Origin of the sequence: Geminocystis sp. NIES-3708 (assembly GCF_001548095.1) — a bacterium.
In the GTDB taxonomy this organism is placed as follows: Bacteria; Cyanobacteriota; Cyanobacteriia; order Cyanobacteriales; family Cyanobacteriaceae; genus Geminocystis.
In genome coordinates this window covers 1,787,816-1,903,158 of record NZ_AP014815.1, presented here as the reverse complement: position 1 = coordinate 1,903,158, position 115,343 = coordinate 1,787,816, and the positions used below count along the sequence as shown (strand labels likewise).

At 32.3% G+C, this 115,343-nt stretch carries 102 protein-coding genes and 1 tRNA gene (2 of these 103 running past the window's edge); 62 read left to right on the top strand and 41 right to left on the bottom strand.

From position 1 onward, the window contains the following. Positions 1 to 228, top strand: the 3' portion of a protein-coding gene (locus GM3708_RS08390; protein ID WP_066345556.1) for a dTDP-4-dehydrorhamnose 3,5-epimerase. 216 nt of this gene lie to the left of the window's left edge; the window shows 228 of its 444 coding nt (coding positions 217-444); its start codon lies beyond the left edge, outside the window; its stop codon occupies positions 226 to 228. A 93-nt stretch (positions 229 to 321) separates the two neighbouring features. Here GM3708_RS08390 and GM3708_RS08385 read toward each other — a convergent pair whose 3' ends face one another. The 7 genes from GM3708_RS08385 to GM3708_RS08355 all read right to left on the bottom strand — a co-directional run bounded on the left by GM3708_RS08385 (position 322) and on the right by GM3708_RS08355 (position 8,334). Continuing rightward, complete coding sequence (locus tag GM3708_RS08385; RefSeq protein WP_066345552.1) at positions 322 to 1,485, bottom strand: glycosyltransferase; 1,164 nt, start codon at positions 1,483 to 1,485, stop codon at positions 322 to 324. 424 nt (positions 1,486 to 1,909) lie between these two features. Beyond that, the gene (locus GM3708_RS08380) at positions 1,910 to 4,036 is read right to left on the bottom strand and encodes a hypothetical protein (RefSeq protein WP_066345551.1); all 2,127 of its coding nucleotides are present in this window, start codon (positions 4,034 to 4,036) and stop codon (positions 1,910 to 1,912) included. Between the two features lie 114 nt (positions 4,037 to 4,150). Further along, the gene (locus tag GM3708_RS08375) at positions 4,151 to 5,017 is read right to left on the bottom strand and encodes a hypothetical protein (protein WP_066345550.1); all 867 of its coding nucleotides are present in this window, start codon (positions 5,015 to 5,017) and stop codon (positions 4,151 to 4,153) included. Positions 5,018 to 5,168: 151 nt separating this feature from the next. Next, positions 5,169 to 5,984, bottom strand: a complete 816-nt coding sequence (locus GM3708_RS08370) for an ATP-binding protein (RefSeq protein WP_066345549.1) — start codon at positions 5,982 to 5,984, stop codon at positions 5,169 to 5,171. A gap of 14 nt (positions 5,985 to 5,998) precedes the next feature. Further along, positions 5,999 to 6,748, bottom strand: a complete 750-nt coding sequence (locus tag GM3708_RS08365) for a hypothetical protein (RefSeq protein WP_066345548.1) — start codon at positions 6,746 to 6,748, stop codon at positions 5,999 to 6,001. 47 nt (positions 6,749 to 6,795) lie between these two features. Further along, positions 6,796 to 7,929, bottom strand: coding sequence for a CO2 hydration protein (locus GM3708_RS08360; RefSeq protein ID WP_066345543.1), 1,134 nt, complete (start codon positions 7,927 to 7,929; stop codon positions 6,796 to 6,798). A gap of 66 nt (positions 7,930 to 7,995) precedes the next feature. Then, positions 7,996 to 8,334, bottom strand: coding sequence for a hypothetical protein (locus GM3708_RS08355; RefSeq protein WP_066345542.1), 339 nt, complete (start codon positions 8,332 to 8,334; stop codon positions 7,996 to 7,998). 160 nt (positions 8,335 to 8,494) lie between these two features. Here GM3708_RS08355 and GM3708_RS08350 point away from each other — a divergent pair, with 160 nt between their 5' ends. From GM3708_RS08350 to GM3708_RS08325, 6 genes are all read left to right on the top strand, one after another. Beyond that, positions 8,495 to 9,694 carry a response regulator gene (locus GM3708_RS08350; RefSeq protein WP_066345541.1) on the top strand — a complete coding sequence of 400 codons (1,200 nt, stop codon included), beginning with the start codon at positions 8,495 to 8,497 and terminating at the stop codon, positions 9,692 to 9,694. A 160-nt stretch (positions 9,695 to 9,854) separates the two neighbouring features. Then, on the top strand, positions 9,855 to 10,217 hold the full coding sequence (locus tag GM3708_RS08345) for a response regulator transcription factor (RefSeq protein ID WP_066345539.1): 363 nt from the start codon (positions 9,855 to 9,857) through the stop codon (positions 10,215 to 10,217). Between the two features lie 239 nt (positions 10,218 to 10,456). Further along, on the top strand, positions 10,457 to 10,993 hold the full coding sequence (locus GM3708_RS08340) for a chemotaxis protein CheW (protein ID WP_066345537.1): 537 nt from the start codon (positions 10,457 to 10,459) through the stop codon (positions 10,991 to 10,993). 333 nt (positions 10,994 to 11,326) lie between these two features. After that, positions 11,327 to 13,480, top strand: a complete 2,154-nt coding sequence (locus GM3708_RS08335; RefSeq protein WP_066345536.1) for a caspase family protein — start codon at positions 11,327 to 11,329, stop codon at positions 13,478 to 13,480. Positions 13,481 to 13,647: 167 nt separating this feature from the next. Next, complete coding sequence (locus GM3708_RS08330) at positions 13,648 to 15,390, top strand: EAL domain-containing protein (RefSeq protein WP_066345534.1); 1,743 nt, start codon at positions 13,648 to 13,650, stop codon at positions 15,388 to 15,390. A gap of 280 nt (positions 15,391 to 15,670) precedes the next feature. Next, positions 15,671 to 17,116: an FAD-binding domain-containing protein gene (locus GM3708_RS08325; protein WP_066345533.1), complete on the top strand. Its 1,446-nt coding sequence runs from the start codon at positions 15,671 to 15,673 to the stop codon at positions 17,114 to 17,116. Here the strand turns inward: GM3708_RS08325 and GM3708_RS08320 are convergent. Together GM3708_RS08320 and GM3708_RS08315 are read right to left on the bottom strand one after the other, a co-directional pair. After that, positions 17,094 to 17,840, bottom strand: coding sequence for a DUF2993 domain-containing protein (locus tag GM3708_RS08320; protein ID WP_066345531.1), 747 nt, complete (start codon positions 17,838 to 17,840; stop codon positions 17,094 to 17,096). The genes GM3708_RS08325 and GM3708_RS08320 overlap by 23 nt on opposite strands. 180 nt (positions 17,841 to 18,020) lie before the next feature. Next, positions 18,021 to 18,419 (bottom strand): hypothetical protein, encoded by a 399-nt coding sequence (locus GM3708_RS08315; RefSeq protein ID WP_396229667.1) that lies wholly within the window; start codon positions 18,417 to 18,419, stop codon positions 18,021 to 18,023. Between the two features lie 146 nt (positions 18,420 to 18,565). On the opposite strand from GM3708_RS08315, the gene GM3708_RS08310 reads away from it, so the two are divergent. Continuing rightward, positions 18,566 to 18,787 carry a photosystem II protein, Psb35-related gene (locus GM3708_RS08310; protein ID WP_066345529.1) on the top strand — a complete coding sequence of 74 codons (222 nt, stop codon included), beginning with the start codon at positions 18,566 to 18,568 and terminating at the stop codon, positions 18,785 to 18,787. A gap of 181 nt (positions 18,788 to 18,968) precedes the next feature. Then, positions 18,969 to 19,820 (top strand): hypothetical protein, encoded by an 852-nt coding sequence (locus GM3708_RS18675; protein WP_158505855.1) that lies wholly within the window; start codon positions 18,969 to 18,971, stop codon positions 19,818 to 19,820. Positions 19,821 to 19,866: 46 nt separating this feature from the next. Here GM3708_RS18675 and GM3708_RS08300 read toward each other — a convergent pair whose 3' ends face one another. The 4 genes from GM3708_RS08300 to GM3708_RS08285 form a co-directional block, all read right to left on the bottom strand. Continuing rightward, a complete protein-coding gene (locus GM3708_RS08300) occupies positions 19,867 to 20,457 on the bottom strand; it encodes a DUF1997 domain-containing protein (protein WP_066345526.1) in 591 nt (196 codons plus the stop codon). A 143-nt stretch (positions 20,458 to 20,600) separates the two neighbouring features. Then, positions 20,601 to 21,767 (bottom strand): sulfate adenylyltransferase, encoded by a 1,167-nt coding sequence (gene sat / locus GM3708_RS08295; protein WP_066345523.1) that lies wholly within the window; start codon positions 21,765 to 21,767, stop codon positions 20,601 to 20,603. 343 nt (positions 21,768 to 22,110) lie between these two features. Further along, a complete protein-coding gene (gene fumC, locus GM3708_RS08290; RefSeq protein WP_066345522.1) occupies positions 22,111 to 23,514 on the bottom strand; it encodes a class II fumarate hydratase in 1,404 nt (467 codons plus the stop codon). 104 nt (positions 23,515 to 23,618) lie between these two features. Further along, complete coding sequence (locus GM3708_RS08285; RefSeq protein ID WP_066345521.1) at positions 23,619 to 24,461, bottom strand: YwqG family protein; 843 nt, start codon at positions 24,459 to 24,461, stop codon at positions 23,619 to 23,621. A 364-nt stretch (positions 24,462 to 24,825) separates the two neighbouring features. Between GM3708_RS08285 and GM3708_RS08280 the strand changes: the two genes are divergently transcribed. Both GM3708_RS08280 and GM3708_RS08275 read left to right on the top strand, forming a co-directional pair. After that, positions 24,826 to 26,187, top strand: a complete 1,362-nt coding sequence (locus GM3708_RS08280; protein WP_231933135.1) for a diguanylate cyclase domain-containing protein — start codon at positions 24,826 to 24,828, stop codon at positions 26,185 to 26,187. A gap of 177 nt (positions 26,188 to 26,364) precedes the next feature. Beyond that, the gene (locus GM3708_RS08275; RefSeq protein WP_066345519.1) at positions 26,365 to 28,071 is read left to right on the top strand and encodes a SulP family inorganic anion transporter; all 1,707 of its coding nucleotides are present in this window, start codon (positions 26,365 to 26,367) and stop codon (positions 28,069 to 28,071) included. Between the two features lie 65 nt (positions 28,072 to 28,136). Here the strand turns inward: GM3708_RS08275 and trmD are convergent, their stop codons facing one another. Beyond that, on the bottom strand, positions 28,137 to 28,847 hold the full coding sequence (gene trmD / locus GM3708_RS08270) for a tRNA (guanosine(37)-N1)-methyltransferase TrmD (RefSeq protein WP_066345517.1): 711 nt from the start codon (positions 28,845 to 28,847) through the stop codon (positions 28,137 to 28,139). A gap of 215 nt (positions 28,848 to 29,062) precedes the next feature. On the opposite strand from trmD, the gene GM3708_RS08265 reads away from it, so the two are divergent. Both GM3708_RS08265 and cphA read left to right on the top strand, forming a co-directional pair. Continuing rightward, complete coding sequence (locus tag GM3708_RS08265; RefSeq protein WP_066345515.1) at positions 29,063 to 29,881, top strand: cyanophycinase; 819 nt, start codon at positions 29,063 to 29,065, stop codon at positions 29,879 to 29,881. Positions 29,882 to 30,048: 167 nt separating this feature from the next. Then, positions 30,049 to 32,670: a cyanophycin synthetase gene (gene cphA / locus GM3708_RS08260; RefSeq protein WP_066345513.1), complete on the top strand. Its 2,622-nt coding sequence runs from the start codon at positions 30,049 to 30,051 to the stop codon at positions 32,668 to 32,670. A 228-nt stretch (positions 32,671 to 32,898) separates the two neighbouring features. On the opposite strand, the gene tsaB is transcribed toward cphA, so the two are convergent. From tsaB to GM3708_RS08230, 6 genes are all read right to left on the bottom strand, one after another. Beyond that, the gene (gene tsaB / locus GM3708_RS08255; RefSeq protein WP_066345512.1) at positions 32,899 to 33,525 is read right to left on the bottom strand and encodes a tRNA (adenosine(37)-N6)-threonylcarbamoyltransferase complex dimerization subunit type 1 TsaB; all 627 of its coding nucleotides are present in this window, start codon (positions 33,523 to 33,525) and stop codon (positions 32,899 to 32,901) included. An 8-nt stretch (positions 33,526 to 33,533) separates the two neighbouring features. Next, a complete protein-coding gene (locus GM3708_RS08250; RefSeq protein ID WP_066345511.1) occupies positions 33,534 to 34,364 on the bottom strand; it encodes a hypothetical protein in 831 nt (276 codons plus the stop codon). 58 nt (positions 34,365 to 34,422) lie between these two features. Beyond that, positions 34,423 to 35,565, bottom strand: a complete 1,143-nt coding sequence (locus GM3708_RS08245) for an FtsW/RodA/SpoVE family cell cycle protein (protein ID WP_066349381.1) — start codon at positions 35,563 to 35,565, stop codon at positions 34,423 to 34,425. 298 nt (positions 35,566 to 35,863) lie between these two features. Continuing rightward, positions 35,864 to 36,556, bottom strand: a complete 693-nt coding sequence (gene mtnC, locus GM3708_RS08240; protein ID WP_066345509.1) for an acireductone synthase — start codon at positions 36,554 to 36,556, stop codon at positions 35,864 to 35,866. A 138-nt stretch (positions 36,557 to 36,694) separates the two neighbouring features. Further along, positions 36,695 to 37,258, bottom strand: a complete 564-nt coding sequence (locus GM3708_RS08235; RefSeq protein ID WP_066345505.1) for an acireductone dioxygenase — start codon at positions 37,256 to 37,258, stop codon at positions 36,695 to 36,697. Next, the gene (locus tag GM3708_RS08230; RefSeq protein ID WP_066345503.1) at positions 37,255 to 37,884 is read right to left on the bottom strand and encodes a methylthioribulose 1-phosphate dehydratase; all 630 of its coding nucleotides are present in this window, start codon (positions 37,882 to 37,884) and stop codon (positions 37,255 to 37,257) included. Before GM3708_RS08230 ends, GM3708_RS08235 begins: the two co-directional genes overlap by 4 nt. Before the next feature lie 374 nt (positions 37,885 to 38,258). Here GM3708_RS08230 and purL point away from each other — a divergent pair, with 374 nt between their 5' ends. Beyond that, complete coding sequence (purL, locus tag GM3708_RS08225; protein ID WP_066345499.1) at positions 38,259 to 40,526, top strand: phosphoribosylformylglycinamidine synthase subunit PurL; 2,268 nt, start codon at positions 38,259 to 38,261, stop codon at positions 40,524 to 40,526. A 179-nt stretch (positions 40,527 to 40,705) separates the two neighbouring features. On the opposite strand, the gene GM3708_RS08220 is transcribed toward purL, so the two are convergent. Together GM3708_RS08220 and GM3708_RS08215 are read right to left on the bottom strand one after the other, a co-directional pair. Next, positions 40,706 to 41,308 (bottom strand): class II aldolase/adducin family protein, encoded by a 603-nt coding sequence (locus GM3708_RS08220; protein WP_066345498.1) that lies wholly within the window; start codon positions 41,306 to 41,308, stop codon positions 40,706 to 40,708. Between the two features lie 331 nt (positions 41,309 to 41,639). Next, the gene (locus GM3708_RS08215; protein WP_066345497.1) at positions 41,640 to 42,224 is read right to left on the bottom strand and encodes a hypothetical protein; all 585 of its coding nucleotides are present in this window, start codon (positions 42,222 to 42,224) and stop codon (positions 41,640 to 41,642) included. A 155-nt stretch (positions 42,225 to 42,379) separates the two neighbouring features. Between GM3708_RS08215 and GM3708_RS08210 the strand changes: the two genes are divergently transcribed. Beyond that, positions 42,380 to 43,228 (top strand): prephenate/arogenate dehydrogenase, encoded by an 849-nt coding sequence (locus tag GM3708_RS08210; protein ID WP_066345496.1) that lies wholly within the window; start codon positions 42,380 to 42,382, stop codon positions 43,226 to 43,228. Positions 43,229 to 43,259: 31 nt separating this feature from the next. Here the strand turns inward: GM3708_RS08210 and GM3708_RS08205 are convergent. Continuing rightward, a tRNA-Thr gene (locus GM3708_RS08205) sits at positions 43,260 to 43,332 on the bottom strand. A 375-nt stretch (positions 43,333 to 43,707) separates the two neighbouring features. Here GM3708_RS08205 and GM3708_RS08200 point away from each other — a divergent pair. Genes GM3708_RS08200 through GM3708_RS08185 form a run of 4 tightly spaced genes read left to right on the top strand, consistent with a single transcriptional unit; the run spans position 43,708 to position 46,598 of the window. Then, positions 43,708 to 44,808 carry a TRAP transporter substrate-binding protein gene (locus GM3708_RS08200; protein ID WP_066345495.1) on the top strand — a complete coding sequence of 367 codons (1,101 nt, stop codon included), beginning with the start codon at positions 43,708 to 43,710 and terminating at the stop codon, positions 44,806 to 44,808. A 20-nt stretch (positions 44,809 to 44,828) separates the two neighbouring features. Further along, positions 44,829 to 45,251 carry a YeeE/YedE family protein gene (locus GM3708_RS08195; protein WP_066345493.1) on the top strand — a complete coding sequence of 141 codons (423 nt, stop codon included), beginning with the start codon at positions 44,829 to 44,831 and terminating at the stop codon, positions 45,249 to 45,251. 3 nt (positions 45,252 to 45,254) lie between these two features. Beyond that, positions 45,255 to 45,686 (top strand): DUF6691 family protein, encoded by a 432-nt coding sequence (locus GM3708_RS08190; RefSeq protein ID WP_066345491.1) that lies wholly within the window; start codon positions 45,255 to 45,257, stop codon positions 45,684 to 45,686. A gap of 9 nt (positions 45,687 to 45,695) precedes the next feature. Next, the gene (locus GM3708_RS08185) at positions 45,696 to 46,598 is read left to right on the top strand and encodes a lysylphosphatidylglycerol synthase domain-containing protein (protein ID WP_066345489.1); all 903 of its coding nucleotides are present in this window, start codon (positions 45,696 to 45,698) and stop codon (positions 46,596 to 46,598) included. 25 nt (positions 46,599 to 46,623) lie between these two features. Here the strand turns inward: GM3708_RS08185 and larE are convergent, their stop codons facing one another. Together larE and bioD are read right to left on the bottom strand one after the other, a co-directional pair. After that, a complete protein-coding gene (gene larE / locus GM3708_RS08180) occupies positions 46,624 to 47,448 on the bottom strand; it encodes an ATP-dependent sacrificial sulfur transferase LarE (protein ID WP_066349380.1) in 825 nt (274 codons plus the stop codon). Between the two features lie 158 nt (positions 47,449 to 47,606). Continuing rightward, complete coding sequence (bioD, locus tag GM3708_RS08175; protein ID WP_066345487.1) at positions 47,607 to 48,272, bottom strand: dethiobiotin synthase; 666 nt, start codon at positions 48,270 to 48,272, stop codon at positions 47,607 to 47,609. Positions 48,273 to 48,667: 395 nt separating this feature from the next. Between bioD and GM3708_RS08170 the strand changes: the two genes are divergently transcribed. From GM3708_RS08170 to GM3708_RS08160, 3 genes are all read left to right on the top strand, one after another. Next, positions 48,668 to 49,663, top strand: a complete 996-nt coding sequence (locus tag GM3708_RS08170; RefSeq protein WP_066345484.1) for a ribose-phosphate pyrophosphokinase — start codon at positions 48,668 to 48,670, stop codon at positions 49,661 to 49,663. 161 nt (positions 49,664 to 49,824) lie between these two features. Then, on the top strand, positions 49,825 to 50,376 hold the full coding sequence (locus GM3708_RS08165; protein ID WP_066345482.1) for an RNA 2'-phosphotransferase: 552 nt from the start codon (positions 49,825 to 49,827) through the stop codon (positions 50,374 to 50,376). A 160-nt stretch (positions 50,377 to 50,536) separates the two neighbouring features. Continuing rightward, complete coding sequence (locus GM3708_RS08160; RefSeq protein WP_066345480.1) at positions 50,537 to 51,094, top strand: hypothetical protein; 558 nt, start codon at positions 50,537 to 50,539, stop codon at positions 51,092 to 51,094. Between the two features lie 88 nt (positions 51,095 to 51,182). On the opposite strand, the gene GM3708_RS08155 is transcribed toward GM3708_RS08160, so the two are convergent. Both GM3708_RS08155 and rlmD read right to left on the bottom strand, forming a co-directional pair. Then, entirely contained in the window at positions 51,183 to 51,773 is a 591-nt protein-coding gene (locus GM3708_RS08155; RefSeq protein WP_066345478.1) for a hypothetical protein, read from the bottom strand. A 273-nt stretch (positions 51,774 to 52,046) separates the two neighbouring features. Beyond that, positions 52,047 to 53,393, bottom strand: a complete 1,347-nt coding sequence (gene rlmD, locus GM3708_RS08150; RefSeq protein WP_066349379.1) for a 23S rRNA (uracil(1939)-C(5))-methyltransferase RlmD — start codon at positions 53,391 to 53,393, stop codon at positions 52,047 to 52,049. Between the two features lie 495 nt (positions 53,394 to 53,888). Between rlmD and GM3708_RS08145 the strand changes: the two genes are divergently transcribed. The 6 genes from GM3708_RS08145 to GM3708_RS08125 all read left to right on the top strand — a co-directional run bounded on the left by GM3708_RS08145 (position 53,889) and on the right by GM3708_RS08125 (position 58,479). After that, positions 53,889 to 54,071 (top strand): CsbD family protein, encoded by a 183-nt coding sequence (locus GM3708_RS08145; RefSeq protein WP_066345477.1) that lies wholly within the window; start codon positions 53,889 to 53,891, stop codon positions 54,069 to 54,071. 61 nt (positions 54,072 to 54,132) lie between these two features. After that, positions 54,133 to 54,606 carry a CsbD family protein gene (locus GM3708_RS08140; protein WP_066345476.1) on the top strand — a complete coding sequence of 158 codons (474 nt, stop codon included), beginning with the start codon at positions 54,133 to 54,135 and terminating at the stop codon, positions 54,604 to 54,606. 66 nt (positions 54,607 to 54,672) lie between these two features. Beyond that, complete coding sequence (locus GM3708_RS18510; protein ID WP_144439298.1) at positions 54,673 to 54,825, top strand: lmo0937 family membrane protein; 153 nt, start codon at positions 54,673 to 54,675, stop codon at positions 54,823 to 54,825. Positions 54,826 to 54,851: 26 nt separating this feature from the next. Then, on the top strand, positions 54,852 to 55,283 hold the full coding sequence (locus GM3708_RS08135) for a YggT family protein (protein ID WP_066345475.1): 432 nt from the start codon (positions 54,852 to 54,854) through the stop codon (positions 55,281 to 55,283). Positions 55,284 to 55,598: 315 nt separating this feature from the next. Continuing rightward, entirely contained in the window at positions 55,599 to 56,747 is a 1,149-nt protein-coding gene (locus GM3708_RS08130; RefSeq protein ID WP_066345473.1) for a DUF4214 domain-containing protein, read from the top strand. Positions 56,748 to 56,826: 79 nt separating this feature from the next. Beyond that, positions 56,827 to 58,479: an alpha-amylase family glycosyl hydrolase gene (locus GM3708_RS08125; protein WP_066345472.1), complete on the top strand. Its 1,653-nt coding sequence runs from the start codon at positions 56,827 to 56,829 to the stop codon at positions 58,477 to 58,479. Positions 58,480 to 58,665: 186 nt separating this feature from the next. On the opposite strand, the gene GM3708_RS08120 is transcribed toward GM3708_RS08125, so the two are convergent. Next, positions 58,666 to 59,790: a class I SAM-dependent RNA methyltransferase gene (locus GM3708_RS08120; protein ID WP_066345471.1), complete on the bottom strand. Its 1,125-nt coding sequence runs from the start codon at positions 59,788 to 59,790 to the stop codon at positions 58,666 to 58,668. Positions 59,791 to 60,016: 226 nt separating this feature from the next. Here GM3708_RS08120 and GM3708_RS08115 point away from each other — a divergent pair, with 226 nt between their 5' ends. Further along, positions 60,017 to 60,943, top strand: coding sequence for a metal ABC transporter solute-binding protein, Zn/Mn family (locus GM3708_RS08115; protein ID WP_066349377.1), 927 nt, complete (start codon positions 60,017 to 60,019; stop codon positions 60,941 to 60,943). 10 nt (positions 60,944 to 60,953) lie between these two features. Here the strand turns inward: GM3708_RS08115 and GM3708_RS08110 are convergent, their stop codons facing one another. Next, positions 60,954 to 61,262 (bottom strand): hypothetical protein, encoded by a 309-nt coding sequence (locus GM3708_RS08110; protein WP_066345470.1) that lies wholly within the window; start codon positions 61,260 to 61,262, stop codon positions 60,954 to 60,956. A 913-nt stretch (positions 61,263 to 62,175) separates the two neighbouring features. Then, positions 62,176 to 62,265, bottom strand: a complete 90-nt coding sequence (locus GM3708_RS19780; protein ID WP_071827659.1) for a DUF4351 domain-containing protein — start codon at positions 62,263 to 62,265, stop codon at positions 62,176 to 62,178. A gap of 190 nt (positions 62,266 to 62,455) precedes the next feature. Here GM3708_RS19780 and GM3708_RS08105 point away from each other — a divergent pair, with 190 nt between their 5' ends. The 5 genes from GM3708_RS08105 (at position 62,456) to GM3708_RS18850 (ending at position 68,047) form a co-directional block, all read left to right on the top strand. Further along, positions 62,456 to 63,799, top strand: a complete 1,344-nt coding sequence (locus tag GM3708_RS08105; RefSeq protein ID WP_066345468.1) for an OB-fold nucleic acid binding domain-containing protein — start codon at positions 62,456 to 62,458, stop codon at positions 63,797 to 63,799. Between the two features lie 284 nt (positions 63,800 to 64,083). Then, positions 64,084 to 65,139 (top strand): photosystem II D2 protein (photosystem q(a) protein), encoded by a 1,056-nt coding sequence (gene psbD, locus GM3708_RS08100; protein ID WP_066345088.1) that lies wholly within the window; start codon positions 64,084 to 64,086, stop codon positions 65,137 to 65,139. Next, positions 65,123 to 66,499 (top strand): photosystem II reaction center protein CP43, encoded by a 1,377-nt coding sequence (psbC, locus tag GM3708_RS08095; RefSeq protein WP_066345467.1) that lies wholly within the window; start codon positions 65,123 to 65,125, stop codon positions 66,497 to 66,499. Before psbD ends, psbC begins: the two co-directional genes overlap by 17 nt. 141 nt (positions 66,500 to 66,640) lie before the next feature. Continuing rightward, positions 66,641 to 67,852: a CCA tRNA nucleotidyltransferase gene (locus GM3708_RS08090; RefSeq protein ID WP_066345466.1), complete on the top strand. Its 1,212-nt coding sequence runs from the start codon at positions 66,641 to 66,643 to the stop codon at positions 67,850 to 67,852. A 24-nt stretch (positions 67,853 to 67,876) separates the two neighbouring features. Next, complete coding sequence (locus GM3708_RS18850; protein ID WP_173645004.1) at positions 67,877 to 68,047, top strand: hypothetical protein; 171 nt, start codon at positions 67,877 to 67,879, stop codon at positions 68,045 to 68,047. An 89-nt stretch (positions 68,048 to 68,136) separates the two neighbouring features. Here GM3708_RS18850 and GM3708_RS08085 read toward each other — a convergent pair whose 3' ends face one another. The 5 genes from GM3708_RS08085 to GM3708_RS08065 form a co-directional block, all read right to left on the bottom strand. Then, entirely contained in the window at positions 68,137 to 68,772 is a 636-nt protein-coding gene (locus GM3708_RS08085) for a peroxiredoxin (protein WP_066345465.1), read from the bottom strand. A 145-nt stretch (positions 68,773 to 68,917) separates the two neighbouring features. Further along, on the bottom strand, positions 68,918 to 70,855 hold the full coding sequence (speA, locus tag GM3708_RS08080; RefSeq protein ID WP_066345463.1) for a biosynthetic arginine decarboxylase: 1,938 nt from the start codon (positions 70,853 to 70,855) through the stop codon (positions 68,918 to 68,920). A 167-nt stretch (positions 70,856 to 71,022) separates the two neighbouring features. Further along, positions 71,023 to 72,144 carry an iron-containing alcohol dehydrogenase family protein gene (locus GM3708_RS08075; RefSeq protein ID WP_066345462.1) on the bottom strand — a complete coding sequence of 374 codons (1,122 nt, stop codon included), beginning with the start codon at positions 72,142 to 72,144 and terminating at the stop codon, positions 71,023 to 71,025. Between the two features lie 71 nt (positions 72,145 to 72,215). Then, positions 72,216 to 72,602 carry a hypothetical protein gene (locus GM3708_RS08070; RefSeq protein WP_066345460.1) on the bottom strand — a complete coding sequence of 129 codons (387 nt, stop codon included), beginning with the start codon at positions 72,600 to 72,602 and terminating at the stop codon, positions 72,216 to 72,218. A 287-nt stretch (positions 72,603 to 72,889) separates the two neighbouring features. After that, a complete protein-coding gene (locus GM3708_RS08065; RefSeq protein WP_066345459.1) occupies positions 72,890 to 75,700 on the bottom strand; it encodes a DNA methyltransferase in 2,811 nt (936 codons plus the stop codon). A gap of 57 nt (positions 75,701 to 75,757) precedes the next feature. On the opposite strand from GM3708_RS08065, the gene glcD reads away from it, so the two are divergent. The 6 genes from glcD (at position 75,758) to GM3708_RS08035 (ending at position 83,939) form a co-directional block, all read left to right on the top strand. After that, on the top strand, positions 75,758 to 77,224 hold the full coding sequence (glcD, locus tag GM3708_RS08060; RefSeq protein WP_144439297.1) for a glycolate oxidase subunit GlcD: 1,467 nt from the start codon (positions 75,758 to 75,760) through the stop codon (positions 77,222 to 77,224). Positions 77,225 to 77,521: 297 nt separating this feature from the next. Further along, positions 77,522 to 79,720 carry an Hsp70 family protein gene (locus tag GM3708_RS08055; RefSeq protein WP_066345457.1) on the top strand — a complete coding sequence of 733 codons (2,199 nt, stop codon included), beginning with the start codon at positions 77,522 to 77,524 and terminating at the stop codon, positions 79,718 to 79,720. A gap of 204 nt (positions 79,721 to 79,924) precedes the next feature. Beyond that, the gene (locus GM3708_RS08050; protein WP_066345455.1) at positions 79,925 to 80,440 is read left to right on the top strand and encodes a LysM peptidoglycan-binding domain-containing protein; all 516 of its coding nucleotides are present in this window, start codon (positions 79,925 to 79,927) and stop codon (positions 80,438 to 80,440) included. 25 nt (positions 80,441 to 80,465) lie between these two features. Continuing rightward, on the top strand, positions 80,466 to 82,913 hold the full coding sequence (locus tag GM3708_RS08045; protein ID WP_066345454.1) for a lipopolysaccharide assembly protein LapB: 2,448 nt from the start codon (positions 80,466 to 80,468) through the stop codon (positions 82,911 to 82,913). 15 nt (positions 82,914 to 82,928) lie between these two features. Then, entirely contained in the window at positions 82,929 to 83,291 is a 363-nt protein-coding gene (locus tag GM3708_RS08040) for a molecular chaperone DnaJ (RefSeq protein ID WP_066345453.1), read from the top strand. 108 nt (positions 83,292 to 83,399) lie between these two features. Continuing rightward, positions 83,400 to 83,939 carry a nucleotide exchange factor GrpE gene (locus GM3708_RS08035; RefSeq protein WP_066345452.1) on the top strand — a complete coding sequence of 180 codons (540 nt, stop codon included), beginning with the start codon at positions 83,400 to 83,402 and terminating at the stop codon, positions 83,937 to 83,939. Positions 83,940 to 84,119: 180 nt separating this feature from the next. On the opposite strand, the gene GM3708_RS08030 is transcribed toward GM3708_RS08035, so the two are convergent. Continuing rightward, entirely contained in the window at positions 84,120 to 84,347 is a 228-nt protein-coding gene (locus tag GM3708_RS08030; protein WP_066345451.1) for a HypC/HybG/HupF family hydrogenase formation chaperone, read from the bottom strand. 230 nt (positions 84,348 to 84,577) lie between these two features. Between GM3708_RS08030 and hoxE the strand changes: the two genes are divergently transcribed. The 16 genes from hoxE to GM3708_RS07950 all read left to right on the top strand — a co-directional run bounded on the left by hoxE (position 84,578) and on the right by GM3708_RS07950 (position 100,082). After that, complete coding sequence (gene hoxE / locus GM3708_RS08025; RefSeq protein ID WP_066345449.1) at positions 84,578 to 85,090, top strand: bidirectional hydrogenase complex protein HoxE; 513 nt, start codon at positions 84,578 to 84,580, stop codon at positions 85,088 to 85,090. Between the two features lie 63 nt (positions 85,091 to 85,153). After that, entirely contained in the window at positions 85,154 to 86,746 is a 1,593-nt protein-coding gene (locus tag GM3708_RS08020; RefSeq protein WP_066345448.1) for a NuoF family protein, read from the top strand. Between the two features lie 17 nt (positions 86,747 to 86,763). Continuing rightward, the gene (locus tag GM3708_RS08015; RefSeq protein WP_066345446.1) at positions 86,764 to 87,405 is read left to right on the top strand and encodes a Uma2 family endonuclease; all 642 of its coding nucleotides are present in this window, start codon (positions 86,764 to 86,766) and stop codon (positions 87,403 to 87,405) included. 90 nt (positions 87,406 to 87,495) lie between these two features. Continuing rightward, positions 87,496 to 88,212: a bidirectional hydrogenase complex protein HoxU gene (gene hoxU / locus GM3708_RS08010; RefSeq protein ID WP_066345445.1), complete on the top strand. Its 717-nt coding sequence runs from the start codon at positions 87,496 to 87,498 to the stop codon at positions 88,210 to 88,212. Then, positions 88,200 to 88,748 (top strand): oxidoreductase, encoded by a 549-nt coding sequence (locus GM3708_RS08005; RefSeq protein WP_066345443.1) that lies wholly within the window; start codon positions 88,200 to 88,202, stop codon positions 88,746 to 88,748. Before hoxU ends, GM3708_RS08005 begins: the two co-directional genes overlap by 13 nt. Before the next feature lie 191 nt (positions 88,749 to 88,939). Further along, positions 88,940 to 89,254: a hypothetical protein gene (locus GM3708_RS19285; RefSeq protein WP_231933127.1), complete on the top strand. Its 315-nt coding sequence runs from the start codon at positions 88,940 to 88,942 to the stop codon at positions 89,252 to 89,254. Positions 89,255 to 89,952: 698 nt separating this feature from the next. Further along, the gene (locus tag GM3708_RS07995) at positions 89,953 to 91,383 is read left to right on the top strand and encodes a Ni/Fe hydrogenase subunit alpha (RefSeq protein WP_066345442.1); all 1,431 of its coding nucleotides are present in this window, start codon (positions 89,953 to 89,955) and stop codon (positions 91,381 to 91,383) included. A 137-nt stretch (positions 91,384 to 91,520) separates the two neighbouring features. Then, positions 91,521 to 91,775, top strand: a complete 255-nt coding sequence (locus GM3708_RS07990) for a (2Fe-2S) ferredoxin domain-containing protein (protein WP_066345440.1) — start codon at positions 91,521 to 91,523, stop codon at positions 91,773 to 91,775. A 55-nt stretch (positions 91,776 to 91,830) separates the two neighbouring features. Next, entirely contained in the window at positions 91,831 to 92,331 is a 501-nt protein-coding gene (locus GM3708_RS07985) for a PAS domain S-box protein (protein WP_066345438.1), read from the top strand. Between the two features lie 53 nt (positions 92,332 to 92,384). Next, complete coding sequence (locus GM3708_RS07980; RefSeq protein ID WP_066345435.1) at positions 92,385 to 93,551, top strand: SpoIIE family protein phosphatase; 1,167 nt, start codon at positions 92,385 to 92,387, stop codon at positions 93,549 to 93,551. 5 nt (positions 93,552 to 93,556) lie between these two features. Continuing rightward, on the top strand, positions 93,557 to 94,015 hold the full coding sequence (locus tag GM3708_RS07975; protein ID WP_066345433.1) for a hydrogenase maturation protease: 459 nt from the start codon (positions 93,557 to 93,559) through the stop codon (positions 94,013 to 94,015). A 14-nt stretch (positions 94,016 to 94,029) separates the two neighbouring features. Further along, positions 94,030 to 94,371: a hydrogenase maturation nickel metallochaperone HypA gene (hypA, locus tag GM3708_RS07970; protein ID WP_066345431.1), complete on the top strand. Its 342-nt coding sequence runs from the start codon at positions 94,030 to 94,032 to the stop codon at positions 94,369 to 94,371. A 77-nt stretch (positions 94,372 to 94,448) separates the two neighbouring features. Next, on the top strand, positions 94,449 to 95,213 hold the full coding sequence (hypB, locus tag GM3708_RS07965) for a hydrogenase nickel incorporation protein HypB (protein ID WP_066345426.1): 765 nt from the start codon (positions 94,449 to 94,451) through the stop codon (positions 95,211 to 95,213). A 362-nt stretch (positions 95,214 to 95,575) separates the two neighbouring features. Then, entirely contained in the window at positions 95,576 to 97,936 is a 2,361-nt protein-coding gene (gene hypF / locus GM3708_RS07960) for a carbamoyltransferase HypF (protein WP_144439358.1), read from the top strand. Positions 97,937 to 98,062: 126 nt separating this feature from the next. Continuing rightward, positions 98,063 to 98,662, top strand: coding sequence for a chorismate lyase (locus GM3708_RS07955; protein WP_066345423.1), 600 nt, complete (start codon positions 98,063 to 98,065; stop codon positions 98,660 to 98,662). A 76-nt stretch (positions 98,663 to 98,738) separates the two neighbouring features. Further along, on the top strand, positions 98,739 to 100,082 hold the full coding sequence (locus GM3708_RS07950) for a cell wall metabolism sensor histidine kinase WalK (protein WP_066345422.1): 1,344 nt from the start codon (positions 98,739 to 98,741) through the stop codon (positions 100,080 to 100,082). A gap of 18 nt (positions 100,083 to 100,100) precedes the next feature. On the opposite strand, the gene GM3708_RS07945 is transcribed toward GM3708_RS07950, so the two are convergent. After that, a complete protein-coding gene (locus GM3708_RS07945; protein ID WP_066345421.1) occupies positions 100,101 to 100,388 on the bottom strand; it encodes a DUF2103 domain-containing protein in 288 nt (95 codons plus the stop codon). Further along, positions 100,385 to 100,690 carry an ATP-dependent Clp protease adapter ClpS gene (gene clpS / locus GM3708_RS07940; protein WP_066345420.1) on the bottom strand — a complete coding sequence of 102 codons (306 nt, stop codon included), beginning with the start codon at positions 100,688 to 100,690 and terminating at the stop codon, positions 100,385 to 100,387. Before clpS ends, GM3708_RS07945 begins: the two co-directional genes overlap by 4 nt. 271 nt (positions 100,691 to 100,961) lie before the next feature. Here clpS and GM3708_RS07935 point away from each other — a divergent pair, with 271 nt between their 5' ends. The 3 genes from GM3708_RS07935 to GM3708_RS07925 all read left to right on the top strand — a co-directional run bounded on the left by GM3708_RS07935 (position 100,962) and on the right by GM3708_RS07925 (position 104,691). Continuing rightward, positions 100,962 to 101,384 (top strand): bacteriohemerythrin, encoded by a 423-nt coding sequence (locus GM3708_RS07935; RefSeq protein WP_066345419.1) that lies wholly within the window; start codon positions 100,962 to 100,964, stop codon positions 101,382 to 101,384. A gap of 115 nt (positions 101,385 to 101,499) precedes the next feature. After that, a complete protein-coding gene (gene asnS / locus GM3708_RS07930; RefSeq protein WP_173645003.1) occupies positions 101,500 to 102,894 on the top strand; it encodes an asparagine--tRNA ligase in 1,395 nt (464 codons plus the stop codon). A gap of 315 nt (positions 102,895 to 103,209) precedes the next feature. Continuing rightward, positions 103,210 to 104,691, top strand: a complete 1,482-nt coding sequence (locus GM3708_RS07925; RefSeq protein ID WP_066345418.1) for a glutamate synthase subunit beta — start codon at positions 103,210 to 103,212, stop codon at positions 104,689 to 104,691. Positions 104,692 to 105,091: 400 nt separating this feature from the next. Here GM3708_RS07925 and GM3708_RS18275 read toward each other — a convergent pair whose 3' ends face one another. The 3 genes from GM3708_RS18275 to GM3708_RS07910 form a co-directional block, all read right to left on the bottom strand. Beyond that, entirely contained in the window at positions 105,092 to 108,838 is a 3,747-nt protein-coding gene (locus GM3708_RS18275) for a cadherin-like domain-containing protein (protein ID WP_082714036.1), read from the bottom strand. 119 nt (positions 108,839 to 108,957) lie between these two features. Then, positions 108,958 to 110,301, bottom strand: a complete 1,344-nt coding sequence (locus GM3708_RS07915) for a sensor histidine kinase (protein WP_066345417.1) — start codon at positions 110,299 to 110,301, stop codon at positions 108,958 to 108,960. Further along, positions 110,298 to 110,963, bottom strand: a complete 666-nt coding sequence (locus GM3708_RS07910) for a response regulator transcription factor (RefSeq protein WP_066345415.1) — start codon at positions 110,961 to 110,963, stop codon at positions 110,298 to 110,300. Before GM3708_RS07910 ends, GM3708_RS07915 begins: the two co-directional genes overlap by 4 nt. 456 nt (positions 110,964 to 111,419) lie before the next feature. Here GM3708_RS07910 and rpsT point away from each other — a divergent pair, with 456 nt between their 5' ends. The 3 genes from rpsT to rpoB form a co-directional block, all read left to right on the top strand. Next, on the top strand, positions 111,420 to 111,716 hold the full coding sequence (gene rpsT / locus GM3708_RS07905; RefSeq protein ID WP_066345413.1) for a 30S ribosomal protein S20: 297 nt from the start codon (positions 111,420 to 111,422) through the stop codon (positions 111,714 to 111,716). Positions 111,717 to 111,802: 86 nt separating this feature from the next. Continuing rightward, positions 111,803 to 112,579 carry a TatD family hydrolase gene (locus tag GM3708_RS07900; RefSeq protein ID WP_066345409.1) on the top strand — a complete coding sequence of 259 codons (777 nt, stop codon included), beginning with the start codon at positions 111,803 to 111,805 and terminating at the stop codon, positions 112,577 to 112,579. Between the two features lie 140 nt (positions 112,580 to 112,719). Then, on the top strand, positions 112,720 to 115,343 hold the 5' portion of the coding sequence (gene rpoB, locus GM3708_RS07895; RefSeq protein WP_066345407.1) for a DNA-directed RNA polymerase subunit beta. It continues 643 nt past the right edge of the window; 2,624 of the gene's 3,267 nt are visible here — the first part of the coding sequence; it begins with the start codon at positions 112,720 to 112,722; the stop codon falls past the right edge of the window.

Genomic DNA, 115,343 nt, shown 5'->3' with positions numbered 1-115,343 from the left:
TATATACATTTAAGAGAAGATAATCCTCAAGTGGTAACTATACCCACAGGTATTCCTCATGCCGCTATTAATTTTAATAATCAACCTTGTTTATTAGTGAATGCAGTATTGCGTCACGGCAAAAGTCACCCGAAGGATTATCAACCTATAAGAAAACCTTTTCCTTATGATTTAGATAGTGTTAGACATTTATTCGATGAAATTAACTTACATTCTTTAATTAGTTAAGATAGGTTTTAGGAAAACATTTTATAAGTTATTTTCACAGAGTTATAAAGCAATTTTTATCTGTTATATCATCAAAGATTGAGGATACTAAACTTAAGCAAACACTAAATTTATAACTTGTTTTAAGGTTTTGGTAAGATTATCCATACTATAGTTATTAATGCAACGTTGTCTTGCTAAATTACCTTTAATCTCAGCTTGAGGATAATCAGTGAAAATCTCTCGAATTGTATCTGCGATCGCATTTGGTCTTTGAGGTTCGATCAAATATCCTGTATCCTGTAAAATGTTGGGGATTTCTCCGACTTTAGTAGCAATAATTGGTTTTGCCATCGTCATGGCTTCAATCAATTCTAAAGGAAATTTAGCCACAGTAGTTAAACTTTCCCTTGGTGTCACCATCATAATATGACTCATCGCAATAAATTCTGGCATATCATCAAAGGCTTGAGGAGGTATTTGTATAATCCAATTTCCCCATTTTTCAATTAAAGTATTTACATAAGAAGATTGATTTTGATTACCTCCTATCAATACCAATTTCAGCTCATCTTGATTTAAACTATCTAAGGCGGTGAATATATCTTCTAATCCTTGATCTGGTTTTGCTGTACCTGTAAACATCAATAACTTATAATTTAATAAGCCATGTTTTGCTCGAATATCAGTAGCATCAAATTTATGAGGATCAAATAATTCGGTATCTTTTACATTAGGAAGATAAGTACCACCATAACGATATTCTAAAAATTTACTGCTAAGGGTAATACCATTTACTTTTTCAATGGCTTTTTCTAACCACTTAATATATAAAGGATATTGAGGTTTTTTCAATTCACTATTACTAACCAAAACATCATTAATTAAACTTCCCTGATATTGCCAATTATCGCCACCAAAATATGCCATTTCCCAATCATCTATATCTAAAATTATCGGTTTTTTACTACGCCACGCCTTAACTAATCCGACACCAAAACTACTTAATTGAGGTTTAATTATATACAAAATATCTCCATCAATTTCTTTCATCAAATTTAATGCTGTTTTCACAAAACTAGGCAAATTTACACCATGAAAATAGGTAATGGGCAAAGAATAAGGCGGTTGAGGATATATCTGTTTACCATATAAAAAACCGAAAATTCTAACTTCATAACCTAATTTTTGCAAACCTTGGGCGATGATATAGCCTCTAGTTGTACCTTGAGATGATAAATCGGGAATTAAAACAGATATTTTGGTTTTATTAGTCATGGCATAAAATGCGATCGTATTAAATTGATCGATAATATAATATGGAAATAATAGATAAAAGTGTCAATAAAAAGATTGTATCATTTCAGAGAAATAAATATCTTTTTTAAATAAATTTTGATGATGTCTGAATATTGGTTAAGTTAATTTTTTTCTTAATTTTCTTTAAGAAATAAGACAATATATAATATTTTTTTTCAAAACTAATTAATTTTTAAAAGTATTGCATTTATTTACTTTAGGATTAGCAAAAGTATTTTCAAAGATTAAAATATGTTAAATTCTAAAATTTACTTTCATGTTAAACTTTGTATTGTGGTGTTTATTTCTTGTTTGATATTATTATTAATTTATATAAGCCTCTTTATCCATCGATAGAAAATGTACAAAAAAAATATTAACTTTGTCATTATCACTATTTTGTTTATTCTATTTCCTCTTGTATTTTTTTGATTGTTTGACCTTTTTCACTAATAATTCCATCTTGAGATAAACCATTATCAAATTGATATTTATAAATAGCTTTTACCCATTTTTCTTGATCTTTTTCATTCTTATTTTTTATAGTTTCTGTATAGTTTAAAGTATCTTCTTTTAATATTTTTCGTAATTTTTCTTGCATATTATTATCATCTTTCTTAGTTATATTTTGAATCGTTAAAATACTTCCTCTAGTTGCTTCAAATTTACTTAAAGCTGTTTTAATTTGCTCACTAGATTTATTTTTTACTTCACATTTTTCAACACTAGGATAACACTCTAAAACCTGACTAATTAGATTATTTTTATCTTCACTAAAAGCTTTTTCTATATTATCTCTGAGTTTAGTTTTTTCAACTTTTAACTCTTTTTTATCTGTGATAGATGCTGTTTGTTTCTCAATAAACTTATTAGCAGTTTTTTCTAGTTTTGATTGAAATAAAAAAACTCTAGCAGTGAAACCAGTTAATCCAGAGATAATAATTAAAATAATAACAGTCCAAAGTTTCATATCTATCTCTCTATTTACAAATTTAATTGAATTTAATAAAAATTGTTCAAAACCACCAACTTCTCTATAGACTTTAACATCGTAAATTTGATGATAAAAATTAGTACCAAAACTGATAGATTTTACTTTACTAAATATAGACTTTGGTACTTTATCATAAGCAAAATGAGCAAATAATAAAGCAAATTTAGCTTCATTTAATCCATCAAATAATGTCACCAATACTTGATATTTATTAATGGGTTTAAATCTACCATAACGCCAAGCAATCGTTAATTCATCTGCAACTTTTAACCATGATTCTTCTTCCACTAATTGAAAATTATGTTTAATTTCTTTTTGTTTTACATAACTTTTCATTAATTGTAAATCATGATCAATATATTTACTAATACGATTAATATAAAAATATCCCCATAGACTTTTATCTGATTTTAATAGCCAAATAACTTCATTGACTAAAGTATTATCATCTAACAATTTAAGAATAATTGATTCTACTGCTGTTTCTATTTTATTGACAAAAGATTCTGACTTAAATTCTGTGGTAAAAACTTTTAATATCTCCCATTGAAAATTATTAGAAGTTACTAAAAATTCTTCTTTTTTGATGTTTTTCACCCATGTTAAAAATTCTGGTAAGGTGTCAGGTAAAATTAAGGCTTGTAAAGTAAAAAGTCTAGTCATTTCATCATTATAAATTCCTTGAATTTTAGCTTGTTTTAATCCTTGTCCATCAAAAATACTATGCCAAAATTTATCGTTAATATTAGGATTAATTAAAGCTTCTTCTATGGTTTTAATATATTCTAATTTAATTTTATTACGTTTACATAAAGCAGTTATTGCTATTTTAATTTTTTGCTCTTCAAAAATAGGGTGATTTAAAGTTATTTGATTACTTAAATTTTTCCTGATAATTTCTTCCGCTTTATCATCACTACATTTAATAACATAAAAACTACGGAGAGTTTCCACTGCTTGTACATTATATGCCCATGCTATCAAACCATCTCCAGCTATTTCTTCCGCTATACGATTGATAATAATTGGTGAACTTGTGCGATCGCTTGGTACAATAACGGGTAGAGAATCGGTGAATAAGTCTTGAAAATTGTCCAAGGGTACTTTAGTTTCAGGGTTATCTGTGAGTAAATGAGGGTTATCAATGGTTTTAACGTCGAGGGGATTAAATTTGAGGGGATTTTTGTTTAAAAAGTGCAGAATTTTGTTGATATTGCCCTTTCCTTCAATACAAAAATAACGATAGGCGGAAAAACTCCGAGATTCGTCCCTCGCTTTGTTTACAACTGTCACTACTGACCAAATTTCATCGTTACTGCCAACTTCCCTACCGATAAGAGATGAAGTTTCACTAGATGCACCTTCAGCAATGGCAAACAATCGGTTACTAATGGCTTCTTGGATGGGGTTAGGAATAGGATCTATTGTCTGATTCATGTAACGCCCCGTAAACCCCCTTGAAAACCAACTACCATCGGGTTTTATTTCAACTACGATACCTGTACTAAATTCGTGAATTTCTATTTGTTTATCCATAGTTTTGTGATTTTTGATCTTTATTTTTCTAACTTTTGTTCTATATCTCCCGAAAAAGCAACAAAATTTTGAGTTAATAATTTAAGTTTTTTTAATAATCATAAATATCATAATTTATTCCTCTAATTTTGCATTACGTTTACCAGTGCAAAGCCAATAAATTGGTGATACTAAACCATAAGGGCGCCAACGGCGAGGATTTTTGATAATCGATTTTGTGCCTTCTCTTCCTCTACTTATTTTTTGAGAATTTGGCTCAGGAAATTGACTTCCTAAGACTCCAAAAGATGAGGTAGTGAAATAAGAGACTTCTCCTATTTTCATTTTTTGCCATGCTTGTAGTCGCCGATAAAGTTGAGGGAAACGATTATTAGCAATTTTTTCTCCAGATTGACGATTTATCCATAATTCAGATTGTTCACATTTACTAAAAGTCACGGCAATTCTTCTTTTTCCTTTGTCTAAATCTGCTTGATTTAAAGCTAATAAAAATTTGTCTAAGCCGTTGGCATATTCGCTATCTTTTCGGTGAGATGTGCCATCAATTAATAACATAATTCCAGTGGCTTGAAGACAATCATCTAAGTAATCATCTAGCAAACTATCACCTATTTTATACATTAAATCAGAGAAAAATTCCCCAGCATAATCTTTACAATTAATCGTTAATTTTACTTGATTTACTAAAGTTATATTCAGAGTATAATCTTTAACCTCATCAATATTTGCATTTAACATTGTTGGTTCTAATTCTAGTCCTTGTTCGAGGATATTTTGAGCTTGAGTAACTAAATTTTCTGCGTCTTCACCAATAGGAATAATACTTTGTACAAAACTATCGCTACTGGCATTAGGATAGTAAGCAAGAGATGCCATATAGCTGGTTTTTCCTGACTGGCGATCGCCAATTACTCGAATAGAAGCATTTTCTTCAACATATTCTGACTTATTACTAAGTTTATTAAGGATATTTTTAAACATAAAATAAATTATAAAAAGTTCCTAAGATTATTTTATAAATCTTTCAAATCTTGCTTAAATAAAATAATTATTAAAAGTTAAATTTTGATTAATTTTATTTCATCTTAGATATTATCTTGAATATTGATATTAAATATATTTTGTAATTAATTTAGACTTTACTTAACCAGTATAAAGGTTCAATTAAATTATAAGGTTGCCAACTATTTGGCTCTCTTAAAACTGATTCTGAGCCATTACTTCCAGCTTGATCTATTCTATTCGGACGAGGATCATTTTTGTGTAAAACTCCGAAGGTTGAAAGGGCATAAAACCGCAAATTTTTAGGATTAATACTATCTTGTAAAATTGTTTTTGTTCGAGGTAAATGAATACCAAATAAATCCGTTTCAGGATCTATTCTTCCGGGCCATAATTCGCCTCTTTCACACTTACTCATTACCACCGCTAATTTTAAATTTTGAGTCCTTTGTTTTTCATCCATTAATTTTATAAATTGACTCATAACCTTATAATAAAATTTATCAGTACCATGTTCCCAATGAGTAAATAAAATTAAACAACCTCTCACATCTGCCATTAAACATTCGTCTATAAATTCTTGATGAATTTCATCAGATAAATTTCGATCAGCAATTTTTTCAAAGACTTCCCCAGGATAATCTCTGACATTCAATTGAATATTTTCAATTTTTTTAAATAGTCCTTTTTTGACCTGTAATTGAAATGAGTAATAAGGTAAACTATCAACACCACCTTCTGCTATTTTTGTAGATTCAAAAGTTGCCCCTTCTACAAGGATATTTTCAGCACTTTCTGCTAAATCCCTAGATTCATCGTTAAGAGGTTGAATTTTAAAATTATTGTCTTTTCCTTTCTGACTTCTTAAAGCAGGTAAATAAGATAACGCCGCTAAATACGTTGTTTTTCCCGAAAGACGAGGACCAATTACAACAATATTGCCCATAAAAAATTAATTCCTTATTTCGATAAAAAACTGCCCAGATAAAGCCAAGGTAATTCTAGCAAACTTCTATTATAAATGCTAGTAATAAAAAATTTAACAGATAAACCAGAAATACTCTTATTTAATTCTCTAATTTGAGGATGAATAGGGCTAAAATAGCGATCATAAACATATTGATTTCGCTGTTGCCAATTAAAATGAGATCTATTGGGAATATAACCTAAAATATTAGCTTCTTGCTGTAAATTACAAAATAAATCTGCCTTATTTAAACATAATAATAAATGGCGAATTTTAGGACAATCATAACGAAAAAAATCAACCCATCTTTGAAAACGATTACACCATTGTTGTTGAGTAATAAAATCTTCTCTATTGAATTGATCATGAACTAATTGACGATAAGGAGGAAGTACTAACAAAATTCCCTCACTTTCTCTAATTTTAGTTAAAAATTCTTGCCATTGAGAGTTATTTTCTGTTTGCCAATTTTTTCGCCAAATTTCTCCTGCTGTATCTAACCAATAAGAGTTAATTTCTTTATTTCCTGTGGGTAATTGTACTCTTACATTTAAGTATTGATCATAGACAGATTTAAAAGCCTCTGTTGGTTTTGTTTTTTGCAAATTTTCATCATATAAAAGACTTTTTATATATTGATAATCTGGTGCTATTACTTTGACATAATGACTCTGTGGATTTGCTAACTCTAAAGCCAAATGAGTTTTTCCAGCTGCCCTATCACCTATATAAATTACCCCCAAAATATACCTCCTTTAAGGTAACAATTATTGATCAATTAATCTCTTGGTTAATTTTTATTTACATCTAAAATACGAGAAGAAATAAAGCGATTCATCCATCCTTCTAAATATTTCCGATTAGCTTGTTTTTCTTCTATGTTTTTAGTGTTTAAATCATAGGGTGCTAATCCTCTAATAGCGGCTGTAGTTACACAGTACATAGACTTTTGGAAAGTAACGCAAATTTTGACTAATAAATCGTCATCACCTCGTGAAGTATTTCTATAGACCTCATGTAAATACTCAGGTAAATAATGACGCATATCTTGCATTAATAATGTAGGGGGAATTCCAGCACTACCGACGGGTAAAGGATCAGCATATAATGCACCATAGGTAAATAATGATTGATCATAGGGTATTTGATTTTCTTGAGCATTGTAAGAGACTGTGCCCAAAAATGGAGTTCCACGAAAGAAAACAGCTTCCACATAAGGTACTGCTGTATCCATCAGAAACGTTAATCCTGCTTTTTTGGGAATTAATTCGTAGATTTTGCCTTTAATTTCCACCGCATAAGTTATGGGCTTATTAGCATCCGCTACTAAAGCATCTAAAATATGTTTAACAACTTCTTCGATTGAGTTAATTTCGCCGTTGTCGTATCTGTCCGATAAACTGAGAAACATATCACTCATTACCCGCCAAAATTGTCCTAATGCTGAATAATAAGTTAGCATTTTGATTTGTTCTGACAAAAATTCTGGAAATAGCTTATTTAAGCCTAAAATAACGGGATTTCCTTTTAATTTAGCTGAAATAGCTTGTTTGGTTGCTTCGGCAAATTCTGCACTATCTACATATTCGTCTAACTTACCGCCTCCATGCCATAACATTGCACGCATACAATATTCAGCATATTCAAAATTTATGCGATCGTGCCACCAATGACGCAATAATTTATTATTTGAAAAATCACCATTAAAATATTTAAAAAAAGGAAATAAAACTAAAAATTGATGTTCAGCAATGTAATTAAGATTATTAGAATAAGCATCTAAAACTATGCCATAAGACTTTAAAATTCCCACAACCTCAAGAACATTTTCAGAACTATCTTTTAGTAAACTTTTACCTGATTCTAAACTATGAATAAACTCAGCTAAAGGATGTTTTGAAGGGTTAAGAGTAGTTGCTACCATATAATTTAAGTAATAAGTAAATTTATTTATAAGATTTTATATTATGAAATCATCAATTATGGATTGTTAACTATTCAAGTATTGTTCTAAATCTTCAATTAAACGAGTTAACTCTGCTTCAGAAGTCAATCTTAAACGATCATCTCTAACGGTAACTAAAACCTTGGCAGAAAAAGCATTAGGATAAATATTAGGATTACAAAATACTTCCAAAAAAACATCTCCTGTATGTTGATATTCCATCGGCTTCTCAGGGATAGGTTTACCACCTAATTTAGCTTGTAAAACAAGATTTTTAAGACTTTGCATTAAAAGAGTGATTTCTTGTTTTAGTTTTTCTGCGGCATCAAGACTAAAATTAAAAGAAACAGCACCTTGAAGCAAATTAATAGTAAATTGACTCATAAAATAGATTTATTTGAATGATTGAGAAACTTTGTTCATATTATCATCAGAAAACAATCTTCCAATTAAATATTGGTTACTTATTCCTTTATTTTAAAAATTATGATAACCTTTAATATATTAGATCGATTTGTCAGTACATATAATTGAGTAGGAATCAATGACTTCTAACGAAAACACGTCTAATCCTATCCCCTTTAAAGAGTTTACCGCCCTAAAACAAACGGGATTTTTTGAAAATCTTAAGCAACCTCGTTTTAGTGGTCAACTTTTGCTGACAGGTCCAAGACAAGCTAAGTGGGTATTTTATCTCTATTTGGGTAGATTAGTTTATGCCACTGGAGGAAATCACCCTGTCAGAAGATGGCGACGTAATCTCGTAGCACATTTGCCTCATGTTCCGAATAATATGTCGGCGATTCAGGGAGATGTCGATCGCCTAGAATTAGATGAGTATAATAATTGTTGGGAATATGAATTATTATGTTTTTGGGTGGAGCAACAAAAAGTAACCCTCGAACAAGCCGCTAAAATGATTCGTCAAAATATAGTTGAGGTGTTGTTTGATGTTACTCAAGCAGTGCAAGTTACTTGTGAACTCAAACCAGATAAAAATTTACCTTTTTCCACTCGTTTAGTCTTAATAGATGCTGAACAGGTTATTATTGAAGCACAAAAAGGATGGCACGCATGGCAGTCTGCAAAAATTGCCGATCGTTCCCCTGATATGGCTCCCATTATCACTCAACCTCAAGAATTAGAACAACAAACGAATCCTCAAATATATCAAACCCTCAGTCAATTATTAGATGGACAACAAACTCTAAGAGATTTATCCGTAAGAATGAAAAGAGATGTTGTCACGGTGACTAGATCTTTACTACCTTATGTACAAAGAGGTTTAGTACGTTTAATCGAAATATCAGACCTTGAACAGCCAAAACTACCTATTCACCGTCTTGATGACGAGACTTTAAATAATCAGAAAATCACTATTGCCTGTGTTGATGATAGTCCTCTCATTTGTCAAACCATGGAAAAAATTATCACCAGTGCTGGTTATAACTTTATTGGAGTTAATGATGCTTTGAGAGCGATCGCTGTTTTATTAGCGAAAAAACCTGATTTAATATTTCTTGACTTAATCATGCCTAATGCTAATGGCTACGAAATTTGTAGTCAACTCAGAAAATTAACTTTTTTCAAGCATACACCCATTGTGATTTTAACAGGGAATGATGGTTTAGTTGATCGAGTTCGGGCTAAAATGGTAGGATCATCAGATTTTATCAGTAAACCAGTAGATACGGCTTTAGTGTTAGAAACTATTCGTAAACATCTACGATTGTCAGTATCTTAACAATTAACTATAAACTACTATTTTCGAGCTATCAGTGATTAACAAAAAATGATAGTTTAGTCATAGAAATAAAGCAGAAAGTAACAAAATAAAGGAATATATTGTCAAATAATAACTATTACTGAGAAAATAAAAAAATAAACAAATAGAGGTAAAAATTATGGGAAATGCTTTAATTGTGGATGATTCTTCGACAGAGAGAAAGATATTAGTTAGTTATTTGGTAGAATGGGGTATTACAGTTACTACTGCTGAAAGTGGAGAAGAAGCCTTAGAAAAATTAAGTAGTAGTATTCCTGATTTAATCATTTTGGATGTAGTCTTACCGGGTAAAAGTGGTTTTGAAATTTGTAGAGAAATAAAAGCGGGAGAAAATACAGGGAAAATACCAGTAATTATTTGTTCAACGAAAGGCAGTGAAATGGATAAATTTTGGGGAATGAAACAAGGTGCAGATGCTTATATACCTAAACCAGTGGATAAAGAAGAATTATTTTCTACCGTAAAAAAATTAATTAAGTAATAAACTAAACAATTAGTTAATTTTTATTAGATTTCTTTAACCATTAAAAACAAAATCAATTGTCATAAATCAATTATTAATTTGCATAGTTATTTCAATGATCTCCCAAAGAAAATTATCATTTCTGGAATGTTCTATATAGGCTAATTATTCCTCATTACTTGGGTGAATACCATTCACCCCTAAAGATTACTAATTATTTTACTTAATCATTAAAATCGATACATATTGACATCATTATGAGTGAACAAATATTGTCTTTGTCAAATCAGAAAAAAACTGAAGAATCTCAAAAACAACAATTTTTAAGATTTGTTCTTTTACCCGATACTAACTTAATGATTTCATTATCAGACATTGCGGCAGTATTAAAAATTCCTTTTGGACAAATTATTCCGATTCCTGAGATGCCTTCATGGGTAATTGGAGTTTATAATTGGCGTGGAGAAATAGTCTGGATGATAGATTTAGGACAATTATTAGGGTTTACTCCTTGGTATCAGCAATCAGTGGTTGCTTCCAATCATAAAGCGGTAGTAATTCATCCTAGCAGTCAAGATCGTAAAAGTAGGACTTCTGGAGATTTAGTAGGATTAATTGTTAGTGATGTTAATGATATTGAATTATGTAATACCAATGAGCTTCATTCTCCCCCTGCTTCGGCTGTTACTCCAGATTTAGCACCATTTTTAAGAGGATACTGGATAAAAGAGAATGGTGACATTATTGTTACTATTGATGGAGATGCTATTTTTGCTGCTATGCCGAAAGAATAAACTTGATTTGAGTTCGACAGAATAAAAATGGTGAAGACGAGACAGGTGGACAAGTAGAATGGAAGAAAACTTCTCAATATTCGATGCACTTTTGAGAGAATTTTATTGATTCACAAGAAATATAATCTGCCTGTCTCTTTGTCAGCCTGTCTTTCAACTCAGTCATCAGTCATCACCTATTTTGAGATCGAAATCAGGTTATTTTCTATCTACTACCCTCATTCCTCAGACTTTTTTGTCTACCCATTGCCTGACTTCTGAAAGAAGTCTATTATTAATTCTTTATTTTGGTAGGATTGATTTAATTACATCCATTAGCGGTAAAACTCAATCATGAAATTTTCCAGACGTAATTTTTTGCAAAATGCAAGTTTAAGTATCGCTTCTTTAGGAGGATTTTGGGGTAATATCTCTCTTTCTAAATATCAATTAAATGCCTATGGTGAAACTCTAAAATCATCAGCTTCACGAAAATTAGCTTTATTAGTCGGTATTAATCAATATTCTCAAGGCAAGAATTTACGAGGATGCACTACAGATGTTGAATTACAGAAAAAACTACTGATTTACCATTTTGGTTTTTCCCCTGACAATATTATTACTTTAGTTGATCGTGAAGCTACTAGAGAAAATATTTTAACAGCATTTGAAGAACATTTAATTAAACGAGCAGAAAATAACGATGTAGTAATCTTTCATTTCAGTGGTTACGGAAGACAAATAAAATTAAATAACGATGATAACAATTCAACCACAGTTAATAGTTTAATTACCTATGATAGTATCAAATCCCATGATAATATTGTTGAGGATATTTTATTAGATACTTTTCTACAATTAGGAACATCATTAAAAACTAATAAATATACTTTTATTTTTGATACCAGTTTCATTTCTTCTTCTGTATTTATCACCCATGAATTAACATCTCGTTCTTACCCATTTAATACTAACTTGTTTATCAGCCAAGAAGAAGTAACTTTCAATAAAAATTTACAAAAAAATAGTCAAAATAAGAGATTAAAAAATAAAAAAAATAACTTATTATCAGGATTAATTATTACTCCTTTTAGAAACAATTTGGCAATAGAAATAAATAGTACTAACTTTAATGTTGGCTTATTTACTTATTGCTTAACTCAATCTTTATGGGAAAATTTACCTTTGACTGATAATTTATCTTTGATGAAAAAAGTAGCTTCTCAGATAACTTTATATACAGGAAAAAGTGAAACATTTAATTTTTATGGAGATCTAAAAAATAGTATTTTACCTTATCATTTATCTTTAGACTCTTTCTCTCAAGGAAATGCGATTATTACCAATATTATTGAGCCTAATATTATAGAATTAGAATTATTAAGTTTACCATTATTAGTATTATTAAACTATGGTTTAAATTCATGTTTTATAGCTAATCTTGGAGAAGAAAAAAAAGTTACTATTCAAATTAACTCCTTAGTGGGAAATAAGGCTAAAGGAATTCTAATTAACAGTAATAAAAATTTAGTTTATAAAGGATTAATTCTTCGAGAATCCTTACGCATTATAAAGAGAAATACCACTTTAAATATTGCTTTAAATGATAGTCTTGAAAAAATAGAAAAAGTCGATGCTACCAGTGCATTAAGTGCAATTAGTGAGATAGAATCAGTTGTTAATTTAGGAGATAATTTTGCAGATTTAGTTTTTGGTAAAGTAAATGATAAAAAAACAATGATAGATGGCTATGGTTTATTTACTTCCTCAGAAGTTTTATTAGTTAATACTTATCCAAAAGTTGATAATGAAGCTGTCTCTTCAGCTATAAAACACCTAATCCCTTCTTTAAAAATTGCTTTAGCAGAAAAATTATTACAATTAACTTCTAATCAATATTCTTCTTTATTATCAGTTAATATTAATGTGGAAATCAGTCATAATGATAAAATTATTAATATCCAAGAACAAACTAGCTATAGTAATTATCAGCCTATAAAAAATCCTTTTCAAAAATATTCTAACAATGATCAAAATTTATTAATAGAAATTCCTTTTGATAGTCAGTTAACTATTACTATTAATAATGAGAATAATCATAATTTATATTATTTATTAGTTGGAATTAATTCTTCCAGACAAGCTATTAGTTATTTTTCTCCTGATGAGATAATTATTAATTCGTTAGATAACATAACAATTCCCAAACATAAAAGTTCATTGAAATGGAGCATGAATACGGATAAAGCAATTAGTAAACTGATGTTAATTTGTTCTAAATCTCCTTTTAATCAAACCTTAAACCAATTATATAAAAATCCTAATTTAAAACCAGATATAGAGCAAATAATTTTATTAGATAATCCTGTCATAATTGCTAAAGCTATATTAGAAGATTTACATTTAGGAAGTAATATTAGTAATAATATAATCAATAATCTCAATGATGTTTACGCTTTAGATTTAAGTCATTGGGTTACGTTTAATCTTACTTATAAAGTTGTCTAAATCTAATTTATAATCAGACTTTAACTTAAAACTTCATATTTTTTTAATTAACTTCATCTACAATATAAGAAATAGTTAATAAAAACTGCTTTACTTTAAACACTATTAGGATTGTGTGTCACAATATTATTATAATAAATATTAAGAATTAAAAATCTACAAAAAAAATGATTAAAATTTTCATTGTTGAAGACGAAATAATTGCGGCAGAAAGTTTGATGATTGATTTGACTCAATTAGGCTATGAAGTTATCGGAAAATCAAATAATGGAGAAAAAGCCTTATTAGAAATTCAAAAAACTAATCCTGATTTAGTTTTAATGGATATTAATCTAAAAGGGAATATGGATGGAATTAAATTAACAGAAGAATTAGCAAAAATTACCTCTATTCCTGTGATTTATTTAACAGCTTATTCCAATGAAGAAATATTATCTAGAGCCGCAAATACTTTCCCTTATGGGTATATTGTAAAACCCTATAAAAAAGAAGATTTATCCACCACAATTATTGTTGCTTTACAAAAATATAAAGAAATTGAAAAAATTAAATATCAACTGATTGAGCAACGGGAAAAATTAAACTATATTTCTAAATTTGATGAAATAACTGAATTGCCAAATCAACTTTCATTGGTAGAAAATTTTAATGGTATTTTAGAAGTTTTTTATCAACAATTAAGTGATGAATTTACTGGTAATGAGAATGAAATTCCTCAATTAATTCCTATTTTTTATCTTAATTTTAGTCGATTTAAGCTCATTAGAGATGAATTTGGACAAGATTTAGGAAATATGTTATTAAAAGCATTAGTCAAAAGATTAAAAGCTAATTTAAGTGAACAAACTATTATCACTCGTCTTGAAGGAGATGATTTTGCCTTAATTATTCCTCCTATTGAAACTAAACAAACTGCTATTGATTTAGCAAAAATGTTATTAGAAAAAATCACCCCACCTTTTATTTATAAAAATCAAGAAATTTTTATCGATTTTCGCATTGGTATAACATTTTATCCTCTTCAAGGGCAAAATATCGATGAACTTTTATACAAAGCAAAAGAAAGTATTAAAGACTTAGAAAAACTAGGAGAAAATCAGTATCAAATTTATTCTCCTGCTTTGCATAAATATACTCCAAAACAAATATCCTTAGAAGCACAATTACACCATGCTATAGAAAGAAATGAGTTAGAACTTTATTACCAACCAAAAGTAGAATTTAAAACCAATAAAGTTACTGGTGCAGAAGCATTATTAAGATGGAATCATCCTGAAGAAAAATTTATTTCCCCTTCAATATTTATTCCTTTAGCAGAAGAAATTGGCTTAATTGACACGATTGGAGAATGGGTTTTAAATAAAGCCTGTGAACAATTTTCTTTCTTACAAAAAAAATATAAAAACGATTTACAAATAGCTGTTAATATTTCTGCAAGACAATTTAATCAAGACTTATTAGAGCATAAATTATTGAAAATTATGAGCTATCATTATTTTAATCCCAACTTATTAGAATTAGAATTAACAGAAAGTTTATTAGTTAATAATGCTAATACAGTAGCAAAAAAATTAAATAAATTGAAGTCTTTAGGATTTAAAATTGCTATAGACGATTTTGGCACAGGATATTCTTCTTTGGGTTATATGCAAAATTTTAATTTTGATACTCTCAAAATTGATCGTTGTTTTATTAAAGATATTCAAATTAATCCAAAAAATGCGACGATTACTAAATCATTGATTGATATGGCACATCAATTAAATCTTAATGTGGTAGCAGAAGGAGTGGAAATTGAACCAGAATTAGCTTTTTTACATAAAAATAATTGTGATTTTTATCAAGGTTATTTATTTAGTCGCCCCCTTCCTTTTCGTCAATTTGAGGAATTATTAATTAATAATATTTAATGTTCAATTTTTTAATACAATTTATTAATGATAGTAGATAATCTCAAACCCATTTAACTAGCATATCTTAAAATTAGTAAAAAATTTTTAAAACTCTTGCCTGTTAACTATTAGACATCTTCAGAAAAAAATTTTAAAATAAATTCTTGTTTAGAAGCTATCAATTCTTACTACTATTGCCAGAGTGCCTATTGCTACCCTCATCTGTAAACTTAGATGCGTCTGAGCTTACTAAATAATAGATAATAGAAAAAACTAAAAATAAAAGTAGTTATATTTTATGAGTAGATTAATCATTTTTTGGCATCGTCGAGATTTAAGAATTAAGGATAATATCGGTTTAGCTTCTGCAAGAGAAAAAAGTCAAAAAATAATTGGTTTATTCTGTTTAGATCCTGCTATTTTAAAAGGAGATGATATTGCACCGGCAAGGATAAAATATTTATTGGGATGTTTAGCAGAATTACAAGAAAATTATCGAAAATTAGGTAGTGATTTATTAATTTTTCACGATTCACCCTTAACAGTTATTCCCCAATTAGCTGAAGAATTAAAAACAGAAGCTGTTTACTGGAATTTGGATGTTGAATCTTTTTCCCGTGATCGAGATAAGATCATAGAAAAAGCATTAAAAGCTAAAAATATCAAAGTCGAAACATTTTGGGATCAATTATTACACCCTCCAGAAACAATTTTATCAAAAACCAATACTCCTTATACAATCTATACTCCTTTTTGGCGCAATTGGTCACAACAACCTAAACTTAAACCCGTCAATTCTCCTTCAAATTTATCTTCCTTAAATCATGAAGAATATAAAATAGCTACTAATATAGGTTTAATTCCTTTACCAACTCTTGAAAATTTAGGTTTTACGTGGGATAACGAGTTGTTAATCACAGCTGGAGAAACTGCCGCTTTAGAAAGATTAGAATATTTTTGTCGTTATTTATTATCAGATTATAATGAAAATCGTAATTATCCCTCCCTTGATGGCACATCACAATTAAGTGCGGCTATCAAATTTGGAGTTATTTCTCCTCGAACTTTATGGCAATATACACAAATAGAGTTAGAAAACTGTCAAAGTGATGAAGCTAGAGATAACATTATTGCATGGCAAAAAGAATTAGCATGGCGAGAATTTTATCAACATTGCCTGTATTTTTTTCCCGAATTAGAAACAGGTGCATATCGACAACAATTTCATCATTTCCCTTGGCAAAATAATGAAATATTTTTTCAGGCATGGTGTGAAGGAAAAACAGGTTATCCTATCGTAGATGCGGCAATGCGTCAGTTAAATGAAACTGGCTGGATGCACAACCGCTGTAGAATGATTGTAGCCAGTTTTTTGACAAAAGACTTAATTATTGATTGGCGTTGGGGAGAAAAATATTTTATGCAGAAACTTTATGATGGAGATTTGGCGGCAAATAACGGCGGTTGGCAATGGAGTGCCTCTAGTGGCATGGATGCTAAACCGTTACGGATATTTAATCCTGCATCTCAATCGCAAAAATTTGATGAAGAAGCTGAGTATATTCGTCGATGGTTGCCAGAAATTAGCCATTTAGATACGGCGGATTTAGTGACAGGGAAAATTTCTCCTCTGGATGCACAAAGTTGTGACTATCCTTTACCCATTGTCGATCATAATCAACAACAACGGAAATTTAAACAAATATATCAGGAAACAAAAATTAACGTATCGGTAAATGAGTAATTCCAGCGATGGCTAGAAGATTAAGTTTTCCTTCTTCCATCGTTAAATGATTTACATCCAAAGAAATACCATCCATCAGAAAGTTATCGAGATTAAATATTTTTGCTGATTCTTCCAAAATGGCATTGATAAGGATAGATGAAAATTGTTTTCCTTGAGTACATTTAACTTCATCTAAGAAGATGCCTTGCCCACTATTACAAACACAAGGTTTAATCACTAAACAAACACTCTCAATTGTTTGAGTATTAATAATTTTTAATTTAGCTTTAACTGTTACTCTACCATCTCCGATAATGCGACAATCTACTTTAGAAAATTTGACTTTCACATTTTGATTATGATGACGAATTTCATATTTTTGTAGCTGTTGATTAAGTTTATCGATATTTAACGCCGCCTCGATGTCTTTTTCACTCAAAACAATATAAGCCTTTCCCTGACTAGGTTGAGTTAATTGTACATTACCCATTAAGGCTTTTAGAGGACTTACGGCAATATTATTTAAAGTAATCTGCATTTTTTCTAACCGCAAATCCTTTTGCATTTCTAAACCATAGCCTTCAATATTTAAAGATTCTAAAATTCCCTGTGATAATTTATTAGGATCAGTTTTAACTTGTACACTTAAGGATTCAGCATTTTTTATTTGACTTTTAAAAGCCATCTCCGCAATTTTATTGATAGTTTTTTCACCGATATTGTCTAATTTACTGAGTAACATAATAATTTTTGATAAGATACTGCGGTTTTTACTGAGATTAATAAATATCTTAACACTTGTGAGAAATTGAGCAATTTTCTTCTTTTGATTGCATTTTTTCTTGATCCTCTTTTACTTTAGTTCAATATAAATAACTATCGTCATCAAAAAACTTTTTCCGTTAACCTCAAATAATCTTCATTAAACTTTTTTTAACCATTGAAATGAAATTAAGTTTAAAACTAAACCAATAAGTAATAAAAGAGTCATTAACACCAGTTGATACCAAGGTGCACCTACAACAATATCAGCAATAAGATGACCTAAATTAAGGATAGAATAAACGGTCGTTAAACCAAAATGAAAGTAACGATAGGATTTTGCTTCCGTAAAAGTTGAAATGATAATTACTAACATCGGAATTATAAAAAAGATCAACATAAAGCCAAAAACCGCATCTAAATTTTCACCAGTGTGGGAATGCTCTACTTCCATGTCATGAAAAAGTGGCATTAATGCTAAATCTGTATGAAAAAGTGTTCCTAAAAGAAATGATGTCCATAAGGCATTAATTTTGGTGGAGTAATTATGAGACATAATTTTGTGTTGATATTCAAAGGACATAGACACTCTGATCTTTATTGTCGATGGTGGATAACCAGAAAAGATCTTCATGTCAAGCAATTGCAATAAAACTTTACATAAGTTAAGATAAAAGGGTAGTCAAAAAAAAAGGCTGAAAAAATATGGTAATCTTAATTTCATTATTCATTATCGGTTGGTTAGCCGCTTCTATTATTGGTACTCAAGCCTACTTTTTAGGTGAACAAACAAAGCCGATTCACGAACGTAACTGGGATAGTTCATCTTTTGATCTATTAGCAAAATCTTTTACAGGTAAAGACACCGATTATTTAGAAAGAGTCCCCGCATATACTGTTGATGCTTATAACGCAATGAATAAATAATTAATCAGTATCAAATATTAATTATGACTCAAAATCTTTTCCCTATAAAGGTTTGAGATTTATTTACTGAATTCTAATGATTTCTCAGAGGTTTGAAATAATATCAAGCCTCTTTTTTTTTGGAACAAATTTCAACTCATTGCGTCATCGTAATTAATTCATTATTTAAAACAAACAAATCATGTCTAAACTAACCTGTATGAAAAGTAAAACTAATCAAAAAATCGTTGCTTTAAGTCTTTCTTTTACTACAATATTTAGTCTTTTACCTATTAGTTCATCATGGGCAAAACCTAATCAAAAACTTAATTATAATTCTCCTCAATCCGCTTTAACATTGATTTCCAATAACTCTAAACAAAATAAACAGAATAATGGAAGACTAAAACCAAATAATTATAATAATCCTAATTCTGGTTGGAATAATAACTCTAACAATTCTAATTCTGGCTGGAATAATAACTCTAATAATTCTAATTCTGGTTGGGGAAATTCAAACCAATCATCCAATACTGGTAACTTAAATCGTGGCACAATGATTACGACTACTTTACCCTCAGCCAATAAAATTTTAGTTACACCTCAAGAAACAATGGCTGTTACCTTAGTTGTTAGGGATAATGTTAGAGATAGTTCTAATCGAATTATTATTCCCTCTGGTAGTGAAATTGTCGGGGAAATTCGTCCATCAGGGCAAGGTTCGAGATTCGTTGCTAATACTTTAATTTTACCTAATGGTAATCAGTATCCTATTAGTGCTACTTCTGCCGTTGTGACCACTACTGAAGTTGTTTCAGCAGGAAAAAATAATAACACTATCTGGCAAGGTGCTTTAGCAGGAGCGGCAGCTGGTACTTTAATTTCAGCCATTACAGGGGACAAAGCTATCGCTACAGAAGAAGTGTTAGGCGGTGCTGGTTTAGGTGCTTTAGCAGGTTTATTATTACGAGGCGATCGCAATCAAGAACTAATTTCCATTAATCCAGAACGAGATCTAAATTTAACTTTAACTTCTAATTTAGTTATCAACTAGATTGACGAAAAAATTATTATAGTGAGGGTAGGCAATGGGCAATATTTTAAATACCAAACTCTGAAGCTTTTACGCCAAATTCTTCCCTCTGATTTTCGGTGTCAGCAAAATTGTAATAGTCTTTGATTAACTGGGATACTAATTGATGTTTAATGCGCATTAACACACCTTTTAATAAACTATTTCCAGTGCTTTGTAATAAAGGTTTCGGGGTTAACCATAACGGTGGTGGTAAATCAACTTTTACCGTTAAATTCGCCTTTCCCTGTAAATAAATTTTGCTATCTATTTCTACAGGGGTTAATTTACCTTTCAAATCAAGGGAAAATCGGCGGTTAATATATTCAATACCTTTAATTTCACAAGATTCTGATTTCAAATAGACATTACCCGAAGCACCTGCCCAAACTTTTAAGATTACGGTGGGTTGAAGATAATATATATTTAAAAAATTAAGAGGATTCATTTGCAGTTGATATAAATCATTGCTTAATACCTTTAGTAATTTTTCATCGGTAATCGCTTTAACTAATCGAAAAGGTTGCCTCAAATAATGTTGAATAGAAACACTTTTTTGTTGTACTTCTAAGTTAACGACTTCTTCCGCCTGAAAATAAATTTCGGTATTATTAAACAATGATTTACACTCCCCTTAAACAACTAATATAATATTTCGCAATTAGGATCTATAAATTAATGATTGATTCGGATGAATACCATTCAAATCCCTACAATAAATGAAAATTCGTTTGTAATTATTAATTGTTAATTGTTAATTATTTACTGGTGCATCGCTTTAGCTAATTCTGCGGCTACTTTTGGGCGAGAAAATTCTGGAGGTGGCAACTCTCCACGACGTAACATCTCTCTTACTTTTGTACCAGACAAGTGAATTCGTTGTTCTTTGGTAGCTGGGCTAGTTTTAGATGTAGCCATTTGATCTGTAATAGTACAATAAAAAGCGTGCTCGAACATCATAGGGGTAATACCTAATTCTTGAGGCTCAAATTCACCGAAAATTAATTGAGCATCATAAGTGCCATAATAATCCCCCACTCCAGCATGATCTCTACCGACAATAAAATGAGTGCAACCATAATTTTTACGGATTAAAGCATGGAAAATTGCTTCTCTAGGTCCAGCATAACGCATAGCGGAAGGATTAATGGCTAAAATTACTCGATTTTGAGGAAAATAATTTTCTACCATAATCTCGTAACAATTCATCCGTACATCCGCAGGAATATCATCACTTTTTGTGGCACCAACGAGGGGATGTAAAAATAAACCATCAACGGTTTCTAACGCACATTTAATGATATATTCATGGGCTCGGTGAATGGGGTTACGGGTTTGAAAGCCGACAACAGTTTTCCAGCCCCTATCTACGAACATTTTACGGGATTGAGCAGGATCAAGTTGATAATTGGGGAATAAAGGATGATTATCTCTTTGTAGTAACCATATAGGACCAGCTAAATTAATTTCTCCTTGCTCATATACTACTTTTACACCGGGGTGGGCTTCTTCGTCAGTAAGATAAACGTTAACTGCCTCATGAGCTTTATTGTAGCGATATTTCTGAGTAAGTTCTAAAACCCCGACAAATCTACCATGAGGATCATCTAAACGAACCCAACCACCTTCTTTTAAAGGCTCTGCCACTTCTTCGGTTACAGATAATGTGACAGGTACAGACCAAGGAAGTCCACTCATCAAACGCATTTCTTCTACTACTCTCTCGTAGTCATCTTGTCCCATAAAGCCATTAAGAGGACTAAAACCACCAATGGCAATCATGACGAGATCTGAAGTTGCTCTTTCATCTAATTGTATTCTTGGTAATTTATTTGCTTGTGCTAAAAATTCATCTCTTTCTGCTAAAGTTGCAATTCTATTAACTAAATGTCCTCCATGAGGTGCAATAGTTTCAATAATTTTAGTCATATATATTTATTAATAATCTCTAAGTTTTATGTTATCAAGCAATGACACAATGGACAATTAACAATGAAAAATTGGGTGAGGAAGAGACTAGGAAATTAGGAGGCTAGAAGACAAAACCTATAGCAGTCGCCATGATGCTTAGGACATTAACAAGGGTTTTAAACTTCTTGCTTTCTAAGTAGGTGAGTATAATTAATTATGAATTTTTTCCCCCAATCCCTCGATAACAATGGGTTTAAACCCATTGCCTATATACAATTAATTTTGCCTAAGTACTTATTGCTAAAAGAATTGATCTGTCTTAACTAATCTGTCCGTTGCTATATTACTCATTATTTATTACTTATTTCGGGTAAGCCATTTTATGTAAATCGATAGCTTGATCGAATTCCTCGGAAGTAAGATAACCTAATTGTAAAGTTGCTTCTTTGAGAGTAAGGTTATTTTCGTGGGCAATATGGGCTATTTTTGAAGCTTTATCATAGCCAATTTTTGGACTTAAGGCGGTAACTAACATCAAAGATTGATTAACTAATTCTTCAATGCGTTTAAGATTCGGTGTCATATCCTTAACGGTAAAATCAGTGAAGTTATTACAGCTATCTGATAAAATTTTGATGGATTGCAAAACATTATAAACCATCATAGGCTTGTAAACATTCATATCTAAAATACCACTTGCCCCCGCAAAACTCACGGCGGAATCATAACCCATCACTTGCACCGCTACCATGGCTAAGGCTTCACATTGAGTAGGATTAACTTTTCCTGGCATTATCGATGATCCAGGCTCATTTTCAGGTAATTGTAATTCATTTAGTCCTGCTCTTGGTCCACAGGCTAGTAAACGTATATCGTTAGCGATTTTATATAATGAACAAGCAAGGGTTTTTAAGGTTGAGCTTAACATTACCATAGCATCATGAGAACCCATGACAGTAAATTTGTTGGGGGCGCTAACGAAAGGTAATCCCGTTAATTGGGCGATGTGATGGGCAGATTTTTCCGCAAAGCCAAGGGGTGCATTTATACCTGTACCTAATGCTGTGCCTCCTAAAGCTAATTGATAAATATGGGGTAAGGCGTTATCTATTCTGGTTAAGTTATCCTCTAACATCCCGACATATCCTGAAAATTCTTGCCCTAAACTTAAAGGTACTGCGTCTTGTAAGTGAGTGCGTCCGATTTTAATAATTTCTTTCCATGCTTCAGCTTTTTCTTGTAAACCGTCTCTTAATTTTTTCACTTTAGGTATCAATCTTTCATTTATGGCGATCGCTACAGCAATATTCATGGCAGTAGGAAAAGCATCATTAGAAGATTGTGATTTATTGACATCATCGTTAGGGTGAATAGGGTTTTTACTGCCTAAATCACCACCAACAATCTCAATGGCACGATTAGCGATAACTTCGTTAACATTCATATTCGACTGTGTACCGCTTCCTGTCATCCAAACGTAAAGAGGAAAATGATCATCTAACTTTCCTGCTAAAATTTCATCGGTGGCTTGGGTAATTAAATCAGCTTTTTCTTTTGATAAAACGCCCAATTCATAATTAGTGATAGCAGAGGCTTTTTTTACGAAAGCTAATCCATAAATTACTTCTAAGGGCATTTTATCTTGACCGATGGAAAAATAATGAATTGAGCGTTGAGTTTGCGCACCCCAATAACGATCAGAATTTACCTCAATTTCTCCCATACTATCTTTTTCGATGCGGATATTTTGATTAGTATTAGTCATAAAATTTTTTATAAAAGCAATCCAGATTAATTAAATATTATCTTAGGTAATAATAGAATAAAAATGTTTAATAATTGATTTTTGGTATTTTATCTAATTAAAACTTAAGTACAATCCCAATTATATAAAACTTGAGAAAAATCTAATTTTTTCAAAGCTGAAGGTTGAATAAAAAAGTTGGCAATTCCCACATCACCCCAACAAATATCGAAACCGTCATCAAAATATTCCGAATCGATCTGTAATAATAATTGATAAGGTTCATTCTCTTTTGAAATACCAAAACGAGGATCACTTTGAGTAAAATAAGGATAACCTCCTAATTGATGTTTTATCCCACTAAATTTATTCTCATAATATTCTGCATAAATATCAAATAATAAACCATTATTTTCTCGATTTAATTCAGGTAAATAATAATTAAAATATTGGTCATCAGGACATATAGGAGCTTGATCGAGAGTGAATTCTAAAGCAAACTCACCTCGAATTGGAAAATAATGATCTTCAGCTAAATTACCTAAAAAACTGAAATCAGTTATTAAATTATTGCTATTTTTATCAATTTCTGGATAGTATAAAATTCTAAAACCTTTTTGAGAAATTTGGTTATCAAAATCTAATCCATAAATATCATCGTTTCTATCAATAAAAAACTGTAAAATACCTGATTTAGGAAAATTATTGAGGTTTGGAATCTCACTAAAATTTAGTTGAGCAACTAAACGTAAATATTCTCCTTTATCATTAATGGGATATTGTTGATTTTTTGGTAAATAGGGTAATCCTCCAAATTTATTTTTCCATAACAAGGTTGATGTATTTATTTTATTGTTTACAGTTATGGGAGTAATTTTTATTTGTAAATAATCCAATAATGTATTTTCAATAACTTGATGAAATGGTTGTAATTCTTGTGGTAAATCAAATAATAATGAATTGGACATTTTTGATAATGATATAGCAGAACAAGATTTGATTAGAACATTATGAAAGCTTTGGTAAACCTATTTTATCTTCTGTATTAACTTTTGAAGAAAATAAACATAAACAGATGAATAATAAATATAAAAATTTGTTTTTATAACTTAACATTTTTTCTTTTTATTATGATAAGATTACTACTTATTCATTTAAGCTAATATACATTTAACTTTTATATTAAAATGTCAGTAAAAATTGATAAAACTTTTATCTATTGTTCATTCCTTATTCCTGACTTTTACCATTCTATTTTACTCAGATGCGTCCTCGCTTATTAACCATTAATTCACGATTCACTAATTAATCTTTGCACTAACTTTTGACTATATGATGAATCATTCCTCCGAAAATAAAGGTAATATCCTATTAATTGAAGATTTATCAGATAATTTACAGTTATTAAGTGGGTTACTGCTATTAGGTTATCACGTTCGTAGTGTCACCAATGTAAAAATGGCACGAAAAATATTAAAAGCGAAACATCCTGATGTCATTGTTCTAAATATTAATACTTCTGAAGTCAATTGCTATCAAATTTGTCAATTTATTCAACGTCATCAAAAATTAATTAATATACCTATAATTTTTATTGTTGCTTTAGATAATGGTTTTGATAAAATAAAAGCCTTTCAATATGGAGTAACGGATTATATTATTAGACCATTTTACCTAAATGAAGTGGTAACAAAATTAGAAATGGTATTGACTATTCAAAGACAAAAATATTTTTTAGAAAAAGAAATTAAAAAGCGAAAAAAAATAGAAGATATATTACAAAATTCAAGGGCTTTAATTTTAAGTGTACTTAATAGTTCTAAAGATGCGATCGCAGCATTTCAATCCATCAGACATTCAAAGACAAGAAAAATCAAAGATTTTCGTTGTTTGGTGGTGAATCCCATTTTTGCGAAACTTTTTAATCGTAGTCAAAATGATATTATTGGTAAAGTTGGGTTCAAAAATTTAATCGCCCAAATTAATCAGGAATTTTTTGAAGATTTTGTGACAGTGGTGGAAACGGGAGAATCTTTAGAGAAAGATTTTTATTATCCTCAAGAAGAAAATTGCTGGTATCAATTAGTCGCTGTGAAATTAGAAGATGGTTTTGCCATCACAGTAAGAGATATTACTGTTAGTAAAAAATTTGAAATTCGACTTCAAGAAGGTAATCGTCAATTACAATTAATTGCTAACTTGGATGGTTTAACTCAAGTCGCTAATCGTCGATGTTTTAATGATTATTTAAAGAAACAATGGGAAAAACATCTTCAAAAACAACAACCTCTGACTTTGATTATGATTGATATTGATTATTTTAAACTTTACAATGATCACTATGGACATCAACAAGGGGATGAATGTATTTATCGGGTGGCTCAAGGTATTGCCATGATTATTAAACGTCCTACAGATTTAGTTGCCCGTTATGGTGGAGAAGAGTTTGCGATTATTTTGTCTAACACGAAAATTGAAGGTGGATTAATCATCGCCGATTTGATTCAAAGTACGATTGCCTCTTTTGAAATGCCCCACGAAAAATCTAAGGTCAATTCTTCTGTTACTCTCAGTATAGGTATTTCTTGTTTAACTCCAGATCATCATACAAGTTTAGAAGATTTAATCGGCAACGCTGATAAAGCATTATATGAAGCCAAAAATCAAGGGCGTGATAGAATTGTCTCTTTTTAGTTAGAATTGCTGAAAAAAATCGTGAGCTAAGCAATTTTAAATGATTAAAAATTCTAATCAAGAGATTTCTTTTTAGGATGTGAAGCATTTGGAGTGGCAAACTAAAATCACTGAATTTGAGATATATAATTAAGCTATAAAAATTGTAGAATATGCCCTTTAATATGATTTTTGAAAATGAAAATAAACGATTATGATACATCTAAACATAGAAAAAGTCTTATTGAATGGATACCCGGAATCGCAACATTTCAATCCTACAACTATCGTTGGCTACTACAGGATATTAAAGCTAGTTTAGCTGTTGTCGCCGTAATTATTCCTATTGCGATCGCCTATGCAGATTTAGCGGGATTACCTCCCGTAAACGGTTTATACGCCAGTATTTTACCTTTAATAGCTTACGCTTTATTTGGTTCATCTCGACAGTTAATTGTCGGTGCTGATGCGGCTACCTGCTCTTTAGTCGCAACCGTTTTAGCACCCATGGCTGGGGCAAATGGTGAAAGATATATTTATTTATCAATGGTTTTAGCGATATTTGCTGGAATCGCTTGTATTATAGGCGGTATTGCAAAGTTAGGATTTTTAACTAACTTTCTATCCCGCCCGATTTTAATGGGTTATTTGAATGGTATTGCCCTTGGTATTATAGTTGGACAATTAGGAAAACTATTTGGTTTTTCTCTAGAATCAAAAGGATTTTTTCGACTACTTTGGGAATTTTTCTCGAAATTGGGTCAAACTCACAGTTTAACTTTCCTCATCGGTGTTGGCATTCTCATTTTACTACAATTACTCAAACCTTTTGGCACTAAACTACCATCTACTTTAATTGCTGTGGTTTTAGCGATCGCCATCAGTAGCTTTTTCGGTTTAGAAGATAAAGGAGTTGATGTAGTAGGAATTGTTCCTGCTGGTATTCCTTCTTTCAAGACTCCTCAAATACAACAAACAGATATTATTCCTCTAATTTTAGGAGGAGTGGGTATTGCCTTTATTGGCTTTAATAGTACGATGGTAGCAGCCGAAGCCTTTGCCATGAAAAATCGTTATCAAATCGACTCCAATCAAGAGTTAATCGCCCTAGGGGTAGCGAATATTTCTGCCGGTGTCTCTCAAGGATTCGCTATCAGTGGTACTGCTTCTCGCACTGCAGCCAATGACGCAGCTGAAGGTAAAACCCAGTTGGTGAGCATTATCACTGCTATTTTAACAATTCTAGTACTATTATTTTTAACTGAACCTTTAGCTTATCTTCCTATCAGTGTTTTAGCCGCTTTATTAATTAATGCCGTTTTAGGATTATTAGATATTAAATCATTGAAAAAACTCTATGGTATTAGCAAACCTGAATGGCGTTTATCTATTTTAACTTCCCTAGGAGTAATGAGTATTGGCGTTTTACAAGGTGTTTTAGTCGCCATAATTCTTGCTATAGTTCAATTATTAAAAAGAGCCTCCTATCCTAACGATGCTATCTTAGGGCAAATAGAAGATAAAGAAGGCTTCCACAATATTCAAACCAGTAATCAAGCCCAAACCATTGCAGGATTAGTTATATATCGTTTTGAAGCGAGTTTATTATTTTTTAATGCTAACTTTTTTAAAGCAAGAATATTAAGTATCGTTAATGATAATTCTCAGGAAATTAACTGGTTTTTGCTAGATGCTGAGTCTATTTCCATGATTGACACTACCGCCGTTAGTAAATTAGAAGAAGTATGGGAAGAATTAAACAAAAAAAATATCACTTTTGTCGTTGCTAGATGTCATACATCCTTATATACAATGTTGCGAAAAACTGACATAACAAAAATGATTGGTGAAGATAATTTTTTCCCAACTATCACTTCTGCGGTTAAAGCATTTCAGACAAAATAAATTAAAGTGCAATCTATTTTGAAACTGATAGTTACTCTAATCAAAATTTTTTCCCCAAAATCCAATTATCTTTTAACTTCATGTTCAACATCAGGATTATTATATTTAATCATCAAATCTGGACGCTTTTTCTTTGTTGCCTCTAATTGTTGCTGATAACGCCATTGAGCAATTTCTTGATGATTTCCTGAGCGTAATACAGGTGGTACTTCCCATTCTCGAAAAATAGGAGGACGTGTATAGTGAGGATAATCTAATAAGCCATCTTCAAAACTGTCAGCACAAAGAGACTCAGGTTTTCCAATCGTACCGGGTAATAATCTCACCACACCATTAATTAGAGTTAAAGCGGGAATTTCACCGCAGGTTAAAACAAAATCTCCTAAAGATACTTCTCTGGTGACTAAATTTTGTACTCTTTCATCAATCCCTTCGTAATGTCCACAAATTAAGACTAATTGTTGATAATTGGAAGCAAAATTTTTTAATAAATTCTGATTTAATGTTTCTCCTTGAGGAGTAAGTAAAATAACTTCTCTTGGTGGTAAAATCGGTAAAGATTCTACTGCTGCGAAAATAGGTTCAGGTTTTAATACCATACCCACACCTCCACCATAGGGTATATCATCTACTTGATGATGTTTATCCGTAGTAAAATCTCTGGGGTTGATTAAGTTAACGGTGGCAATACCTTTAGCTAATGCTTTTCCTAATAAACTGCATTGAAGGGGAGAGTTGAAAAAATCAGGAAAGAGTGTAATAACATCAATCTGCACGGTGATTATTGACTGTAATGGTTAACAAGGCGCTTAAGGTAGCTTTATATATTGGTTAATTATAATAGAACGATGCTTTATTAACAATCTCTATCTCAATTGTTCACTATTCATTATTCACTATTAACTGTTCACAGTTCGTTGTTTATTGTTAATTGCTGTAAACTTGAATATATTAAAATTTAGTCTAAGCAGAGAATTATAAAAAAAATAAGATGAAGGAATATCAAAGAAGTTCAGTCCTCGTCATCGGAGGTGCGGAAGATAAAGTACATGGTAAAGAAATTTTACATAGTTTCTGGCATTGTGCTGGTAGTACAGATGCAATTATAGGAATCATTCCTTCTGCCTCGAGAGAACCAACCATTATAGGCGATCGCTATGTAAGTATTTTTCAAGATATGGGGGCAAAAGATTTGAAAGTACTAGATGTGAGAGATCGTATTCAAGGAGAAGATAAAGAATATCAAGAATACGTGGAAAAATGTACAGGTATTTTCATGACAGGAGGAGATCAACTTAGACTATGCGGTTTATTAGCTGATACCCCTTTAATGGAAAGAATCCGCCAACGAGTAAAATTAGGAGAAATTAGCCTTGGTGGTACAAGTGCAGGAGCGGCGGTGATGGGACATCATATGATTGCAGGAGGTAGTAGTGGAGAATCTCCTAATCGTGCTTTAGTAGATATGGCGATGGGATTAGGTATTATTCCTGAAGTAATTGTTGATCAACATTTTCATAATCGTAATCGGATGGCAAGATTATTAAGTGCTTTATCAAATCATCCTGAAAGATTAGGTATTGGTATTGATGAAGATACCTGCGCTGTGTTTCAAAAAGACGAATATATTGAAGTTATTGGCAAGGGAACTGTTACCATTGTTGATGGTCAAGCCATGAGTTACACTAATCAAGGGCAAATAGCCGCAGAACAACCTCTTTCTTTACATAATCTAAGAGTGCATATTCTCGGTCATGGGGATCGTTATAATCGTAAAACTCATCAACCCATTGCTGGAATTATTGAATAAATAAAAAAAGCCTCAAAACGAGGATTATTCCTGTGATGAGTCCAGACTTTTAATCAGTAAAGCAAAAAGATCCAAAAATGTTCAAAGTGAACAGTTAAATCAAGAATAAAAACGAGACACTAAAAAATGCCTCTCAACCTCAGTACCTTCTAAAAGCGAGAAAAACCATGAAAATCCTTAAAACACAAACCTTACGTGGTCCAAACTATTGGAGTATAAGAAGACAAAAACTCATTCAAATGCGTCTTGATTTAGAAGATATAGCCGAAAAACCATCAAACCTCATACCTGGATTCTATGAAGGATTAGTGAAAGTATTACCATCCCTGATAGAACACTTTTGTTCTAGAGATCATCGTGGTGGATTTTTGGAACGAGTACAAGAAGGAACATATATGGGGCATATTATCGAACATATTGCCCTTGAGTTACAAGAATTAGCGGGAATGCCTGTCGGTTTTGGTCGTACCCGAGAAACTGCGACCTCTGGAGTCTATAACGTGGTTTTTGAGTACGTTTATGAAGAAGCGGGAAGATATGCTGGTAGAGCGGCAGTAAGACTGTGTAACTCGATAATCACCACAGGAAACTATGCAGCGGAAGAATTAGCTCAAGATTTAGCAGATTTAAAAGATTTACGGGCAAATTCGGCGTTAGGTCCTTCCACAGAGACGATTATCAAAGAAGCCGAAGCTCGACAAATTCCTTGGATGTTGCTTAGTGCTAGAGCGATGGTACAACTAGGCTATGGAGCGAATCAACAGCGTATTCAAGCAACTTTAAGTAATAAAACCAGTATTTTAGGAGTAGAATTAGCTTGTGATAAAGAAGGAACTAAAACTACGTTAGCAGAAGCAGGTGTTCCCGTACCAAAAGGAACAGTTATTTATTATTTAGATGAACTAGCTGATGCCATTGCCGATGTAGGAGGTTATCCCATTGTCCTCAAACCTTTAGACGGAAATCATGGTAGAGGCATTACCATTGACATTAATAGTTATCAAGAGGCAGAAGATGCATACGAAATGGCAAATGCGGCATCTAAAACTAGAGCTGTGATTGTAGAAAGGTATTATAAAGGTAATGATCATCGCATTTTAGTTATCAATGGTAAACTGATTGCCGTATCCGAAAGAATACCTGCTCATGTCATTGGCAATGGATATTCTACCGTTGAGGAGTTAATCGAACAAACTAACGAACATCCTGATCGAGGAGATGGACATGATAATGTCTTAACCAGAATTAGCATTGATCGTACTTCTTTAGGGGTGCTGAAAAAACAAGGTTTCGAGATGGATACCGTCTTAAAAGAAGGGGAAATCGCTTATTTAAGAGCAACAGCTAACTTGAGTACTGGTGGCATTGCTATTGATCGTACAGATGAAATACATCCAGAAAATGTTTGGATAGCTGAAAGAGTTGCCAAAATTATTGGTTTAGATATAGCGGGAATTGATGTGGTTACTGCTGATATTACCAAGCCGTTAAAAGAAGTAGATGGAGTTATCGTGGAGGTAAACGCAGCCCCCGGATTTCGGATGCACGTTGCCCCTAGTCGAGGTTTGCCCCGTAACGTAGCCGCTCCTGTGTTAGATATGCTCTTTCCTAATCAAAAATCCAGCCGTATTCCTATTCTTGCAGTAACAGGTACGAATGGTAAAACCACTACCACTCGATTATTAGCTCATATTTATCGTCAAACGGGAAAGGTTGTAGGCTATACCAGTACTGATGGTATTTATTTAGGGGATTATATGGTAGAAAAAGGAGATAACACAGGTCCTTTAAGTGCTGGGGTTATTTTAAGAGATCCTACCGTAGAAGTAGCAGTGTTAGAGTGTGCCAGAGGTGGAATATTAAGATCGGGTTTAGCCTTTGATAGTTGTGATGTCGGCGTAGTACTAAATGTAGCCGAAGATCATCTAGGTTTAGGAGATATTAACACTATCGAACAAATGGCGAAAGTAAAAGGAGTCATTGCTGAATCTGTTAATGCTGATGGTTATGCCGTTTTAAATGCCGATGATCCTTTAGTTTCACAAATGGCTCAAAATGTCAAGGGTAAAATTGCTTATTTTTCTATGAGTGCCAATAATCCGATTTTGATTGATCATTTACGCCGTAATGGTATGGCGGCTATTTATGAAAATGGCTATCTTTCTATTTTTGAAGGAGAATGGACTTTAAGGATTGAAAAAGCAGAAAATATACCCATCACCATGAAAGGTATGGCTCCATTTATGATTGCCAATGCTTTAGCCGCCTGTTTAGCCGCTTTTGTTCATGGTACAGATATTGAGTTGATTCGTCAGGGAGTACGTACATTTAACCCCGGTGCAAATCAAACCCCCGGCAGAATGAATCTTTTTGATCTTCAAGATTTTTCTGTACTGATTGATTACGCTCATAATCCTGCTGGTTATCTTGCTGTTGGAGAATTTGTCAAAAACTGGAAAGGCGATCGTTTAGGGGTAATTGGAGGACCTGGGGATAGACGAGACGAAGATTTGATCTTATTAGGTAAAATAGCCTGTGAAATTTTTGATCACATTATTGTCAAAGAAGATGATGATAATCGAGGTAGAGATAGAGGTACTGTAGCGGATTTAATTGTTAAAGGTATTATATCTCAAAATCCTGAAGCTAGTTATGATGTCATCCTCAACGAAACTGAAGCCATTGATAAGGGATTGAAAAAGATTAATAAAGACGGCTTAGTTGTGATTTTTCCTGAAAGCGTTAGTCGTTCTATCGCTATGATTGAAAAATATCAGTCTAATTTTTAGATTTTCCATTAGCAATAAAATATACTCATCAATTAGGAAATTTTTATTTTTATTTCATGGCGATAGGAAAAGCACAGCAAAACTGTATATGAACTGGTGCTGAGCGATCGCCATCATCAAATTTTAGAGTGTTTTAGTCTGTTTTTTTGATTAATAAATCAATTATTATAAAAAAAGCTCTCATCGTCTTAGGGAAAAGCTTGGGTGAGGGTTAATATTTCGGGATAATTAATAAAAAGGAATTAAAATTTGCCAATTATTAAGGTTTAAATCTTCACCATTTTTAATGCGAAATAAAACAATTTCTAGTAAAGTTTCAGTGGTAAAAGCTAATTTTTCTGGTGTGTTTATTAATTTAAAATTATTGTCAAACTTACTCTTATATTCTATAACTAAATTTTCCCATTCTTCAAGTTTTAATAATTGATCTGGGATAATATTTGATAACTCATTCATCGATACGGAAAATTGATAAATAGCCCCAAAAACTTCCTCATTATTAGCCTTCATTTCTACCGCTAAAATAGGATTATTTATCTCTTTTTTGCCGTAATACCAAGCTAAAGACTCTAAAGTAGAAATACCAAAAATGGGAATATTTAACTGTTGGGCTAAAGTTTTTGCTGTAACGACTCCTATCCTTGTACTGGTAAAACTACCAGGTCCTTTTGCTATGGCAATAAACTCTAAATCTTGCCACAGTAAAGGCGGTAAAAATTCGATAAGTTTTTCATGTAAATTATTAGCTAAATCTCGCCCTAAATCCCAAGAATTAAAACGATATTCTCCTTGATTATTAATAATAGCAACTCCTAATTCTCCGCTAGTAGTATGTAGAGCTAGTCCTTGTTTCATTATGATTATTATAGTGATTTAGTTTCAGTTTTATTGTTGATTTTTGGTGATTTAACGTCAGGAATGGATTTATGTTGGTTATTAAGTTTATTATTTAATTCCTGATTTTGTTGATTTAATTTTTGCACTTCATTTTTTAAAATTTCTATTTGTAACTGAGAATCTTTATCTATCTCTTCTTGAATTTTCACTTTTTCTGACAATTGATCATATAGTATTTTTTGTTCATCTTTTAATTGTTTAATTTCTTTAAATAACTCTTCTTTAACACTCTGTATTTTTTTATCATTTTGAGAAAATAAATTGAGAGAAATATTATTGAGCAAAAAGAAGCCTATTCCTGAACCAATTGCTATTAAACTAAAAGCAGTAATACCCCATAATTGATATTTATAATTATTAATTAATTGATCTAATTTTGCTAATAATTTTAATGATTCTTGATCATCAGGTTGAATTTCTAAACACTGTTTGACCCTAAATTTTATTAATTCTTCATCTTGTTTATTATGCTTTGCTTTCCATCTTCCTAAATAAGCATTAATTAATAAATGCAACATAGATAAATTAAAGGGATTAAAAGCCAAAGCCTCTTCTAATTCTAAGATAGCATCGTCCCAATGACGAAGAGTAACATAACCTTGTGCCCGAATAAAATGAGCTTGGGATTGTTTTTGTGCGGAAGCAATTTCTTTATCACTAATACCCAATTCTGAAGCGATAGTTAATAACTCTTCATTGGTAGGAATTTTTTGTCCTAATTGACTTAATTCTGTCACTCTTTCAATATAAGTTTCAATAGCTTGATTAGCATTAGAAACATTTTTCTTTTCTATCATATAAAGTCAGAATGTTATTGTTATAAACAAGGTTAAAAAATAAACATTTTATAGGCAATTAATTATTTAAAATTATTTCTTGTTGATAAGTTTCGATAGCAACTCTAATTAATAATCCTGCTAAAATACAACTACTCATAACAGAACTACCACCATAGCTTAAAAAGGGAAAAGGTAAACCTGTAGTAGGCAAAGATCCTGTATTTACTCCTATATTCAGTAAAGATTGTCCTACTAAAATAACCATTACTCCCACTGCTACCAAACGTTTAATGGGATGAGTACATCTTAGAGTTACAAGAAAAGCTACCGTTGCATAAGTTACCACCATTAAAATTAAAATGATACTACCTACAAAGCCAAATTCTTCAGCAAAAACGGCAAAAATAAAGTCCGTGTATTGGAAAGGTAAATAAAATAATTTTTGTTGAGACATTCCAAAACCAACACCCAATTCGCCACCAGATCCAATTGCGAGTAAACTTTGTACTAATTGATAACCATCTCCCCTTGCGTCTTGCCATGGATCTATAAATGATACAATCCGTCTTAATTGATAAGGATTGATAGCTACACTAAGGGCGGCTGTAACCATACCCATCATTGCCGTAGCCAATAATTGTATATAAGGTAAACCTCCAGCCAAAGCCATTAGCCATAAAGTCATCCCACACAATGCTGTTGTACTTAAGTTTGGCTGTTTTAAAATACAGGCTAAAGTAAAAGCAAAAATACCTAGCCATGCACCTTTAATTCGCCAAGGTTGCCTTTGCCAACTGCCAAAAATAGTCGCACCTTGTAAAACTAAAAAAGGTTTGAGTAATTCTGAAGGCTGAATTTGAATTGGTCCTAAGGCTATCCATCTTTCTGCACCATTTACATTTTGCCCTAAACCTACCACTGTGCCAATAATTAAAATTAATGCTACAAGATAACACCAAGGAGAAAACTTGAGAATTATTTTTAAGGGTAATTCCGTCACAATTTTGAAGCAAATTAAACCTATAATCATCCAAAATCCTTGACGTTTAAAATAAAACCAACCATCGTTAGATTCATCCAACCCAACGGCATAGGAAGCTGAAAATAAAGCGATTAAACCAATTAATAACCATACAAAAGTCAGCCACCGCAATAATCTTGCTTCTAATGACCATTGATCAATATCAGGTTGATAAAATGGGATTAAATAACGAAAAATATCCATAGAAAAAATAAATGTTATTTTAGCCAATTTTTTAGGATAACATAATTAGTAATTGAGAGTTAAGAATTAAAAATTAGTAATTATTTTTCCTCTGAAATAAAATAATATATACACTGGGTTTTTATTATTAAAAAAAGTTAATTATTGATTAAATCAGAAAAATAAGATTATTATAATCCTTTGCCCCTTAACCTCAGAAACGGTTTAAAAAGTCTCAATTTTATCTAAAATCTTCCTTCATTTCACTTATTGAGTAGAATTTAGAGAACTTAACAACTTTTAGAACAGTTTTTTATAGATTGATTAACTGAAAATTATTAACAATTTGATGGGGAGAGTTGCTATTTTTTTTCTCTTTAAATGCTTTTTCTTCTCTTATTATCCAGACAGTTTTCATGCCGATAGATAACGCTGAATTTACCTCATCTTCTACATCAGATAAAAAAATAATTTCATGAGGGTTTAAGTTAAGATTGTTCGCAATGTTAATATAAGATTGAGGCTCTTTTTTATTACCAATATTAGTATCAAAAAAACCACTAAATAAAGCTAATAAATTACCATATTCTGAATGTCCAAAAAATAATTTTTGAGCATAAATTGAGCCTGAAGAATATATATAAATAGGAATATTTTTACTGTGCCATAATGATAACATTTCGTAGGCATCTGGATAAACATGAGAGGAATAATCACCATTTTTATAACCTTCTTCCCAGATTATACCTTGTAGGTCTTTTAAAGGTTTAATTTTGTGATCGCATTTTATCCAATCTTGTAAAATAGTAGTTATTTGTTCATGATTATAATCTACTAAATTTTCCAATTTCGCTATTTCTAATAGAGCTTTTTTTACCTGCTCATGATCCCAATTTTCAGCTAAAAAATCATACATTCTATCATAAGCATAAGGAAATAAAATATCATGGACAAAATTAATAGAACTGGTTGTACCTTCAATATCCGTTAAAATTGTTTTAATCATAGAAATTGTTAAATAAATGAATATTTTAAATAAATTTAATTTATGTATAAAATTATTGGAATTTAACTAAAGCCATCAAATTTTTCAAACGAGGGGAAAAGTCCCTTAATTCAGGGACAAATTAGAGTTAAAATTTCATTAATTCTCTAATCTTGAAAACTGACTAGCAATGTCGCTTCCCGTAAAATTCGCTACCCAACCTTCAGGATTGTTGAAAAAACGAATAGCTGTAAAATTAGGATTCTCGCCCATATCGAACCAATGACGAGTATTTGCGGGTACACTGATTAAATCACCTCTACTACACAATATCTCAAACACTTGATTATCGATATGTAAGCTAAATAAACCCTCACCATCTACAAAAAAACGGACTTCATCTTCACTATGGGTATGTTCATTTAAGAATTTTTCTCGAAAAGCCGATTTATTAGGATTATCGCTAGTTAAACTAACCACATCAACAGTTACATATCCTTCTTCATTGATTAATTGATCAATTTCAGATTTATAGGCTTTCAAAACCTCTTCTTGAGTTGCACCTGATATTAAATTTTGGATAGTTTGCCACTGTTCAAATCTTATCCCAATTTGTTTTAATTTGTGACTAATTTTCTCAATTTTATCTGCTTCAGAAACGGTGTTACTATCAAAAATAGGTATATTGGGGTTATTATCATCAAATATTTTTAATGCAGTCATAATTTACCTCTAATGCGCATAAGTTCTAATTCACATTGTATTAAATATTCAAGTGCTTCTAAATGTCTTAGGGTTTCTGGCATATCCTTACCCCAAGTATAAACTCCATGTCCTCGAATTAGATAACCCCAGCAAGGAATTCTTTGGTGCAGATATTCTATAACTTCATCGGCTAAACTAGCTATATCTTGAGTATTAGCAAAAATAGGAATTTTGATCGCACTTTCATGGGTAGAAATTCCCGAAAAAGCTTTTAACAACTCATAATCTTCTAATTCCCAAGAAGTATTATTTGTTAAGAGAGTGAGTAACGTACTATTAAGGGAATGAGTATGTAAAACTGATCCAATGTTAGGATTCCAGGCATATAGGCTGGTATGAAGAAGAGTTTCCGCCGAAGGTTTTTTCTCGTCTTGGGGTTTTCCTTGCAAATCCACTACCATAATATCATCAGGGGTTAATTTGCCTTTATGCTTACCCGACACAGTAATAGCACAATAATTATTATCTAACCTTTGAGAAAAATTACTACTGGTGGCTGGAGTCCAACCTTGACGATTGAGAAAATTAGCTGTTTCAAGAATGCTCTCAATGGCGATGTTTAAATCTCGTTGGCAATAAGTCAATGTAACAAATCCTTTTTATCTATCTAACTAAAAAACAATATTTTAACTAATTTTATCTAATAAAATACAAAAAAAATAAAAAGTCTTAATTTTGTTTATATTTATCAAATATTAACATATAAAATACCTATGAATCTTTATCAGTTTTAATTTGAATTAAGTAATTGATATGGGATTTTTTTTAATTAATTTTTCAGTAAAGATAGATTATTATAACTTGTTAATTATTATTTTCTCTATCTTTTAAAGATTTCCATAAATTAACGAAGTGAAAAATAAATAATACTAAAAATTTCTTTATTTACTCAACTTTTAGTTGTTAATTATTAAAGGTGCTGATATATTATTATTAAGTTAAATAACGTAGAGAAAATATGCCCGTACCCTTTACCCCTCAAGAAATCGCCTCTGAAGGCATTAAACCTGCTGAATATGAAGACATCGTTAAAAGATTAGGCAGACATCCCAATAAAGCCGAATTAGGGATGTTTGGGGTAATGTGGTCAGAACATTGTTGTTATAAAAACTCCAAGCCTTTACTATCACAATTTCCTACCGATGGCGATCGCATATTAGTGGGACCTGGAGAAAATGCAGGAGTTGTGGATTTTGGTAACGGTTTGAGAGTAGCATTTAAAATAGAATCTCATAATCATCCTAGCGCCATCGAGCCATTTCAAGGAGCCGCCACAGGAGTCGGAGGCATTTTAAGAGATATATTTACCATGGGAGCACGCCCTATTGCTATTTTAAACTCATTGCGCTTCGGCAATTTAGATAATCCTCACACCAAAAGAATTTTTAAAGGAGTTGTAGAAGGTATATCACACTATGGTAACTGTGTTGGTGTGCCAACCGTTGGTGGTGAAGTCTATTTCAACCCCGCTTACAGTGGTAATCCCCTTGTTAATGCCATGGCAATAGGCTTGATGGAAACTGATGAAATAGTTAAATCAGGGGCTTCTGGCATTGGCAATCCTGTTTTGTATGTTGGTTCGACGACAGGCAGAGACGGCATGGGAGGAGCAAGTTTTGCCAGTGCAGAATTGACGGATGAATCATTAGACGATCGACCTGCAGTACAAGTAGGAGATCCTTTCTTGGAAAAATCCTTAATAGAAGCCTGTTTAGAAGCCTTTAAAACGGGTGCGGTAGTTGCAGCCCAAGATATGGGAGCGGCGGGGATTACTTGCTCAACTTCAGAAATGGCAGCAAAAGGAGGCGTTGGCATTGAGTTAGATTTGGACAAGATTCCAGCCCGTGAAAAAGCCATGATACCCTATGAGTATCTCCTATCAGAATCCCAAGAAAGAATGCTCTTTGTAGGAGAGAAAGGACGAGAACAAGAATTAATTGATATTTTTGAAAGATGGGGACTTCATGCTGTAGTAGCTGGTGAAGTAATACCCGAACAAGTTGTCAGAATTTTACATCAAGGAAAAGTTGCGGCAGAAGTGCCATCCACTGCGTTAGCTGATAATACGCCAATTTATCATCACGAAGTCTTGACAAATCCACCAGAATATGCTACGAAAGCATGGTCATGGACAGAAGCAGAATTAGCAAAAGTTGAAGAAAGTGGTGTCAATAATCAAAATTGGGAAGAAATTCTGCTAAAACTTCTTGATACTCCCTCTATAGCTTCAAAAAGATGGATTTATCGTCAATATGATCATCAAGTCCAAAATAATACCGTAATGCTTCCGGGGGGAGCAGATGCGGCTATTATCAGAGTACGCCCCGTAAACGGAAAACCAGAATTAGCAACAACTGGCATCGCTGCGACTACTGATTGTAATCCTCGTTATGTATATTTAGATCCTAATTTGGGAGCAAAATTAGCAGTAGCTGAAGCCGCTCGTAACTTAAGTTGTGTTGGGGCACAACCTATTGCTATTACTGATAATCTGAACTTTGGAAGTCCAGAAAAAGCCGTCGGTTACTGGCAATTACATCATGCTTGTCAAGGAATTTCTGAGGCTTGTCGAGAATTTAATACTCCTGTGACGGGTGGAAACGTATCTTTATATAACGAAACTATAGACAGCGAAGGCAATCCTCAACCCATTTACCCTACCCCTGTGATAGGTATGGTGGGTTTAATATCTGACATCGAGAAAATTTGTGGGCAAGGTTGGCAACAAGAAGGGGATTTAATCTATCTTTTAGGTAAATTTAATCCTAATTTAGGTGCGTCAGAATATTTAGCAACAATTCATAACACTGTAGCAGGAAAACCACCAGAATTAGACTATCACTTAGAAAAAAAAGTGCAAGAAGTTTGTCGTGAAGGAATTAGTAAAAGTTTGCTCAAATCTGCCCATGATGTTACTGAAGGCGGAATTTCCGTGGCTTTAGCGGAATCTTCTATTAGTGGGAAGTTAGGTTGTCAAGTTACTTTACCTGCAATAAATGCTCGTTTAGATAATGTTTTGTTTGGTGAATTAGCAAGTTTAATTATTGTGTCAATTAATCCTGAAAATAAAGCTCAATGGGAAACACTATTAACGGAAAAACTAGGCAATGATTGGCAAAAAATTGGGGTAGTAAAATCAACTATTTTAAGTATTAATAATTTAATTAATTTAGATATTCAAATTGTAACTGATACTTGGGAAAAAGCCATCGAAAAAAGACTATAAAAATAAGTATATTTGGGGGTTGAGTAAAAAAATCTAGTATTATTCACCTTAAATTCATTTGTGGTGCATAAATTCTAATATTGATTATGTAGCAAAAAAAGGGTAGGATTGGATATTTCTCTATCACCCATTCATTGCCTTTCACAACAATTTGTTTATTCTCACTATCCCATTTATTACTATAAATAACTAAGCAGTAAATTTCCTGCACTTTCAACAGAAGAAGCAAAGGTTATAATTCCTTCCTCATGCCCCGCCATTACAAGGATTTTTTTTTGCTTAACGTTGCTTTCTACAAATAAACGAAATATCTCTTTTGCCATATCTGGTGTGCCATAGGCAACTTCTTTTTTTGTGGTAGGGATTTTATTAAGTAAATTTTTCCACAACTGAAGATTATGAATATGAATAATAGCATTGATCGAGCTATCGCATTGATAAACGGCGATATGTGTCATGGATTCTGAGGAAGCCTTAATTAATCCTCGACAAACTACGGTATTTTTCTCAAGATCATAATCTGTAACTAGGGTAAAATGTTGTGGTTGAATGGGGTAAATATTACCTGTTTGTGTACCTGAAATCAAGATTCCTTGAGGAGTTTTGATACTGATATTACCATAGCCAATATTTATATCATGATAATGTCCGATAAGTTTAAGATTATACATTCGATCACGCCATGTTAATAGTTCATCAGGTACAGCAATTGACAAAGGTTGTTTAATCCATTGACAATTAAATTTAATTATACCCTCATCAATATTACGGGAATTACTCATTAAAATTTTATGATGATAGATTAAGTGGAAAAATAAAACCCAACGTTATCGATAAGTTTTTATTTCGATATTAAGATATAATTTTTATAGCAATTTATACAATAAGATTATGAGGTGTCTTCAAAAAATATTGCTACTAATAAAAGCACTATTTTTTGTATATCATTTAGTAAAACCTCTTTTTGTGCGTTTTTTTAACTTAGTTTTGTCTAATATAGTAATTTCCATAATTATAGTTTTTCTGCTTATTTAATCTTTTAATTTTGTCAATAACCATAGATTATTATTTTTAATTTAAGGAAATATAGTACACCCCTTATTTATAATTTTATTAAAGTTCAATTTTTGTTAGCAAAATATCTTTCAAATTATCGATAAATGCTTTAAAAGGATGTTGGAATTTTTCTAATTTTTTGTCTGCTTCCCATTCTATTTTTTGCACCAAATCACTATTCATTTCTAATAATTGAATTAATTTACGATAAACCGCTTTTTCTTGAGGACAAATTAAATTTCCCTCTTCATCAGGACTAGCTTTGACTACCATATAAGCTAATTTTACTGCCAATGAGCGATCTTCTATGGTTTTTATTGGTGCAACTAAATCTTCTAAAGGCACAGGATTGTTTTTATAACTCTCAAGTATGTCTTTAAAAGCTGATTCCGCTTCCATTCTGGCTTGTATTTGTTCATAAATTAGAGGATTAGCACTAGGAGAAAAAGAGTCATATAAGGTTATATTATTGTCTAAGTAAACTATCGGCTCTGGATCTGTTGGCAAATTTGCTTTAAACTGTTCTATCAAGACATCACTTTCTTCAGTACTTAAATCACCATCAGACCATGCGATCGCACTTACAAGATGTAAAATATTTAACTGTGATTCTGGGAAATAAAAACTTAATTTTTCTGTCATTTTAAAATATAGATTTATTTAATTAAGAATCTAAACTATTTCTATCATTAATAGAAAGAAAAAAAAGAATATTACTAAAAAAATTAATATTTGATAATTAAAACTTCAAAGAGGATAAGACTATAATCTGATCTTGTAATTATTTATCATCAATTATGAAAATAGGTATTATTGGCTTAGGTTTAATAGGGGGCTCATTAGGTTTAGATTTGACTCGTCAAGGTTACGATGTTATCGGAGTTTCTCGTCAACTCAGCACTTGCAACATCGCTTTAGCAAAACAGATAGTTACAGATGCTAGTGTTGATTTTTCAGTTTTAGAGCAAACAGATCTAATTTTTATTTGTACTCCTATAGCGGCAATTTTACCCACTATTGAGAGCATAATTAATTATTTGCGTCCAAGTACGATTATTACTGATGTAGGCTCAGTGAAAGGAGCAATCTCCCATAAAGCTACAGAATTATGGAAGAACTTTGTGGGTAGTCATCCCATGGCAGGAACGACAAATCAAGGTATTGAAGCGGCTGAATCTAATTTATTTCAAAACGCTCCTTGTGTAATAACTCCTGTGAAAAATACTTCTATGGATGCCATGAATAAAGTTTCAGAAATATGGCGATCGCTAGGTTGTAAAGTATATACTTCGACGCCAGAAATACATGATCAAGCAGTGGCATGGATTTCTCATTTACCAGTAATGATAAGTGCAAATTTGATCAATAGTTGCGTTAAGAATCATAATCAAGAAGTAGTAAAGTTAGCCCAAAACTTGGCAAGTTCAGGATTTAAAGATACCAGCAGAGTGGGAGGAGGAAATGTGGAATTAGGGTTAATGATGGCAAAATATAACCGTGAACAATTGTTAATTAGTTTAATAGAATATCAACAAAATTTACAAGATATTATTAGTAATATTGAACAAGAAAAATGGGAAGAATTAGAGATAATTTTAAAGAAAAGTCATCAAGAAAGACCTAGTTTTATTGATTTTCAAGATTAATTCTATTTGTTAGTTTGACACAAAAAATCAAAGCTACCTATCGGAATCGAACCGACAACCTATTCATTACGAATGAATTGCTCTGCCAATTGAGCTAAGGTAGCAATTTTACCTAGCTTAATATTATAACATAAACAAGTCATAATAAATAATTAGTATTTTTAAATAAATTACTTTATCTTTTTTCTCTTTCTATGATAATTATTTTTTTTACCGAATATTTACAATTATTTAGGCAAATTAATCATATCTAGCAATTTAAGGCAAAGCAAAGGGTTTAAACCCCTTATTATGGATTTAATTTAGATCTTATATTAGTATATTCATACACAATAGACAAAAAGAGAAAATCAATTTTTCTGTAGTTAAGGTCTATTTTTTCCACTATTACCTATGGGCTACCTTAACCAACAAGATCTAAGTTTAAGAAAAATAAAATTTATCATTAATTTAGCCTACTCTACCTACTTTTAAAATCAATGCAAAGAAGACAATTTTTAACCAATGCGGGAATTAGTGCCGTAACTTCTGCAACTTTAGTCTCCTGTCAAAGTCAAAATCAATCTACCGTAATCGCTAATAGTCTTCCTGAGGTAAAGTGGCGTATGGTTACGAGTTGGCCGAAGTCTTTAGATACTATCTTTGGTGGTGTGCAAACAGTCTGTGAAAGCGTAAAAGCAATGAGTGGCGGGAAATTCACCATTACACCTTATGCAGTGGGGGAAATTGTGCCAGGGTTAGAAGTATTAGACACCGTGCAAAATGGAACAGTAGAATGTGGACATACAGCTAGTTACTATTATATAGGAAAAAATCCTGCTCTTGCTTTTGCCACAGGATTACCTTTTGGGTTAACTGCTGAACAACAAAACGCATGGTTATATCATGGAGGAGGATTAGAAGCTATGCAAAAAGTTTATAGTGAATTTAATATTATCAACTTTCCCGCAGGAAATACAGGGGCACAAATGGGGGGATGGTTTAAAAAGGAAGTAAAATCTCTTGGGGATTTGAAGGGTTTAAAGATGCGTATTCCGGGGTTGGGAGGGGAAGTTATGTCAAAATTAGGAGTAAATGTTCAAGTTTTGCCCGGTGGCGAAATTTTCCTTGCTCTTGACAGAGGAGCTATTGATGCCGCAGAATGGGTAGGACCTTACGATGATGAAAAATTAGGTTTAAATAAAGCCGCACAATATTATTATTATCCCGGATGGTGGGAACCTGGACCAACTTTAGATTTATTAGTAAATAAGTCTGCTTGGGAAAAACTACCTTTAGAGTATCAAAATATGTTGATGACGGCGGCAAAATCTTCCAATCTTAATATGTTGGCACAATATAACTTCCTTAATCAAAAATCTTTAGCTACTCTTATTGAAGGAGGTACAAAATTAGTGGCTTATCCTCAAGATATTATGATAGAAGCACAAAAAGTCGCTTTAGAAATTTATGAGAGTAATGCGTCTAAAGATGCTAACTTTAAGGCAATTTATGAACCTTGGAAAGCCTTTAAAGACGGTATAACAAAATGGAATATTATTAATGAGTTAAGTTTCACTAATTTTATGGCAAATAATTAAAAATCCAGTAAATAAGAATCATGGAAATAGAATCAAATTGGATAAATGGCTTAATTGGGGGTATTTTAATTGGTATCAGTGCAACTATTTTATTAGTCTTTAATGGAAGAATTGCTGGTATTAGCGGTATGATTAATGGTGCATTAGAATTTGCCACATCTCAAATATGGCGCTGGTATTTCCTCGGTGGAATGTTAATCGGTGGTTTAATTTATGAATATTTATTACCTTTACCCAATACTCCTAGATATAATCTTGACTTAATGGCAATGATTATGGGGGGTTTTTTAGTAGGTTTTGGCACGAGAATGGGAAACGGTTGTACTAGCGGTCATGGTGTTTGTGGTTTAGGAAGATTGTCAGTGCGATCACTTACAGCCGTAATTAGTTTTTTAGCATCGGGTATGGTAACAGTTTATATTCTCAAGCATATGATAGGTTAAAAAATGAACAATAAACAAAATTTAATAGCTTTAGTTAGTGGTTTACTTTTTGGTTTAGGATTATCAGTATCTCAAATGATAGACAGAGAAAAAGTGATCGGTTTTCTCGATGTTACGGGTAAATGGGATACAACTTTGATGTTTGTCTTAGGAGGTGCGGTGGGAGTAACATTAATAACTTTTAGATTTATTTTGTCTTTAAAACATCCGATTTTTGATAAACAATTTTATCTACCTAAACGTAATGATATAGATGCTAAATTAATATTAGGTGCTATGATTTTCGGTATTGGTTGGGGAATTTCGGGATTTTGCCCAGGACCTGCTATTACTTCCTTAGTCCAACTTAATCTTAATCCTATTATCTTCATTTTAGCTTTTATTGGTGGTTCTTTTACTTTTCAATTCCTAACACAATCAAAGCTTTCAAAATAAATTGAATTAATGAAGTTAGTTAAACAGTTTTTACGATGGCTAATTTTAGGGGTAACTTTATTTTTTATCATCTCTACTTTTAAAGATAATTGGCGAGAAGTTATTGGCATTAAGTTTACTCAATTTACATGGTTGATGTTAACATTAAGCTTATTTTTAAATATTATTGCACATACTTTTTCAGCTTGGGTTTGGACATGGATTTTAGGAATTTTTCAAACTCAATTACAAGGCTTAAAAGCAGTTAAAATTTATCTAATTACTAATATTAGTAAATATCTTCCTGGCAATATTTGGCATTTTTTCGGTAGAGTCAAAGCCATTCAAAATAAGGGTGATAGTTTAGGAGTTGCAACTGTTAGTGTTTTGATCGAACCTTTATTAATGGCGGTTGCTGCTTTATTAATTACTATTATTAGTGTTGGTATTGGTGTTATAGATATTAATTTTTCTCCTTTAATTTTTCTGGTAGAATTGATAATTATTCTGATAACTTTAATAGTTATTCAACCAAAAATTCTTAACCCTATTTTAAGTAAATTAGCAACCAGTAAAGGAAGTAAAGAAAGTGCTAAATTAACCAAATATCCTCTATTACCGTTATTAGGAGAAGTTGTTTTTTTATTATTAAGAGGATTAGCTTTTTTATCAATTTTATTAGCATTTATGCCAGTAAAAATAAATTTAATTCCTCAAGTATTAAGTGGTTTTAGTTTTGCATGGCTATTAGGTTTAATTATTCCTGGTGCGCCTGGAGGGATTGGTGTTTTTGAAACTACAATTATTGCTACTTTTAATCATTCTTTTTTCCCTTCTGAAATCGTTTTAATAGTCATTGCACTATTCCGTATTAGCAGTATTTTAGCCGAATTAATTACTGCTGGAATCGCCTTTTTTAGTAATGAAAAATGAATAACATATATGTCAACTCAATTTTTTATGCTTTAACTTCCTGTGGAGAGAAAATAACTTGATTTAGTTTACCACTACGATACCCTTCTAAATCGAGAGTTACATCGGTAAAACCTAATGATTGAAAATGAGTAACAACTTCACTAAGATTAGTTTTCAACACAAAATCATTGATTTGCTCAGGTAACAACTCAATCTTTGCCGTGTCACCATGGGAGCGCACTCTCAGATTACTATAACCCATTTTTCGCAGGAAAATTTCAGCTCTGCCGACACGATATAATTTCTCGTAGGTAATTTCTTCCCCGTAAGGAAAACGAGAAGATAAACAGGGTTGAGACGGTTTATCCCACCATGGTAAGCCCAATATTTTAGTCATTTCTCTTATTTCTGCCTTTGTTATACCAATTTCTGCTAAAGGAGATCTTGCACCTCTTTCTTTTGCCGCCTGAATACCCGGGCGATAATCTTGTAAATCATCAGCATTAACCCCATCAATAACGTAAAGATAGCCTCTTTCAATAGCTAAGGGTTTCAGTTTATCGTGTAATTCACTTTTACAAAAATAACAACGATTAACGGGGTTAGAAGTATAATTAGGATTATTCATCTCCTCGGTTTCAATTAATTCATGTTTGATACCAATTATTTGTGCTTGTTGTTGTGCATCATCTAATTCTTCAGGTAAAAGAGAAGGGGATACTGCAGTGATAGCCATACTACGATCTCCTAAAGCATCAAAAGCAACTTTTGCCACTAAAGTACTATCAATTCCTCCAGAGTAAGCAATTAAAGCCGTATCCATTTCTTCAAAAATACTGCGTAGTTGATTGAGTTTTTCTTGAATTATCATCTTCTTAATTCTATTTTTTCATAATATAGCAATCCTACTATGGGGGTAGTAAGATTTTTAGAAGTGTTAGCTATTAGTTTTCAGTAATCAGGCACTCTTGCAATGGTAATAATAATTGATAATTTCTAAACAGTAATTAATAACTTCGTAAGATATTAGAATATGTGGTTTATATTAAAAAAATTAGCCATAATTTGAGCTAAATCAGATAAATTATCCATATTTTTGAGATAAGGGAAATAACCTAAGACTGGTACTTTCGTTAAAGATTCTACTAATTTTTTTGGTGTCCAATTATTTATATCTTCTTCACTACAAGGATTAACACAGTTAAAAATAATACCTTTGAGTTTGACTTGATGATGTTTTGCTAAGGCAACATTAGCCACAGTATGGGAGATCGCACCTAATTTCACAGGAACGACTAAAATAGTTTCTAAGTGCCAACTTCCTGCTAAATCTGCAATGGTTAGCTCATGGGTAATCGGACTTCCTAAACCCCCTAATGCCTCTACTAACACTAAATCCTTGAGATTTTGTAATTTAAGTAAATTTTGCCTAATAATCTCTAAATCGATTGATTTACCCTCCAAATCTGCGGCTATGGGCGGTGCGACTGGTGCATCGAATCTTAAAGGAATAATTACATCATCAAAAAACTGTTGATAAAACTCTGCATCTCCTTGTTTACCAGTTTGTAATAATTTGATTAAACCTATACTCAAATCAGAAAAATATTCTTGATAATATGCTCTCAAAGCAGTAGTAATAATAGTTTTTCCAGCATCTGTATCCGTTCCTGCAATTAGTAGAGTTTTCATAAGACTTGTGATAAAATTAAAATAAAGTAATCCATGATACAAAAAAATTCTGTTTATTTATCTTTTATTTCTAAGACTTGCACAAAAGTATAGTTTAAAGTTAATACAAATAACTAGAGAATGTATAAGAAAAAATAAGCAAAAAGTTGAACCGTATTGTAGATTATAATGGTAAAGTTAAAGTATCTTTTGAAATAAAAGGTTAAAGTTAAAAAAAGCCAAATTAAATGCTTTTGATAACTGCAATTTAAAGGCATTGCCGTTTATGCCTTGAATGCGACTTGTTAAAAGTTAATTAACCTTTCAAAACATAAATTTCGTTTTCAACGATTTTTGTGAACGGTAAAACAAATCAATAAATTAGTACTCAATATTAAGAGGTTAAAGAATCTGCTGTGAGTCATTCTGCCACTTTAACACTCAGTCCGATGTTACAACAACAAGCATCGGATAATAACCGTTTAAGATTGTTCTCTGGTTCAGCCAATATCGGTTTAGCGACGGAAGTTGCTCGTTATTTAGGCATGGATTTAGGACCAATGATTCGTAAAAGATTTGCTGACGGTGAGTTATACGTCCAAATTCAAGAATCTATTCGGGGTTGTGATGTGTATTTAATACAGCCTTGTTGTAATCCTGTCAATGATAATTTGATGGAGTTAATGATCATGATCGATGCTTGTCGTCGGGCATCAGCACGGCAAATTACAGCAGTAATTCCTTATTACTCTTATGCTAGAGCCGATCGCAAAACAGCAGGTAGAGAATCTATTTCTGCCAAATTAGTTGCCAATTTGATTACAAAAGCAGGAGCACATCGAGTTTTAGCGATGGATTTGCATTCTGCCCAAATTCAAGGCTATTTTGATATTCCTTTAGATCATGTTTATGGTTCTCCTGTCATTTTAGATTATTTGACCCATAAAAACCTAGAAGATCTCGTAGTTGTGTCTCCTGATGTTGGTGGTGTAGCTAGAGCTAGAGCCTTTGCAAAAAAACTCAATGATGCACCGTTAGCAATTATCGATAAACGTCGTCAAGCCCATAATGTAGCTGAAGTAATGAATGTTATCGGTGATGTAAAAGGTAAAAATGCTGTATTAGTCGATGACATGATTGATACTGCGGGTACTTTATTAGAAGGTGCAAGACTTTTGAAAAAAGAAGGGGCAAATAAAATTTATGCTTGTGCTACTCATGCCGTATTTTCAGGTCCTGCGGTGTCACGTCTTTCTAGTGAAGTGTTTGAAGAAGTAATTGTTACAAATACTATTCCTATACCCCTTGATAATTATTTCTCTCAATTGAAGGTTTTATCTGTAGCGAATCTTCTGGGAGAAACGATTTGGCGTATTCATGAAGATAGTTCTGTAAGTATTATGTTTCGTTAATCATTTCTAAATATTATAATCTTAAAAGCGATCGAATTATCCTTAATAGGTGTTAGGCGATCGCTTTTAAGTAATTAATTTATCGTTGAGTTTTTCAAGTATATCAACCATGAAAAAAGCCAATTTTTCGATCCCTTGTTTTTAAATCTTGATATTTTGCCATGGATAAAAATGAGAATAAATTAGTTACTATCAGTAAATTTTTAAGTAAATATTTAAGACATAAACCTTTAGAAATTGGATTAAATATAGATAGTCAAGGGTGGGTTGACGTTGAAGAATTATTATTCATTTGTAAGGTAAATAATTTTTCTATTACTAAATCAGAATTAAAAGAAGTAGTTATATCTAGTGATAAAAACAGGTTTAGTTTTGACAAAACAGGCACAAAAATTAGAGCAAACCAAGGGCATAGTATTAAGATTGATTTAGATTTAAAACCAGAAATTCCACCGTCAATTCTTTATCATGGCACTGGAAAACAATTTATTGATTCTATTTTTCAAGAAGGTTTATTAAAAATGTCTCGTCATCATGTGCATTTATCGTCAGATATAGAGACAGCCAAAAAAGTTGGACAAAGAAAAGGAAAACTGGTTATTTTGAAGATTAATGCTTTATCAATGCATAAAAACGGTTATCTTTTTTATATTTCTGATAATGGAGTTTGGTTGGTAGATTTTGTACCTGCTAATTACTTGATGGTGTTTTGATTATTTGTAGGCATTCTGGAGAACAAAATGAATTTATACAAATTTTTTATTGAATTACTGAGCCGATTCCTCATGATATTCAAGAGAGAGAATAGTTTATTATAAAAAACTTCACAAGTCTATTAATTAGCAATAATAATATAAATTAAGGTAAAAAAAGATGGCAAAAATTAGTATTGACACAGAAAAACTAGCAGTTGGGGATTATCTTAGTGAAATCCAATACTATAAAGTAATTAAAGTTAATCCTAAAACCGTTGCTTTAGTTGATGATAAAGGTAAGGAAAGTAATGTTGATAAAGAATTGATAGCTTTAGGAATGCACTCAGCTAGTCAATATAAGAATGAAAAAGTAGTTACTCGTACTGAAATTAAAGAAATTTTAGAACAAGCTGGAAATAACGTTTTTACAGTCAACTTCAACAAGCAAGTTAAGGATAAAGAAGTTAAAGATAAATTATTAAATGCCATTAAAGATGAGACTGGAAATCCTTTAAGTTATGAAGAAATTGAGAAGGCTTTAAAGAAAGTTAGCAAACATTTGATGGAAGGAGAAGAAAGAACTTTAATAGGTCATTTGTATTCTAATGAGCCACAAATGGGACGTACACAGGTTATTGATTTAGAAATACCTATGGGAGAATATCGTGTTCGTCAGGTAGATGATCGTACCATTAATTGGTTAATTCTTAAAAACGTTAAATATATTGTCAAATAATTTGGATTAAGAGGTAAAAATCCTGAACGGTTATGAATTTCAAACAAATATTAATCAAGGAGAGTTAGAATAAATAAGAAAATATACTTTATTTTAAGTATATATTGCACAAAGATAAAACTAATTCATCAAAACAAAATTGGGTTTTTTCTTCCACAGCATAAGTGAGTAAATCGCAGAAATTTTTAACCGTGTTTGGTTTAACATTACCAGAATGAATACTCATCATGCCGTGGGCTACTAAATGCCGAACTGCTTGAGCTATTACTAAAATATTATTATGTTCTTTTTGATTAAATTGTTTTATTCTTGAACGTAATTGATCAGAATCGACTTTTTTTTCGATAAAACTAAGAATTTTAGTCGATTTACGCAGTTTTTTCGCAATAGTCTCATCATTAATAGCCCATTCCCTTACAATTACTCTATTTGGACTACCTAATGCTTTATATAATTGTTCAAAAGCTGAATAAGTCAGAAAAAGACCAAAAACACTGCCATAAGCTAAAGTAGAAGCATCTGGATAGTCTTTCATTATTAAACCTTCATAGGATTTAGCTAACCGAAAACGGGCGGCAAAACGATTCAATTCTGACATATTAAGATGATTTGGCAACAATTCAACGGAAACTTCTTTACGCCAACTACAAAATTTTTTCCACCCCTGAGGATAACTCATTTTTTCCAATTTATTAATATTTAAAATCCACTACCAGCACACCCTTCTAAAACATTACAATCTTCTTCAAGTAATTGCGTAAACTCAGCACATCCTTCAGTGTATATAATACACGCTAAAATATCTAAAATGGGGATTAAACTAAATATTAATTATCATATTTGTTTTAAATAAAACAAGTGACCTTTTTTATTTTAAGCCGAAAAAGATCACTTTAATTTTATTCATTAGCCCAATTTTAAAAATCCATTGGGGTAATATCCACCTTATATTTTATTGAAGTTCGAGAATCACACCAGTTTCTACGTGAGGAGTTTGGGGAAATAAATCCGCAGGTTGTACAAAAGTTAATTTATAATCATTATTTCTACATAACTGTTGTAAATCTCTGGCAAGGGTGGCAGGGTGACAACTAATATAAACGATTTTTTGAGGTTTTATTACCAGTAAAGTTTCAATAACTTGAGGTTGACAACCTTTGCGAGGAGGATCGAGAATGACTAAATCAGGTTTTTCATCAATTTCAGGAAAAATAATTTCTGATTCTCCGAGAATAAATTTCACATTCTGAATGTCGTTGACTTCTGCGTTACGATTAGCTTGTTCGATGGAAAGGTTATAAGATTCTATACCAATTACTTGTTTTACTTTTTTGGCGATCGGTAGTGTGAATGTACCTATTCCGCAATAAAGATCTACAACGACTTCATTTCCCTGTAAATTTAATTGGCTTAAAACCTGATTAAATAATGCTTCAGCAACGTTAGTATTAACTTGAAAAAATGTTTCTGGGCGTAAATGATAAGTTAAACCGGCAAAAATTTCGTTAAGATAAAGTCTTCCTGCTAATAAATCAGTCTCTTTACCAAAAATAACATTAGTAGCACTAGGGTTATGATTCAAACAAACACCAACTAAATTAGGATAACGTTGTAACCAAATTTGGGCTTGTTTTTCGATGACGGCATTACTAACTTGCGCACTTATCAGAGTTAATAAAATTTCCCCTGTATTTTTACCGATACGAAAACAAAGATGACGTAATGCACCTTTACGGGTTTTTTCGTCATAAATCGGTATTTTTAATTTTTGTAAATCCTGTTTAATTTCCGCTAATAATGGGTTTAGGCGATCGTCTTGTATGGGACACTGATTAATATTAACAATTTGATGGGTGTTATGTTGATAATATCCTGCCTTAATATTTCCATTTTCTGCTACTCCCAAAGGATAGTTGACCTTATTACGATAACCTAAATCATCATCAGATAAAATGGTTTCCACTGCAAAATCACTAAATCCACCGATGCGAGTTAAAGTTTCTTTTACTTGATTCTGTTTAACTTTGAGTTGATATTCATAATCGATATGTTGCCACTGACAACCTCCGCATTTATCAGCGACTATACAACGAGGGCGAATACGGTAACTTGACTCTTTCTCGATGGTTTCTAATTTTCCTTCTGCGTGTTTTTTCTTAACTCTTACAATCCGACTAGAAATGCGATCGCCAGTCACGGTATTTGGTACAAAAACTACCTGTGAATCAATCTTGCCGATACCATTACCTTCACTGCTAACGTCTTCGATGTCGAGAGTTACTAATTCGCCCTGTTGTATCATTGATAAACCTTATATCTGTTTAAATCTATCCTCAATTATAAGCTCTGGGATCTACTTCAATATTAAAAATTCATTTTAGGCTTTAATATCAAAAAAAAATATTATTAAATAATAATAGTAATTAGAGCAAATATCAAAATAATTATAAGATAAATATATTTTTGAAGTTAATTATAAATTAGATTTATTAATACATGACTAAACTTTCTTTTATATTTAATAAACAACATATTTTTTTAACAATTATTATAAGCTATAGCTACTATACTCTTGACTTAAAATAAAATTAATAGGTAGAAATATTTATACTATTTTATAAAAAAATGACTATAATGAAATGGAAACGAGTTAATTTAATTATTTATATAAGGCTTAAAAAGTAGTTTTAGTGTGCAACTTAATTATTTTTATTTTAAAAATATGTTAAACATAAATAATTAAAATAACTTGACTGTTCAATTAAATTGTACAAAAATAAGTTAAGAAAAAATCATGAGTTTAGAAGATAAAGTTAAAGCAACTGCTAAAAATATTGAAGGTAAAATTCAAGAGACCTATGGAGATGTTATTGGCGATCCTAAAAATCAAGCAGAAGGAAAAGCAAAACAGACAGAAGCAAAAGTTAAGCATACTATTGAAAATGTCAAAGATGAAATAAAAAAAGCTATCGATTAGTAATTACTTAAGTATTAATAAGTAATGAGTAATAAGTCACTAATTAGTAATAGAGAATAAGATGATTTTATTTCAACAAGTCCGTAAGTTATTTGTAGCAATTAGCTTAGTTTTAATGATTTCAACAGCTACAGCTTTCGGTTTTATGGTTGATAATAGTCTTGCTTCAACCTTATTTATCTCATCAATAAATCCCCCAAGTAATCAAATAGCATGGGGTGAAAGAGCAAAAGCTATAGGTAAAGATATTGAAGGTAAAACTCAAGAAGCTATCGGGAATATTACAGGTAATTCTAAAGATCAATTGATGGGTAAAGCCAAACAAGTGGAAAGTAAAGTCCAGAATAAAGCCCTAGATATAAAAGATAGTATGAGCTTAAAAGGAAGAAGTCAAGCTGTCGCCAAAAACATTGAAGGTAAAACCCAAGAAGCCATTGGTAATATTACAGGCAATTCTCAAGATCAATTGATGGGTAAAGCAAAACAATTAGAAAGTAATGCTCGTAATGCCATCGAGGATATTAAAGATAAGTAATAAGTAATAAGTAATAAGTAATAAGTAATAAGTAATAAGTAATAAATTTATTTTGAAGAGGGAAAAATGCTTAACATGATTTGGACTGGTGTTGGTATTCTCGTTATCCTATGGTTACTGGGATTTTCTATCAACGTTGGAGGTAGTTTAATCCATCTGCTTTTAGTTTTAGCTCTTATCGGCATTATTTACAATTTGATGATCGGTCGTAGAATTTAGGTTATATAAAAATACATACAGAAACAATGAATCAAGATCCTAACGACCAAAATAATTTCGAGCGTCGTATAGAACTTCAACAAGAAGAGGAAGCCTTTAAACTCCATCAAGAAGAGAGAAGGTTAAAAACGGGTAAAAGAAATTCAACTTTTATTTGGATTCTCAACAGTATTTATATTCTGATAGGATTTTTACAAGTTCTACTTACCTTACGCTTCTTTCTTCGTTTGACTGGTGCGAATACAGAGAATCAGTTTACTCAATTCATTTATAATCTATCTGATCCTTTCATTGCACCATTTTCTACCTTATTTATCAGCCCTGTAACAGAAGGCGGTAGTAATCCCATCGGTGGTACAAACGTTTTTGATCTTAATGTCTTAGTAGCAATTGTCATTTATGCCCTTTTAGGTTTGCTTGGTGTGAGTTTGATTAAATATATCTATGCTCGACGATAAGAGAAAAGAGCAAATGACAATAGGAAACTATTAAGATTTTAGAGTTTTTCTATGTAGGACTTACGCATTGAAAAAATCATTAAATATGACTATGGCTTTTCCAACATTACAGGGTCATTTTCAGGACTATTTTTCTCTGATTACCAGACATTCTATGTTTACTGCTAATTGTCTCAAATAACGAAATATCGTTATTATACATTCTTGATAATTTTTGAAGTGCGTAAGTGCTATCTTTTAAAGTTTCTTTGCTTACAAAAATACTATCTAACTTTTATTATAAAACAACAAATAACAACTCTTGGAGTGTTAATTATGAAAACTTCTAATGTTCTTTTAACTGGTACTTTATTATCTATTTCTTTAATAAGTGCAACGCCTAGTTTCGCTCAAAATCAACAAATTACTTGTACTATCAATCAGAATATAATTAATTGCCCTGGATACGGTAGTTTTAGGTATCGCAATAATAATAACAATAATAACAATAACAATAATTACTCTCGTTTTGAAAGCGAAATTAATAATACTTATATTCAAGTTTTAGGACGTAATGCAAACTCTAACGAGTTAACAAATTATAGCCAAAGAATGAACAATCAAAATTGGTCAATAAATCAAGTACGTCGTGATCTTACTACCAATAATCAAGAATTTAATGAAACTATTAATAACATTTATCGTGAGTATTTAGGACGTAATATTGATTCTGATGGATTACGATATTTTCAAAATTTAATTGTTAACGGCGAAAACATTGATTTTGTCAGAAATGCTGTTGCTACTAGTCCTGAAGCTAAAAATAGGAATAATAATAGTAATAACAACAATTCTAGTATTGAAGGACAAATCAACAGTATTTATTTAGAAGTTTTAGGGCGTAATGCTAACTCTAATGAATTAAGAAATTATAGCCAAAAAATGAACAATCAAAACTGGTCATTGAATCAAGTACGAAATGATGTTGCCCGTAGTCAAGAAGTGAATCAAGTTATTTCTGGAATCTATCAAGAATTGTTGGGAAGAAATACCGATTCTGCTGGGTTACAGTATTTTCAAAACTTAATTATTAATGGCAGAAACATTGATTATGTCAGAAATGTCATCGCCAATAGTCCTGAAGCTAGAAACAGAAATAGTAATAATAATAATAACTCTCGTACTAATCAAGATATTAACAATATCTATCTTCAAGTTTTGGGGCGTGACGCTAATTCTAATGATTTACAAAATTATACACAAAAAATTAATAATCAAAATTGGTCATTAAGACAAGTACGCCGTGAAGTTGCCAATAAACCTGAACTTAATCAAGCCATTAATAAAATTTATCAAGAATATTTAGGACGTGATGCTGATAAAGGTGGATTAGACTATTTTCGAAATTTAGTTATCAATGGTCAAAGTATTGACTCTGTCAGAGATGCTATTTCCAATAGTTCTGAAGCCAGAAAGAGAAGATAATTAGGAATTATGTATTTACCATTGCCCATTCCCCATTGCCCTTTACCCTTTACCCTTTACTAATTACTAATTATCAATTATGACAAACTCCATTGAATTTAAACTATTTGCTCCCTATAATCAAAGTGCAACATTAATGGGAACTTTTTCTGATTGGGAAGAAATTCCCATGATAAAAGGTAAAGATGGTTATTTTCGATCTTCGGTAGCCTTAGAAGACGGCAGTTATCAATATAAATTTCGTATTCAATCTCGTAGCTGGTTTTTTGAATCTGATCAATGGGTTGATCTAATTGATCCCTATGCTACAGATATTGATAATTCCTCCCAAAATGCAGTCATTTTAATTAAAGATGGCGATCGGATTGTTGATGAGTATGTTTGGCTACATGATGAGCAAAATTTGCCCTCAGATTGTGAATTAATTATATATGAACTTCATGTCGGTGATTTTTCTGGTGGAGAAAAGGATAATAAAACTAGAGGAAAATATACAGACATTATCGAAAAACTTGACTATCTGTGCGAATTAGGGATCAATGCCATTGAATTAATGCCCGTCAATGAATATCCTGGTGATCATAGTTGGGGTTATAATCCTCGTCATTTTTTCGCCTGTGAATCAAGCTATGGATCAACTTCAGACTTAAAAAAACTCATCGACTCCTGTCATGAAAAAGGAATTCGTGTAATTTTAGACGCAATTTATAATCACTCAGAATCCGAAGCACCTCTGACAAAAATTGACTATGATTATTGGTATCATCATTCACCCCGTGATCCTGATAATAACTGGGGACCTGAATTTAATTATGATTTATATGATGAAACTTTACAAATATATCCAGCGTGGAAGTTTATGGGAGATAATCTCACTTTTTGGGTGAAAGAATATCATATTGACGGCATTCGTTTTGATGCCGCTAGACAAATTGCTAACCATGATTTTATGCACTGGATTGTTAAGGAAGGGAAAAAAACCGCTGGAATAAAGCCTTTTTTTACCATAGCTGAGTATATACCCGAAACTACTACTATTACCAATGCAGAAGGACCAATGGATAGTTGTTGGCACGATAGTTTTTACCATACAATCATTGCCCATATTTGCGGTGATACTTTTGATTTAGACAATTTAAAAGATGTTATTGACTGCAAACGTCAAGGTTTTATGGGAGCGAGTAATGTGGTGAATTATCTCACTAATCATGATCATAATCATTCTATGGCAGAATTAGGCGATCGCAAAATTTTTGGTGAAGAGGCTTTTAAGCGTTTAGAATTAGGAGTTGCAATATTGATGACATCAGTGGGTGTACCCTTAATTTGGATGGGAGAAGAATTTGCAGAATATAAAGATAAAACCTTAGAATCATCAAAAATAGATTGGCAATTGTTAGATAACGACTTAAATAAAAATTTATTGGCATACTATAAAGGCTTAATTTTCTTAAGAAGAAGTAATCGTGCTTTATGGACAGAAAATATTGATTTTTTCCACGAAAATAGTGATGATAAAATATTAGCTTATACTCGATGGAATGAAGAAGGATCTCGTATTGTAATTATCGCAAATTTTTCTGACACATTTCGGGCAGGTTATCAAATATCGAACTTTCCAGCTAATGGGAAATGGCATGAATGGACAGGTAATTATGAAATAGAATCAGGAGATAATAATCTTACTATTGATTTAGGCACTTATGAAGCTAAAGTTTTAGTATGGAAATAAATATGAAATATTATAATTTTTTTAATTGTAATAAGATTCCATTAATTTTTCTTAAACAATAAAATCATTCCCCATTAGACTTGTCTATAAAGTACAATTTTGGTATGTTAGAATACCTGACTGCTGATAGCTAATAGCTAATAGCCACCCTCATCAAAATAAAAATACTTTTTCAGTAAACTCTAATTAATACATTTCATACTTTAATAATGTGCAAGGAATGCCACCATTATTAATAGGAATACGACGAGAAGTCCGCAAACCGACTTTTTTACTTAATTCTTTATTACCTGTTAAAATATAAGCCGTCCATCCTTTGAAACGTTGCTTAAAAACATCTCCTAAAAGTTTATATAAAGGAAATAGTGCCTCTACTTCTGAAATGCGTTTACCATAAGGAGGATTACATATCAAAATACCTGATTCAGCAGGAGCGGTAATGTCAGCTAAATGTTGTTGATAAAATTTCACTTGATCTCCAATTTCACAGGCTTTAGCATTACTTTGAGCTTGTCTAATTACATCAGCATCTGCATCCGTGCCAATCATAATGGGTAAATGTTCTTTTTGGCTCATTTCCGCTTCTTTAAGCAAACTTCCCCATAATTTAGCGTCATAGTCTGGCCAATTTTGAAAACAAAACTTATTCCGATATAACCCCGGTGCGATATTTAAACCCATTAAAGCCGCTTCTAATAATATAGTACCTGAACCACATAAAGGATCTACAAGAGGTTGCTCTGGTGTCCATTCGGTGATGTATAATAACGCTGCGGCTAATGTTTCTTTCAGAGGTGCTAATCCCATGGCAGGGCGATAACCACGACGGTGGAGACTATCACCTGTACTATCAAGGCTTAAAATACAGTTATTTTCGTGAATATGAGCGTTGATGACTATATCTGGCTCAACTGTATCCACATCTGATCTTACTCCTTTTTGTTGCTGTTGTTGATCGACAATGGCATTTTTAATTTGAATGGCGGTGACATGACTATTATTAAGTTGTTGATTTTTCCCTGTGCAACGAACTGCTATAGTTTGATCAGGTTGTAGATATTCTGACCAATCCATTGCTCTAACATTACGATATAATTGTTCTGGATTCTGGCTTCTGATGGTTTCAATGGGCATTAATACTCGAAAAATTGTCCTTGCCCATAGGTTTATTTTATATAATAAGGTTTGATCTCCTTCAAAATATACCCCCGTAAATTCAGGTTTAACAGCAATTGCACCTAATCTAATCAATTCTTCAGCAGCGATGTCTTCTAAACCTCTGGCAGTGGTAGCGAAATAAGATACAGTCACAATAAAAAGAACAATGAACAAAGAATAATTAATAATATATCAGAAAATTTGTCTTTAACCTTGATTAATCAATACTTTTCCCTTCTACTGAAAGTGATTTATTATTATACATTGCCTGTATAGTTTAAGAAGTTTATTTTAATACTTATCAAAATAACTTTATCTTTTCAATAATATGTTACACTTTATGAAAGAATTATGAAAATATTTAAAATTTCTCATGATAATCAAAAAAATTATCTTTCTCAGTAGCTTACTTATTCTATTAGGTGGTTGTAATCAAGATTTTCAAAACAAATCAAATAATATAAATGATAAGCCTCAAGTGGTTTCTACTAGTACTATTATCTCTAATCTTACTGAAGAAATAGGCGGCGAAGAAATTAATAATATTAGTATTTTAGCACCAGGTGCAGATCCTCATATTTATGAACCTGTACCTCAAGATACGATCGCCTTAGAAAAAGCGGATTTAATTTTATATAATGGTTATAATCTCGAACCAAATATTATTAAATTGATCAATTCTACAGGTATTAAAGCAGAAAAATTAGCAGTAGGAGAAAAGATAAAACCTCTTGATTTTGATTATAAAGGACAAAAAAAAGCTGATCCTCATGTTTGGGGTGATGTTAAAAATGTCATTGTGATGGCAAAAGCAATCCGAGATAAATTAAGAGAAATTGATCCAAAAAATGAAAGTAAATTCAGTGAAAATGCGACACAATTAATTACTGAATTAGAAGCCTTAGATTTATGGATTAAAACCCAAATCGCCACAATTCCTCCTAATCAAAGAAAATTAATCACTTCTCATGATGCTTTTCAATATTACAGTAAGGCTTATGGTTTAGAAATTCCGGGGACACTTATCGGTATTAGTACAGAAGAACAACCCAGTGCCCAAACTATTAAAAATTTGGTAGAAATAATCCAAAGTAGTGGTGTAAAAGCCATTTTTGCTGAAACTACCATCAACCCTACTTTAATTGAAACCGTTGCCCAAGAAGCAGGGGTAAAAGTTGCAAAAGGTAAACTTTATTCTGATTCCATTGGTGTTAAAGGCAGTGAGGCTGATAGTTATGTAAAAATGTTAAAAATAAATACTGAAACGATTGTGGATGCTTTAACTAACGATTCTCCAGCCAATTAGTTAAAATTAGTTAGCCGACTTCAAACGCAACACCTTCTAAGCGGAAGTTAGAAAAATTAGCTAGAATATTATTTTTTTCAGCTTCCCCTACAAATAAGTATGTACCAGGTTGATCTAAATTTTGAAAACGATAAATATCATTTGCTTTATTAGCATCAGCACCATAAACATAAAAAGCAATACCTTCTTCTTGAAAATTAGGATTATTTTGTTTGATACTTTGTCTTTCTTGCTCTCCAGTATAAAGATAAGTACCCACCACATCAGTGTTTTGGAAACGATAAATAGGAATTAACTGATCTCCTGGAGCAACTCCCACTTTGAAAGCTTCACCTTCTAACTGAAAATTTTGGTAATTATTCAGAACATTTTGTGATTCTTGTACACCACCAAAGAAATAAGTACCGGTAGCATTTTGATTTTGAAAACGGAAAACAGACGAATTTAATAAGGGATCATTACTATTACTGGTACTTTCAAGAGAATCATAAATACCATTATTATCATTGTCATTATGATCATCATCCAGATAATTTTGCCCGTTATTACCATATTCTAAAGAATCATCAATCCATTATGATCATCATCCAGATAATTTTGCCCGTTATTATCATATTCTAAAGAATCATCAATCCATTATGATCATCATCCAGATAATTTTGCCCGTTATTATCATATTCTAAAGAATCATCAATCCATTATGATCATCATCCAGATAATTTTGCCCGTTATTACCATATTCTAAAGAATCATCAATCCATTATGATCATCATCCAGATAATTTTGCCCGTTATTATCATATTCTAAAGAATCATCAATCCATTATGATCATCAGAAGAGTCATCATTTTCATGATCATTCCCAATATATCCAATTTTAGAGTTAATAACAGTTTGACCGATGGCAGTATAATCACTCATAATCTTTTTTCCTTTTTAAAATAAACTTGGCTCTTCAATACTTAAGCTATACTCTGAACGGCTTAAAACTTTACTTTTTGTGATAATTAACAATTGTTATTAAACGTTGATATATAAACAATAGAATAATTCTCAAATGTTAAGTTCCTATCCGTTTAGAATGAGTATATAACCCAATAGTAAAGAAGTAGTAAAGAAACTATCAATCAAGTGTAAATTTATACAATATTATTTTATAGTTAAATAGCAATATAGTTTTCCCTTAGATATATCTACTACAAAGTATTGTGGATGCTTTAACTAACGATTCTTCTACCAATCAGTTAAATCCGTGAAAGAATTAAAATCTAATAAAGCCTCTCCTAAATTTTCTAAATCTACCGCTAATTTTTCTTGAAAAATCGTTCTTAAACTTATAAACTTTCCTCTACCTAAAATTCTTAACCCAGAGTTTGTTCATTTACTGGTAATTGATGGATGACAATAATTCAACTCATAAAACCTTACTTTAGCTTTGGCAAAGATCTTTGATTTTCAACTTATTGATACAATTATAACTATATCTGTCTGTAGTAAAAGTACTATAGTATTAATGGTCAAAATAATTAATAAGCGAGCCCTAGGTGTTCAGCTAGTTTATGATATTGGAGTAGAAAAAGATCACAATTTTCTCTTAGGGAATGGTTTAGTTGCTTCTAACTGCTTTAATAAATCTCATTCGACAGCTTACGCTTATGTCACCTATCAAACAGCTTATCTAAAAGCTAATTATCCTGTTGAATATATGTCAGCTTTATTGACTGCAAGTAGCGATAATCAGGATAAAGTTGAGAAATATCGGGAAAATTGCCTAAAAATGGGTATAAATGTTAAGCCCCCTGATATTAATTATTCTTACAAAGAATTTATGCCTCAAGGAAAAGATATTTTATTTGGTTTATCTGCCGTCAAAAATTTAGGAGAATCTGCCATTGAAAATATCTTAGAAGCAAGAAAAAAATCAGAAGGAAAGTTTCTTAATTTTGCTGATTTTATCGGGAAAATTAACTTAAAAACAGTGAATCGTCGAGCCTTAGAAACTTTAACTTATGCAGGTGCATTTGACTCTATTCATCAAAATCGTAAACAGTTAATTGAAAGTTTAGATTTAATGATTACTTGGTCACAAAAACGCATTAAAGAAAAAGAAACAGGACAGTTAAATGTTTTTGATTTAATGTTGTCTAATGAATCAGAATCTATTGCAGAAATTCAATATGAAAATGCACCACAATTGCCTCAAATTTCTGATTTTTCAGTACAAGAAAAACTTAAATCTGAAAAAGAACATCTAGGGTTTTATGTATCAGAACACCCATTAAAACCATTAAAAAATATAGCAAAAATATTATCTCCTATTGATATTAGTGAATTATCAGAATATAAATCAAGAAAAAAAATGTGTGCGATCGTAATGTTAACAATGATCAAAAATCATATAGACAAAAATAGTAAAAATATGGCTTTTTTGACCGTAGAAGATATTACTGGACAAGCAGATGCTATTGTTTTTGCGAGTAATTATGACCAAGTAAAAGAAAATTTAGTTGAAGATACCCCCTTAATTATTTGGGGAAAAGCTGATCATAAAGATGATAAATCACAAATTATTATTAATAATATAAAAAGAATGGAAAATGTCACCATAGTTTATATTCGCTTAACTCCAGAACAAGCATCTCAACCGCAAATACAAGGAAAATTAAAAAGTCTTTTACAAGAACAATCAGGAGATAAAAATGATGCAGTAATTCCAGTTTTTGCTATTGTTGACGATGTTCAAGAACGAATTTTTGTCCGTTTGGGAGACAATTATTGGGTACAAAATGCAGAAAATACAGTGGAATCTTTAGTGAATGGCGGATTCAATGCTTATACACAACTTCTTCAGCCTTGATTATCTCAATAGGTACGGTAAAAAGATATTTTTATTTTTAATTTATGGAAAGATTCTGAGAAAAATGTGACAATTTGTTAAAAAATTTGTTAAAAATAGTAAAGAGCAAGTTTAAAAGCATACCTAAATCGTATCTTTAAACCGAGTTAGAGTAACGACTAACTCATGCTATATTAAGAAAAGTTAATTGCACATCAGTAATATTGCTGAGTAGCAACATCGTCTCCGATAATAATAAGAGAGACAAAAAAAGTAAAACTTGACAAGTTAAAAAAAGAAAGATTATGACCATTGCAGTCGGACGTGTGCCTGAAAGAGGGTTGTTTGATACCCTTGATGACTGGCTCAAAAGAGACCGATTTGTATTCGTTGGTTGGTCTGGTATCCTACTATTCCCTTGTGCTTATTTAGCATTAGGTGGTTGGTTAACTGGTACTACCTTCGTTACTTCTTGGTACACCCATGGTTTAGCTAGTTCTTACCTTGAAGGTGCTAACTTCTTAACTGTAGCTGTATCATCCCCCGCTGATGTTTTTGGACACTCCTTACTATTTTTGTGGGGTCCTGAAGCTCAAGGCAGTTTAACTCGCTGGTTTCAAATCGGTGGTTTGTGGCCTTTCGTCGCATTACACGGAGCTTTTGCTTTAATTGGCTTCATGTTGCGTCAATTTGAGATTTCTCGTCTTGTAGGGATTCGTCCTTATAATGCCATCGCTTTCTCTGGTCCTATCGCTGTATTTGTAAGTGTTTTCTTAATGTATCCCCTCGGACAATCTAGCTGGTTTTTTGCTCCTTCTTTTGGAGTAGCAGGAATTTTCCGCTTTATCTTGTTCTTACAAGGATTTCATAACTGGACACTCAACCCCTTCCATATGATGGGTGTGGCAGGAATTTTAGGTGGTGCATTACTTTGTGCTATTCATGGTGCAACGGTAGAAAACACCTTATTCCAAGATGGTGAACAGGCAAACACTTTCCGCGCGTTTGAACCTACCCAAGCTGAAGAAACCTACTCCATGGTAACAGCTAACCGTTTCTGGTCTCAAATTTTTGGTATCGCATTCTCCAACAAACGTTGGTTACACTTCTTCATGTTGTTTGTACCTGTTACTGGTTTGTGGATGAGTTCCATTGGTATCGTTGGTTTAGCTTTTAACCTCCGTGCTTATGACTTCGTCTCTCAAGAATTAAGAGCGGCGGAAGATCCTGAATTTGAAACTTTCTACACCAAAAACATCCTATTAAACGAAGGGTTGCGCGCATGGATGGCGCCTCAAGATCAACCCCACGAAAAATTTGTATTCCCTGAGGAGGTACTTCCACGTGGTAACGCTCTCTAATCCGATTGGTGGTCGTGACCTAGAATCTACTGGTTTTGCTTGGTGGTCTGGTAATGCTAGACTTATCAACTTATCTGGTAAATTATTAGGTGCTCACGTTGCCCACGCAGGTCTAATTGTGTTTTGGGCAGGTGCAATGACCTTATTTGAAACTGCTCACTTCATCCCTGAAAAGCCCATGTACGAACAAGGCTTTATCTTATTACCCCACGTTGCCACTTTAGGCTGGGGTGTAGGTGCTGGTGGTGAAGTAACTGATGTTTTCCCTTTCTTTGTAGTTGGTGTTCTTCACCTTATCTCCTCTGCCGTTTTAGGCTTAGGTGGACTTTATCATGCTTTGCGTGGTCCTGAAACCTTAGAAGAATATTCTAGTTTCTTTGGTTATGACTGGAAAGATAAAAACCAAATGACCAATATTATTGGTTATCACTTAATCCTTCTCGGTATCGGTGCTTTATTACTCGTATTCAAAGCCATGTTTTTTGGCGGTGTTTATGATACTTGGGCCCCCGGTGGCGGTGATGTTCGTGTAATTACTAACCCAACTCTTAACCCTGCGATTATCTTTGGTTATTTAATCAAAGCTCCTTTCGGTGGAGAAGGTTGGATTGTTAGTGTTAACAACATGGAAGACATCATCGGTGGTCATATTTGGGTCGGTTTAACCTGTATCTTTGGTGGTATTTGGCACATCTTAACCAAGCCTTTTGGTTGGGCTCGTCGTGCTTTGATCTGGTCAGGTGAGGCTTATCTTTCTTATAGTTTAGGTGCTTTATCCTTAATGGGATTCATCGCTTCTACTATGGTATGGTACAACAACACCGCTTATCCTAGCGAATTCTATGGACCTACTGGTGCTGAAGCATCTCAAGCTCAAGCCTTAACCTACTTGATTCGTGACCAAAGACTAGGTGCTAACGTCGGTTCTGCTCAAGGCCCTACTGGTTTAGGTAAATACTTGATGCGCTCTCCTACTGGTGAAATCATCTTCGGTGGTGAAACCATGCGTTTCTGGGATTTCAGAGGTCCTTGGTTAGAGCCTCTTCGTGGTCCTAACGGTTTAGACTTAGATAAAGTAAGAAATGATATTCAGCCTTGGCAAGTACGTCGTGCTGCTGAATATATGACTCATGCTCCTTTAGGTTCTTTGAACTCTGTAGGTGGTGTTATCACTGACGTAAATGCTTTTAACTATGTATCTCCTCGTGCATGGTTAGCAACTTCTCACTTCACTTTAGGTTTCTTCTTCTTAGTTGGTCATTTATGGCACGCTGGAAGAGCTCGTGCTGCTGCTGGTGGTTTCGAGAAAGGAATTGATCGTGAAACCGAGCCAACTTTATCAATGCCTGATTTAGACTAAATATTTTAGTTCTTGATCTGTGCTAGGTAAATAATAAGCCTCTGCCTCTTTTGGTGGGGGCTTTTTGTTTATTTTTAATTTTTAAAGAGGAAGAATAAATTAAAATAATAAGCTCAAATTATCCTTTTTTAATTATTTTTAATGGTTTTAAATACTTTTATTGCTGATAATTTACCTTTTGATTTAGATATACTGCCTGATGATTGTTATTTAGTGGGTGGTGCAGTAAGAGATGTGTTACTTAATCGCTTCAGAAATTATTTAGATTTAGATTTTGTTTTACCTCATTCATCTATTGAAACCGCAAGAAATATCGCTAATATTTATCGTGCTGGTTTTGTGATTTTAGATCATGAAAGATTTATTGCGAGAGTAGTTTTTCCCCATGCTACTATTGATTTTGCTCAACAAGAAGGCAACTCTATTGAAAATGATTTGTTAAGACGAGATTATACGATTAATGCCATCGCTTATCATTGTCAAGAAAGAAAAATTATTGATCCTTTGAAGGGTAAACAAGACTTAGAACAAGGCATCATTAGGATGGTATCTCGTCAAAATTTGAAAGATGATCCTTTACGATTATTACGAGGTTATCGTCAGGCTTGTCAGCTTAATTTTTATATCGAATCAGAAACTCGTCAAACTATTAAAGAATTAACTCCTTTTTTAATCAAAGTTGCAGCGGAGAGAGTTAATAATGAATTGAGTTATTTATTAGCTAGTGAAAATAGTAGTTATTGGCTAAAAGAGGCTTTTAAAGATGGTTTATTATCTCTTTATTGGCAAAATATTGATGAAAAAAAAATTATTTATTTAAAAAAAATTGATTTTATAATTAAACATTTACAAGAAAAATTTAGTTATTTTAATAATATTAATAATCAAAGTTATAGTATTGTAAAATTAGCTTGTTTAACAGATGATAATCCAGAAATTGCCGAAAAAGAATTACTCAATCTTAAATATTCTCGTCAAGAAATTAAGAGTGTCATAACTATTATTAAATATACTCCTTCTTTATTAGAAAAAGATTTTATTAATAATTTATCGGCACAGTATTTTTTCTTTTCAGCCGTTGGGAAAGTATTTCCTAGTTTAGCAATTTTTGCCCTTGCAAATGATGTAAATCAAGATTTAATTAATCTATTGCTTAATCGTTATTTTGATGATAATGATTCTGTGGCACATCCTAAACCTTTACTTACGGGGAATGATTTAATGAAATTTTTGAAAATTTCTCCTAGTCCATTAATCAAACAATTATTAACAGATGTCCAAATTGCTTATATAGAAGGAAAATTTACTGATCAAAATGGAGCTTTACAATGGATAATAAACCATAGACTATAATTATTTTATTGTATCCGTAAAATCATGAATACAGCTATTATAAATCAAATTAATGCGATCGCTGATAAAAGAGAATTATTAGTAAAACTCCTAGATAAACCAGATTTAGGAAGTTTACGCTTAGATGTAAATCAAGCCATTGAAGAGTTAGACGAGTTAATCGAAGATTTAAACAAAACTTTTATTAATAATTAGGTATCAGAGAATAACAGAGTAGAAGACTAGGAGACTAAAAGATAAAACTTTTTAAGTGTTAATTGTTAATTGTTAATTTTTACTATTACTTATTTATTGGGTTGAGGAGTTAATCGTAAATAAGGTTTAATTTCTGTGACACCTTTAGGAAATTTAACTTTAGCATCTTCTGTAGAAATAGAAGGCACAACGACGCAATCTCCTCCATCTTGCCAGTTAGCTGGAGTTGCTACTTGATGATAGTCAGTTAATTGTAAAGAATCAATAACTCTTAAAATTTCATCAAAGTTACGCCCAGTACTGGCAGGGTAAGTAATGGTTAAACGTAATTTTTTGTTGGGATCGATAATGAAAACGCTTCTAACGGTAAGATTATTTAAAGAGTTAGGGTGAATCATGCCATATAAATCAGCAACTTTGCGATCGCCATCTGCAAGAATAGGATAATTAACGGTGGTATTTTGAGTTTCGTTAATGTCGTTAATCCAACCCTTATGAGATTCAACATCATCAACACTTAAAGCGATAGTTTTAACGTTACGTTTTTGAAACTCAGATTGTAAACTAGCGACAGTACCCAATTCAGTGGTACAAACGGGAGTATAATCAGCAGGATGAGAAAATAATACTACCCAACTATCTCCTGCCCAATCATAGAAAGAAATATCACCGATACTAGAAGCCTGAGTAAAATTGGGGACGGTATCTCCTAATTGTAAAGTCATAGGTTTTAAATTAAATTATACTTAAATTGATTACTGATTCTAATTGTGTCATATTTTTATGTCATTATTTTATCAATTTTCAATTTTTTTCCGATTTTAACAAATCTTTACACGTTCTTAGATAATTGAAAGTTATCACCAAAAATTAGCCCAAGTAAGTATAACTGCGTAAATTTTCTTCATAATTTTTAATTAATAATTGAGATTTTTCAAGATTAATTTGTTTTTCTTGTACGGCATTTTCTGTTAAACAACGAAGTTTTTCTATTAAATCTTCAGCGGAATATTCAACATATTTTAAAACATCGGTTACAGTGTCTCCTTTGACAACATATTTAATGGTATAGTTATCTTCTTTGCTTTCGATATGAACAACATTTATATCCCCAAAGAGATTGTGTAAATTTCCCATAATTTCTTGATAAGCACCCACTAAAAACATCCCTAAATAATAGGGTTTAAAATCTGTGTTTTCTAGGTTATCAATATTATTATCTTCTTGAGGTTTTAAAGGATGTAATTCTAAGGCATTTTTAACGTCTAATAAATCGATAAACTTATCAATCTTACCGTCACTATCGCAGGTTAAATCTGCTAAAATAGCTTTAACTGTTGGTTTTTCATGTAATCTGTGAATAGGTAAAATTGGAAATAATTGATCAATTGCCCAAGCATCAGGTGCAGACTGAAATACTGATAAATTAATGTAATAAGTAGCAATCATTAAATCATTTAAGTCATTCAAATCATCACTAACATAAGTTTCATTTTTAGTAATTTGATAAATTTTATGACAACATCCCCAATATAATTGTTCAGCTTTTGCTCTTTCTACTAAACTAAGATAACCAAAATTGAATAAGCTGATGGCTTCTTCTTTAAATTGCACGGCATCATGATACATTTCTTGATAATTTTCTTCATCAATAATTTCATAGGTTTCCCACAAATTACGAATAATTAAATGTTCTTTTTCGACACTTTTTTCAGGCACTTCTAAAGGCGGATTATTACTACTTACCACATTAAAAATTAACACAGATTGATGAGAAGCGATGGCTCTGCCACTTTCACTAACTAGGATAGGGGAAAGGATATTATGTTCATCACAAGCTTCTTTTACGGCGGCGACAATATCGTTAGCATAGTTTTGCATATTATAGTTTTTTGAAGCATAAAAATTAGTTTTTGAACCATCATAATCAACAGCTAAACCTCCGCCGACATCTAAATATTTCATTCCAGCACCCATTTTTGATAATTCAATATAAATTTGACTGGCTTCTCTGATAGCATCTTTAATAACAGCAATAGAGGAAATTTGTGAACCAATATGAAAATGTAACAACTGTAAGCAATTTAATTTATTCTGTGATTTTAACTTATTTACTACAGTAATAATTTCAGGGATAGTCAAACCAAATTTTGCTTTTTCTCCGGTAGAATTACCCCAATGCCCTGAGCCTTTAGATTGTAATTTTGCCCTGACACCTAATTGAGGATTTAACTGTAATTTTTCACTCAATTTAAGAATAATAAATAATTCACTAATTTGTTCAATTACTATAATTAAATTGTGACCTAATTGTTGAGCCAAAAGAGCAGTTTCCAGATAATCTTCATCTTTATAACCATTACAAATTAATAAAGTATCCCCTGTTTTATCAATATCTAAAGTTGCTAAAGCAATCATCAACTCTGGCTTTGAGCCTACTTCTAATCCAAAACTATAAGGTTTACCGTATTCTACTAATGCTTCCACTAACTGTTTATGTTGATTACATTTAATGGGAAATACTCCTCTATAAACATTATCATAATTATAACGAGTGATCGCTTCATTCATACACTCATGTAACCGTTTCAAGCGATCATCTAAAACATCAGAAAAACGAATTAATAAAGGTAAATGAATATCTCTTTTTTTTAGATTTTCTACTAATTCTAATAAATCTATTTTATAGTTATTTCCATGAGGAGAAACAGTTATATTTCCTTGTTCATTAATCGCAAAATAAGGTTCACCCCATCCTTGTATTTGATAAAGTTTATTACTATCATTAATAGTCCAAGAATCACTCATAGTTTAAGACAAATTAAGAATTACTAGATGTATAAATATAATAAAGTTTTATCTAAATATTATATCTATAATTACTAGAAAAAGAAAGGAAATAAATAAGATAAAGCATCAAAAATTAGAAGATATTTTAAATTATTTTTAGTTTCCTAATTATAAATTATTAATTTTTATACCGTAGTAGAAACCATCGCCGCATTTAATTCCTCAGAAGTTACAGTAAAAGGTAAACGATGAATATCCGATGAAGATTGACAGGTAAGTTCGGCACAGTGACGCAATTGAGCTAAAGTAATGTTAGTTAAACCTAAATCTTCTAAAGTGCAAGGTAAGCCAATATTACGGTAAAACTTGATTAATTGTTGTCTTGCGGTGGTTGCTAATTGATTATTGACGATCATTTCTTCTAATCGTAATTGTACTAAAATACCATAGGCTACTTTTGCACCGTGTAACTGATGATGCGCTTCAGGAAGATGAGTTAAAGCATTATGTATGGCATGAGCTGCCACAGTACGACAATTTGCCCCTCCCAAACCACCGCTAACTCCTGCTAATAATACTGTTGCGTCAACTACTTCTTTCCATTCTTCACGGAGGGGATTTTTTAACGCACTTTCTGATTTTTGTAGTAGAATGTCTCTCAAGACTCTCGCTTGTTGTACGGCGGCAATAGTTAAAGTTGCACTAGATTCACCGCTACTGATGGAGGCTTCATACCATTTTGCGATCGCATCACCAATACCTGCTATTAATGTGTTAACAGGGGCGGTAGCAATTAAATTATAGTCAAGGATTAGTAAATTAGGGCAATTTTTGAGACTGACATCGTATTGAAAAGCACCAGATTCAGAATATATATTACTCAATGCAGTCCATGCGGCACAAGTTGCCCCAGAAGTGGGAATAGTGATAACGGGTAAGTTACAGTTATAAGCTAATAATTTTGCCGTATCTAAGGCTTTACCACCGCCAACACCAATAATAACATTAGCTTGATGAGATTTTACAGCTTTTTCCAGTAGTTTTAAAGAACTTTCTGAGCAATCTGGACTATAATTTTGATAAGAGAGATTTAAATTAAATTCTTCACTGATAGGATCAAGATAATTTTCTATTAATTTTAAGGTTTTTTCCCCACCAACAATTAAAGGGTTTTTACCAAAATGAGAGATAAATTTGCCACTTTTTATTAAACAATTTTCCCCTTTAATAATATTAGCGGGAGCGACTTGTAAACTAAAAATATCATTAACTTTTACAATAGGTTGAATTTGTTGAGATTTCTTCATTTTCTATAACAATAAATAATAAAACAATCTAATCAAAAATAGAATAATGATCAGTTACCAAACTAATATTTTTATTTCTCATTTTTAACCCCTAATTGATAAGAAAGTGGTTCACAAAATTGATTAATTCCTTGTTTAATGACATAAATAATCACAGGAATAATCAATAGAGGAGGACAAATTTTTTTCTCTAATAAATAATTAACAGCAGTTTCAATGTAATTATCTTCTAAATCAGAGCGTAAATTTTCTTGACAAATAGCTACCCGACAACGTTTTGCCCAACCTTCTAACCAATCTACCCTATCAGGGGTTTGCCCAATAGCCAAAGCGATAGAAGTTGCACCGTCTTCTAAATCTCCTTCAGCATCTTCAATTATATCTAAAGCCATCATAGCAGATTCACATTCCGCTAATTGATCTCGATAATCATTAATTTCTTGACTGGTTAACTGCATAAATTTCTAATCAATCATAATCCCTTTGTTAAATAATGTTAACTTATTTTATTAGAAAGAATATAGCTATAGCAATCCTAAATGATTCGTGCCAAAGTCAATATCAAAAATTTGGAGGCAAGGCAATAGGCTTAAGCCCATTGTTATCCCCTTGTTAAAATCTCGGTTTAACATTTTCTACTATTTTTAAATATCCCATAACTAATTTAGGAATGTTATATCTCAATGGATAATGAAGAATGTATAGCTAAGAAAAATTTGAGAAGCATTAACGATGATTTAATAAATTATGAGTTATTCTTTTTATTATTTCGTTTTTTCTTCTCAATTTTTAGTAAAGGAGTGTTTAAATTTTCATATAAATTAAAAAGAAATTCGATGCGGTTTAATTCATTAGTGAAAAGTTGTGATCGATAGCATAAATCTACTGCTTTGTCAAGATTATTATGGGCTTTTAATAAGTCGGGAGGCATGGTCAAAGGATTATATAAATCAGCTAAACTACTATCAGGATATTTTGCTCGAATATCAAGAATTTTTTGAGCTAAATTAGCCACTTTTTTCCGTTGTTTTTCCGTCACATTTTCAGGAAAAGGATAGTTATTATAAACAATAGAACTTGAATAACGATAATCACTTTTTAGTCTTCCACAGACGTATTTAACCCATGTCATGTGCATTTGTGAGGTTAAGATTCCGAATAAAAATAAATCTGCATTAGGAATTAATAAAACTTGATCATTAGCAATAATATTTTTTAGCATAAAGCCAATAGGAATATATTTTCTTCTTTCAGAAGATACACGGGGTAATAAAAGATAATCGGTTTCAGGTTGTCTATTTTCTGCAAAAAGTGTAGGAAAACTAGCTAAATTTTTGGTTGCTTCTCGTTTACTTTCTAGTCTTAAATTTTTGACATTTTCTACTCTTTTATTAATATGTTTTAATTTTTTTAATTCATTAGGTTGAATGTCAACTAGCCATAAACAATAGCGAGTATATCCATTGATAAATTCTTGTGCACCTGTATAAGGTTTAATCCATTTTTCTGCTAATGGTTCATTTTTTAAAAATTCTTCTTTTTCTGTTTCAGTAAATAAAAAATTTCCTCCATCATTTGGCATATTACCAAAATTAATTTCAGGCACATTGGAAATAGGTTTTCTACGACTTGAAACAATTAAATCATTACCTTCTACTAAATAGGGATTTATATTTTTTACTTTAATTTCCGTTGCTTCACCCTTAATATTTTCATAGGAAAAAAGCCTTTTATTGTTGATATTTTCTAAGCCAAAACCAATAATAACACAATGGACTGCGGCGTTACCTTTAGCTTCATTATTCCAAGAAAAAGTACGATGAGCAAAGTGAATTTTGATGTTATATTTAGTGTATAATTCTTGCCATAAAATACCAACTTGTTCACCTTGAGAAATAGAATTAGTACTCACAAAAGCACAACGAATCTTAGTATTTTGAATAAACTGAGATGCTTTAAGATACCATGCACAAACATAATCTAAAACACCAGCATTTTTTACTCCATTAAAAACTAAACTCATATCAATTTTTTGCTGTACATTTTGATAACTTTTCCCCACAAAAGGAGGATTACCTAAAATAAAATTACAAGAAAAATTATCACTTTCAGAAAACTTAGTCAATTCCTTTGCGTCTTTGTGCCTTTGCGAGAAAAAAACCTCCCTCCAATCAACTTGCAAAGCATTACCATGAAAAATAAAAGCCGACTTTTTCAGAGGTAAACGCACAAAATATTGACCAAATTCATTACTCACTTTAATATTCATTTGATGATCAATTAACCACATGGCAACCTCGGCAATTCTTACTGCAAACTCATCATATTCAATGCCAAAAAATTGATCTACATCGACTTTAATAATAGTGCGAATATCTAACTCTAATTGTCCTTGTTTATTTAACTGTTTTAAGACTAAAATTTCTAATTCTCGTAACTCTCTATAAGTAATAATTAAAAAATTACCACAACCACAAGCTGGATCAAGAAACTTTAATGACGCGATTTTATGGTGAAATTCTTTGAGTTTATTTTGGTTATTTTTTAGCTTCTCAAACTCTATATATAAATCATCTAAAAACAAAGGTTTAATGACTTTTTGGATATTTTTTTCTGAGGTGTAATGAGCTCCCAAATTACGTCTTTGAATAGGATTCATCACTGCTTGAAACATTGAGCCAAATATCGCAGGGGAGATTTTACCCCAATCTAAACTACTGGCTTTTAATAACATTTCTCGCATTTGACTATCAAAGGAAGCAAGAGGTAAAGATTCTTCAAATAACTTGCCATTAATATAAGGAAATTGAGCTAAATTTTCGTCTAAATTTTTAAGTCTTTTATCCTCTGATTGATTTAAGATATGAAAAATAGAAGCGAGGTGCATTGCTAAATCACTGCCGTCTTCTTTAGTATGTAAATCTAAATGTTCTTGAAAAATTCCTTTATTAAAAATACCTGTATCATCAGCAAATAAACAAAATAATAACCGCACTAAATAAACTTCTAATTCATGACCACTATAACCAATTTCTTTAAGCCTGTCATGTAATTCTCCCATCAATTGAGCAGCTTTAATATTGACAGGATCACCATCTTGATATACTCTTTTTTCATATCCTGCAATAAAGTCAAATAAGTGGACATGATTAACAAATTCTTTTAGCTCAAATTCGTGAGTTTGATCATTATCTAAATTGTATAATCTGAACTTTTGAAAATCAGAAACTAAGATATATTTAGGCAATTCATGTTCTTTTAATCCATAAAAATAATCAATAGCTTGTTGATAGGCTTTATCTAAATTTTTTCCTTTAGATTTATGCTCAACTAAAATAACTCCTTTCCAAAGTAAATCAATAAAACCCTGTTTATTATCTAATTTTTTGACTGCTTTTTCAAAGGTAGCAACTCTTCTTCTTGATACTCCAAAAACATTGAAAAAACTATCCCAAAATGATTTTGCTTCTGCTGATTCTGAGGTTTCATTTTCCCATTCTATACTAAAGGCGATCGCCCTACTTTTTATTTCATTCCAACTCAAAGGTGTCTGCATAAATGGAAAATTTAGGATTACGATAGTTAATTATTAATTATTAATTATTTATTCACCATGTTTTCAACCAGTATCGCTAACAAATGGCAACCTATAATCAAAGAATTAGAGGCAATTTTAGGTAAAAATGCTGTGGTTAAACGCAAAGACGAACTTTTAACCTACGAATGTGATGGATTAACAGAATATCGTCAAACTCCAGCTTTAGTAACATTACCCAAAACCACCGAAGAAGTTGCCAAAATAGTTAATATTTGCAATAAATATGAAATTCCATGGATTGCTAGAGGTGCTGGTACAGGTTTATCAGGTGGTGCGTTACCTTTAAAAGATAGTCTTTTAATTGTTACCGCTAGAATGCGTCAAATTTTGGATGTTGATTATGAGAATCAAAGAATTGTGGTGCAACCCGGTATTATTAATAATTGGGTAACACAAGCCGTTAGTGGTGCTGGTTTTTATTATGCCCCTGATCCTTCTAGTCAGATAATATGCTCTATTGGTGGTAATGTAGCCGAAAATTCTGGAGGTGTACACTGTTTAAAATATGGTACAACTACTAATCATGTTTTAGGTTTAACCATTGTCACCGCAGAAGGAGAAATTTTGAAAATTGGCGGAAAAGTACCAGAAATGCCCGGATTTGACTTAACAGGCTTATTTGTAGGCTCAGAAGGTACTCTAGGTATTGCAACAGAGATTACCTTAAAAATTCTCAAAACTCCTGATGCTATCTGTGTTGTTTTGGCAGATTTTAACAGTATTGAAGAAGCAGGAAGTGCCGTAGCCGAAATTATTCGTGCTGGTATTATTCCTGCGGGAATGGAAATGATGGATAATTTTAGTATCAATGCAGTAGAAGATATTGTCGCAACTGACTGTTATCCTCGTGATGCCCAAGCCATTTTATTGGTAGAATTGGACGGTTTACAGGTAGAGGTTGATACTAACAAGAAAAAAGTAGATGCTATTTGTCGCTCTTGTGGTGCAAGAAATGTAACTTCCGCTAGTGATGCACCTACTCGGTTAAAACTTTGGAAAGGAAGAAAAGCGGCTTTTGCGGCAATGGGCAAAATTAGCCCTAATTATTTTGTACAAGATGGAGTTGTACCTCGATCCAAATTATCTCAAGTTTTGGGAGAAATAAATGCTTTGGGTGAGCAATATGGTTATCGTATTGCTAATGTTTTTCATGCTGGGGATGGTAACTTACATCCTTTAATTTTATATAATAATGCTATTGAAGGCTCTTTTGAAAAAGTAGAAGAATTAGGAGGAGAAATTCTTAAGTTATGTGTGAGAGTAGGAGGTAGTATTTCAGGGGAGCATGGTATTGGTAGTGATAAAAAATGTTATATGAGTGATATGTTTACGGAAACTGATTTAGAAACCATGCAATATGTCAGAAACAGTTTTAACCCTAAAGGCTTGGCTAATCCTGATAAAATTTTTCCGACTCCTCGCACTTGTGGAGAAGCGGCAAATGCCAACAAAGTAGATTATAAAGGCATCCAAGCATTTTAAAACTAAGTAGTTAACAATTAACAATTAAGCTATAGGTGAGTGAGTAAAATTAATTGTACATTTTATTTTTCTCAAAGCTATGGCAACCATGAGTTAAAACCATTGCCTCCATACAATTAATTTTTCATAAATACTTATTTATTTTTTATTCGTTTTTTGCCTATCAGTTAACTTAAAAAAGGTTAAATTGCTAACTGCTGACTGCTGAGTGAGAAGAAAAAATTTTCCGAAAAAGTGCATAAATTTAAAATTCTTGACTGATATATAAGTAGAGAATAAGATTCAAGCACAAAGATTATGGGAAATATTGTTGGAATTGACTTAGGCACAACTAATTCTGTCGCCGCTTTTAAGTTTGCAGAAACTCAAGTAGTAAGTGATGCTAAAGATGGGGCGTTAGTTAAATCAGTAGTGGGATTATCAGGTAATAATTTAATAATAGGTAAAGAAGCCTATAATCAGTTAAAACAAGATCCAGAAAACGTTATCATTTCTATCAAACGTTTAATGGGGCGTGGTTTCGGTGATGAAGTAGTGCAACAACAACTCAAACACTTTGGTTATAAAATCACCCAATCTAGTGAAGGCACAGAAAACAGTCTGTCGGTATGGCTTGGGGGTAAAGAATATCAACCTGAAGATATAAGTGCTGAAATTCTCAAACAAGTTGTCAAAAATGCCCAAAAGTATCAAGAAAATCAAGGGCAATCTGGAAAAATTACTAAAGCAGTGATTACTATTCCAGCCTATTTTAACGATAAACAACGCTATGCCACAGAAAACGCATCTATAAAAGCAGGATTAGGAAAACCAATTTTATTACCTGAACCTACGGCGGCGGCTATTTCCTACGGTTTTAAGGCTGACAGCGATGATGTTAAAACTATATTGGTATATGACTTTGGTGGTGGTACTTTTGATTCGTCTTTAATTACCGCTTCAGGTAATCAGTTTATTGAGTCGGGAAAAGCAGGAGATTTATGGTTAGGAGGAGATGATATTGATGAAAAATTGATGAATTTAGTGAAGCAAAGAGTTGCCAAAGAAGAAGGTTTAGATAGCCTTGATAGTTTAATTAACAAAATGCCCCATTTTCAAAAAGTCAGATTTAACGGGGATTTGAAAATTGCTACAGAAAGGGCAAAAATTGAGTTAAGCAGTAAAACCGAAGCCAAAGTTGCCCCTTCAACACCCTTACTTGACGATTTTGGCATGGCGATTCCCATTGATGTGACTATCACACGGGCAGAATTTGAAGCCATGATATTACCTTTGATTAAACGCTCTATCGAAATTTGTCGAGATGCTATTAAATATTCTGACTATCCTGAAGATATGATCGATGTTATCTTATTAGTGGGTGGTTCGAGTCAAATTCCTTTAGTGCAACAAGAAGTTATTAAAGCTTTTGGGAAAGATAAAGTAGTAGTGCATCCTCGCCCTATGTTTGCTGTTGCCGAAGGTGCAGGTATTGTTTCTTCGGGCATTACGGAAATTGTTGGTACTGTATCCCGTGATTATTGTATTCAATTAGATGATGATCCTCGTTTTCCGTTAATTAAACAAGGGGATGTGTTACCCGTCCAAAAAAGCCATACTTTTAAAACCTCTGGGGATGGGCAAGAATTGATACATTTCAAGTTTTTTAGCCCTGATGATGTGAGACAAGGCATCGATTTACGAAAAAATGACGAACGTATTGGGGATATGTGGTTAGCCTTAGATAAACCTTATCTTAAAGGCACAGAAGTTGATGTGATGGTGGAATTAGATGAAGAGAATTCTGCACTAACCATGACGGCGAGTCTGAAAAATAATCACGCTATTCGTGTAAGTGGCTCTTTTTCTCGTGGTAATCAGGATGAAAAAATCGCTTCTCAGGTAGAGGGATTAATTCGACAACTCAATGAAGAGGGTAATTTAACCGAATATGGGGTACAAAATGCCAATGAATTAGCAGGAGAAATTGTTAGGGCATCTAATCAAATTTATCTTCACGGAGTGTTACAGGGCGATCGCCTTCAAGTCGCCCAAGATAAACTCAAAGAGTTACAGGCTTTTGCTTGTAGTGAACGAGATCCGATACTAATGTATATACGAGATTTTGATTTTGCCCTTAAGTTTGCTTCTAATATTATGCACGACGATCAAATTAGTCGCTTAAATAATTTGTTAACACAAATGAATAATGCCATCGATACGAATAATATTTCAGCGATGCAAAAATTAGCAGAGGATGGAAGCCGAGAATTTGATAACCTGCCTAACCTAATACATATTTTACTATTAGTGCGTTTAGGAGTAATTCGTGCTAATCGTATTGCACCTGCCCACGGTAAGGTTTTAGAAAATAAATTCTTTAATGTGCTAGATGCTATTCAAAAAGGTGATGGTACAACTGCTGACAGAATTTTACCAGAATTAATCGAAGAAATACGAGAGTATTTAGATCAAGATTTGCCTACAGGTAAAATTGCCACTGGTTTAACCCGTTAGTAAGCTAAAACGCATTTACATTTACTAATAAAAGTGAGACTAGGAGACAGGGGAGATTTGTTTATTTATAACAAAATAATATGCAACTTAGATGTGTCTTAGCTCTTAGTAAACCTTTTATTTTAGGGTTTTTCCTCTTTTCAAAAATGAGGGGTTAAAGCCCTTGGTATAAAATTATTTGATGTCCAAAATTAATGTATTTTTATGAATCAAAAATTGACTTGCCCTGTGTGCGATCGCCAAGAAATTGAAACGAATATTTGTCCTAATTGTGAGACAGATTTATCAACAATTCGGATGTTAAAAGAATTACCTTTACTTGAAAATAAACTAGATTCTAAGAAGAATAGTTTAATAATTTATTTGTTCATTATTTTATTAATTTTAGGAATAATTATTGCTAGTTTTAGTAGTTATTTAATAGCTAAAAATAATTATAATGCGAGTTTAGAAGCTATGAAAAAAGAGCTTAATGAGCAAGTAAATCAGGTGAAAAATGTCGAAGAATCAAAACCAAAATTAAATTGGTGTGGTGGTTTTAAGTATCAAATAAAATCAGGGGATTCTTTATATATGTTAAGTTTACGTTTTTATGGTGATGGTAACCCATGGCATTTAATAACTGAAGCGAATCCAAGTATCAATTCACCGCAAAATTTAGAAGTTGGGCAAATAATTTTAATTCCCAATTTAGCCGAATTCTGCCAAAAAGTACAATAAATTAGTTAATAAAGAGGTTAAAGATATGGGATTATTTGATTTTGTCGATAAAACATTAGCTGTTTTTAATAATGAAGAAATTAGTGAAAGAAAATTTAGTGAAGCCAAAGATTTAGCACAGTTAAAAAAACTAAAGGAAGCCATAAAATTAGGGGAAGAAATTAAATCTTTATGGAACGAAAATCCCTCTTGGCGTGAACAATTAGTCAGAGATTTTTCTGTCAAAGATTTATTATATAATGTCAATACTCAGCTTAATACATGGAAAATGCAACTACAAAGAGCTGAAAATTCAGCTAGTGAAGGAAAAAAAATTCTTGCATTAGATAAAAATGATCCTTTTGATAGTCAAATTCTTACTCAAGCCTTAAATTTATTTACTAAATGTAACGCTATTTTATATGAAACTGAATATGCTGTTATTGAACAAGTTTTAAAAGATAAAATTAACAGTAGAAATAAATTTCAATCTCTCTATAATGATGCTAAAAATCAAGGAAAAAATGGCTTTTTTCGGGAAGGTTTATCTTATTTTTTACAGGCAGAAAAAATTTTTAAAGTTATTAGTTTAGCTACAGAAATTAAAGAATATGAATATTTAGCAAAACTTCAAACTCAATATGAAAATAATCTTAAACAAATAAAAAATCTTGCCCAACAAGGTGATTTTGTATTAGCACAAAGTCAATTGCAATTAAATTTAGATAAATTTAGCCGTCAAGATGGAGAAGTATTAAACGCTAAATTAAAGACAGTTATTAACGCAAAAATCGAGTATAGACAAGGATTATTAGCTGAAAAAATTGGTAATTTTACCATTGCCAAAAAACAATATCAATTGGCATTGTCTCATTTACCAACTTTAGAATCTGCTAGTTATCGTTTAGCTTTGATTGATATTAAACAAAATAACTATTCTTCTGCGTTATCTTACTTAGAAAAATTGACGGAAGAAAAAGCTAATTATTTACGAGGATTTTGTTATTTACAGAAAAATGATTGGGAAAAAGTCAAACAAGAATGGAAGCAAATTAATCATCCTTTGGTAAATAAACAAAAAGAATCTATCAAAATTTTAATACAAAGAAATCGCTTACAAATTATTCAACATATCGAAAATTTAGTTAGTAAAGAAAAATATAAAGAAGCGAAAAATTGTTATGAAAATTTAACAGAAAAATATGGTTATGACGAAAATATTGAGTATAACTTATCTAAGCATATTCAACCAGCTTTAGAACATCAATTATGGCAATCTAATGACTTTGTTAATATTATTAATCAACTAGAAAAACAGTTTAAAAAGACTCCCAATATAACTATTTTACATAATATGGCGATCGCTCTTTATTATCAAGTGCAAATAGATGCTAGTTATACAGAAAGGTGGATAGCAACATGGGCAACTGCTTTGTTAAATATTAAAGAAAATCCAATTTTACAAAATTTACCTTGGTTAGGTAGTCATCAAATTGATTATCAAAAAATTGAAGAAGAATTAATCAAAATAGTTGAGAATACTATTGATAAATATAAAGATAGTAATCTTGAAAAATATTATCAATTTAGAGATATTTTCCGCAGAGAAATGTTGGCTATAGAGTTAATAGGCAATCCTCCTAATTCTGGAGTAAAAATTAAAGAATTATTTATAACTCCAGCATTTTATCAACAGTATAAAAAAGAGTTAAAAAATATAAAATTAACAGTAAATCAATTAAGCACATTATTTACTGATTGGGGTTTAACTGTTGCCGCTTGTCTTAAAAATGATGTAGAAAGAGGAATAAAAATTCAGCCTAATTTATCACCTTCTACTGATGTAGAAAAATTAGCAAATAGTTTTATAAATTATTATCAGGGTTGTTACTATTTAAAACATGATTCATGGAAAAAAGCCAAATCTTGTTTACAAATTTCCCAAAATTATATTAAAAATAATCGTGAGTTGGTAACACAAATCAATAACTTATGTGAAAAACAAAGACAAAAATTAGAGAATTTTAATGAACATTTAGAATTTGCTCAATTTTGGTATGATTTATTAAAATCTCCCGCCTCTGCTAGTTATTTAGCTGAGTATAAAGCCAGAGAAATTTCCGATAAAGTAGCTAATGAAAAAATCTCTTTTTCTCAAGCAATTAGTCAACTAAAAAAAGTACAAAAAATTGATAAAAATAACCCTTTAGTTTTAGATTTATTAAGTAGATTAGAATATAGCCTAGAAGCTGAAGAAATTGATAAACTATTAAAACAAAATAGATTTGAAGATGCGGTTAAAAAAGCTAAATATTCATCTAATAAAGAGATAAAATATATAGTGGCAAATATGTGTATTGAAATTGCTTTAGAAGGAGCAAAAGCTAAAGAATTAGAATGGGAAGCATTACAACAATTGGGACGATGGGCTTATGAAATTTGTCCTCATGAGCAGAGTTTTAGAGAAATTTATCAACTATTAAGAATTATTTAATTAAGAGGTTTAATTATGTCTAATCAAAAAAATATTATCCCAAATCCTTATGATGTGTTAGAAGTTTCTCCTGCTGCATCTATCGCCGAAATAACTAAAGCCTTTGCTATGGCGATGAAGAAAAAGAAATATAATCCTAAGCAAATCGCTGAAGCTAGAAAAAGTTTGATGGATAATCAACAACGGTTAATTGATGATTATTTACGCCCTAATTTACCCTTAATTCAGAGGTTTAAAAAACAGGATTTATCGGCATTAAATGAGCCTATTCCTACCATCCAACTTTTGACAGAATTTGATGGTTTAGATCAAGCCTATACTGAAAGTGACACTATTACCGAATTCGATAAACAATTAGGTTTAAAATTATTCTCTTAAAAAATAAAAAAATTAATTGAATCATAAAAAACCTCTTGCTATTTTCTTGCTTTGTGTCTTTGCTCCTTTGCGAGAAATATTCTTATAAATTTATATAACAGGTGAATCATGAAAAACTTATTTGAACAAATTTTAAAAATATTTTCCAATAATCAAAATAAAGCAAATAATGATAATTTAATTATTACTAAACAACAAAGAGATGATTTATTAAAAGAAAATGAAAAGTTATTAAAAGAGAAAACTAAATTACAGCAAACTGTTAAAATTCAGCAACAAGAAAATGAAGCAAAAGCAGAAGCATTATATGAAGAAATGTTAGATATTTATGATAGTTTAGAATTTTTGATTAACTACTTAGATACTAATTTACAGGATGATAATTTTAATCCTAAAGCCTTTAAAAGATTGCCAAAATTTACCGCTAGTGTGCAGGAAAAATTACTGACTATTTTATCTCGTAGGGAAGTAGAAAAAATCGATTTTAATGGGAATATTCCTGATTTTAGCGTGTGTCAGGTAGTTGATCGAGAAATTAGAGATGATATACCAGATCAGACTATCACAAAAATTGTCCGTCAAGGGTTTAAAATGAAGGAAAAAATCCTGCGTTACGTAGAAGTTATTACTGCTAAATCTAATAATTAGTTATAATCTAAAATCCATTTAACTTATATCTAACATGGTTGAAAAAATATTTAATTAGTATAGTGATAATAATTAGTTTCCAATAAGTTTGAGTCCATTTTTATTACTATTTTTTATTTCGCATTTTCTACCTCCCATCAAAAAATGAATCAGGCTAAACTTAGTTATATATGCTTTAACTTAGGACATAATTTCAGCTAAATCCGTTAAGGTTTTTTGAGCTTCTATTTCATCAATTATACTTAAAGCAAAACCTACATGAACTATTACATAATTACCAATTTTTGCTTCAGGAGTATAAGCAAAACTAACTTCTTTTAAGATACCACCAAAACTAACTTTTCCCTTTTTTTCGAGGATATTTGCTCCTTCAATGGTGATAATTTTTCCGGGTATTGCTAAACACATAATCTTGAGAATAATAGACGATTAATAAATAAATAATTAGTTTTTTTATGATAATTTCGTGTTATCAAAGTTACAAAAACAAATAATGTAAATTAACGTAAATAATTATAATTATATGTTAAATTTATGATTTTCTCTCAAATAATTGTTCTAAAATTAAAAATTATTATAAACAATATTAACTATTAGGTTTATTTTCCGATCAAATAAGGGAGATAAATAAAATAAAAATGCCTAACACAGTATTAAAGTCTCCATCAGAAAAAGCGAATACTGTTGATAAACGTCTAAAAGTGTTAGATATAACGATTAAACGTAATCAACATCGTCAAGATGCTCTCATTGAAATTTTGCATAAAGCACAATCTTCTTTTGGTTATTTAGAAGAAGATGTTTTAATCTACATTGCCCATGAACTCAAATTACCTTTAAGTCAAGTTTTTGGTGTCGCCACTTTTTATCATCTTTTTTCCCTCAAGCCTTCAGGAGTACATAACTGTGTAGTTTGTCTTGGTACAGCTTGTTATGTTAAAGGTTCATCGCAATTACTAGATAAATTAGAACAAGAGACAAATTTACATCAAGGAGAAACTTCTGCTGACGGTAAAGTATCATTAATGACTGCTCGTTGTATAGGAGCTTGTGGTTTAGCACCGGCAGCAGTTTTTGATGGTAAGGTATGTGGAAAACAAACACCAGAATCAGTTTTAGCACAAATCAAAGAATGGCTAGAGAATCAATGAAGTATCAGAAATTAAAAGCCAGTTACTAAAGCCTGACGGGAAATATTACTAGAGGAGAATTTTATGGATTTAAATAGATTACAGTTTATTGCTGAAGAAACTATCGCTAGTCGTAAGTCTATCCGTATTTTATGCTGTGGAGCGGCTAGTTGTAAATCTTCTGGTTCAGAATCTATCGTTGATGAGTTGAAAATTGCTATTGAAGCTCAAGGGCTACAGGATGAAGTAGAAGTTTGCCCTGTAGGTTGTATGAAATTTTGTGGTAGAGGTCCGTTAGTGGAGATTGCCCCTCGTAATTTATTGTATGAAAATGTGCGTCCTGAAGATGCTCCTTCTATTGTTAAAGCCTTGAAAGGAGAAGAAGAAGCCACCGCACCAATGGGTGATTATAATCATCCCTTCTTTGCCCTACAAATGCCCATTGTCTTAGAAAATAGCGGAAAAATTAACCCTGAAAGCATCGATGACTATATTGCATTGGGAGGCTATCAACAGTTATATCGTGCCTTGCATGAAATGACACCCCAAGAAGTAGTTAAAGAAGTTATTGTTAGTGGTTTACGAGGAAGAGGAGGCGGTGGTTATCCCACAGGCTTAAAATGGGCGACTGTCGCTAAAATGCCTAATGAACAAAAGTACATTGTTTGTAATGCAGATGAAGGAGATCCAGGAGCTTTTATGGATCGTAGTGTTCTTGAAAGTGATCCTCATCGTATTATTGAAGGAATGGCGATCGCAGGTTATGCTGTAGGAGCAAATCATGGCTATATCTACGTGAGAGCGGAATATCCTTTAGCGATAGCACGATTACAAAAAGCCATTCAACAGGCGAAAAGGCAAGATTTGATAGGCACACAAATATTTAACAGTCTTTTCGATTTTAAGATTGAAATTAGGGTAGGTGCGGGGGCGTTTGTCTGTGGAGAAGAAACAGCCTTAATTGCTTCCATTGAAGGGGAAAGAGGTAATCCTCGCCCTCGCCCTCCTTATCCAGCCCAGTCTGGCTTATGGGGATGCCCCACTTTAATTAACAACGTGGAAACCTATGCGAATATCGTGCCAATTATTCGAGAAGGAGGGGTGTGGTATAGCAATATTGGTACAGAAAAAAGTAAAGGTACAAAAGTATTTGCTCTTACGGGTAACGTTAACAACACAGGCTTAATTGAAGTACCGATGGGGACAACTATTCGCCAAATTGTAGAAGAAATGGGAGGGGGAGTGCCTGGAAATAATGAAATCAAAGCCGTACAAACAGGTGGTCCTTCTGGGGGTTGTATTCCTACAAAATACTTTAATACCCCTGTAGATTACGAATCTCTCAAAGAATTGGGTACTATTATGGGATCAGGAGGCATGATAGTCATAGATGAAGAGACTAATATGGTAGCTCTTGCTCGATTTTATATGGAATTTTGCCGGGGGGAAACTTGCGGAAAATGTATCCCTTGTCGAACTGGTACAGTGCAATTGTATCAAATGTTAACTAAAATTCTCAACGAGGAAGCGACAGAAGCAGATTTAAGTAAATTAGAGCATCTTTCCCATATGGTAAAAGCTACCAGTTTATGCGGTTTAGGGCAAACAGCACCTAATCCAGTATTAAGTACTTTACATTATTTTAAAGATGAATATTTACAATTATTAAAATCTTAGTAAAGGAGAAAATTGAGATGACTCTATTACAAACAAAGATAATTTCTGACACATGGATAGATGCTTCTTGGGATGAATTTATCCAACTCACGAAAAATCTTGATTATGAAAAAGGAAAGTTTTATTACTATAAAGGAAAATTAAGAATCGAAGTGTCTCCATTAGGGAATGATCATGCTAGTGATCACTCAATCATCAATAGTGCTATTAATCTTTATGTAGCTTTAAAAGGCATTAATTTGAATGCTAAAGATAACTGTAGTTATCGAAAAATAGGTTATCAAGAAGCACAGCCTGATTTATCTTATTATATTGGCGAAAATGTTGACGCTATTCCCTATGGTACAAATATTATTGAATTAGATGTTTTTCTTCCACCCACTTTAGTCGTAGAAATAGCGAATACTTCCTTGGCAGATGATCAAGGAGAAAAACGTTTATTATATGAACAATTAGGCATAAAAGAGTATTGGATTGTTAATGTTAAAAAAGGAGAAATAATTGCTTTTAAAATGGAAAATGAAGGCAGTTATAGAATCAGAGAATCTCAAGTTTTATCTAATCTAAAATTATCCATATTAGAGGAAGCTCTAAAAATGACTCGTCAAACTAATCATAGTAAAGTAGTTGCTTGGTTATTAGAAAAATTTAATCAATAAAGAGCCAATATCTCAAATTTCTATTGAATAAAATTGGGAAAATATAGGCAGTTCTTTTACTATTAACTATTAAATATTTAACTATCAATCATGTCTGTACATACATTAAAAATTGATGGTGTTGACGTAGCTGTAGAATCTGGTACATCAATACTTAAAGCCGCTCAAGAAGCAGGAGTCAGGATTCCTACCCTTTGCCACCTAGAAGGGGTTTCCGATGTAGGTGCTTGTCGCTTATGCTTGGTAGAAATTAAAGGTAATCCAAACCTTGTACCTAGTTGTATAACAGAAGTGCAAGAAGGGATGGAAGTTTCTACTCAAACCGAAACCTTACAAGAATATCGCAAAATGATTGTTGAATTACTCTTTGCGGAAGGTAATCATGTTTGTGCTATATGTGTCGCTAACAATAACTGTGAATTGCAAGATGTAGCGATCGAAGTAGGTATGGATCATACTAGGTTTAACTATCGTTTCCCTGAAAGAGAAGTTGATTTGTCTCATCCCCAATTTGGCATTGATCATAATCGTTGTATTCTATGTACTAGATGCGTGAGAGTTTGTGCAGAAATCGAAACCGCTCACGTGTGGAATGTCGCCTTTCGGGGTGCTGCCGCTAAAATCGTTAGTGGCTTAAATCAGCCTTGGGGTGAGGTTGACGCTTGTACATCCTGTGGTAAATGTGTCGATGCTTGTCCTACAGGTAGCATTTTCCGTAAAGGTAGCACTACCGCCGAAATGGTCAAAGATCGCAGTAAAGTTGAATTTTTAAGTAACGCAAGGGAGAAACACCAATGGACAAAATAAAATTTGCTACAGTATGGTTAGCAGGATGCTCAGGCTGTCATATGTCATTCTTAGACTTAGACGAATTTTTATTTGATATAGCCGAGGCAGTGGACGTGGTATATAGCCCCGTTGCCAGTGACATCAAGCACTATCCTGATAATGTTGACGTTTGCTTAGTGGAGGGTGCGATCGCCAACGAAGAAAACCTAGAGTTACTTTTAGAAGTACGCAAAAAAACCAAGTTTCTCATCTCCTTCGGGGATTGTGCCGTTACCGCCAATGTACCAGCCATGCGCAATATGTTAAATGGTACTGATCCTGTTCTAAAACGTTGCTATTTAGAATTAAGTGACGATTCGGGAAAAATACCCAAAGACGCTCGCATCGTACCAGAATTGCTCGAAAAAGTCCAGCCTATTCATCATATCGTGGACGTGGATTTATTTTTACCCGGTTGCCCCCCTTCCGCCCAACGCATTAAAAATGCCATCGCACCTCTGTTAAAAGGCGAAAAACCCGTTATGGAAGGGCGAGAAATGATCAAATTTGGTTGATTTGTTTCCTCTCGCAAAGACGCAAAGTTTTTTCAGGTTTTCTTGATGATGGTTTAAGCTAAGAAGTAACTTCAGTTTGAGCTGATTTATGAAAGAAAAGAGGACTAATTCCCTTTATTAAGCAGTAGAAAGGATCTAATTTTACCAATGAGTTAGGAATGCTATAGTTAGTTAATAAGAAGGAATAAATAATGCTTTTAGCCTTAGAAAAAATTAACCTTTTAAAAAGACAAACTCTGGTTATAAATGATGTTAGTTGGCAACAATTTGAGGATATTTTAGCAGAGTCAGGAGAGCATGGTAACATTAAAATAGCTTATTATAATCATATGTTAGAAATTATGAGTCCTTTACCAGAACATAAAATAGATAAAATTTATATTTCTACCTTAATCGAGATTATGTTGGAGGAATTAGCTATAGAATTTTGTCCTTTAGATTCAACCACTTTTAAAAGCGAAATTTTACAAAAAAGACTCGAACCTAATAACTATTTCTATATCTAAAATAAAGTTAAAATTAGATACAAAAAACTACTAGATTTAACCACGATTCTCCTTCAGATTTAGCGTTAGAAATTGACTTAATATTTTGTACCTATCCCCATATTTTTTTAGCTTTAGAAATACCTGAATTATAGCATTTTGAAAATCATAATTTACATACTAATATTCTCGAAAATAATCAATATATAGAAAAATAATTTAGTCTTTTTTCTAATATTTTTCTAAAAAAAATAATTTCAAAATACCTAAGTAAATGTCAAATATAAGTTATAAACAAAACAGTAAAAGCTTTTAGAAAACTCATTAAAAATGATTATTTATAGGAGGATTTTATGACCACTACTTATTTTCAAGATATTATTGATTTGATCGAAACTTTATCTATGAGATGACCAAGAATATTTATTCGAACGAATACGCAAAAGACCTATTGAAAAAAGACGTTCAGAAATCTTAAGCAATGGAGACAAAACTCTCAAAAATTTAGAGCTCGGTAAGGTAAAAGTAAGAAATTCAGACGAAATAATGAACTATTTATTAGAAGACGATGAAAAAGAATGATTTTAGTAGCTGATACAAGTTTTAAAAGAGCTTTTAAACGTTTAATTAAAAAAATCCTTCCTTAGAAAATAAAATAAGGAACATTTTAAAAATAGTAGAAAACATTTAATATTTAAGTATAAAATAGGTAAAAAATTATGACTAAAACAGTTATTATTGATCCCGTGACTCGCATTGAAGGACACGCTAAAATCTCTATTTATTTAGATGATAATGGTGAAGTAAATGATGCTCGTTTTCACGTAGTAGAATTTCGGGGTTTTGAAAAATTTTGTGAAGGTCGTCCTATGTTTGAAATGGCGGGAATTACTGCTCGAATTTGTGGTATTTGCCCTGTTAGTCATCTCCTCGCTTCCGCTAAAACTGGGGATAAAATTTTAGGGGTGAAAATTCCACCCACTGGGGAAAAATTGCGCCGTATGATGAATTTAGCCCAAATAACTCAGTCTCATGCCCTTTCCTTTTTCCACCTCAGTAGCCCTGATTTTCTCTTGGGTTGGGAGTCTAATCCTTCTACCCGTAATGTTTTCGGCTTAATGGCTGCTGATCCAGATTTAGCTCGTGCTGGTATCCGTTTACGTGCTTTTGGTCAAAATATAATTGAAATACTCGGAGCAAGAAAAATTCATGCCGCATGGGCTGTACCCGGTGGAGTGCGATCGCCCTTAAGTACAGAAAATCGTCAGTGGATTGAAGATAATTTACCTGAAGCGAAACAAACTACTGAATTAGCATTAAATCTGTTTAAAAAGCTCTTAGATAGCGAATTAAAGACAGAAATTGACGTATTTGGTAAATTTGAATCTTTATTTATGGGGTTAGTCGCTCCCGATGGCACTTGGGAACATTACGGCGGACATTTACGTTTCATCAACAGTCAAGGTAACATTATCGCTGACGGTTTGAGTGAAGACAACTATCAAGACTTTTTAGGGGAGGCGGTGGAAAATTGGTCTTATCTCAAATTCCCTTACTATAAACCTTTAGGATATCCTGATGGTATCTATAGAGTAGGTCCTTTGGCAAGATTAAATTTGTGCGACCGTATTGGCACACCCCAAGCTGATCGGGAATTACAAGAATTTCGTCATCGGGCAGGTAGTCGTGTAGCTACGTCATCTTTCTTTTACCATTATGCTCGTTTAATTGAGATTGTCGCTTGTTTAGAAGCTATTGAAAACTTAATACACGATCCCGACATTTTGTCAACCAGAGTAAGGGCAGAAGCAGGAATCAATTACTTAGAAGGCATTGGTGTAAGTGAAGCGCCTAGAGGCACACTTTTTCATCATTACAATGTGGATGACAACGGCTTAATTAAAAAGGTAAACCTCATTATCGCCACAGGGCAAAATAACCTTGCCATGAATAAAACCGTCACCCAGATAGCCAAACACTACATTCACGGCGAAGACATACCAGAAGCCATGTTAAACCGTGTAGAAGCAGGAATTAGAGCATTTGATCCCTGTTTGAGCTGTTCGACTCATGCGATCGGACAAATGCCATTACATATTGAATTAGTTGATAGTAAAGGCAAAATTATCACAGAAAAATACAAAAATTAATTGACAAATAGCTCCGTTTATAGTGTGTCTTTTAGGGCTTTAAAATATCAGTTTATCGTAATCCCTTTACGACTTAAAAATCTGTGACGAAAAAAGGCTAAAGCCTTAACTACGAACGGTTAATAAGAGGTACAATTATGGTCAAAGAAAACTTATATTTATGTATGGGTTCTGCGTGTCATCAACTCGGTGTTTATGAAGTTTTACCTCATCTACAATCATTAATGAATCAACATAATTTGAATGAAAAAATTGAGTTAAAAGGCTCATTTTGTTTGGAAACTTGTAGCAGTGGAATTGTTATGAAATTTAGGGATAAACACTTTATTCATATTAGTCCTCAGAATTTAGAAGACAAGTTTGTTAGAGAAATATTGCCGATGATTAAATAAAAATAAAATAAATATTACTTATTATTTAAAATAACAAAAAAATATATAGTTAGCTATGTTAGAAAGTAGTCAAAATCATTTATATAAACTTTTATGGGAATATGATCCTAATGGTTTAATTGCTATCGATAATAACTTAATAATTAAACTGGTAAATCCATCTTTTTGTCAACTATTTCGCCTCGAAAATGAGCCTATAATTGGTAAGTTAGCCACTGATATATTAGGAAATATTGATCATATTAAAGAAGCATGGCAAAAAAATCTTGTCATAAAAAACAGGGAAACAGAATATTTAAAACATGATATTATTGTCAAAGAATTTATTTTTCCTATTCAAGAAGAAAATTTTATTTTGTGCATTATGACGGATATAACCACAGAAATAATTAAACAAAAAGAATTAAAAGAAATGCAGGAAGAAATGATCAAAAAAGTTAATAAAGTTGTCCATAATCAGATGAAAGTTGCTCAAGAGATTGCTGGTTTATTAGGGGAAACTACCGCAGAAACAAAGGTAACTTTATTTAAACTTTTAGCCCTGTTTAATAAATAACTATTTATTTTATGATTGCCTCTTTATATTTTTTTGAATGAATTAATAAACTGATGATTGAAGATAATTTTTTCGATATTTATTATTATAGTTTAAACAAACAAAATGAAGAATTGTGCGGTGATCAAGTAAAATTTACTAAAACAGAAACTAAAAGTACTATTGTGCTTTCTGATGGTTTAGGAAGTGGTGTTAAGGCTAGTATTTTAGCCACTTTAACCACTGAAATACTTATTACTATGCTTGATGCTGATTTACCCTTAAAAGAAGTTATTGAAACCATTGTTGGCACTTTACCTATTTGTCAAGTAAGAAATATTGCCTATGCTACTTTTACCATCATTACCCTTGATCATATCACTAATAAATTTCATGTAATTAACTTTGATAATCCGCCTATTTTTTTACTTAAAAAAGGTGTTATTTTCCCACTCAAACATCAAACAGAACAAATATTAAATAAAAAAATTAATTCCTGCCAAGGAATACTAGAAAGAGGCGATTTTTTAGGGGCGGCTAGTGATGGAATTCTTTATGCAGGATTAGGAAATACTATGAATTTTGGATGGGGTTGGGAAAATATCGCTAAATTTATGGAAAATATTTTTCGCCATAAAGCCACTAATTCTCGTTATATTATTGAACAAATTGTCAACGAAACTAAAAAATTATATTGTGATTATATTGGTGATGACGCTACTTTTGTCGGAGTATATATTCGTAAACCTAAACCTTTGATGATTTTTACAGGACCACCATTAGATGTTACCAAAGATGAAGAATATGCGGAACAATTATTGAGTTTTCAAGGCAGAAAAATTATTTGTGGTGGCACAACTGGTAATATTGTTGCCAATTATATGGGAGAAACCATTGAAATGGATATTCTGACGATGAGTAAAGAATTGCCCCCCATTGGTAAATTAAAAGAAGTAGATTTAGTGACAGAAGGAATTTTGACAATTTCTAAAGCCAAAGAAGTCTTAATTAAATGTAATTTTGATATTAGTAGATTGCCGACTATTAAAAATGGGGCAGTATTATTAGCTAGAGAAATTTTAGAAGCCGACTCAATTTATTTTTTAGTAGGGCAACAAATTAATGAATTTTATCAAAATCCTTTATTACCGAAAAATATATCGATCCGCCGTAGTTTAATTGAAGATTTAGTTCAACTTTTGCGTAATTATCAAAAACAAGTTATTCTCGAATATTGCTAGTTAATATGACGAATCAAAATAAAAATAAATTTTTAATTATCGGCTATGGAAATAGTTTAAGAAATGATGATCAAGTTGGACAAATTATAGCTCAAAAGATAGAAATAGAGGCTTTACCGCAAGTAAAATGTATTTATCAACATCAATTAACTCCTGAATTAGCTGAAAAAATAGCAATATTTTCTAATATTATTTTTATCGATGCTTGTGTGGATAATAATGAAGTAACAACTATCTTATTACCTAGAAGTGCAATTAATAATAAATGTGAATATGGGCATTATTGCACTCCAGAATATTTGCTATATTTAACTAAACTAATTCATAATCAGTATCCTAAAAGTTACCTTATTACTATTCCAGTAAATAATATTGATTTAGGGGAAGAATTATCAGACTTAGCAAAAGAAGGCATTAAAATAGCTTTAAAAATTATTAAAGAAATTATTAACAAAATTGAGTAATTATTGATAAAAAAATGCACGAAATAGGAATAATGGAAGACACATTAAACATTGCTATTGATTATGCGATTAAAGAAAACGCCACAGAAATTAAAGAAATCACTATTTGTATTGGTAAAATGTCAGGAGTTGTATCTGAGGCATTAAAATTTGCTTTTGAGGTGATAAGAAAAGGTACAATAGCAGAAAATTCGACTTTAAAAATAGAATCATTACCAGTTATTTGTTATTGTGATCATTGTCAACAAAAATTTCAACCTGATGAATGGTTTTTTCAATGCCCAAATTGCGATCAATTCAGCAATAATATTCTTCAAGGTAAAGAAATTAAGTTAATATCTCTTGAAGTTTCTTAAATTTTTTATACCTGATTTACTGATATTTTTTCTTATAATTAACTTAAAGACTTATTCCCTTCATTAATCCTAAAACTATGTGTATAAAATGTGGTTGTAGCGTTACCCCTCAAAAGATTTTAATTAATAATCATGACTTTTATCAACATCACCATCATGATCATAATCACAGTCACAATAATGACTCTAAAACTATCAATATTTATGAATCTATATTAGCAAAAAATGATCATTTAGCCTTTCATAATCGAGAGTTATTTCAACAGAAAAGTATATTTGTACTAAATATATTGTCTTCGCCGGGATCAGGAAAAACTACCTTTATAGAAAAAACATTAACCGATCTCAATTCTACCTACAAAAGTGCGGTTATAGTTGGTGATTTAGCCACAGATAATGATGCCCAAAGATTGAGAAGGAGTAAAGCAGAAGTTATCCAAATAACCACTGGAGATGTTTGTCATTTAGAAGCAGAAATGATTAATAATTCTCTGCAAAAAATTGACTTAAATCATTGTCAGTTGTTAATAATTGAAAATGTTGGTAATTTAGTTTGTCCTGCTTCTTATGATTTAGGCGAAAATGAAAGAATAGTTTTATTATCGGTAACAGAAGGAGAAGATAAACCTTTAAAATATCCCACAATATTTAAAAGTGCTGATGTGGTAATTATCAATAAAATAGATATTGCTAAAGCCGTAGAATTTAATCAAGATTTAGCGTTACAAAATATCAAAAAAATTGCTCCTCAAGCTAAAATTTTGATGGTGTCTTCTCGCAGTGGTGAAGGAATAAATAATTGGTATCGTTATATTGAGCAAAAATTACAAAAAAAGAGATAATAGATTAAAATTTTTCTAATTTTTTGATGGAGAAAAGAGAAAATAAGGGAAAGACTAGAAGGTAAAAATTGCCTTAATTCTAGTTAGTAAAGTTATAAATAAACTTAGATGTTTCTACAGTTAGGAGATGATGAAAAAGTGTTTTGGTGAGAGTAGAGAATAGAAAATAATTTTAATGGTTTGGCAAGAGGCTTAAGCCCTTTGTTAGAATTAGAGTATGTAATTGTAGAATACTTACCTATTTTTTGAGTAAAAATTGTGAAAAGCATTTTCTGTTGAATTATACCTAACCTTTGATTTTTATAGACTTCTGATTCCTAACAGCATACCCTAATTAGAAAAAATAGATAAAGTCTAAAATGATGGCTAAAAATTGTTATCAAATAATTATAAAAGGTATTGTACAAGGAATTGGTTTTCGTCCTTTTATTTATACTTTAGCTATAGAATTAGATTTAAAAGGATGGGTAAAAAATTCTGGGGAAGGTGTTGTTATTGAAGTAGAATTAACCACTGTTGAATTAGATATTTTTATCACAAGAATTAAAGCTGAGAAACCCTTACAATCAGAAATTTATAGTTTAGAAATTAAGCTGTCAAACTGGGTAGGTTATCAACAATTTACGATTAAAAATTTAGACACTATTGATAATAGAAGAAAAACGGCGATTGTTTTACCTGATTTAAGCACTTGTCAGGAATGTTTAGAGGAAATTTTTAATTCTCAAAATCGGCGGTATTGTTATCCTTTTACTAATTGTACAAATTGCGGTCCCCGTTATTCTATCATTAAAGATTTACCTTATGATCGCCCTTTTACTACGATGAGTAAATTTAGGATGTGTAAAGAATGTGAAGAAGAATATTACAATCCTAAAAACAGGCGTTTTCATGCACAGCCAAATGCTTGTCAAAAGTGTGGACCAAAGTTAGAATTATGGAATAAAAAAGGTAATATTTTAGCAAGTTTTGATGAAGCCATAAAAAAAAGTTGTAACTTAATTATAGAAGGAAAAATTTTAGCTGTCAAAGGATTAGGAGGATTTCATTTAATAGCTGATGCTAGGCATAATGAGGCTATTAAAATTTTAAGACAAAGAAAAAATCGCCCTCATAAACCATTAGCTGTAATGTATCCTAATTTAGAAAAAATTAAAGCTGATTGTTTGGTGTCGGATATTGAAAAAAATATTTTATTATCTGTAGCTTCTCCCATTGTTTTATTGAGAAAAGTGAGTAACTTAAATAATCTAAATCAAAAAGAATCTTTTAAAAATAATCCGAAAATTGATAATAACTATATCTCAGAAGAAGTCGCACCTCATAATAATTATTTAGGGGTAATGTTACCTTATACTCCCTTACATCATTTATTATTAAAAAAGTTAAATTTTCCTATTATCGCCACCAGTGGAAATCAAAAAAATGAGCCTATTTGTATTGATGAAATAGAAGCCTTAGATAGACTAAATTGTTTAGCTGATTATTTTTTAATCCATAATCGCCCTATTTTTCGTGCCGTTGATGATTCCATTGTTAGGGTGATAGATAATCAAATGATGATATTAAGAAGAGGAAGAGGTTATGCACCTTTACCGATAAAATTACTAGATTTTCCAGAAGAAAAACCTCACAAAATTTTAGCATTAGGAGGAAATCTAAAAAATACCATAGCCATTGGTTTTAATCAACAAATTTTTACCAGTCAACACATTGGCGATTTGGATAAACCTGAAACTATAAAAGCCTATAAAAATACTATTAATAATTTAAGTAAAATTTATGAATTTCAACCAGATTTAATAGTTTGTGACGCACATCCAGATTATTTTTCTAGCCAATATGCCGAAGAATTAAGTAAGCAGAAAAAACCGTCAATTCCTGTTATTCAAATACAACATCATTTAGCTCATATTTTTGCTACAATTGCAGAACATAATTTAGAATTACCCTTATTAGGTATTGCATGGGATGGTACTGGTTACGGATTTGATGATACTATTTGGGGTGGCGAATTTTTTTATATTAGTGACACTGAAATTAAAAGAATAGGCAGTTTTTTACCCTTTCCTTTAATGGGAGGAAGTCAAGCAATTTTGCAACCTAAACGCATTGCTTTAGCTTTACTTAATCTTGTTTATAATAATTTTCAAAATATACCGAAAAATTTATCTATAATTGACAGTTATTCATCTTCAGAATTAAAACTTTTTCAAACTATCCTAGACAAAAAAATTAACACTCCCTTAACCTCTAGTGTCGGGCGTTTATTTGATGGCGTAGCTTCCTTATTAAATATCATTGACAATATCACTTTTGAAGGACAAGCCGCTATGAATTTAGAATTTTTAGTCAGTGATTTTTGTCCTCATAAAACTTATACTTTTCAGTGGCAACATCAAGAGAATATCTGTAATTATATCGATTGGCGATCGATAATTAGAGAAATTATTAACGATTATTTAGAAAAAAAATCTTTGAGTTTAATTGCCACAAAATTCCATCTCACTCTAGTGGAAATAATTAAGCAAATTAGTCAAACAATCAACACTAAAAATATTGTGTTAAGTGGTGGTTGCTTTCAGAATAAATTTTTATTGGAGAATACAATTCAAGTGTTAAAACAAAATCATTTTAACCCTTATTGGTCACAAAAAATTCCTATTAATGACGGTGGTTTATCCATTGGACAAATTGCTTTTATCATAAGAAATATGAGATAAAAAATCAAAAAACTTAGTATCTTTTCTCATATCCAGAGGAAATTGAGTCAATTTCACGAATCAGAAAAATTTTTTCAAGTTCTCTAGGTTAAAATAATATTAAGTTTTGTAACGTAAGCTCAAGATATGATCATCAAACCTGAAAGCACTATCACAACATGGCACCAACTTCAACCTATTTGGCAAGGAGGAGAAGAATTAGTTAAAATTGGTTTACCTCATAGTCAATTAGCACCAGCATGGCAGATACTATTATTAGGAGATGGCTCACCCACTCGACATTTACGATTATTAACCAGTGAGACTATTGAGGTTGACGTAATTGATATGTCATTAATTGGTGATGATTTAGACAACGCACCTAAAGGGATTGAAAAAATTGCGAATCCGAGGATAAGAAGACAAGTTTGGTTAAAAACCGCTAGTGGTAAAAGATTAGCTTATGCAACTTCATGGTGGGAAGCAAATCACATTGATGATTATTTGCAAAATCGTAGTTTGCCAATATGGGAAAGTTTAGCGAAGTTACATACAGAATTATACCGAGATATTCAAGGAATTTATTATGGAAAATCTGAGGCTTTAGAAGAAGGTTTTGAGGAAAAAAGAACTTTTTGGGGAAGACATTATTTATTTTGGCATAGAGGCAAACCATTAACTCTTATTTATGAAGTTTTTTCACCTTATTTATCTAAGTATTTAGGCAAAATTAAAATTGATGATTGATAAAAAGAAATTATATTTTAAATTCATATTTTTTCATCATTTTTAAATACTATCTAATATTTTCTATTTATTATTAATGTTTCAAACCACTCGTCGTCGTTTAGCAATTTGGTACACTACTGTGACAGCAGTATTATTAATTATTTTTGCGATGGGAATTTATGGTTATGTTTATAAAACTTTAATTGATCGAATTGATGATACTTTAAAGCACGTAATTGAAATTATTGAGCCATCTTTAATGATAGAGAAAGTTAATAATAATGAAGGTAAATTTAGAGTGAATTTAGAAGAAAGTTTTTATCAACATCCTAACACCACAAATCAAGTAGAAGATGACCATATTGATTTAGAATGGTTTAGCCCCAACGGTGAATTATTATGGCAAACTTTAGAAGATTCTTTACCTATTCCTCTCTCTTTTAATTCTGGAGGCAAAACTATTCGTATTTCTGATGATTATTTATTGCGACAAATTACAAAAAGAGTAGAAATTGACCATTACATTTTAGGATATTTAAGGGTAAGTCATCCTTTATTTGATGTGGTTAAACCAATTCAACAGCTAATAATTGACTTAAGTATTGGTATTCTTTTAATGATTATTTTCGTGGGAGGAATCGGTTGGTTTTTATCAGGTATTGCTATTAAACCTGTGATTGAATCTTATCAAAGTTTAAAGCAATTTACGGCTGATGCTTCTCATGAATTAAGGAATCCTATTGCCACCATAAAAACTAATATTCAAAGTTTGTTATCTTATCCTGAAACCGATTCTAAAATTCAAGAAAAGCAGTTAAAAATTTTAGAAAGATTAACAGAAAGATTAAATAATTTAGTTAACGATTTACTATTTTTAGCCCGTAATGATAGTGGTATTATTAAACCTAATTTTATTCCTATTCCCTTAGATGCTTTATTATTAGAAGTAGTAGAAGAACAAAAAATTATTGCACAGCAAAAAAATATTGATTTGTCTTTAAATATTGTTAGTAACGAGTCATTATCAGAAAATTTAAAAGAAGACTTATTTACCATTAATGGAGATTGGGCAGAAATTAGTCGTTTATTTACCAACATTATCAGTAATAGTATTATTCATAGTGCTAATGTTGAAAAAAAAAATTTAACGATAAAAGTTATTTTAAAAATTCTCAAAAAACAGCATAAAAATTATTGTCAAATAGAAATTATTGATAATGGAATTGGTATTCCCGAAAATATATTACCTCATCTTTTTGATCGTTTTTATCGTGGTGATTTTTCCCGTAGTCAAGCAGAAGATAATTCTAATTATAGTACTGGTTTAGGTTTAGCTATTGTGCTAGCTATCGTTGAAAATCATCAGGGGAAAATAAAAGTAGAAAGTAAGATAAATCAAGGTACTAACTTTCTGGTGATATTACCTCAAAATCTATAGTTTTACAAAAAAATATATTTAGATAATTCCAGCAATAATATTTTCTAATTCTATTTTTTCCAATGTTGTAATAACAAAAACTTCTTGAACACTTTTCCCACACCTTGCAATTAACTTATAGCCTCCTCGAATGGGTACAGAAATTTTTAATTTCAGATGAGGAGAATGACTACGAGAGCGACTTAAAACTGCAGGTGTTACAGTCTTAATTCCTTCATAAATAACCAATTTTTCGAGAATAGGAATCAAGCCATCAAGATGAGTGGAATGATTCCAAACGATTCTACCATCAGAAGATTTACTCATATTGCCTCCAATGGTGCCATTGTCAAACCTTCTCGTCTTAATTGTTGATGATATAATTCAGCTTGTTCTAAAGGACCACTCCAAACTAAAGCCTGTCCATCAAAGTGTACCTGATTTGTTAACTCCCATGCAAGATCACTATTCATATTTGGAATATATTTCATCAAGCAATCTGATACATGGTCAAATGTATTAAAATCATCATTTAAAACAATAACCTTAAAATTAGGATAAGGTTTGCGAGTAACTTCAAGAGATTTAGTAGGTGCAATAATTGTATTTGCTAAAACAGTTTTAGTCATAAAAAATTATGAAAAATTCAAAATATTTTTAAATATAATTAAATAATATATCATAAATTTATGAATTTTAGTAGTTAGTTGTAATTAATAATAGATAATTTATGAATTGATCGTATCTTAGCTTAAGACGATGTTTACTATTAAATTTATTTTTATAATCCATGGACTATTATTTAAAATAAATTTCAAGAATAATTAAGACTTAATTACCGTTAAATTTAAACTAAAATAAAGAAAAGTAAGCATACATCATTATTAAGGAAAAATTAAAATGCCTATTGCTTTTTGGAGACAAGAATACATTACAGGAGAAAAGATTATTGATATGCAACATCAATACTTATTCTCTCTTATTAATGAGTTACACGATGCCATGATCGAAGGAAAAGGTCAAGAAATTGTTGGCAAAATTCTTGATCAATTGGTTTTATATACTGTTGAACATTTCGCTACGGAAGAAGAATTAATGCTTCAATATGAGTATCCTAATTACTTATCACATAAAGAAAAACATGATGCCTTAAAAGAGCAAGTTTTAACTTTACAAGAAAAATGGAAAAATAAAGAAGAATTTTTAACAGTAAAAGTTTCTCAATTTTTGACAGATTGGCTAATTCATCATATTAAAGGAGAAGATTTAAACGTTATTAGTCATATCAAAAATAATAGTTATAAATATCAAAAAAGATCATAATCATTCTTACAATAGTCATAGATAATTGTTTATTATTTAATAATAGCTAATATTTTATAGACAGATAAAAGATATGTTATAATAAATTTTATCCATAAATTTAAAAAGTTAAAATATGATTATTACCGATAGAATTATTAATATTTTAAGACAAGGAAAACCTCAAGAACAAATAAAAATTCAAGGATGGGTTAGAACTAAAAGAGAATTAAAAGATTTTGCTTTTATAGAAATTAATGATGGTTCATCTTTAGCTAATTTACAAGTCATTTTAAATCAAGATTTACCTAACTATGAAGGGATTATAAAAAGGTTAAATACGGGTTCATCTTTAACAGTAGAAGGTATTTTAGTAGAATCCCCGGCAAAAGGTCAAAAAGTAGAATTAAATGCTAATTTTATCGAGATTTTTGGTGATTGTGATCCAGAAACATATCCATTACAAAAAAAACGTCACTCTTTTGAATTTTTGAGAACAATTGGACATTTAAGAGGTAGAACAAATACTATTGGTGCAGTAATGAGAGTTAGAAATGCTTGTGCTAATGCAGTGCATCAATTCTTTCAAAATAAAGGTTTTTTATGGGTACATACTCCGATTATTGCCGCTAGTGATTGCGAAGGTGCAGGAGAATTATTTACCGTAACAAACTTAAACTTAGAAGAAATTTCGGCTAATAAAACAGGAAAAATAGACTATACAAATGATTTTTTTGGTCGTCAAGCCTATTTAACTGTTAGTGGACAATTAGAAGCAGAAATTATGTCAATGGCTTTTCAAAATGTTTACACTTTTGGACCTACTTTTAGAGCTGAAAATTCTAATACTTCTCGTCATTTAGCAGAGTTTTGGATGGTTGAACCAGAAATGGCTTTTTGTGACATTGAAGGAGATCAAAATTTAGCCGAAGAATTTTTAAAATATGTTTTTAAATATGTTTTAGATAACTGTCCTGAAGATCTTGAATTTTTTCAGCAAAGAATCAATAAAACTGTATTAGATAATGCTGAAAATATTATCAATAATGAGTTTGCTAGAATCACTTATACTGAAGCAATTAGTTTACTAGAAAAATCTGATCAAAAATTTGAATATAACGTAGAATGGGGTATTGATTTACAGTCAGAACATGAACGTTATTTAGCAGAAAAATTATTCAAAAAACCTGTAATTGTTACCAATTATCCAAAAGATATCAAAGCCTTTTATATGCGATTAAATGATGATCAAAAAACCGTTGCGGCGATGGATATTCTTGCTCCTAATATTGGAGAAATTATTGGTGGCTCACAAAGAGAAGAAAGACTCGATATTTTAGAATTAAGAATTGCAGAATTAAATATCAATCCTGAAAATTTATGGTGGTATTTAGACTTACGAAGATATGGCACAGTACCCCATGCTGGTTTTGGATTAGGATTTGAAAGATTAGTACAGTTTATGACAGGAATGGAAAATATTAGAGATGTAATTCCTTTCCCTCGCACCCCCATGAATGTTGAATTTTAATTAAGAATTATTAGATTAATATTAAAATTAATTTTAATTTGATATAAGATAGATATAATGTATTAAATATGGTCAATTTGTCAAGATAAATTTAGAATATTATCCTCTCATTAATTAATAAATAGTTGTATCTTTAAAAAGTTATATTTATAACTATGATTTGATGACACTATTTAATAAATATTAATTTTTCAAGTATTTGAAGTACTCTAAAGTTATCTGTATAACAAATAAAAAATAGATTGATATTGTTATGAATATTTGACAAAAACAGCTTTTATTTATCAAAAAAACCTTAATTGAAAAAGTAAAAATATGGGAAAAGCCACAGGATTTTTAGAGTTTACTAGAGAATTACCCGTTGATAAAGATCCTCTTGAAAGAATTCAAAACTGGGATGAATTTCACTTACATTTACCCGAAGAAAATCTCCGTAATCAAGGTGCGAGATGTATGGATTGCGGTACACCTTTTTGTCATACTGGAGAACTGATTAGCGGTATGGCTAGTGGTTGCCCCGTCAATAATCTTATTCCTGAATGGAATGACTTGATTTATAGAGGTTTATGGAAAGAAGCACTTGATAGACTTCACAAAACTAACAACTTCCCTGAATTTACTGGTAGAGTCTGTCCTGCTCCTTGTGAGGGTTCTTGTGTACTCGGAATCAACAATCCTCCCGTTACCATCAAAAACATAGAATGTTCTATCATAGATCATGGTTGGGATCAAGGTTGGGTAACACCTCAACCCCCTGAAAAACGGACAGGTAAAAAGATTGCTATTGTAGGCTCAGGTCCAGCAGGTTTATCTGCCGCCGCACAACTAAATAAAGCTGGACATTCTGTCACTGTTTACGAAAAAGACGATCGCCCCGGTGGATTATTAATGTATGGAATTCCTAATATGAAACTTGATAAAGAACAAGTTGTCATGCGTCGTATCCGAGTATTAGAAGAAGAAGGAATAAAATTCGTCTGTAATAGTGCCATTGGTAAAGATATTCCTGCGGAAATTTTAGTAAAAGAAAATGATGCTGTTATCCTTGCCATCGGTGCTGGAAAACCTCGTGATTTGCCCATAGAAGGACGATCACTCAAAGGGATTCATTTTGCTATGGATTTTCTTACCGCTAACACCAAAGCCGTTTTAAACAAAAATCAAGAAGGTTTAATTTCCGCCGCAGGTAAAGATGTCGTGATTATCGGTGGTGGTGATACTGGTACAGATTGCGTTGGTACATCTGTAAGACATGGTTGCAATAGCGTAACCCAGTTAGAAATTATGCCTCAGCCCCCAGAAATCAGAGCAAAAAACAACCCTTGGCCCGAATATCCCAAAATTTATCGTCTCGATTATGGACAAGAAGAAGCCGCTGCTAAGTTCGGCAATGACCCTAGAGTTTATACTACAACTGCCACTAAATTCGAGGGAGACTCTGAAGGTAATGTTATTGCCGTGCATACAGTGGAGGTGGAATGGGCAAGAGATGAACAAGGACGTTTTATTCCTAAACCAATTACAGGTACAGAAAAAAGATTACCTGCACAATTAGTTTTATTAGCGATGGGTTTTCTCGGTCCTGAGCAATTATTATTAGAACAAATGGGATTAGAAACCGATAATCGTAGTAATATTAAAGCCGAATATGGGAAATATGTAACAAGTATCCCTAACGTGTTTGCCGCTGGTGATTGTCGTCGGGGTCAAAGTTTAGTAGTGTGGGCATTTAATGAAGGGCGTGATGTCGCTAAAGAATGTGATCGCTTCCTGATGGGATATACCGATTTACCTTAGAAAATTATCCCCCATTTATTGAGTTTTTCGAGAGGGCTTTTTGCCCTTTTTTTCTGTTTCAATTAATAATAAATAACTCAAAAAGTGTGTAACTTATTTTTGATATTTTAAAATACATTTTATGGATATTAGTTCTGAATGTCCTCACCAATATTGACAAAACTATTTTTTTACTCAGAGAATAAGTATTTAAAAACTTTCAAGGAAATATAAACAAATAATCCAAAATATCTAGACAAAATTAATTGTTAGTAAATAAGTAAAATTAATTATGTATTTTTTTCTTAAACAAATTAATAAAAACTCTCTCTAAGAAAGAAATATAACTAAACAGTAAATACAAAATTAATTTGGCATGAGTACTTAATTACTAAGAATCATAAAACATAACCACAACTTTCTATATTACTAAAAAGTCTTGATAATCAATTGCTAAATTAGGACTTAGAGTTGCAAATTGAACAGCTTTAGTCGCACCATTACCATCAATATCAAAAAATAATGCTCCACTGGTGGAATTGTAGATAAAACGCTGAGTACTATTAGTGGCAATATTCCCTATTGTAAATTGTTCAATCTTTAATGTACCTGCGACTAAGCCTCCTCCAAAAGCACTGGAAACAGCTATAGTGTCATCAGCTTGGACAAAATCAGAAATTCGGTCAGTTTTCTCTGAAGTTGAATTGAATCGGAAAATATCCATGCCACTACCTCCTGTGAGAGAATCATTTCCCGCTCCACCATTCAAAATATCATCACCTATCCCACCGATTAAGGTATCATTACCTGCATTTCCTATCAAAGTATCATTGCCTTCTGATCCATTTATGACATTACCACGACCATTGCCGACAATTTGATTATTGAGACTGTTGCCAGTACCATTGGTCAGGCTACTGCCGATTAAATTGAGATTCTCTAAATTCGCTGACAGAGTGTAATTAATGTTGGCATTAACTAAATCAATTCCTCCCACCGTTAAATTATTATTCTCTTCTGTTACAATATCCGCCAGATTATCGACTGAGTAAATATCGTTGCCATCACCGCCAATCAGGGTATCAGCACCAATACCCCCAACAAGGGAGTCATTACCCGTACCACCATTAAGAATATCATTACCAGCTCTACCATTGAGAGTGTCATTACCGGCAAGTCCATTAATCTCATCGTTGTTATTAGTACCAGTCAATTTATCATTTCCAGTTGTACCATTAATACTATTCGATACTGTTAAGTTAAAGATTGTACTGACATTACTGTTACTATTATCTTGGGCTGTTACTTGTACGTTTAGAGTTCCTACACTGTTAATTGTAGGTGTACCGCTAAAAGTTCTAGTGGTGGCATTAAAAGTTAACCAGCTTGGTAAGGCACTACCATTCCCTAAGGTTGCTTTATAAGTTAAGCTGTCACCTGCATCTACATCATTAAAAGTATTAGCATCAAAGGTAAAGCTGTATTTATTCCCCACATTTGCTGTTTGATTAGTAATAGCTTGAAATACTGTAGGAGCATCATTAACAGCAACCAAATTAAAGCTTTGGCTACCTGGGACAATCCCACCATTACCATCAATGACGTTATAGCTGAGGTTGACTAAGCCGTTGTAATTGAGATTTGGGTTCAACGTCCAAGTACCATCAAGGTTGTCCACCAAGTTACCGTTATCAACCGTCAAGGCATCAACAGAGAGAGTATCACCATCGGCATCGCTGAAACCTTGTAGCAGATCACTCGCATTAATAGTATAAGTTATGTCCTCACTACCGTCAGCCAGAACTGCTGTAGCTGAACCGATGGGATCACTATTGATCGGAGTTACTGTATTCGGTGCAATAACAAATAGTTGGTTTGCCGATATATTAGCACCTTGGTTATCAGTGACCGAATAAGTGAGTTCTACCGGTCCATTATAGTTTGTTGTATTTGGGGTGAAAGTCCATGTGCCATCCTGATTATCGATAAAAGTGCCTGAAATATTTGCAGATAAGCTAGTTACTGACAAAATACCCCCTTCTGGATCACTAAAACCTGCTAGTAAATCGTTAGTATTAAGGATATAAGCTGAACCTTCTGTACCTTCAGGTAAGGTTGCTATTGCCGTTCCTATGGGGGCTTGATTAATGTGGATACTCAAATCGGCTATTGATGTTGAATTAATACCATCGTTGATACTAAGTAAATCTTGCCATTCTTTTTCTATGACGCTAACATCACCTCCATCGGCGATCGCATCGGACATACTTTTATTTCTGTCAAAAATTTCTCTGAGGGGTTGAGGATAATTAGCTGTGGTTAAACCTGTAATATCAAGTCCGAGAATATTAGCAAGGTCATTTGCGTTAGCAAGATTCAACGTCTGGTTATTTGTAGCGGCATTAATAATCGCAGAGGTTAAATTTAAGCCCGTATCATCGTCAGACAGTGAAGTGAGAATGGCAACTTGAACCGCAACTTTTTCTACGGCAAGGGCATTGGCGTTTGTGGAATTGGACTGTAAAACTGCATAGGCATCGTAACTTTGGAGTTGGATGTCACTAGGAAGACCCAAAACATTTTTGATAGCGATCGCCGCTGTGTTAGGAGATAAACCAAGATCAATAGCATCCTGTACTAAAGTTGTTAACGGGTTTATGGTACTTGATCCTAGGGGAGCTTTGAGGTTTAATAAGGTTACAACTAAATCACCAGTTTTCGTTTCCAGAATAGTTTTAGGTAAACTGACAGGGGATTCGGATATAGCACCATTATCGATATAGTTAGCAGTTACTTGAACTTGTGTGCCAATATCAGCCGATGTAACAGTGTAAGTTTTGCTATCACTCCCTACATTAGTCCAAGTCGCTCCATTATCACTAGAAGTTTGCCATTGATAACTGATTCCACTAGATATGCCATCTGGATCACTTACTGTTGCAGTCAGGACATTTCCCGCCGAACTAACACCGCTAATAAGAACCAAACCGGGGGTGTTCGTTGGAGGAGGGGGAGGATTTCCCACTGAACTCAAACCAGTTGACGTTAATGCAAATAATCCATTACTAAATTTGGCTAATTCGATATTGCTCAGAGTATCTTTACCTTCAGAGGTAGCGTCCGTTTTGTTATCAGTGATAGTATAACTACCATCCAGATTGAATGTAACGTTATATTCATTGGTATTTCCACCATAGATAACTGTATCAGAAATGCCATCACCACCATCAAGAATATCGTTACCCCCATCACCCTTGATCTGATCATTACCACTCCCCCCATAGACAGAGTCATCTCCCGCACCAGCAACAACAATGTCATCTCCTGCACCGGCATAGGCAATATCGTTGCCTCCTTTTAAATCAATAAACTCATCCTGTGCAGAACCCGTTATTACATCACTATTGTCCGTACCTGAGTTGGGGGGTGTACTCACTACGCCAGATCCCGGAATGTTACCTGCTGACAAATTAGAAATAAATATACCACTATCATAAATATGATCCCCTGTGTCAGCAATACCAATTTTGATGTGGTTGGTTGTACCGCTATTAATGGGTGCGATAATCTTTAATACATGGCTAACACCATCATATTCAATTGGTAAAACATTGTTGGCATTATCTTGGAAATAACCAGCAGTTAAGTTGGCACTGATAACGCTTAAAGGATGGTTCGGATCATGGTTAAACAATGCGTAATTCACCCCGTTGACCATAACAATAGCGGAATCAACAAAGGCATCAACCCATTCGGGATATTCATCAGAGCCGAAAACGAGATCAAAACTGATAGACGTAGCGGTTGAATCGGTTACGTTGAAATCGAAGGATAATGTCGTGGCATCATAAGACTGGGTTTGAAAAACGGTGTTCACTACCGCATCAATGTCTGCATCGCCGTTATAAAAACCACTTGTACCGCTATTATCATTACCAAACCAGCCGACAGTGTTAGTTGTTCCGGGTGTTGTACCTGAAGTTAGGAGCAACCCTGAGCTAATACCTAGAGGGGTGAGACTTCCATCATAAAAATTGACTGCATCTTGACTAGATGCTTTTAACAGAATTGAATTTGAGGGGATGACGATGCCTGAATTGGGTGCTAAAAGAGCATCCGTGAGTGTAGATGTATTAGAGCCACCAAAAACTGAAAAAGGAGTTGCCATGAGTATACCTCTTTTGCTTACTAAGATAGATTAGAGTCATCCCCTACGGAAGAAAAATTCTAATCTCTGTTTCTTTTCCAACTTAGCAAACGTAGTTAAATTAAAACTTAAAAATAAGGCTATTTCCAATCTTTTTTTCCCAAGGGCAAAATTACTGTAACCAGAAAACCTCCTAATTCATCACTGCGACGGAAATCCAATGAACCGCCATAGAATTCGACAATATCATTAACAATTGCTAAACCTAAACCATGTCCTTTAATTAATTCATCTAAACGCAACCCACGCTGGGTAAGTAATGGAATCTCCGCGTTGTCACATCCAATACCATCATCCGCTATTATCACAACTAAATTTTCTGTAAAGCTGATTTCAACTAAAATACGCTTTTTAGCCCATTTACAAGCATTGTCAAGCAAGTTACCGATTAGTTCGAGTAAATCTTCTCTATCAAAATTGACTAACTCATTTGGTGTGTTAAATTCAATTTGTAAAGTTTTTTCTGCATAAATGTTGTTCAACAAATTTATTAGGACAGTCAATTCCTCATAAAGATTAAACACCGTAGTTGTTTGCTGACCTCCAGAAATACGAGCACGTTTTAGTTCACGTTCAATGTAACGATGAATAGCTGATGTCTGTGTTAACAGTTGTTGTTGTAATTCAGGATACTCGGTAAAAATGGGGTTTTCTGCAATTCTAAAAAGTACTGCTAGTGGAGTTTTTAAAGCATGAGCTAGATTACCGATAGCTGTGCGTGATTGTTCCAAACGGCGTACGACCAATAATAAAAGACGGTTAAATTCAATCACTAAAGGTTTAATTTCTTTTGGTGCTTTGTTCACCGTAAGCTGTTGTTTTTTACCGTTACCAATATCTACTAATTGTTTTTGGATCAGATTAAGTGGTTTTAAACCTTGTTTAATATTTAGAGCTTGTAAAAAAATAGATAAAAATAAGATTATCAAACATAAACCCAAATAGATAAAACGAATATGAAAAATATCATCATGGACAGCGGTTAAATCTTCAGCAACGGTGATACTAACTTGGTGTCCCAATAGATTTAAACTACGTCCTAAAACAAGTAGTGATTGATGTTTTGGACCATCATCTAAATGGTAAAGCATTGTTTCTCCGACACCTAAATGTTTAATCTTCAAAGGTACATTTTGTAGAGACTTTGAGTAATATAATTTTTTGTCAATGACTAATACATAATATTGTCCTGAAAATGCTTGATTGTAAACTTCCTCGATATGAAAGCTATCCACAGACAATTGATTATTACTATTAGGTTTAAGGGTTGTGAGAATAGAATCGCTGTCATGATTTAGATGAATGGCTATTTGTTTTTCGATAACAGCACTAATCATCTTATCTGTTACCAACCATTGAAGAAACAATACTACACAGAGAATCAAGATCAAACCACGATTTAATCTTTGTTGTAACGACATCATCGATTTTTACCAAATAAATAGCCTTGCCCACGGCGGTTGATAATTAAATCTTTTCCCACAATATGCCGCAATCGGTTAATATAAACCTCTATAACATTACTTTCTGGATCACCGTCGTATTCATATATATGTTCCATTAACTGATATTTGCTTAACACCCTATTAGGATGCGTCATTAAATAACGTAACAAGCGAAATTCTAAAGCGGTTAGTATGACTGATTTTTGACCATTAATTGAGACACTTTGTTGCTCCTCATCTAGTTCAATCCCAAATAGACTAAGTTTTTCTTGGAGGCGAACTTGAACACGCTTAAGAACTGCTTGAAGACGAGCCAACAATTCTTCAAAATGAAAGGGTTTGCCCAAATAATCATCAGCACCTGCTTTAAATCCATCGACTTTTTCATGCCAAGCATCTCGTGCCGTCAACACAATCACGGGTACGTTATTACCAGCCTGTCGCCAAAGTTTTAACACTTCCAAACCTGACATTTTTGGTAAACCTAGGTCAAGGATAACAACATCGTAACTTTCCGTCGTACCTAAAAATTCTCCTTCCTCTCCATCAAAAGCGACATCTGCAGCATAACCTAGAAGTTTCAATTCCGCTTTTATTGAGTTTGATAAATCAGGATCATCTTCGATTAACAGTAACCGCATAAATCACTTTTTTCGATTTTTTTGGGGAATATTCAATTCTAATTTTTTTGTTTGTTTCGGCATATACCCATTAATTCTCTGAGGATAAATTCTAGTTAATAAAAAATTATCAACAATTCGTCTTTTAGTCCATTTTAAAGGATTAGTAGGTTTTTTTTTGGCAATCAAGTTTCAATAGATCTCTCACTCAAAATCAGTGAGACTACTTAAATGCCTGATTGTGAAGATTATAATAATAATTTTTGATCAAATGATAACTCATATTCTTAAAATCCCAAATAAGTTCTATATCTATTTGCAGAAAGGAAATCTCTGATAAAATCAGCCCTTGTCAATAGACCATATCAAAGTTAAAATAGATATTCTGAATATTCTATGAATAAAACTGATAAATTCCTGTTTCAGGAGTTTTGTCTGATATATTTAATTAAAGTAATCTATATTAAGAATAAGATAGTGGCTAATTCAAAATCTGCACTCAAAAGAATCGCAATCAACGAACGTAACCGTATGCGTAATAAGTCTTACAAATCTGCGGTTAAAACTTTGATGAAAAAATATTTTCAAGCAGTAGAAGCTTATGCCTCTGCTCCTAGTGACGAACAGTTACAAACAGTTAATACAGCTATGTCTATGGCTTACAGCAAAATTGATAAAGCAGTAAAAACAGGTGTTTATCACAAAAATAATGCTGCTAGAAAAAAATCAAGATTAGCAAGAGCTTTAAAAACCCTTGTACCTCAAGCCTCTTAATAAGTATTGAAAAAGATGAACAACTCCGTGTTATGATTATTAGTCCCCCACGGGAAAATTAATGATAACTCAATCACTTATCAAAAATGCAACTAATAGATACCCATGTTCATGTAAACTTTGATTTATTCAAAGAAGATTTGGATTCAGTATCTGCCCGTTGGCAGTCTGCAGGAATTAGTAAATTAGTTCACTCCTGTGTCCATCCTGACGAATTTGAGAGTATTAAACAGTTGTCTTTACAATTCCCTGAGTTGTACTGTGCCGTAGGTTTACACCCGCTAGATGCCCAAAAATGGCAAGGGGAAAAAACCTACCAACAAATTTTAAAATCCGCTCAATCTTATCCCAAAGTTGTCGCCATTGGTGAAATGGGCTTAGATTTTTATAAAGATGATCAACAAGAGCTACAAAAAGAAGTTTTTTGGCAACAATTGACCATCGCCCAACTACTAAATAAACCAGTTATTATTCACTGTAGGGACGCTGCTAGTACTCTACAGGATATTTTGCGTAAATTTATCCGTGAAAAAGGAGAAGTAACAGGAGTAATGCACTGTTGGGCTGGAAATCCAGAAGAAACTCAATGGTTTTTAGACCTAGGAATGTATATTAGTTTTAGTGGCGTTGTTACTTTTAAAAATGCCAAAACCGTTCATGCTAGTGCTTCTATCGTACCAAGCGATCGCCTTTTAATTGAAACTGATTGTCCTTTTCTTGCACCGACACCTTATCGGGGCAAAAGAAATGAACCTTCTTATGTCGTTCATGTAGCAGAAAAACTAGCGGAAATTAGAGGAGAATCACTGGAAACGATCGCTGAACAAACTTACGACAACGCTTCTAGATTGTTTAAAATTTAACACAAAATTGGAAAGACCATTAATTTTAATTTTGAACCTCAAGTTTGAAGAATAAATTATTGTCTAATTTCCGAAAATTTTTTTTCAAAACAATCTTCACTTATACGATAATCAAATAACCGATAATTGACAACTGACTTATGAGAACCCAAGAACTGTTACCTGATTTAATCGAAATTCAACGCTCTAGCTACAAATGGTTTTTAGAGCATGGTATTATTGAAGAACTCAACAGTTTTACACCAATAACCGATTATGCAGGTAAACTAGAATTGCATTTCATCGGCGAGAAATATCGTCTAAAAGAACCAAAATACTATATTGAAGAAGCAAAAAAAAGAGATGCTAGTTACTCCGTACAAGTTTATGTCCCTACATTACTATTAAACAAGGAAACAGGAGAACGTAAAGAACAAGAAGTATTTATCGGTGATTTACCTTTGATGACTGATCGAGGTACATTCTTGATTAATGGTGCGGAACGGGTCATTGTCAATCAAATTGTGCGATCGCCCGGTGTTTATTTTAAATCGGAATTGGACAAAAACGGTAAAAGAACTTACTCTGCTTCGGTAATTCCTAATCGAGGCGCATGGTTAAAATTTGAAACCGATAAGCACGGCGTTGTTTGGGTAAGAATTGATAAAACTCGCAAAATCTCGGCTCAAGTACTCTTAAAAGCCATGGGATTGAGCGATCGTGAAATATTAGATCGTCTCCGTCACCCCGATTTTTACGAAAAAACCCTTGAAAAAGAAGGTAATCCCACCACCGACGAAGCCTTAATGGAGCTATATCGTAAATTACGTCCGGGTGAACCACCTACAGTGAGCGGAGGACAAGCATTATTAGAAACTCGTTTCTTTGATCCTAAACGCTACGATTTAGGTAAAGTTGGACGTTATAAGATGAACAAAAAACTTCGTCTTACAGTTCCCTACAATATGAGAGTCTTAACCGTAGAAGATATTTTATCAGTGGTTGATTATTTAATTAACCTTGAATTTGACATCGGTAACGTTGATGACATTGATCACCTCGGTAATCGTCGAGTAAGAAGTGTCGGTGAATTACTCCAAAACCAAGTTAGAGTCGGTTTATCTCGTTTAGAGCGTATTATTCGAGAAAGAATGACTGTAGGTGATCCCAATACCTTAACTCCTGCGGCGTTGGTTAATCCTAAACCATTAGTAGCTGCTATTAAAGAGTTTTTTGGCTCTTCTCAGTTATCCCAGTTCATGGATCAAACAAACCCCTTAGCGGAATTGACTCATAAACGTCGTATTTCAGCATTAGGACCAGGGGGTTTAAGTCGAGATCGTGCTGGTTTTGCCGTGCGTGATATTCACCCTAGCCATTATGGACGTATTTGTCCTGTAGAAACTCCTGAAGGTCCAAACGCAGGGTTAATCGGTTCATTAGCTACCTATGCCCGTGTAAACGAATATGGATTTATTGCTACTCCCTATTACAAAGTCGAAAACGGCAAAGTACGTTGGGATTTACCCCCCGAATATTTAACTGCCGATGAAGAAGATGATAAAAGAGTTGCCCCAGGAGATTTATCTACTGATGAAAACGGAATCATTTTAGGGGAAAGTGTACCTATTCGTTATCGTCAAGAATTTTCTACTACTTCACCAACTCAAGTGGATTATGTAGCGGTTTCTCCTGTGCAAATTGTTTCTGTGGCGACTTCGATGATTCCTTTCTTGGAACATGATGACGCTAACCGTGCCTTAATGGGATCGAATATGCAACGTCAAGCAGTACCATTATTACGGGCAGAACGTCCTTTAGTGGGTACTGGTTTAGAGGGACAAGCAGCACGAGATTCAGGAATGGTAATTGTTTCCCGTGATCATGGTACGATTACTTACGCTGATGCTAAAAAAATTAAGCTCAAAACTGATGATAATCGTGAAATTGTCTATAATCTCCAAAAATATGAGCGTTCTAACCAAGATACTTGTTTAAATCAAAAACCTTTAGTAGATGAGGGAGAAGAAGTTGTACCCGGTCAAGTATTAGCAGATGGTTCAGCCACTGAAGGAGGAGAATTAGCGTTAGGAAATAACATCACCGTAGCCTATATGCCTTGGGAAGGTTATAACTACGAAGATGCTATCTTAATCAGTGAAAGATTAGTACAAGAAGATATTTATACTACTATTCACATCGAAAAGCACGAAATTGAAGCCCGTCAAACTAAATTAGGACCTGAAGAAATTACCCGTGAAATCCCTAATGTGGGGGAAGATGCCCTTTTAAACCTCGATGAACAAGGTATTATCCGAGTTGGTGCATGGGTAGAATCTGGCGATATTTTAGTCGGTAAAGTTACTCCAAAAGGAGAGTCAGATCAACCCCCTGAAGAAAAATTATTACGGGCGATTTTCGGAGAAAAAGCTAGAGATGTTCGTGATAATTCTTTACGTCTTCCTAACGGAGAAAAAGGACGGGTTGTCTATGTGCGAGTATTTACCCGTGAACAGGGTGACGAATTACCACCTGGGGCAAACATGGTTGTCCGAGTTTATATCGCTCAAAAACGGAAGATTCAAGTAGGGGATAAAATGGCTGGACGCCATGGTAATAAAGGGATTATTTCTAGAATTTTAGCCCGTCAAGATATGCCTTATTGCCCTGATGGAAGCCCCGTTGATATTGTCTTAAATCCTTTGGGTGTGCCTTCTCGGATGAATGTCGGTCAAGTATTTGAATGTCTTTTAGGCTGGGCTGGTGAACAGTTGGGCTATCGTTT

Bases quoted from the DNA above. Each gene is read 5' to 3' on its own strand.
- GM3708_RS08130 (WP_066345473.1), top strand. From the start codon at position 55,599: ATGAAAACTTCTAATGTTCTTTTAACTGGTACTTTATTATCTATTTCT.
- GM3708_RS08220 (WP_066345498.1), bottom strand. From the start codon at position 41,308: ATGAGTAATTCCCGTAATATTGATGAGGGTATAATTAAATTTAATTGT.
- GM3708_RS08280 (WP_231933135.1), top strand. From the start codon at position 24,826: ATGATGAATCATTCCTCCGAAAATAAAGGTAATATCCTATTAATTGAA.
- GM3708_RS08235 (WP_066345505.1), bottom strand. From the start codon at position 37,258: ATGACTGCATTAAAAATATTTGATGATAATAACCCCAATATACCTATT.
- GM3708_RS07915 (WP_066345417.1), bottom strand. From the start codon at position 110,301: ATGATGTCGTTACAACAAAGATTAAATCGTGGTTTGATCTTGATTCTC.
- GM3708_RS07975 (WP_066345433.1), top strand. From the start codon at position 93,557: ATGACGAATCAAAATAAAAATAAATTTTTAATTATCGGCTATGGAAAT.
- GM3708_RS08165 (WP_066345482.1), top strand. From the start codon at position 49,825: ATGGATAAAAATGAGAATAAATTAGTTACTATCAGTAAATTTTTAAGT.
- GM3708_RS08380 (WP_066345551.1), bottom strand. From the start codon at position 4,036: ATGGATAAACAAATAGAAATTCACGAATTTAGTACAGGTATCGTAGTT.
- GM3708_RS08030 (WP_066345451.1), bottom strand. From the start codon at position 84,347: ATGTGTTTAGCAATACCCGGAAAAATTATCACCATTGAAGGAGCAAAT.
- GM3708_RS08350 (WP_066345541.1), top strand. From the start codon at position 8,495: ATGACTTCTAACGAAAACACGTCTAATCCTATCCCCTTTAAAGAGTTT.
- GM3708_RS08320 (WP_066345531.1), bottom strand. From the start codon at position 17,840: ATGTTACTCAGTAAATTAGACAATATCGGTGAAAAAACTATCAATAAA.
- GM3708_RS08200 (WP_066345495.1), top strand. From the start codon at position 43,708: ATGCAAAGAAGACAATTTTTAACCAATGCGGGAATTAGTGCCGTAACT.
- GM3708_RS07935 (WP_066345419.1), top strand. From the start codon at position 100,962: ATGCCTATTGCTTTTTGGAGACAAGAATACATTACAGGAGAAAAGATT.
- GM3708_RS08065 (WP_066345459.1), bottom strand. From the start codon at position 75,700: ATGCAGACACCTTTGAGTTGGAATGAAATAAAAAGTAGGGCGATCGCC.
- GM3708_RS08055 (WP_066345457.1), top strand. From the start codon at position 77,522: ATGGGAAATATTGTTGGAATTGACTTAGGCACAACTAATTCTGTCGCC.
- glcD (WP_144439297.1), top strand. From the start codon at position 75,758: ATGTTTTCAACCAGTATCGCTAACAAATGGCAACCTATAATCAAAGAA.
- GM3708_RS08355 (WP_066345542.1), bottom strand. From the start codon at position 8,334: ATGAGTCAATTTACTATTAATTTGCTTCAAGGTGCTGTTTCTTTTAAT.
- GM3708_RS07910 (WP_066345415.1), bottom strand. From the start codon at position 110,963: ATGCGGTTACTGTTAATCGAAGATGATCCTGATTTATCAAACTCAATA.
- GM3708_RS08250 (WP_066345511.1), bottom strand. From the start codon at position 34,364: ATGATAGAAAAGAAAAATGTTTCTAATGCTAATCAAGCTATTGAAACT.
- GM3708_RS08385 (WP_066345552.1), bottom strand. From the start codon at position 1,485: ATGACTAATAAAACCAAAATATCTGTTTTAATTCCCGATTTATCATCT.
- asnS (WP_173645003.1), top strand. From the start codon at position 101,500: ATGATTATTACCGATAGAATTATTAATATTTTAAGACAAGGAAAACCT.
- speA (WP_066345463.1), bottom strand. From the start codon at position 70,855: ATGAGTGATTCTTGGACTATTAATGATAGTAATAAACTTTATCAAATA.
- cphA (WP_066345513.1), top strand. From the start codon at position 30,049: ATGAAAATCCTTAAAACACAAACCTTACGTGGTCCAAACTATTGGAGT.
- GM3708_RS08185 (WP_066345489.1), top strand. From the start codon at position 45,696: ATGAAGTTAGTTAAACAGTTTTTACGATGGCTAATTTTAGGGGTAACT.
- GM3708_RS08020 (WP_066345448.1), top strand. From the start codon at position 85,154: ATGGATTTAAATAGATTACAGTTTATTGCTGAAGAAACTATCGCTAGT.
- GM3708_RS08375 (WP_066345550.1), bottom strand. From the start codon at position 5,017: ATGTTTAAAAATATCCTTAATAAACTTAGTAATAAGTCAGAATATGTT.
- GM3708_RS07955 (WP_066345423.1), top strand. From the start codon at position 98,063: ATGATCATCAAACCTGAAAGCACTATCACAACATGGCACCAACTTCAA.
- hypB (WP_066345426.1), top strand. From the start codon at position 94,449: ATGTGTATAAAATGTGGTTGTAGCGTTACCCCTCAAAAGATTTTAATT.
- GM3708_RS08330 (WP_066345534.1), top strand. From the start codon at position 13,648: ATGATTAAAATTTTCATTGTTGAAGACGAAATAATTGCGGCAGAAAGT.
- GM3708_RS08105 (WP_066345468.1), top strand. From the start codon at position 62,456: ATGGTCAAAATAATTAATAAGCGAGCCCTAGGTGTTCAGCTAGTTTAT.
- GM3708_RS08090 (WP_066345466.1), top strand. From the start codon at position 66,641: ATGGTTTTAAATACTTTTATTGCTGATAATTTACCTTTTGATTTAGAT.
- GM3708_RS08265 (WP_066345515.1), top strand. From the start codon at position 29,063: ATGAAGGAATATCAAAGAAGTTCAGTCCTCGTCATCGGAGGTGCGGAA.
- GM3708_RS18675 (WP_158505855.1), top strand. From the start codon at position 18,969: ATGTCTAAACTAACCTGTATGAAAAGTAAAACTAATCAAAAAATCGTT.
- GM3708_RS08340 (WP_066345537.1), top strand. From the start codon at position 10,457: ATGAGTGAACAAATATTGTCTTTGTCAAATCAGAAAAAAACTGAAGAA.
- GM3708_RS07900 (WP_066345409.1), top strand. From the start codon at position 111,803: ATGCAACTAATAGATACCCATGTTCATGTAAACTTTGATTTATTCAAA.
- clpS (WP_066345420.1), bottom strand. From the start codon at position 100,690: ATGACTAAAACTGTTTTAGCAAATACAATTATTGCACCTACTAAATCT.
- GM3708_RS08075 (WP_066345462.1), bottom strand. From the start codon at position 72,144: ATGAAGAAATCTCAACAAATTCAACCTATTGTAAAAGTTAATGATATT.
- tsaB (WP_066345512.1), bottom strand. From the start codon at position 33,525: ATGAAACAAGGACTAGCTCTACATACTACTAGCGGAGAATTAGGAGTT.
- GM3708_RS08035 (WP_066345452.1), top strand. From the start codon at position 83,400: ATGAAAAACTTATTTGAACAAATTTTAAAAATATTTTCCAATAATCAA.
- GM3708_RS08070 (WP_066345460.1), bottom strand. From the start codon at position 72,602: ATGCAGTTAACCAGTCAAGAAATTAATGATTATCGAGATCAATTAGCG.
- GM3708_RS08310 (WP_066345529.1), top strand. From the start codon at position 18,566: ATGGTAATCTTAATTTCATTATTCATTATCGGTTGGTTAGCCGCTTCT.
- GM3708_RS18275 (WP_082714036.1), bottom strand. From the start codon at position 108,838: ATGGCAACTCCTTTTTCAGTTTTTGGTGGCTCTAATACATCTACACTC.
- GM3708_RS08345 (WP_066345539.1), top strand. From the start codon at position 9,855: ATGGGAAATGCTTTAATTGTGGATGATTCTTCGACAGAGAGAAAGATA.
- GM3708_RS08360 (WP_066345543.1), bottom strand. From the start codon at position 7,929: ATGGTAGCAACTACTCTTAACCCTTCAAAACATCCTTTAGCTGAGTTT.
- hoxE (WP_066345449.1), top strand. From the start codon at position 84,578: ATGCCTAACACAGTATTAAAGTCTCCATCAGAAAAAGCGAATACTGTT.
- GM3708_RS18850 (WP_173645004.1), top strand. From the start codon at position 67,877: ATGAATACAGCTATTATAAATCAAATTAATGCGATCGCTGATAAAAGA.
- GM3708_RS08190 (WP_066345491.1), top strand. From the start codon at position 45,255: ATGAACAATAAACAAAATTTAATAGCTTTAGTTAGTGGTTTACTTTTT.
- sat (WP_066345523.1), bottom strand. From the start codon at position 21,767: ATGACTAAAATTATTGAAACTATTGCACCTCATGGAGGACATTTAGTT.
- GM3708_RS08215 (WP_066345497.1), bottom strand. From the start codon at position 42,224: ATGACAGAAAAATTAAGTTTTTATTTCCCAGAATCACAGTTAAATATT.
- GM3708_RS08050 (WP_066345455.1), top strand. From the start codon at position 79,925: ATGAATCAAAAATTGACTTGCCCTGTGTGCGATCGCCAAGAAATTGAA.
- GM3708_RS08005 (WP_066345443.1), top strand. From the start codon at position 88,200: ATGGACAAAATAAAATTTGCTACAGTATGGTTAGCAGGATGCTCAGGC.
- GM3708_RS08335 (WP_066345536.1), top strand. From the start codon at position 11,327: ATGAAATTTTCCAGACGTAATTTTTTGCAAAATGCAAGTTTAAGTATC.
- GM3708_RS08015 (WP_066345446.1), top strand. From the start codon at position 86,764: ATGACTCTATTACAAACAAAGATAATTTCTGACACATGGATAGATGCT.
- GM3708_RS07980 (WP_066345435.1), top strand. From the start codon at position 92,385: ATGATTGAAGATAATTTTTTCGATATTTATTATTATAGTTTAAACAAA.
- GM3708_RS08145 (WP_066345477.1), top strand. From the start codon at position 53,889: ATGAGTTTAGAAGATAAAGTTAAAGCAACTGCTAAAAATATTGAAGGT.
- GM3708_RS08155 (WP_066345478.1), bottom strand. From the start codon at position 51,773: ATGAGTTATCCTCAGGGGTGGAAAAAATTTTGTAGTTGGCGTAAAGAA.
- hypF (WP_144439358.1), top strand. From the start codon at position 95,576: ATGGCTAAAAATTGTTATCAAATAATTATAAAAGGTATTGTACAAGGA.
- GM3708_RS07990 (WP_066345440.1), top strand. From the start codon at position 91,521: ATGGTCAAAGAAAACTTATATTTATGTATGGGTTCTGCGTGTCATCAA.
- GM3708_RS07950 (WP_066345422.1), top strand. From the start codon at position 98,739: ATGTTTCAAACCACTCGTCGTCGTTTAGCAATTTGGTACACTACTGTG.
- GM3708_RS08040 (WP_066345453.1), top strand. From the start codon at position 82,929: ATGTCTAATCAAAAAAATATTATCCCAAATCCTTATGATGTGTTAGAA.
- GM3708_RS08135 (WP_066345475.1), top strand. From the start codon at position 54,852: ATGAATCAAGATCCTAACGACCAAAATAATTTCGAGCGTCGTATAGAA.
- GM3708_RS08195 (WP_066345493.1), top strand. From the start codon at position 44,829: ATGGAAATAGAATCAAATTGGATAAATGGCTTAATTGGGGGTATTTTA.
- GM3708_RS08160 (WP_066345480.1), top strand. From the start codon at position 50,537: ATGGCAAAAATTAGTATTGACACAGAAAAACTAGCAGTTGGGGATTAT.
- GM3708_RS07985 (WP_066345438.1), top strand. From the start codon at position 91,831: ATGTTAGAAAGTAGTCAAAATCATTTATATAAACTTTTATGGGAATAT.
- GM3708_RS19285 (WP_231933127.1), top strand. From the start codon at position 88,940: ATGCTTTTAGCCTTAGAAAAAATTAACCTTTTAAAAAGACAAACTCTG.
- GM3708_RS08275 (WP_066345519.1), top strand. From the start codon at position 26,365: ATGAAAATAAACGATTATGATACATCTAAACATAGAAAAAGTCTTATT.
- GM3708_RS08125 (WP_066345472.1), top strand. From the start codon at position 56,827: ATGACAAACTCCATTGAATTTAAACTATTTGCTCCCTATAATCAAAGT.
- GM3708_RS08210 (WP_066345496.1), top strand. From the start codon at position 42,380: ATGAAAATAGGTATTATTGGCTTAGGTTTAATAGGGGGCTCATTAGGT.
- GM3708_RS08325 (WP_066345533.1), top strand. From the start codon at position 15,671: ATGAGTAGATTAATCATTTTTTGGCATCGTCGAGATTTAAGAATTAAG.
- GM3708_RS07995 (WP_066345442.1), top strand. From the start codon at position 89,953: ATGACTAAAACAGTTATTATTGATCCCGTGACTCGCATTGAAGGACAC.
- GM3708_RS07925 (WP_066345418.1), top strand. From the start codon at position 103,210: ATGGGAAAAGCCACAGGATTTTTAGAGTTTACTAGAGAATTACCCGTT.
- hoxU (WP_066345445.1), top strand. From the start codon at position 87,496: ATGTCTGTACATACATTAAAAATTGATGGTGTTGACGTAGCTGTAGAA.
- GM3708_RS18510 (WP_144439298.1), top strand. From the start codon at position 54,673: ATGCTTAACATGATTTGGACTGGTGTTGGTATTCTCGTTATCCTATGG.
- purL (WP_066345499.1), top strand. From the start codon at position 38,259: ATGCCCGTACCCTTTACCCCTCAAGAAATCGCCTCTGAAGGCATTAAA.
- GM3708_RS08085 (WP_066345465.1), bottom strand. From the start codon at position 68,772: ATGACTTTACAATTAGGAGATACCGTCCCCAATTTTACTCAGGCTTCT.
- psbD (WP_066345088.1), top strand. From the start codon at position 64,084: ATGACCATTGCAGTCGGACGTGTGCCTGAAAGAGGGTTGTTTGATACC.
- hypA (WP_066345431.1), top strand. From the start codon at position 94,030: ATGCACGAAATAGGAATAATGGAAGACACATTAAACATTGCTATTGAT.
- fumC (WP_066345522.1), bottom strand. From the start codon at position 23,514: ATGACTAATACTAATCAAAATATCCGCATCGAAAAAGATAGTATGGGA.
- GM3708_RS07945 (WP_066345421.1), bottom strand. From the start codon at position 100,388: ATGAGTAAATCTTCTGATGGTAGAATCGTTTGGAATCATTCCACTCAT.
- bioD (WP_066345487.1), bottom strand. From the start codon at position 48,272: ATGAAAACTCTACTAATTGCAGGAACGGATACAGATGCTGGAAAAACT.
- mtnC (WP_066345509.1), bottom strand. From the start codon at position 36,556: ATGATTAAAACAATTTTAACGGATATTGAAGGTACAACCAGTTCTATT.
- GM3708_RS08140 (WP_066345476.1), top strand. From the start codon at position 54,133: ATGATTTTATTTCAACAAGTCCGTAAGTTATTTGTAGCAATTAGCTTA.
- GM3708_RS08285 (WP_066345521.1), bottom strand. From the start codon at position 24,461: ATGTCCAATTCATTATTATTTGATTTACCACAAGAATTACAACCATTT.
- GM3708_RS08370 (WP_066345549.1), bottom strand. From the start codon at position 5,984: ATGGGCAATATTGTTGTAATTGGTCCTCGTCTTTCGGGAAAAACAACG.
- GM3708_RS08045 (WP_066345454.1), top strand. From the start codon at position 80,466: ATGGGATTATTTGATTTTGTCGATAAAACATTAGCTGTTTTTAATAAT.